We start from the raw sequence: 115,343 nt of genomic DNA on the forward strand, positions 1-115,343 counted from the left end.
CGAGGCGCCGATGGCGAACAGCAGCGGATAGGTGACCGCCGTCGAGAAGAATTTATAGACGACGTAGGAGCTCTGCTGGAGCTGGGGCGAGACGCCGCGCGACAGCTTGAACATGACGGCGACGAACAGCATCACCACCGGCGCCGGGAACTCGAACAGGCGGAAGGCCAGCATGCCCACCATGTAGAGCGAGATCGAGGTGATGCCGGCGGCCGCGATATGGCCGATGTCCATATGCAGGGGAATGACTTCGGCCAGCGGCTTCGCATCGTCCTGCTCGCCCGGCTGCAGGCGGCCTTCGCCGGTCAGGTGCGGGCGCTTCTTGCCGATCGCATTCAGCATGCCGGCCAGCAGGATCGCCGTCAGGCTGCCCAGCATCACCGGCGGCAGCACCTGGGCGAAGATCTCGCCCTGGGCTTCGTGCAGGATGCCGGCATAGCCGATCGACAGCGGGATCGCGCCTTCGCCGACGCCGCCGGCCATGATCGGCGCGACCAGGTAGAAGAAGGTGTGGAAGGCGCCCTTGCCCAGCGCCACGCCGACGGCGGTACCGACGATGCCGGCCGCCACCGAGCCGATGGCCAGCGGGACGAAGATCTTGATGAAGCCCTTGATGAGCACCGACCTGTCCATGCTCAGGATGCTGCCCACGATGATGGACGAGATGAACAGGTAGAGGAAGTTGGTGGACTTGGTGAAGTCGACCACGTTCTTCAGCACCGGCGCCGGGATCAGGTGGCTGAAGGCCAGGTAGGACGGGATGAAGGTGGCGAATATCGCGGCGGCGCCGATGTTGCGGAAGAACGGCAGGCGCTTGCCCAGTTCCGCGCACGAGAAGCCGCCGACGGTCAGGATGGCGATCGAGACGCAGATATCGTTCGGCACCTTGCCGGTCGCGACGAAGCCGCCGATCAGCGCCACCAGCAGGAGATAGACGGGCAGCGGGACGATGCCGAGACGCATGTCCATCAGTTTCCAGAACGGATGGGGCCTGGATGGAGCGGACGCTTGTACCTCGGTCTGGGCTTGGGCCGGTGGGTTTTGCAGCGGAAGTCGGTTAGCGTTTTTCATGAATACCAACGATAGGTCTGGTGAATATGGCGCCACTCTAACCGTGCTTCCCCTTCAATTAGCTTTCAGTGTTCGAGCTCGATCCGCCGCACGTTTTCGTCCTGCAGCGGGATCCGCAGGCGCCGCGTGGCCGGATCGAAGTGCGCGTCCTCTACCTGCTTGCCGTCGATGCGGATGGCGGCCGGCGGCTTGTCGATGCCGATGAACTCGACGGCGCCCACGCGCTGGTAGCCGGTATTCGGCGGGATCTCCAGCCGCAGGCCGCCCTCCTCCTGCTTCATCCCGATGGTGCGCGATGCGCCACTGCGGTAGCCGTAGCCGTCGCCGGCATCCTGGAACACGTGGCTGCTGCCGGTGGCGCCGGCGGCGACGAGCAGGGTCAGTGGCACCGTCTTCATCTCGCCCGTGTGCTGCACCACCGGCGCCGTCGGAATGCCGGCGCCGGCGCGGACGAACAGCGGCAGCCGGTCCAGCGGCGCGGCTACCCGGGCCACCGTGCCGCCCGCATGCCGGCTGCCGTCCCACCAGGCGATCCAGGCATCGCCCTTCGGGAAAACCACTTCGCGGCTGGTCTGCCCTTCCTGCAGCACCGGCGCCACCAGCAGGTCGCCGCCGAGCAGGAACTGGTCGTCGACCAGGCTGGCGCGCGTATCGCCGGGGTACATGAACCACAGCGGACGCATCGGCGGCATGCCGGTGCGTTCGTTATCGGCGAACAGCGTGTACAGATAGGGCAGCAGGCGGTAGCGCAGCTCGATGGTGGCGCGGTTGACGCCTTCGAGTTCGGCGCCGAAGGCCCAGGGCTCGCGCGCGGCGGAGACGTCGTTCGAATGGGTGCGGAAGTAAGGCGTCAGCGCCGCCGCCTGCAGCCAGCGGGTGTGCAGCTCGGCGCTCGGACTGCCCATGAAACCGCCGACGTCGGCACCGACGAAGGGCACGCCCGACACCGACAGGTTGGTCAGCATCGGAATCGTCAGCGCCAGGTGGGACCAGGTCGGCGAATTGTCGCCGGTCCAGACCGCGGCGTAGCGCTGCACGCCGGCGAAACCGGCGCGCGTCAGCACCAGCGGACGGCGCCCCGGCCGCAGCTTGCGCAAGCCCTCGAAGCTGGCGCGCGCCATCTGCATGCCATAGACGTTGTGGTATTGCGCATGGCTGCCGGGCCGGCCGTCGCCGGCATGGCGGGCGTCGAGCGGGAAGGTCCGCTGCGGCCCGAGCGACATCTCCGGCTTGTCGAAACCGTCGGCCGGGAACACGCCCGGCTCGTTCATGTCGTTCCAGAAGCCGTCGACGCCGAGATCCAGCGCCGCTGCATACAGGCTGCCGAACCAGGCACGCGCCGCCGGCAGGGTGAAGTCCGGGAAGGCGCAGATGCCCGGCCAGACCTTCTCGTGCAGCTCGCTGCCGTCGGGCTTGCGGACGTAGACGCCCTGCTCCCTGCCGCTGCGGTAGACAGCATAATTCTCATCGAGCTTGATGCCCGGGTCGACGATGGTCACGGCGTGGAAGCCTTCTCCGTGCAGCCGGTCCAGCATCTGCTTCGGGTCGGGGAAGGTCCCGGCATTCCAGGTGAAGACGCGGAAGCCGTCCATGTGGTCGATGTCGAGGTAGAGCACGTCGGCCGGGATCCGGCGCTTGCGGAACTCCTGCGCGATGTCGAGCACCTTTTCCTGAGTCATATAAGACCAGCGCGATTGCTGGTAGCCCAGCGCCCACAGCGGCGGCAGGGCGCCGCGCCCGGTGAGGGCCGTATAGTCGCGCAGGACGCCGGCCGGGCTGCGCTCTTCGCCGCCGGTGAAGACGTAGTAATCGAGCTCGCCGCCGTTCGCGCCGAAGCTGTAGCGGTGGGGCTCGCGCTTGCCCATGTCGAACCAGCTGCGCCAGGTGTTATTGAAGAACAGGCCGTAGCTCCTGCCCTCATGCAGGGCGATGAAGAAGGGAATCGCCTGGTAGGACGGATCGTGGCCCACCGCATAGGGAGCGACGTCCGAGTTCCACATCACCGTGGCTTGCTGGTGCCGCGACAGCGGCAGCGTCTTTTCGCCGAAGCCGTAGTACAGCTCGTAGTCGTCGCGGCGCATCGCGGTTTCGACCGCGCCCTCCTCCCTGTCGAAGGACATCGGACGCGCCGGGTCGTTGGCGAGCACCAGCCGGCCGGCGCCGTCGTACACCGAGATCGCCAGCTCGGGCGCGTTGCGGATCACCACCCGCGTGCCGCTGGCGGAGCGCAATTCGGTCACGGCGCCCCGCTTCGCCACGGTCGCCCTGGCGGTGGGCGGCGCGCCCTCGATCGCATAGGAGAGGTCCGGCGCAAAGCTGCCGGAAGGCGCCATCCGCACCCGCACCACATCGGGCGTGGCGAAGCCGACATGGACCCGGGCGCCGCTGGACAGGCGCAGGTCCACGCCGTCGGCGGACGGCAGGGCCTGCACGACCTTGCCTGCGGGGCGCAGGGCCGCAGCGGCCGGCATGGCGGCCAGGGCCAGCAGGCCGGCTCCCGCCAGCGCCGGCAGGAGCCGACTTCCGTTCACTGCTGCTTGCCGGTGCCGTACAGGCCGGCGAACCTCAGGCCGAAGTACAGGATGAAGGCATAGCAGGCGGCCGGCACCACGAAGGACCATTGCAGGCCGATCGAGTCGGCCAGCAGGCCCTGCACGAAGGGCACCACGGCGCCGCCGACGATGGCCATGCACAGGATGCCCGAGGCCTGGCCGGTGAATTTGCCGAGGCGGTACAAGGCCATGCTGAAGATGGTCGGGAACATGATCGAATTGCACAGGCCGACGGCGAGGATGGCCCACATCGCGGCCTGGCCGTGGCCGAAGATGGCGACCAGGATCAGCGCGATCGAGACGGCCGCATTGAAGGCCAGGGTCTTGCCCGGGCTGACATAGCGCATCACCGCGAAGCCGACGAAGCGTCCGACCATCGCACCGCCCCAGTAGTAGCTGACGTAGTGGGCCGCGTCCGCCGGGCCGAGGGCGGCGATGTGCGGCTCGCCGATGAAGTTGATCAGGAAGCTGCCGATGCTGACTTCACCGCCGACGTAGAGGAAGATGCCGATCGCCCCCATCAGCAGGTGGGGATGGGCCAGCACCGAGGCCTTGGTGGTGCTGTCGAGCTGCACCACGCCGTCGTCCGCGTGTTCGATCTTCGGCAGGCGGGCAAAAGCGAACAGCACCGCCAGCAGCAGCAGCGCGCCGGCCAGGGTCAGGTAGGGCTTCTGGACGCTGGCCGCCTCGCTGACCTGGGCGCCTTCGGCCAGGATCAGGATGCCGCCGAGGATGGGCGCGATGGTGGTGCCCAGCGAGTTGAAGGCCTGGGTCAGCGACAGGCGGCTCGAGGCCGTGCGCGGGTCGCCCAGCACCGTCACATAGGGGTTGGCCGCCACCTGCAGGATGGTGATGCCGGCTGCCAGCACGAAGAATCCGAGCAGGAACAGCGCATAGCCGCTCATCGACGCCGGATAGAACAGCGCGCAGCCGCAGGCGGCGATCACCAGCCCGGTCACGGCGCCGTTCTGGTAGCCGATCTTCTTGATCAGCATGCCGGCCGGCAGCGAGACGATGGCGTAGGCGCCGAAGAAGCAGAACTGCACCAGCATCGCCTGCACGTAGTTCAGCGTGTAGAGCGCCTTCAGGTGCGGGATCAGCACGTCGTTCAGCGCGGTCAGCAGGCCCCACATGAAGAACAGGATGGTGATGATGACCAGCGGCCCGGTATTGCCCGTGCGGGCATCCGATTGCGGCCGCAGCGCCGGCTGCGAAATATGTTCCATACGGTGTCTCCTATCGATTTTCTATCGTGCTTATAGTGCTGACGGCAGGTCGTCCGCCTGCGTGCCCCAGCCCGCGGTGTCCGGCTGCGGTGCGAGGCGGTAGCCGAGGGTGCCGCCGGCCTGCAGCTGCTCCCAGTCCAGCCACACCCGCGACAGCGGCTTGCCGGCCCAGTTCACCGACTGCACGAAGCGGCGCTCGCCGGCCCTGGCTTCGGGCGCCTCGATGCGCAGGGTATGGCCGTTGCCCATGTCGACTTCGGCGCGGGCGAAGCGCGGCGCGTGCAGGATGAAACGGCCGCTGCCCGGCGTGTCCGGATACATGCCCAGCGCGCTGAACAGGTACCAGGCCGACATGGTGCCGAGGTCGTCGTTGCCGGTCACGCCGCTGGGGCCGTTGCCGAACAGGGTCTCGGCCGCGCGCAGCACGGTGGTGGTCTTCCAGGGCTGGCCCATCAGGGTATAGACCCAGGGGGCGTGCAGGTCGGGCTCGTTGTTCGGGTTGTAGCGGAACTGGCTGTAGTAGCTGTACGGTCCCACGACCCAGGACTTGCGCACGGCGTTCGGGTCGGCCAGCACGGCGTCGTAGTCGAAGAACAGGTCGAGCCGGCGCAGGGCTTCGGCCTTGCCGCCCATCGCCGCGGCCAAGCCCGGGATRTCCTGGCGCACCAGCCACTGGTATTGCCAGGCCGTGCCTTCGTGGAAGCCGTGGTCGCCGCGCGGATCGAAGCCGCTGCCGACGTCGGCGAACCAGCTGCCGTCGTTCAGGCGCGGGCGCGGGAAGCCGCGCTGGCCGGTCGGGGCGTCGACCACCGACGCGTCCCAGATCTTCTTCCAGTTGAGGGCGCGCTGCGACAGCGTCATCGAGTCGTCTTCCTCGCCGATGGCCCAGGCCATCTTCGCCAGCGCGCTGTCGGCCAGCGCATACTCCAGGGTCGCCGAGGCGCCGTGGTGCGGGTCGGTGTCCATGCCCTTGGCCATGAAGGTGCGGTCGTACTGCACGAAGCCCTGGCGCAGGTAGCTGGGGTTGCCCGAGCGGCCCTGCGGGCGGATATTGAACGGCGGGACGCCGAAGGCATTCTGGCGCAGCGCCTCATAGGCTTGGCGTTCGCGGCCCTTCAGCGCGCCGTAGCGCCACAGGTCGACCAGGAAGGGCGTGACCGGGTCGCCGGTCATCACATTGGTCTCGAAGTTGGCATAGCCCCAGCGCGGCAGCCAGCCGCCCTGCTCGCGGATCTTCAGCACGGAATTCGCGATGTCGCGCGCGCGCTGCGGGCGCAGCATGGCCAGCAACTGGTTCTGGGCGCGGTAGGTGTCCCACAGCGAGAAGTACTCGTAGTAGGTCCAGTCCCTGGCCGTGTGGACGTTGTCGTCGTAGCCGCGGTAGCGGCCGTCGGCATCGTTGCCGGTCATCGGCTGCAGCAGAGCGTGGTAGAGCGCGGTGTAGAACACGGTGCGGTCGTCGTTGCTGCCGCCCTCGATGCGCACGCTGGCCAGTTCGCGCTGCCAGGCCGCCTGCGCCTTGTCCTTCATCGCATCGAAGCTCATCGGCTTGCCGGCGGCCATGCCCTCGGCCCGCAGGTTGCTGCGCGCACCCTCGGCGTCGACGTGGGAAATCGCGCTGACCGCGGTGACGGCGCGGCCGTTCTTCAGGTCAAAGCTCAGCCAGACGCCATGCGGCTTGGCTTCGCCCGCCTGGCTCGGACCGTTCGCGTTCGGCCAGCCGCCGCGGTCGTCCCAGATGCCGTGGGCGATCACCGGGCGGTCGAACACGATGCGGAACCAGGTGGTGTACTTGGCGCCGCCGCAGAAGCTGTTGGTGACGATCTTGCCCTCGACGCTGCGGTCGTCCACCACCTTCACTTCGCTGCCGACCACGTTGTGGCGTTCGTTGGCCTGGCCCAGGTTGAGCAGCACGTGGCCGGTGGCGGCGCCGGGCGCGAAGGTGTAGCGCTCGGCGGCGGCGCGGGTCAGCGCGGTTGCCTCGGCGGTGATGCCGCCGTAGCTGGTGAGCTGGACCTTGTAGTAGCCGGCCTGGCCGACCTCGCCCTCGTGGCTGTATTCGGCGCCGTATTTCTTGTAGTCGAAGCTGCCCGGCTTGCTGGTGTCGAAATCGCCGCCGGGGCCGATGGTGCCGGTCACCGGCAGCACCGGCAGCTGCCCGCCCTGCTCCCAGCAGCCGGCGCCGGACACGTAGGAATGGCCGAAGCCGCGGATCCGCTTGTCGCTGTAGCGGTAGCCGGCGTAGTGGTCGGCGGTCGGGCTGACCTGGATCATGCCGAACGGCGCCGAGGCACCGGGGAAGGTATTGCCTTCGTCCTGGGTGCCGATGAAGGTGTTGACCGGCATAGGACCGGCTAACTGAGCCGCGGCGACGGAAGCCGGCGCGGACGCGCTCTGCGCGGCCATCGGCAGCGCGAAGGCCCCCAGCAGCGCGGCGCACAGCGCCGGCTGGAACAGGGCAAAACGGGTACGGCTCATCACGGTGCTTCTCCTTCGAGCTGTTCGAACAGTTGTTGCATGGCCGCCGGCGGCGGCGGGGTGGCGCCGGACTGCAGGCAGGCGGCGGAACCGGCCGCCAGCGCCGCATGCAGGTGAGCCTGCAACGGACGGTCGGGATGGCCCGCCAGGCTGTGCAGCAGGCCGGCCACGCTGGCGTCGCCGGCGCCGACCGTGTCCACTACCGTCACCTTGGGCGCGCGCGCATCGCAGCGCTCCGCGCCGCGGTACAGGCTGGCGCCCTGGCCGCCGCGCGTCAGCAGGCAGATCGCGTCCGGATTGAAGCCGCGCAGATGCTGCAGCGCCTCGTCCAGTTGGTAGTGCGGAAGCAGGCCGCGCAGGTCGTCGTCCGACACCTTGATCACGTCGGCCAGGGTCGCCATGCTCTGCAGGGTCCACGCATACTCCCTGCCCATCACGTTGCGGTAATTCGGGTCGTAGCTGATCCTGACGCCGTGGGACTTCAGTTTTTTCGCCAGCGCGACCAGCTTCGAGGCCAGCGGTTCGCGCGCCAGGCTGATGCCGCCGAAGTGGGCCCAGCGCAGCGAATCCAGCCATTCCGCGGGCAGCGCTTCGGGATCGAAGTGCAGGTCGGCGCTGTCGTCGCCGACGAAGAAGTAGCGCGGCGGCTCGCCTTGCTCCACCACGGCCAGCAGCGGCGAGCGCTCCACCCGCTGCATCAGGCCCAGGTTCAGGCCGACTTCCTCGCTGGCGTTCCACAGGGCCTCGCCGAAGCGGTCGCGGCTGACTGCGCCGGCAAAGGCGGTGGGTTCGCCCAGCACCGCCAGCGCGCGCGCCACGTTCCATACGGAGCCGCCGACGCGGCTCACCCATTGTTCGCCGCCTTTGTGGATCATGTCGGTCAGCGCCTCGCCGGCGCACAGCATCAGCGGCGCCGTATTGATCGGATCAGGCATCGCCGGCCTCCCGCAGCACGGCCACGATGTCGTAGCAGGCGCCCATGGTGTGGTAATCGACCTTGCCGGCCGGGCTCTTCTCGTCGCTCAGCTTGCGATTCTCGCGGTCGAGGATGCGGTACCAGGCGCCGTATTCATGGTCGACCATGTGGGTCCAGCTGTAGGCCCACAGGCGATCGTACCAGTCCCAGTACCTGGCGTTGCCGGTGCGCTTGGCCAGCATGGCGGCCGCCGCGGCGCTCTCGGCCTGCACCCAGAAATACTTGTGCCAGTCGCAGATCGTCAGGCTAGGTGCCAGCGAGTAGCACAGGCCGCCGTGCTCGGGGTCCCAGCCCTTCTCCACCGCCACCGTGAACAGTTTTTCCGCGGTCGGCAGCAGCCAGTCGACGTCCTTGTCCAGCACGCCCTTGCCGCGCGCCTCCAGCTGCACCAGCAGCTTGGCCCACTCCGTGAAGTGGCCGGGCTGGTAGCCCCAGGGGCGGAACAGGTTTTCCGGGTCGTCGATGTTGAACTTCCAGTCCGGCTGCCACTGGGCGTCGTAGTGCTCCCAGATCAGGCCTCCGCAGCGCTGCGCCTGGCGCTGGGTGATGTTGTAGGCGACGGTATAGGCGCGTTCCAGGTAGCGCTGTTCGCCGGTGGCCTGCCAGGCGGCCTGCAGCGCCTCGCAGGCGTGCATATTCGCGTTCTGTCCGCGGTAGCTGGAGAGCGTGCTCCAGTCCTGGCTGGCTTCGTCGGCGTACAGGCCGTCCGCCTCGCTCCAGAAGCGCTTCTCCATCAGCTCGAAGGTCTCGCCGATCCAGGCGCGCGCCTCTTCCACGCCGGCCATCGTCGCATGCGCATAGGCCAGCAGCACGAAGGCTTCGCCGTAGGCGTGCTGGGTGCCGTCCTCGACGTCGCGGCCGTCCAGCATCCAGGCGTAGCCGCTGCCGTCCGGCGCGCGGTGGGCCTCGCGCAGGAAGCGCACGGCGTGGCGCACGCCCTCCAGGTAGGCCGGATCGTGGAAGTGGCGGTAGGCCATCGCATAGGTGAACACGAAGCGCGTGCTGCTGACCAGGTGGCGGTGGCGCGGGTCGTAGATCTCGCCGTCGTCCTTGAAATACTGGAACATGCCGCCGGCGGGATCGATCGCGCGCGGATGGTAGAAGCGCATGGTGTGCTGCGCATGGTCGAGCAGGACGGCGGGGTCGCGGAAATTCGGGAGAGTAGTCATGGTAGGCATGGTTGGATGTGCATCAGTCGTCGCAACTGCTCTCGCGTACGATCATCTCGACGGGCACGGTTATCTGGGATGGGTTGTCGTCTGGTTGGTGAAGCAGTAAATCGATGCCGGCCCGCCCCAGCGCTTCCTTGTCCACCCGGACGGTGCTGAGCGGAGGAATGGCGGCGGCGGCGGCGGCGATGTCGTCGAAGCCGACGATCGCGATATCGTGGGGGACCTTCATCCCCTCGTTCAGGCAGAACTTCATGGCGGCCAGCGCCGTGCTGTCGTTGTAGCAGAAGACCGCGTCGGCCGGCTTCGGCAGCTCGAGCAGGCTGCGCATGGCTTCCGCCACCGCCTCCTCGCCTTCGTCGATGAAGGGCATGCTCACTTCGAGGCTCGGGTCGGCATGGACCCTGGCGTCGAACAGCGCCTGGCGGAAGCCGCGGTTGCGCTGCTGGATGCTGTAGTGGGCCAGCGAACCGGACAGCATGGCGATGCGCTTGCGGCCGCAGCGCAGCAGGTGCTGGGTGGCCAGGTAGCCGCCGCGCAGGTTGTCCGGGTTGACCGAGGTTACGCCGCGACTGTGCATGTCCACCAGCACGATAGGCTTGCCGACCTGCTGCAGCGCGGCCAGCACTTCCGGCTCGAAGAAGCCGGCGCAGACGATGGCATCCGGCTGGTGCACGCGGATCTGGGCCAGCACCGGCTCGGCCGGGTCGACCGCGATGAAGGACAGGGCGACACCCTCGCGCCGGCAGGCTTCTTCGGCGCCCTGCAGCACCGGCGAGAAGAAGGGGCTGGACGCCAGCGTGTTGTGCTGGCTGTGCAGCAGGAAGGCGATGCGGCGGATGCGTCCTTTCTTCAGCTGGCCGAAGTCGTAGTCCAGGCGCATGGCGGCCTCGCGTACCTTGCTGCGGGTCGTCTCGGTCATGCCGGCCTGGTTCTTCAGCGCCCGCGACACGGTGCCGATCGACAGGCCGGTGACCTCCGCGATGTCGCGGAGGGTGGCCTGGCTCATGGCCGCACCTTGGAAATCAAGTGCATGAAGAGTCTCCAATGTCTTTGTTTATTAAACGCTTATGTGTGCGTTTTTCGGGCGTGTTCGATGCTTGCTTACTGCTCGGTTAGTTTTATCGCAGCCGCCGCCCGCGTCAATGACGGCGGCCGCATCGGAGCGGTTTTTAGCGCGTTTTAGTAAACATCTGCATGCCGGCCAGCGAACGTAAACGCAGGGATGTGCGCAGCGATTCGAGGCCGGCTTTCGACGCAACATGGAGCACCACGCTTTCGCCCGGCAGCAGGGTCAGCGCATTGTCGGACAGCTCGGCATCGAGCTCGCCGGTATCGAGCCAGACGGCGCGCGCGAACTTCGCCGCATGCAGTTCGAGGGCATAGCCGTCGCCGTCGCGGCGCCATTGCGCCTGCAAGCCCGGATCGGGCCACTGCATGTCCTTCGCGGCCCTGAAATACACGGCGCCGCGCGACGCCGGTTCGCCGTCGACGCGCAGGTCGAACACCGCGACGGTGGATGCCGGATCGGCGCCGCCGAGCAGCTCGGCATCGGTATAGTCGACGGCTTTCGCCGCCGACAGCGGCGCCAGCTCGACCGGCCTGCGCTCGTCGCGCAGCAGCTTGCCGTCGAGGGTGCTCAGGCGCAGGCGCAGCTCGCCCTTCACGGCATGCGTGCGGTCGTTGAGCAGGCTGACCGTGGTCTTGCCGCCGGGCGAACGCAGTGCGGCCACCGCCACCGGCGCATAGAAGCGGCGCGCATGGAATTGCAGTGCCTTCCAGCGCCCGAACCAGTCCACGCTGGACCAGGACGCACCCGGCCAGACGTCGTTGAGCTGCCAGTACAGGGAACCCATGGTGAAGGGGCGTCTGGCGCGGTGGTGCAGCGCGGCCAGCTCGATGCCCTCGGCCTGCGCCGCCTGGCTCAGGTAGACGAAAGCCGCGAAATCCCTGGTCTCGCCGAATTCGTAGTCCACATACTTCATCAGCCTTTCGTTGCCCTTCCCGGCCAGGAACTTCTGGTGGGCCTCGATCACCGGCGTGGCGATGCCCTGCTCCTCGCGCCTGGCGAAGGCGTCGATGGTGCGCTGCACCGGCCAGGCCTGCAGGCCGTATTCGGACATGAAGCGCGGCGTGATCTCCAGGTACTTCGACGGCGGGTAGGCCGGGTTGCCCCAGACTTCCCAATAATGCATGTCGCCGCTGGCGGGCGTGTTGGCGACGTCAAGCAGGTCGTCGCCGGGCGAGCTGGCCCAGTAGGCGATGCCGCCGCCTTCTTCCGCCACGACCTTGCGCAGGTCGGTGCCGAACAGCTGCACATAGCCCTTCCAGACCTTGTCGGCGAAAGCCGGATCGGCGGCCTTCAGCTCCTTGCCCGCTCCCCAGTATTTCCAGGCGATTTCTTCCTCATTGTTGCCGCACCAGAGTGCGAGACTCGGGTGGTTGCGCAGGCGCCGCACCTGGTCGCGCGCTTCCAGCACCACGTTGGCGCGGAAGGCGTCGTCATAGGCCGGCGGCATGCCGCCGCCGAACATGAAGTCCTGCCACACCAGCAGGCCCAGCTCGTCGGCCAGGTCGAAGAAATCCTCGCTTTCGTAATAGCCGCCGCCCCAGCTGCGCAGGAAGTTCATGTTGGCATCAACCGCCGACTGCAGCACCCGGCGCAGCTGGGCCTTGTTCACGCGCGGCTGGAACATGTCGAAGGGGATGGTGTTCGCCCCCTTGGCGAACACGGGAATGCCGTTGACGGCGAAGTAGAAGCTGCGGCCCTTGTCGTCGGGGTCGCGGCGCAGTTCGATGCTGCGCAGGCCGGTGCGCGCGCCGGCCCTGGCAATCGCGCCCTTACCGCCGTTGCCGATCTCCAGCTCGTAGCGGTACAGCGGCTGCGCGCCATAGCCGTTCGGGAACCAGCGCTGCGGACGGTCGACCTGCACCGGCAGTTCGATGCGGTTGGCGCCCGCATGCAGTTCGGCGCGGCGTTCGGCCGCCAGCGAGCGCCTGCCGTCCGGCGTGGTCTGCCACAGGCGGAGAATGAAGGCACCCTCGCGCACCACGTCGAGGGAGGCGAGTGCGGCGAGGTCGGCGCGCGCTTCGTCGACGCGGTCCTGGCGCAACTGCAGGTCGTCGATACGCACCGTGTCCCAGCTCTGCAGCACGACGGGTTTCGAGATGCCGGCGGTGACGTAGCGCGGACCCCAGTCCCAGCCATAGTGGTAACCGGGCTTGCGCACGAAGTTGGCGGTCATCGCGTCCTTCGGCTCGTCGCCGTAGGGCGAAGGATAGTTGYCGAGCAGCTTGTGCGGCATCGCCTGCACGCCCGGCAGCAGCTTCGCGATCGGCGAGCGGAACACGATGCGCAATTCATTGCCCTTCGCGCGCAACTTGCCCTGCACCGGCACGCGCCAGGTGCGGAAGGCGTTGTCGGCATCGAGTACCTTGCTGCCGTTCAGCCAGACCTCGGCATAGGTATCGAGGCCTTCGAACACCAGGTCGCTGCGCGCAGAATCCAGTGCCGTGCGCGGCGCGTCGAAGCGGGTACGGTATTCCCAGTCGGCCAGGCCGATCCACTGCAGCTTCGCCTCGGGCGCGCCGACATAAGGGTCGGCAATCAGCTTGTTCGAGAACAGGTCGGTATGCACGGTGCCCGGCACCGTCGCCGCGCGCCAGGGCGCGGCTTCGGCATGGGCGGCGCCCTGGGCGTTGCCGGGCAGGAGACGGAAGCTCCAGCCTTTGTCGATGCGGACGCCCTCCGGCGCGACGGCCATCGCGGAGGCGGCCGCCACCGCCAGGCAAAACCCCAGCAGCAGGCGCGCGCCCGAACGCAGGAATGGGCGGCCGCTCATCGCGCGGGCGCCTTCCAGTAGCGCTCGATCCATTCCTCGTGGGTCGGCATCGAGTCCACCGCGCGCGCCAGCGAGCCGCGCATGCCTTCGACGAGTTCGACCAGACGGTCTTCCGGCATCTCGTCCACCATCGGGTGGTAGCCGCGCGGCTCGATGCCCTGCCCCAGCATCACCTGGACCCAGCTCGGCAGGGCGAAGAAATCCTCGCCGTTGCGGAAGTAGCGCCCGTCGGTGCGGAACAGTTCGATCGTTTCGCGCAGGGTTTCCGGCACCTCCATCGTGCGGCAGCGGTCCCAGAACGGGGTGTCGTTGCGTTCGGTGGCGTGGTAGTGCAGGATGATGAAGTCGCGGATCCGCTCGTACTCAAAGGCGGATTCGCGGTTGTAGCGTTCGATCAGCTGCGGATCGAAGTCACGCGTGGGGAAGTAGCTCAGCAGGCGGGTGATGCCCGATTGCGCCGAGTAGATGCTGGTCGATTCCAGGGGCTCCAGGAAGCCGCTGGCCAGGCCCACCGCCACCACGTTCTTGTTCCAGATTTTCTTGCGGATGCCGGCCGTGAAGCGCAAGGGACGCGGCTCGGCCAGCGCCTCGCCGTCCAGGTTGGCCAGCAGGGTCGCGCAAGCTTCGTCGTCGCTGATGTGGCGGCTCGAATAGACATAACCGTTGCCGGTGCGGTGCTGCAGCGGAATGCGCCACTGCCAGCCGGCCGCGCGCGCGGTCGAGCGGGTGTAGGGCGTGATCGGGGCGGTGCTGGCGCTGGGTACCGCCAGCGCGCGGTCGCAGGGCAGCCAATGCGACCAGTCTTGCCAGCCGCTCTCGAGGCTCTGCTCGATCAGCAGGCCGCGGAAACCCGAGCAGTCGATGAACAGTTCGCCGTCGACCACCTGCCCGCTTTCCAGCGTCACCGATTCGACGAAGCCGTCTTCGGCGCGCCGGTTCACCTTGACGATCTTGCCTTCGATGCGCCGGGCGCCGCGCTGCTCCGCCAGTTCGCGCAGGAAGCGCGCGTACAGGGTGGCGTCGAAATGGTAGGCGTAGGCGATGTCGGCCAGCGGCGAATTCGGCGGCGCCTTATGGTCCCCCGGCGCGAACTTGCCGCGCGGCGCCATCACGGTCTGCGGCGAATAGTCGCCGATCGGGCCGGCGCGTCCGGCCTGGCGCAGCTTCAGCCAGAACTGGTGGAAGGGCAGCGGCCCCAGCGAACGGCCGATGGCGCCGAAGCCGTGGATATAGCTGTCGCCGATGCGGGTCCAGTCCTTGAATTGAATGCCCAGCTTGACGGTGGCCTGGGTGCGTTTGACGAACTCGGCTTCGTCGATGCCGAGCCATTGGCCGTTGAACAGCCGGATGTGGGGAACACTGGCCTCGCCGACGCCGACGATGCCGATCTCTTCGGACTCGATCAGGCGGATCGAGGCGCCCTTGCCGAGGTAGGTGGCGAGGGCCGCGGCGGCCATCCATCCCGCGCTGCCGCCACCGACGATGGTGATGCTGGTGATACGGTTCTGCGTGCTCATTGCGTCCTCCAAAAAAAACTCCCCGGCCTGACCAAGCCGGGGAGGAAGGGGTGGACTCAGAACTTGTAGTTCAGGCCCATATACGCAATACGGCCGGCGTAGCCGCTCGAGTAGAAGCGGTCCTTGGTGTCGTTGCCCAGGTGAGCACGGGTCTCCTGCCTGGTCAGGTTCAGCACCGAAGCGGTCAGGCTCAATTGCTTGGTGATGTTGTAGGCCGCGTTCAGGTCGATCTGGCTGTACGGATCCTCATACACGTTCAGGCCGTTCTGCAGACCGTCCACCACTTCGCCGCGGCGGTTGTACGAAGCGCGCAGCAGCAGCTTGTCGGTTTCGTAGAACACCGTCAGGTTGAGCTGGTTCTTCGCGCTGCCGACCAGCGGCGACTGGCCGACTTCGGTACCGTCTTCCAGCGTAATGGCGGCCTGGTTGGTCTTGTTGTACGTGTAGTTGAACTGGAAGCCCAGGCCGGACGCCAGCGTGTGCTGGGCGTACAGCTCGGCGCCCTGCGACACGCCGTTGCGGCCGCCGGCGCTGGTCGAGTAGTTCTGCACCGTCACGTTCTGGCCGCCGACGTTCAGGTTCACGTCCATCACCACCGGTACCGAGAAGTTGCTGACGTTCTTGCGGAACAGGTCGATACCGAGCACCGAGCCGCGCTGGTAATACCACTCCAGGCCCAGGTCGAACTGGGTGGCCTTGTACGGCTGCAGGTTCTTGTTGCTGCCCGAACCGAACCAGCCCGGGTTGCCGCCGCCACCGATCAGGCGGCGGTCGTTGACGTATTCCTGGCTGTAGTTCTGCAGGCCGCCCGGCGAAGCGATGTCGCCATAGCTCGGACGCGCAATCACCTTCGATGCGGCCGCACGCAGCAGCAGGGAGTCGGTGATGTCGTAGGCCAGGTTCAGGCTCGGCAGCACGTCGTTGTAGGTGCGGTCGAGCGAGCTGACGACGAAGGACTGGGTCCGTGCGATGCTGTCCGGCAGGGTCGTGAAGCCGCTGACGCAGCCCGAACCGGCCGGTGCGCCGGCAGCCGGGGCGCCGCCTGCCAGGCAAGGCGCCGGCGTGCCGTTGGCGCCGTTGAAGAAGTAGTCCTTGTAGTTCTCGACCTGGTCGGTCGAGTCGGCATGCTGCTTGGTCCGTACGAAGCGCACGCCCACGTTGCCGCGCAGGCGGTCGGCCTTGATGTTGGCCTGCAGGTAGGCCGAGGAGATCTTCTCGTCGACGTTGTAGACGAAGTTGTCTTCGTTACGCGTCTGCATCTGACCGTAGGTCTTGTTCAGGTAATTGACGTAGCTCGCGTAGTCGATCGCCGGGAAAGCGCTGGCCTTGATGCCGCCGGCGATATTGCCCAGGGACTGGCCGTACAGGAAGGACGGCTGGAACTTGTTGGCGGTCGGGTCGCAACCGGCCTGGTAGCGGTTGTCGTAGTTGGCCGGATCCTTGCCCGGGCACACCCAGTAGTTGTTGCCGGTGTTGCGGTGGATGCCGCCGTCACGGTACTTGGCGCCGAACTGCAGCGAATCCAGGAACTTGACATCCGTATGCCAGGTGAAGTCGGCCTGGGCGTATTTCTGCTGGTTGCTGTTGCGGGTCCACGAGGACGAAGTCGAACCGAGGTCGATCTCGCCGATGCCCTTCGCCAGGTTGGCCATCAGCTCGGGCGAGAAGGTCATGGTCGGCGTGCCGGCCGTGCTCCAGGCGCTGGCGTAGTTACCGAGGGTCCAGCTGCCGTCCGCATTCTGCACGCGCGGCTTGATCGGCATGCTGAACTGCAGCGACGGACCGCCGCCGGCCCAGGTACGGCCGGCCTTGAAGTCGGCGTCCAGCGACTCGCCGCGCCATTCGGCGCCGATGTCGAAGACCTGCGAGCGCGCTTTTTCGCGGTTGTAGCTGCCGGTAATCTGCGGGGTCGGGATGGTGCAGTCGTCCGGACCCCAGCCGCCCGGTTTCTGGCCGGCGGCCTTGGCCTGGTCTTCGCTGCAGTAATAGGTCTTGCCCGGATGGGCGCTGTAGTTCGCGCCGGTGACGATGGTACCGCTCTTGTCGAAGGTCAAGCCATCGAGCATGCGGCCGCCCGGCCAGTTGCCGTCGCCGTCATAACGGGCCAGGTTCCATTCCGGGACCTTCAGCGTATTGGTCTGCGAGTTCTGCGACAGGTCGAAGCGGAAGTAGTTGGCCGTCAGGTTCAGGTTGCGCATCGGCTTGAACTGCAAGGTCAGCTGGCCGCCCTTGCGCTCGCGGTCTTCGGTCTTGATGCTCTCGTTGACCGAGGTCGGCATCATGAAGTTGGTGTAGTACTTGCCGTTCTGGTCGTGGAAGCCCGACTGGCCCCACCAGTAGGAGCTCAGCTTCGAAGGCTTGCCGTTGACGTCGGTGGCCGGATGCGCATCGTAGTCGTCGCCATACCACTGCCAGTTTTCGGTGCTGGCGCTCATGGTGCGGGTGGTGCGCTTCTGCTGGGTGTAGCCGACCAGGATGCCGAAGCGGTTGCTCTCGTCGTGCCAGGCGTACTGGCCGGAGAACTGGCCGTCGCCCTTCTTGGTCGTGTCGGCCCAGGTGCCTTCGGCGTTGACGAAGCCGCTGCCCGACTTCACGTCCAGCGGACGGCGGGTGTGCAGGATCACGGTGCCGCCGATGCCGCCTTCGTCGATGCGCGCTTCCGGCGTCTTGAACAGCTCGGCGCTGGACAGCATGTTCGACGGCATCAGGGTGTAGTTGAACGAACGGGTCGGATCGCCGTTCGATTCGGCGGTGGCGACGTAGTTGCCGTTCAGTTCGGTGAGGGTCAGCTCCGACGACAGGCCGCGAACGCTGACGTTCTTGCCCTCGCCGCCGCTGCGGTCGATGATCACGCCCGGCACGCGCTGCAGCGCGTCGGCCACGTTCTTGTCGGGGAATTTACCGATATCTTCGGCGGTCACCACGTCGACGATCGCATTCGCTTCGCGCTTCTGGTCGAGGCTCTTCTGGATCGAATAGCGGTAGCCTGTCACCACCACCTTTTCCGGCTGCTTGGAATCCGCCTGGGTGTCGGCCGCGGTGTCGGCCTGCGCGGTTTGCGCCTGGGCGGTGGCAATGCTCAACAGCGCCATGGCGACTGCCGTGGCAATGGGGGTCGCGCACAGGCGCATGCCCTGTCGCGATGCAAGAACGTTCCTGAACATCATGTGAAGTCTCCTTATCGTGCCCTATGAATGGGCTTCTTTTCTGCAACCCGGTGACAGGCTCAGGGAACATTTACTAAACGGTCCTGGCAGCCCCCTACGCCTTCGGGCATCGCAATTCGCCCTGTAGCGTTTATACAAAAGTTGCCGGAGGGAGCTCAACAAGATTCAAAAAAAGGCACGCAGTTTAGCCGTGTTTTCGTAAACATCGCCCGCATCGCGCACGCCATCCGCACGGGCGCCCGCCGGGCGGGCCTACCCTTGTTTCATAAACGGCGGGGAATGGTCCATTGCGGACCGGCGCGGGGGAGCCTGGCGCGGACGGCGCCATGGCGTCGAATCGGGGGGGGAGCGGTCAGATTTTCTTGAGTGCCGACGGCTTGTGCGCAGCCTCGGCCCCGGTTTCGTCGCTGACGACCAGGTATTCCGGATTCTCTTCCGAGGCGGCCACGCGGTGGCCCTTGATCTCGGTCGGCGCGGTCAGCTTCTTCCTGACCGTGCCGCGCACCGTGCCCTGCGATGAATGCCACTCCACCTTGTCGCCCGCCTTGAACGTCTGGCTCATGATGCCTCCTTGTCCTGGACAGCCATTTGAACATGGCAAGCTCCCGCGCCGCGTACCTTACCGCCCGGATACGTGACGCCAGCCATTTGCAACCTTGGCTATACTGAATTCAAGCCATGATCGGCGTGCAAGTCGGGCTTTCCCGGATGCAAACGCCGATTCACCTTCACGCTTCATAGACTGACAGGGGGTAATATGCAGACGACCTGGATTGTGTCGGCCAACGCGGGCCGAGCGAGGATTTTTTCGGAAGCCGATCCGTCGGAACCGCTGGAAGAAATCGAAGACATGGTCAATTCCGCCGCGCGCCTGCGCACCTCGGACATCAACACCGACGAGGCCGGGCGCACGGCCGCCGGCAGCAGCAGCCACAACATCGGCGGCAACGAGGCGGCGGGCTTCGCCCACAGTACCAAGAGCGGCGCACCCAACAAGACTTACCAGCCGGCCCAGACGCCGCAGGAGCACGAAGCCGAGCTGTTCGCGAAGGACATCTCGAAATACCTGATGGACGCCCACCAGGAAGGCCGTTTCCAGCAGCTGGTCATTTCCGCCTCGCCGCAATTCCTCGGCGCCCTGCGCAGCTACCTGCACCCGCAGATCAAGCCGCTGATCAAGCTCGAGGTCAACAAGGACTACACCCATTCGAACGCGCAGCAATTGCGCGAGCAGATCCGCGAGCAACTGCAGGCCCAGCGCGCCAACAGACTGCAGTAAACCTTCACTGACTATCCACGACAACGCCAGCCGGCAAGGTTGGCGTTTTTTCATGTGGCGCCAGCGTGCGCCATCAACTCTGACTGGCCTTTGCGATCGCGATTTCCGTCCCATCCACCGGCCTGGCGATCTGGAACCGGTGACGACGCCGGCCTGATGGCGGCCAAGCAGCGCCTGCGCGCCGCCTTAGCCGCTCGGACTCAAATTCAATAGTACCGCCGACTTTTTGCACCATTATGGTGCAGAATTGGGGCTATCGTCTTCCTTCTGGCGTTCAAACAACAGCTGAGCCATTGTCGATACGCATAGTCATCAAATTGATATAGCGCAAGTTCGCGAACATGCTACCATCGGCAAATTCCCTTGGGAAACATTTTTCGAAGCCGATTCTTTGCTGCGTATAACAATACTCAACCGGCAATAAAGCCGAGAGATTCCATGAAAAATATCGGTTCCCGGTTGATAGATCGTTACATGACGGCGATCCACTGGTTTATTCCCGCCGAGGCCCAGTTGAACGCTGCCCAGCTCACGCGGGCGCAGAACGTCGTCAACGCCGTAGTCCTGGCCGCGCTCTCGGGCCCCTTCTATTCGCTGGCCTACTACCTGCTCGGCTTCTCGACCGCTGCCCAGGAAATCCTGGCCTGCTGCGCCTTCATGTTCATCGCGCCCTTCCTGCTGCGCGCGACCCGCAGCATCGCGCTCGCGCGCGAGGTCTTCCTGTGCGCGGTGTTCTTCAACTTCACCTGGCTGACCTTCAACCTCGGCGGCGTCAACGCGCCCACTGCCGGCTGGCTGATCACGGCGCCGGTGGTGGCGATGTTCCTGGGCGGGGTCGCCACAGCAGTGTTCTGGCTTGGCATGAGCTGCGCCGCAGTGGCCGCCATTTATATCCTGCCGCAGATGGGACTTGCGCTGCCGCCCCATCCGGTCAAGGACATGGACCTGCTCTACCTGCTGTGCGACCTCGGCCTCTACCTCGTCATCGTCGTGTTCGTGCTGCTGTTCGAACTGACCAAGACCCAGGGCTTCATCAAGCTGGAGCACGCGCTGAACGTCATCAACGAGCTGGCAATCCGCGACGAACTGACCGGCAGCCATAACCGCCGCCACCTGATCGGGCTGATCGAGCAGGAGCGCGAGCGCGTGGTGAAAGGCGCCCGGGCCTTCTGCGTCTGCCTGCTCGACATCGACTTCTTCAAGCGCATCAACGATACCTACGGTCATGCCGCCGGCGACGCGGTGCTGCGCAGCTTTGCCGTCACGGTGCAGAAGCAGATCCGCGAAAGCGACGCCTTCGGCCGCTACGGCGGCGAGGAATTCCTCTTGATGCTGCCCGAGACCACGCTGGAAGACGCCATGCAGTTTGCCGAGCGCGTCCGCATGGGCATCGAGCGCCTGGTGTTCCGCGACATCTCCAGCGACCTGAAGGTCTCGGTGTCGATCGGCGTGGCCCAGTTCCGCCTGGGCGAGACGATCGGCCAGACCGTCACCCGCGCGGACGAGGCCCTGTACACCGCCAAGTCGAGCGGCCGCAACCGGGTCATCAATTACGGCCAGACCGTCGAACTGTCGCGCGAACAGGCCGAAGCCCTGGCCGATGCCGCGCCGGCGATGCTGCCGCTGGAACTGACCGACACCAGCCAGTGCGATCCGCTCACCGGCCTGCTCGGCCGGCGCGTGCTGCGCGACCGCCTGAACCATGCGATGTCGCGCTCGATCCGCAACGAGCGCCTGGTCGGCCTGATGCTGCTGAACGTGAACAAGTTCAAGGACATCAATGAAGCCCTCGGCTACGAAGCGGGCGACGCCATCCTGGCCCAGATCGCGGCCAATGTGCGCGACTGCCTGCGCGATTCCGACACCGTGGTGCGTTGGGGCGGCGACGAATTCATCGTGATCCTGGAAGACCTGGCCCAGCTCGGCGATGCCCAGCAGGTGGCGGAAAAAATCCTCGACCGCTTCGCCCTGCCGCTGCGCGCCGGCGAGCGCGAATCCTTCGTCAGCCTGAGCGTCGGCATCGCCACCTTCCCGGCGCCGGGCTGCGACATCGACACCCTGCTCAAGCGCGCCGACACCGCGATGACCCGCGCCAAGATGTGGGGCGAGAACAGCGTGCAGGTCTACTCCTCGGACGCGCCGCTGCCGCCGAGCGAGCGCCTGATCCTCAAGAACCACCTGCGCGAGGCACTGGCCCAGGACCAGCTGCTGCTGGAATACCAGCCCCAGGTCGACATCGCCAGCCGCCGCATCGTCGGCGTCGAGGCGCTGATCCGATGGAACCATCCGCAGTACGGTCGCATCGAGCCGGGCCGTTTCATCACCCTGGCCGAAGAGACCGGCCTGATCGTCCCGATCGGCGAATGGGTGCTGCGCAGCGCCTGCGCCCAGAACCGCGCCTGGCGCGACGCCGGCCTGCCGGCGTTGAAGACGGCGGTCAACCTGTCGGCGCGCCAGCTCAAGCATCCGGAACTGGTTGGCCGCGTGCTCGAGATCATCGCCGAGACCGGCATCGCGCCGGCCTGCCTGGATCTCGAAATCACCGAGGGCATCCTGATCGATAATATGGAGATGAACCGCCAAGGCCTGCAGACCCTGCGCCAGGCCGGGGTCCAGGTATCGATCGACGATTTCGGCACCGGCTATTCGAGCCTGGGCTACCTGACCGAACTCCCGGCTGATATCCTGAAGATGGACCGCAGTTTCGTCACCCGCCTCGGCCAGGGAGAAGCCGGTGCGCGCGGCTATGCGCTGGCCGAGTCCATCATCCACATGGCGCACCGCCTGCAGCTGGCGGTGATCGCGGAAGCAGTCGAAACCGAAGAGCAGCTGGCCGACCTGGCGGCCATGGGCTGCGACTTCGCCCAGGGCTATTACTACCACCGTCCGCTGGCGGCCGACAAAGTGGCCGAACTGCTGCGCCAGCAAGCCGCGACCGAACAGGGCTCCGTCCTGCAGGTCGCCTAACAGGAAATATGCATGTCTACTCCATCGATGCAGCACCACGAAGCGATTGACACGGGCGACGATCCGCAACTGGCGGCCGAGCGCGAACTCGCGCGCCAGGTCGACGCCATGCTGGAAAACGGTTCGCTCGGCGGTACCGCGGCCCAGTTCGCGCAGCCGCGCGGCGCCGACCTGCTGCGCCGCACCGAGCCGGTCGAGGCCTGGCACAATGCCCGCAGCGCCGACGGCCTGTGGCAGTACGCCCGTTCGCTCGACGGTGCCCCGCACCCGATCGCCAGCATCCGCGACGAGAGCGGCAATGGCGCACGCGGCATCAATTTCGCGTCCCAGGACTATCTGTCGCTGGCCTCGCACCCGCAGGTAGCCGACGCCGCCGCGCGCGCGCTGCGCGATGCCGGCCCGCACAGCGCCGGCTCGGCTGTCTTGCTCGGCAATACCCGCACCTCGCTGGCGCTCGAAGAAGCCATCGCCGGCCTGGTCGCGACCGAGCACGTGGCCCTGTTCCCGACCGGCTGGGGCGCGGCCTTCGGCGCCATCACCGCACTGGTGCAAGCCCAGGACCACATCGTCATCGACCAGTTCGCCCACGCCTCGCTGCGCCAGGGCGCCAGCGCGGCCACACCGAACGTCAGCATCAACCGCCACCTCGACGTCGGTCATGTACGCGAACTGCTGGGCGCGATCCGCGCGCGCGACTCCGCGCACGGCATCCTAGTCGTCACCGAAGGCCTGTTCAGCATGGACTCGGACACGCCCGACCTGGCCGCGCTGCAAGCGCTGTGCCACGAATTCGGCGCCACCCTGCTGGTGGACGTGGCCCACGACCTCGGCGCCATGGGTCCGGGCGGCGGCGGCTGCATCGCCCAGCAGGGTATGCTGGGGCGGATCGACCTGGTGATGGGCGCATTCTCGAAATCCTTCGCCTCGAACGGCGGCTTCGTCGCCACCGCGTCCCGTTCCGTCAAGCGCCACCTGCAGCTGTACGCCGGGCCGCACATGTTCTCGAACGCACTGTCGCCGATGCAGTCGGCCGTCATCCTGGAGTGCATCCAGATCATCCGTTCGGACGAAGGCGACTCGCTGCGCGCGGACCTGATGCGCAACGTGGACGGCCTGCGCGCCCAGCTGGTGGGCGAAGGCCTGCACTGCATGGGCATTCCCTCTGCCATCGTGCCGGTGCTGATCGGCAGCGAAAAAGTCTCGCGCCTGACCGGCAAACTCTTGTTTGAACAGTCGGTGTTCGTGAACCAGGTCGAGTTCCCCGGGGTGCCGGTCGGCGCTTCGCGCTTGCGCCTGCAGCTGATGTCCAACCATAATATGCAGCAAATCAAACGCGCTGCACCGATCATCGGCCAAACAGTGGCCCGGGCGCGCGACGCCATCGCGGCCGGAGAAGCACGCCGCCGGCAGTAATCAGGAGCCAGCTTGGGACAAATGCGGGAAGATATCGACACGATCAACAATGAATGCGTCCTGCTGCACGAGCGGCTGCGCCAGCACGCCCGGCAGACGCCCGACCGCCTGGCCTACACCTTCCTGCGTGACGACGGCAAGATCGACGAGCTGACCTATGGCCAGCTCGAACGCCGCGCCACCGCGCTGGCCGCCGCGCTGGCGAAGCATGCGGCGCCGGGCGCCCGCGCGCTGCTGCTCTACCCCGCCGGCCTCGAATTCATCACCGTCTACTTTGCCTGCCTGCTGGCCGGGATCATCGCGGTGCCGGCCACCATCCCGCACAAGAGCCGCGCCTCGCGCCGCCTGAAGGCCCTGCTGGACGACGCCGACCCGGCCCTGATCCTGACCCGCAGCGACGTCGAACCGGCGATCAAGGCCAGCCTGTCGCTGGTCGATGCCTCGAACCGCGAATGCATGTGCACCGACCTGCTGCAGGAGAGCGAGGTCCGCGTTGGCGGAGGCCCTTCCGCGCTGCCGGCCGTTTCGGCGGACATGGTCGCCTTCCTGCAGTACACCTCGGGTTCGACCTCGCTGCCCAAGGGCGTGCGCATCACCCACGGTAACATCGCCGCGAACGTCGAGTCGATCCGCGAAGGCTTCGGCTTCCACCCCGACACCGTGATGGTGAGCTGGCTGCCGCTGTTCCACGACATGGGCCTGATCGGCAGCGTGGTCTCGCCGATGTACGTGGGCTTCCATTGCGTGCTGATGGCGCCGGCCGCCTTCCTGAAGAACCCGATGATCTGGCTGGACGCGATCACGCGCTACCGCGGCACCTGCGCCGGCGCGCCCAATTTCGGCTGGGACTATTGCGCCAGCAAGGTCAAGGACCAGCAGAAGGCGCAGCTGGACCTGTCCAGCCTCGAAGTCGCCTACAACGGCTCGGAGCCGGTGCGCGCGAGCACGCTGCGCGCCTTTACCGAGGCCTTCGCCAGCGCCGGCATGCGTGAAAGCGCGCTGTTCCCCTGCTACGGCATGGCCGAGACCACGCTGTTCGTGACCGGCGGCCCGCGCGGCCGCGGCCCGCTGGTACGCACCGTCAGCAAGTCCCTGCTGGAAGGGAACCAGATCCGCGATGCGGCGCCCGGCGATCCGGACGCGCGCGAGATCGTCAGCTCCGGCCGCGTCGGCACCGGCAGCAAGGTGCTGGTGGTCGATCCCGAGACCTGCCTGCCGGTGTCGAGCCATCGCGTAGGCGAGGTCTGGGTCAGCGGCCCCAGCGTGGCGCACGGCTACTGGAACCGCCCGGCGGAAAGCGAAGCCACCTTCGGCGCGCGCCTGTCGAAGACCGGCGAGGGTCCTTTCCTGCGCACAGGCGACCTGGCCTTCATGCGCGACGGCGAGCTGTTCATCACCGGCCGCCTGAAAGATCTCATCATCATCAACGGCCGCAACGTCTACCCGCAGGATATCGAGGAAGTGATCGAACACACGATCGACTTTATCGAGCCGAACATGTGCGCGGCCTTCTCGGTGGAGATCGGCGGCCAGGAAAGGCTGGCGATCGTCGCCGAAGCCAACCGCGGCCTGGTGCGCGCGGCGCAGCAGTTGGAGAAAGAACTGGCCCAGAGCGGCGAGCAGCAGAAGGCCAAGGACGACTACCTGGCGCGCATCGAAGCGATGGCGCAGAACATCGTCAAGGTCATCGCCCAGCAGTTCGACGTGTCGGTGTCCTCGATCGTGTTCGTCAAGCCGGGCACCTTCCCTCGCACCACCAGCGGCAAGGTGCAGCGTTCGCGCTGCAAGGAACTGGCTCTGCACGGCCAGCTCGAGCTGGTCTACGTCATGCCGGGCAGTATCTTCGACCGGCGTACGCCTCGCGGTGCCATGCCTGCGCCRGCGCCGGCCGCGCCGCAGGCCGCCGTGGCAGCCATGACGGCGACGGTGCAAGCGCCGGCGCCGGCCGGCGCCGACGCCGCGCGCTCCCTGTCGCGCAGCACCGCCGACCAGATGATAGGCTGGCTGCGCCGCTATGCGCAGCGACGCCTGAATTCGCGCGTGATCGACGAACGCCGCACAATTCCGCCCTATGTCGTACTGGACCTCGGCAATGCCGGCTTCTTCGGCCTGCAGGCGCCGCGCAGCGCCGGCGGCAAGGACCTGGCCACCGTCGACCTGATGCGCGTGCTGGAGCAGTTGGCGGCGGTCGACATGACGGTCGCCACCATGGTCGGCGTGCACAACGGCCTCGGCCTGCGCCCGCTGCTGCGCTTCGGCAGCGAAGCTCAGCGCGAACGCCTGCTGCCGCAGCTCGCCACCGGGCGCCAGCTGGCGGCCTTTGCGCTGACGGAGCCGGCGGCCGGCTCGAACCCGATGGCCCTGCGCGCCAGCGCCGTCAAGGTGCCGGGCGGCTGGCGCGTCAACGCGGAAAAACAATGGATCGGCCTGGCCTCTTGGGCCGGCCTGACCACCGTGTTCGCCAAGGCCAGCAGCGCCGACGGCACGCCGCTGGGCATGATCTCGCTGCTGGTGGATGCCGACAACGACGGCCTGGTGCAAGGCCCCGAATCGCTGACCATGGGCATGCGCGGCATGGTCCAGAACACCCTCTTCCTCGACAATGCCTTCGTGCCCGACGACGCGGTGCTGCTGGCGCCGGGCGAAGGCATGGACGCGGCCCACGACGCGATGCTGTTCTCGCGGCTGGGCATCGGCGCGATCTGCGTCGGCGCCATGAAGCGCTGCGCCCAGCTGATCGCGCGCTATGCCTCGCGCCGCACGGTCGCCACCGGCCCGTTGGCCGAGAATGCCGTCAGCGTGGTGCGCCTGCAGGAACTGACCGCCGCGATCCAGGCCAGCGAAGCGCTGGTGTATGCGATCGCGGGGGAGGTCGACGCCGGCCGCGCGCCCGGCGCCGAAGCCTATATCGCCTGTAAAGCCGCCGCCACCGAAGCGCTGGGCGAAGCGGCCGACCTGCTGGTCCAGATGTTGGGCGGGCGCGGCTACATCGAATCCAACGGCGCCCCGCAGATCCTCCGCGACGCGCGCGTGCTGCGCATCCTCGAAGGCCCAACCGAAACCCTGTACGCCCACCTCGGCGTGGCGCTAGCCAAGCCGGGCGGCGCTTGGCGCGCCTTCCTGGCCGACGCCCTCGGCAGATCCGCCTTGTGCACCGAACTGGATGCCGCCATGGCCCGCGTAGCCACGCTGGCCGAGGGCGCGCAGCGCCTGTTCGGTTCGAAGATCGCGGCGCGCCAGTGGACCGACTACAAGCTCGGCGAACTGTCGGCCAGTGCCTTCCTGCTGGGCGCGGCCGAGCGCCGCCAGCAGTCGCAGAGCGGCGACGCGCAGGCGGCCAGCAATGCCGTGGTGTGGGCGCGGCGCCGCTTCAATCATCAGTTACAGGCGCTGCTGGCGGAACTGGCCGGCCAGCGCCCCTACAGTTCTTCCGGCGACCTGCTGGCCCTGGTGGCCGGCTACGCCCAGGATATCGGCGACGTCGACCAGCAGCTGGCCGGCGAAGACCAGCAGCCAGACGCCCTGCTGCTGCGCGCCGGCGCGAGACCAGCGTCGATCCCGCAGGCCGCGCCGGTACAGGCGCCCGCCGAAGCGCAGGCGCCCGCCGCTGAAGCAGGCGGCAGCGGCATCCACGCCGTGGTCCACGATTGCGTGCTGGCCTGGTTGCGCACCGAGAGCCGCCAGACTCTCGACCGCATCGACCTCGACACCCCGTTCGCGGCACTGGGCATGGATTCTCTGGCCACCGCCTCGATCGCGGTCGAACTCGAGCAGCGCCTCGGCATGCCCATCGTGCCCGAGCTGCTGTTCGACTACCAGAGCGTCAACGAACTCGCAGGCTTCCTGGAACGCCAACGGAGAACAGAATGATCACCCACCCTCCCCATAACATGATCAAGCTGTTGGACAACATCCTCCCGGCGTCCCTGCGCGCCGACACCAGTCAGTGGCAGGCCGCGCGCAACCTGACGGTGCTGGCGGCCGTCACCGCGGTCAGCGTTCCGCTGCTGACGACCATGTACCACCTGCTCGGCTTCGACGCCGTCGGCATGGTGGTGCTGACCGCCGGCGTGGTCATGATGGTGACGCCCTTCACGCTGGCCGCCGGCCTGCCGATCGCCGCCGCGCGCGACCTGTTCGTAGGCGCCCTGTTCCTGCTGAAGGTCTGGATGGCGGTCTACCTGGGCGGCCTGGCCGCCCCGACCACGCCCTGGTTCGTGCTGTGCCCGGCGGTGGCGATGCTGCTCGGCGGTCTGCGTCCGGCGCTGCTGTGGAGCGCGTTGGTAAGCGTGGTCCTGGTCGGCCTGTTCATGCTCGACCGCTCCGGCGCGATTGGCGCGCCGCCCACCGGCCCGGCCGCCACCGTGCTGCACCTGGCCAGCGTGATCGGCCTGATGGCCCTAGTGGTGCTGATCCTGGCGCTGGCCACCGGTGCCGCCGCGGTCGAACGTCGCCACAAGTAAGCCCCCGGGCCGCGGCTGGCGACGGCATCGGCCCGCAACTGCTAAGCTGGCGGCGTTACCGACCACGGACGCATGCCATGCCCTTACCCGTTTCCCGCCTCGCCCTGATCGCCCTCGGCCTGCTCGGCGCCACCATGACCGTGCTGGCAGCCGCGCGCGAGCGCCACGAAGGGGCCAACCTCGAACCCATCCCTTCGCTGGATGTGCCGCGCTACCTCGGCGCCTGGTACGAGATCGCCAAATACCCGAACCGCTTCCAGAAGCAGTGCGAGGGCTTCACCACCGCCCACTACAGCCTCGAGCGCGACGGCGGCATCCAGGTGATCAACCGCTGCCGCCGCGCCGATGGCCGCTTCGAGGAGGCGGTCGGCAGCGCGCGCCAGGTCGGTCCCGCCGATTCGCCGAAGCTGCAGGTGCGCTTCGCGCCGGGCTGGCTGTCCTTCCTGCCGATGGTCTGGGGCGATTACTGGGTGATCGACCTCGATCCCGATTACCAGCTGGCGGCGGTCAGCGAACCGAAGCGCGAATACCTGTGGATCCTGTCGCGCACGCCCACGGTGCCGCGCCAGGCCATGGCCGCCCTGCTGGACCGGCTCGAGCGCCAGGGCTTCGATGTGAACAAGCTGGAGGAGACCAGGCAGACACGTTGACAACACTTGGGGCATGCATACCACGCAAATGCTTGCCAAACAGGGGTTATTTACGGAATAGTCTTATTTCATATTTGTAATTATTTCGCAAACAACCTTCGCATGAAGCCGCCCTCGCGCGTGTCGCGCCTGTATGAAGTGATGGACCTGATGCTGGATTCGGTCGGGGACCCGCTCGCGCTGAAAAGCCTGGCGGCCTCGGCAAGCTATTCGTCCTTCCACTTCGACCGCATCTTCCGCGAGCTGACCGGCTTCTCGGCCTGCGAATACCAGAGGAAGCGCCGCCTGCGCCGCGCCGCCCACCTGCTGCGCCACGAGCCGGACGTGGCGATCGTGCGCATCGCCCAGGATTGCGGCTTTCCGTCCAACGCGGCCTTCGCCAAGGCCTTCRGGCAGCAGTTCTCGATGTCGGCCAAGGCCTGGCGCGAAGGCGGCTGGCGCGCGTACATGGACCAGCAGGTCGGGCGCGAGAGCGACGTCAGTTTCTTCGTGGCCGAACCGGACAAGCTGGAAGTACTGCTGGCGCCCTACTGCCCGCCGACGCCGGGCACCATCGCCGCGCGCATCGCGGTGCGCATGCTGCCGGCGGTGACCTTGCGCTACCAGCGCTTCTTCGGCCAGTCCGGCGCCGCCCTGTCGATTGCCTGCAATGCCGTGATCGCGTCCTGCCAGGGCGCGGGACGGCCCTGGTACGGGGTGTTCGACGAGGATCCCGGCTTCACCGGAGAAAGCGAATACTGCTACGACTTCGGCTGCGCCGACGACGCCGGCCTCGACCCGGCCATGGGCATGCGCATCCTGCCGGCCGGCAGCTACGCCTGCCTCGACTTCCACGACGAGTGGCCGCGCTTCCGCTTCATGTACGAGGACTGGCTCGATAAACAGTCGCTGTGGCGGCTGGACAGCACCCGGCCCCACATCCAGATGGTGGAACGCGACGCCGAGGAACGCTGGCGCGGCTGGCTGGCGCTGCCGGTCAAGAAGCGCTAGCCGTCCGCCCCCGCCTTACCAGGTGAAGTCGTCCGGGATCTTGAAGTCCGCATACGGATCGTCTTCCTCGACCGCCTGCGGCGCGGCCTTGGCAACCCGCACCACGATCTCGGGCGCGCGCTCGGCGATCTTGTCGGCGATCACGCGCGGCACCAGCTCGAAGCCGCCGCCATGGCCGACGATGGCCAGGCGGCCCGCCACCAGGTGGTCGCGCACCTTTTCCGAGACGTGGATGCGCTCGATCTTCGTCCCGATCGTGAAGTTATAGGCGATGTCGCCATTGCCCTTGGGCTGGCGGTTGGTCTTCACCATCTGCGCGATCTGGGCTTCGACCGCCTTCTGCGCGGCGGCTGCGTCACGCTGGGCGTTCAGCTCGCGCGCTCGCTCGGCCTGCTTGCGCTGGGCTTCGAGCGCGGCCTCGCGCGACTCGTTCTGCTGCTTGTCGCCGGTGCGCAGTTCGATCTTGTGCTGCTTGCTCTTTTCCTGGTTGGCCAGCTTGACCTTCTTCTTGTCGACCAGGCCGGCCTTGAGCAGCTGCTCTTGCAGGGAAACCATGATGTGCTGCCTTCAAAGTATGTGTGAAGACGCAAGCATAGCAAATCACTGCGCAAGAAAAAACCGCAGCATTTCGGCAGAGGCATTCGGACCGGAGTCGACGGCGTAAGAACCGGCCGTGCTGCCGCCGGACCAGGCGTGGGCGGCGCCGTGCAAGGTCCAGTGCTCCGCCACCGGCCGGCCGGCGGTATCGCGCGCCACGGCCCTGGTGTAGTCCTGGCCGCGCTCCTCGGTTTCCGCGACGCCGGCGCCGTGCGTGAACTGCCGGTAGACCGCTTCGCCATTCGACGGATGGACGACGGCATCGCGGTCACCGTGGAAGACGATCGCCGGCACCGTCCTGGCGCCGGCCGCGGCCTTGCGCTTCTTCTTGCCCGCGCCCTTCATCGCGTTCAGCGCCGACATCAGGTCATGCGCGCTGCCGACCGGCAGGCCGGAATGCACGCCGACCGCGGCGTACAGCTCGGGATAGCCGGCCGCCATCACCGCCGCCATCGCGCCGCCGGCCGACAGGCCCGCCACGTAGACCCGGCCGGCATCGGCATCGTGCTCGCGCATCACCTGCCGCGTCATGCCGGCGATGAGCGAAGGCTCTCCGCCATCGCGGCCCTGGTGGGCGCCTTCGAACCAGTTCCAGCACTGCGAGTGATTCGCGCCGGCCGCCTGTTCCGGATACAGCACCAGGCAGCCGTATTCTTCGGCCAGCAGGTTCATGGTGGTGCCGGCGGCAAAGTCTTGCGGATTCTGCTTGCAGCCGTGCAGCATCACGACCAGCGGACGCGGACCGGATACCGGCCGTGCCGGCACGTACAGCCGGTAATTGCGCGTGCCGGCCTCGTTGCCGAAGCTGCCTTCCAGGAACTGGCCGGGGCCGAGCGTCTCCGGACCGAGAACCTTGCCGCGGCCGGCAACGCCCTGTCCGGGCAGGTTCGAGGTGAAGCGCGCGACCCAGTCCGGCATCGCCCCGGCGCCGGGGTCAACCCGGGCATCCGGCGCCGCCTTGCCCTGGCGCGCATGTGGCGCCCACGCCGGCGGCGGGTTCAGGTCGACGAAGGGCGCGCCCTGCTGCGGCGCCTGTGCGGCCGACGGCACCGCGCCCATCAGGCCGGCCGCCTTGAGCGCCTCCTGGATGATCGCGGTGGCGGCGGCAGGGTCCTTGCCCTGGCTGGAACGCATCGCGCCCAGGATATTGTCGACAAATTTTTCATAGGGTTTCATGGTGATTCCTCAGGATTCGATGCGGTCCGCCAGCGCCGCCTTGACGGCGCTGGAAGCGAGAAAGGCGCCCAGCACATGGATGGAAGCGATGGCTTCGCGTGCGAGCTCGGGGGTGACGTCGTCGTCGATGGAAGCGAGGCCGAGCACGTGGATCTCGAGCCGTTCGCCGCTGGCCAAGGTCTTTTCCAGCTCGGCCTTCGAATAGCGCTGCATGCCCATCACATAGCGCTTTCGCGTGACGGTCTGGCGGATCGCCTCGCCATGCAGCTCGAGCTGCTTGCGGATCGCCATGCGCACGAAATCGGTGCGGTTGGTATAGAAGCCCTCTTCGACCAGCAGGTCCATCTGTGCCAGGTCGACCAGGCCGAGGTTGATCGTCACCTTGTCGGTGTCGGGAAATTTGATTTTTGATTCAACAAGTTTCATGGATATACTCTCCTTATACTCCATGTGGAGTATAAGGAGAGTATTTCAAGTCCTGGTTATGGATTTTCCGGTTCCAGCCGCACAAACCGGGTCAGCACCAGCACCGGAATTGCCGAAATCACAACCCATAGGAAGAAGTGCCGGTAGCCCAGGGCCTGCTGGATGTCGCCGCTGACCACCTTGGACAGCACGAAGCCCAGCTGCATGAAGCCCGAGCCCAGCGCGTAGTGGGCAGTCTGGTAAGGCCCGGACGCGATCACCTGCATGATGAACAGGATCATGCCGACGAAGCCGAAGCCGTAGCCGAACATCTCGGCCGCCAGCGAGGCGGTGACGACGCCCAGCGATTCGGGTTGGGTCATGCTCAGGTAATAGAACACCAGGTTGGGCACGTTCATCGCCAGGATCAGCCAGGGCATCGCGCGCTTCAGACCGATCCAGGAGGTGAAATAGCCGCCCAGGATGCTGCCGACCAGGAAGGCGGCGGTGCCGGCGGTGCCGTAGATCGCGCCCACTTCCTGGGTCGACAGGCCCATGCCGCCGATGTCGCGGGCGTCGCGCAGGAACAGCGGGCCGATGGTCTGGACCTGGCCTTCGGCGGTGCGGAACAGCAGGATGAACAGGATGCCCAGCCAGATGCCGGGCTTGGCGAAGAAGGCGCGGATCACGTCGACCAGCACGGCGACGGTGCCGCGCACGCTGGCCACCTGTGTCGACGCGGGGCCTGTACTCGCGGATGGCCCCGGCAGCGCCCAGGCATGATACAGGCCGAGCCCCGCCATCAACGCGCCCAGCAGGCCGAACACGATGGCCCAGGCGGCCTGCGGGCCGACCGACTGCTCGAGGTGGCCGGCCAGGATCACGAGTCCGCCCAGCGACAGGAACTTGGCGCCGTTGAAGAAGGCGCCCTGCCAGCCGGCGTAGGCCGCCTGCTGTTTTGCCGACAGGCTGGCGATATACAGGCCGTCGGCGGCGATGTCGTGGGTGCTGGAGGCCAGCGACACCACGCCCAGCAAGGCGATCGCCAGCGCGAACCAGGCCGGCAATTGCAGGGCCAGCGCCAGCGCCGCCAGCGCGACCCCGCCCGTGAGCTGCAGGGTCACCACGATGCGCTTCTTGCTGCGGAAGAGTTCCAGGAAGGGGCTCCACAAGGCCTTGAATACCCAGGCCAGGCCCAGGACGCCGGTCCAGCGCGCGATCTGCTCGTTGGGCACGCCCATGCTCTTGAACATCAGGCCCGCCACCAGCGCCACGCTGTAGAAAGGCAGGCCCTGGGCCAGGTAAAGGCTGGGTACCCAGGCCAGCGGGTTGCGCAGCTTGCCGGGCGCCAGGTGATGCGGCTCTGCCTTGTCCATGCTTGCCCTTATTATTTAACCCGGTTCCAGTTCGATGGTGACGGTGCGGCTGCCGCGTCCGCGGGTGTCGAAGGTCCTCACCTTGAACACCCGGTCCTGTTGGCCGGGCTGCACCGGGCCCGTGTAGCGCGGGCTGGCCGCGTCCGGCTCGCTGCCGTCCAGAGTGTAATGCAGGGCCAGGCCCGGCAGGGCGACATTCGCGCGGATGGTCCGGCCGTCGTACAGCACGCCCGGCGGCGGCAGGCGGTAGCCGTAGGCCAGAGGAGCACGGTCCAGGCGCGGCAGCTCGCGCTGGCCAAGGCGGTTGGCGAACTCGTTCCAGTCCGACTCGATGGCGGCGGCGCGCGCCTGCGGATTGCCGATCCCGCCCCAGCCGGGATCGGGCGCCCAGGCCCGCTCCGCCAGCGCCACCATGCGCGGCGCCGCCAAATACTCGATGCGGGCGCGCGAACGCGCGTTCTCGCCCCACAGCTGGCCCTGCAGCCCGATGATGCGGGAGCGCCCTTCGCTTGATAAGCGCGCCATCGCGGCCAGCCGCTCGGGCGGCAGCACGCGCCCCATCGGATCGCTGGCGGCGCTGGCGATCATCTCCAGCGGGCAGAATACGAAGGCATGACGGGTCTCGACGAAGCCGGCCCAGTAATAGCCCGGTTCCTGCGGGTCCTTCGCATAGGCCAGGTCGAAGTAGAGGTTGGCGGCATTCGCCAGCACCACGTCGTAGCCGGCGTTGGCCAGGCGGTAGGCCACGTCTTCCTTGCCCGAGCCCCAGGCATTGTTCCAGGCATAGACCTGGAAGCCCGGCCCGTCGAAGCCGGGCTTGGGCAGCGGCAGGGGGGCGCCCTCCACCGCCTGGGTATTCTCGTGCTGGGCCGGCGCGCAGCCCCCGGCCGTGGCCGCGCCGTGCTTCAGCGCCGTCTCTTCCCAGCCGGCGAAGGCCAGGCCGTGCCGGGCCAGGATCGCGCGGCAGCGTTCGACGAAATCCGCATGCAGCTGGCCGACATCGTTCCAGCCGCGCTCGCGCATCAGGGCCTGGCAGACGGGCGAGCCGAGCCAGGCGCCCAGCGGCACCTCGTCGCCGCCCGTGTGCACGGCGCGCAGCGGCACCCCGGCCCGGCGGTACAGCGCAGCCACATGGGCGACCACGGTATCGATGAAGCGGTCGACAGAGGGCAATGCGATGCAGATCACGTTGTCGCGCCACATCTGCACCGATTCGTAGCGCGAGGCGTCATCCGGATCGCTCAGCAGATAGCGCTCGGCGCCCTCGATATCGCCGGACGCGCGCAGGCGGTCGTGGCGCGCACGCATCGCCAGCACGGCGGCGCGCGCATGGCCCGGCATATTGAACTCCGGGATCACCTCGATGTGGCGCGTCTGCGCATAACGCAGGATGGCGATGAAGTCGGCGGCATCGTAATAGCCGGTGCCGGCCGAGCTTTCGACGTCGGCGCCGGAACCGAAGGATGGCGGCAAACTCTGTCCATCCGCGGCGACGCCGCGCTTCGCGCCGAGCGCGGTCAGCTCGGGCAGCGCATCGATCTGCAGGCGCCAGCCTTCGTCGTCGGTCAGGTGCAGGTGCAGCTTGTTCAGCTTGTAGCAGGCCATGCAGTCGAGCAGGCGCAGCACCGTTTCCCTGGACGAGAAGTGGCGCGCCACGTCCAGCATCATGCCGCGGTAGCCGAAGCGCGGCGCGTCCAGCACCCGTCCGCAGGGCAGCGCGCCGTCGGCTTCGAGCAGCTGGGCCAGGGTCTGGATGCCGTTGAACACGCCGTGGGCGCTGGCCCCGCGCACCAGCACGGAGCCGGCGCCGATTTCGAGCAGATAGGCTTCCGGCCCCGGCGCATCGACCTCGGCGACGGCCAGCTCGATGCGCGCGCCCGCGCCCGGCGGCAGGCCGGCCAGCAGCCCGCGCAGGAAGGCTTCCTCGCCGGCCAGGCCTTCGGCCGCGGCGAGCGCGGAGCCGGCGGCGAGCGTGCAGCATCCGCCATTGAAGCGCGCGCGCAGCGGCTTCGGCGTGATGCGGCCGACCGCCTCGCGCGGCAGCAGGTACAGCTCGGCGTTGTCGCGGTAGCGCCAGGCCGCGTCGGCGGGCGGCAGCAGGTCGCGCGCGTTGCGGTGCAGCTGCCCGGATCGCGCAAAGGGCAGGATCTCGGGATCGCCCAGGTCGCTGACACGGCCGTCGGCCTCGATCAGGTAAAAGCCGAGCGGCGCGTCGGTCACGCTGATGGCCCAGAACTGGGCCACGTAGCCGATTTCCAGCGCCTGGCCGGGCAGCCAGTCCGACTCGCTCGTCGAGCGCAGGCGGAACAGGTCGCCGTTCAGGTGGTCGATGCGGTAGCCCGCATCGACCGTGTTCGCCAGCACGCGGCGGCAGGTGTTGAAGTACACCGACCATCCCGCCGCGATCGGCGCATGCGATGTGTTGCGCAGTACCAGCCTGGCGGAGAAGGCTTCATCTCCCACCAGGTTGGACAGGCATTCCCAGCTGATCCCCACGACTGCCATGTGATTACAGCTTGCCGCGCAGGCCGAGATAGAAGGTGCGGCCATTCGAGTAGAAGGCGCGCGGGCGGTCCTTGTTCTCCGCATACATCTTGATGGTCTCGTTGGTGAGGTTCAGCGCGTCGAAGGTCAAGGTCAGGTGCTCGGTCAGCTTGACGTTCACGGATGCCGCCAGCGAGGGCATGCTGTCGACGTGCTGGCTGGCGCCGCGGTCCACGCCCGCCTTGTACGCCGAGCGGTAGCTGTAGGCCAGGCGCGCGCTGAAACGCTCGTTCTCGTAGAAACCGGTCAGGTTCCAGGTGTTCTTCGAGGAGTTCAGCATCTCGCCGCCGTCATCCAGTTCGCCGTCCGCGTACGTGTAGTTGGCCAGGAAGCCGAAGTTGTTCATCAGCGGCTGCTGCCAGCTCAGCTCCACGCCCTTGTTCTTGGCACCGGTGTTGTACGGCGAGGTGATCTGGTAATCGGTGAACACGCCGCGCTTGTTGTTGTAGTAGCTGCCGGTGCTGGTGCCCTGGGCCACGATGGAGCCGAAGTCCATGTAGAACAGGCCGGCCGACAGCATCGCCTTCGGTGCGAAATACCATTCGGCCGAGAGGTCGAAGTTGGTCGAGCGCACCGGGTCGAGGTTGACGTTGCCGCCGCTGCCGGACAGGGCGTCGTCGTTCAGCGACACCGAGCCGCCCAGCGCGCTGTAGTCCGGCCGGGCCACGGTCTTGGCGATCGCGCCGCGCACCACCAGGTCGGGGCGCACGTCGAACTTCAGGTTCACGCTCGGCAGGTAGTCGCGGTAGGTGCGCTTGAAGGTGGTCGGGGTATAGGGACCGAAGGCCGAGCCGGTGATCGGCGCCGTACCGCCCGGCAGGTTCACGACCGTGGTCTGGCGGGTCTCGACCGCGCGCAGGCCGGCATTGCCGCTCCAGCCGTCGCCGCCGAATTCGGCCATGCCGTACAGGGCCGCGGTCTTCTCGGCGACGCGGAATTCGTCCAGCCAGTTGTGGCGCAGGGTGTAGTCCAGCAGGCGGTTGCCCGGCACCGCACCCCAGGCGCCGAGGGCCGGACCGTCGTACTTGAAGTAGCCGTTGAAGACCGTGCCGCCCAGGTCCTTGCCGAAGTCGGACGGGTACATGCTGCCGTTCCAGACCGGACCCGGATTGCTGAAGCCGTTCGGCCCCGGACGGGTCTCGAGCGGGTGCTCGGCGGTGCGGTTGTGGTCCGTGAAGCGGGCGCCGAAGCGCACCGCGTTCACCCACGCATTGTCGCGCACGCGCAGTTCGCCGTCGATCTGCGCATACTTTTCCTGGTCCACCGACTGGGCCTCGCCGCCGCCGGCCCAGGCGGTCGAGCCGGGCTTCGCGGTATTCCCGCCCGGGTAGCTGACGGTGGCCGGGGTCAGGCCGTTGAGGGCATAGACCATGCCGCCGTCGACGTTGTTCTGGTAGTAGACGTCGTCGCGGTCGTAGCCGATGCCGTGGGTCTTGCCGATGCGGCCCGTGAAACTCAGCTTGTCGCTCGGGCGCCAGCGGCCGTTCAGGTCGAGGTACCAGGATTCGCCGCCGGCGTTCGGGCGGTAGATGTTGTCGACCTCGCCCGAATTGCTCACAAAAGCGGCGCCGACCAGGGTGTTATTGCGGATCACCGGGTTCTGCGGAATCAGGCCGCTGCTGTTGATCGAGTTCGCCGGCGCGGCCAGCCAGTTGGTGTTCTGGTGCGGCGCCTGCAGCTTCGAATAGAAGCCGTTCAGGTCGATGCCGAAGTCGCGCGAGGGCTTGGCCTCGATGTCGAAGGCGCCGCCTTCGCGCTTCTTCTTCTGTTCGAACAGGGCGGCGCCGATGAAGGTCGGCACCGCTATGCCGGCCAGCGCCGGATTGGCGACGGCGGCGGCGCTGGTCGCGCTGATCGGCGTGTAGCCCAGCACTTCCTGGCCGTCGCGGCGCACGCTCTGCTTCTCCGAAAAGCCCTGCAGCAGCACGCCGAAGTTATTCGCCGGATTCTTCCAGCTCACCAGGCCCGAAACCTGCGGTTCGGTCTTCTTCGACAGGTCGTTGTAGTTGGCCTGGATCGAGGCTTCGACGGTCAGCGGCTGGCGGAAGTCGAGCGGACGGCGGGTGATCACGTTGATGGCGCCGGAGACGCCGCCTTCGACCAGGTCGGCGGTCGCGCTCTTCTGCACGACGATGGAGCCGACCAGTTCCGAGGGCAGCAGCGAGAAGCTGCTGGAGCGGCCGACGTTGCCGCCGATCTGGTTCAGCACGAACCAGTCGCCGGTGCTGATCGCATGGCCGTTGAACAGGGTCTGCTGCAGGCTGGGGCTGGTGCCGCGCAGGCTGACGCGGTCGTTCTCGCCGAAGCCGCCCTCGCCGCCGGCCGAGGACTGGGTATTCACGCCGGGCAGGCGCTGGATCGCATCGGCCACGTTCTTGTCGGGCATCTTGCCGATGTCCTCGGCCGTCACCACCTCGACCACCGAATCGGCGTTGCGCTTCTGGCGCAGCGACTGCTCGAGCGCGGCGCGCACGCCGGTCACGATCACCGTCTGCGCCTCGCCGACACTAGCGTCCTGCTCCTGGGCCTGCGCCTGCGCCACCATCCCCATCACCAGCACCGATACCGCGCTCGCGATCGCGGTGCGTGCGATCGCCTTCCCTGCCTTCGACTCGTTCATGTCTTCGTCTCCAAAACTATGTCTCAACGTGAAGCTGCCAGTGTCGAATTCGGCGGACGCTGCAGCGTCTCTCGTCTTCGTATGGGGCGCATTGTGTCGTTGATTTCTTGGCCATGTTTGTCAAATCTTGCTATCGCGAATACGCGTGTTGATTTTTCGACACGCGCACGCGCCGGCAAGGAAGGCGGCCAGGGAGGGAAAAGAAGCGCCGCTCAGCGGCGGAAGAACCACAACAGCAGCGAGACGACGACCGAGACGATGAGGCAGGTGACGATGGGGAAGCTGAAGCTGAAGCCTTCGCGGACGACGTGGATGTCGCCGGGGAGGCGGCCGAACGGCAGGCGGCGCAGCCAGGGCCAGGCGAGGCCGGCGGCCAGGAGGATGAGGCCTAGGAGGATGAGGAGTTTTTGCATGTTCGTCCGTCGTCCCCGCGAAAGCAGGGACCCATATTGAGTGTCCAAGGTCGGTACATGAATCATACCGGCTTGCTTCCGATGTACGGATCAGGCAGCCGAAGCGCGACCCTACCCCTCCTCTAATTCTAAATTCGGGGTCAGAGCACATTTCCGCCCCAATTCGGGGTCAGAGCACTTATTGTAGAAATGGCTGCAGTGAAAGACTGGCGATGGTTGCGCCTGGGCCTGCTTCGCCGGGCCCCTTTGTGTTGGCGCGGCCATACCGAACAGCAATTGCCCAAAAATGTGCTCTGACCCCGAATTTTGGGGGAAATGTGCTCTGACCCCGAATTTGGGGTTGCGGCACGGAACGGGTTTGACGGTGCTGGCGAATCCTTGGAACATGGTCTGCCCATCAACGATACCGGCGTGTCATGGTTTCTGAGCTTGGTTTGGTCTGCATTACCGTGTCGAAGGACATCCGCTACCGCACCGTCACGCGCAAGCGCCTGCTGGAGCAGTCCGACGCCGGCCAGCGCAAGCTGCTCGACGGGATCTACCGCGACAACATCCGGACCCTCGATGGCGCCCTGCAGTACTGCAAGCGCGAAGGCATCCGGCTGTACCGCCTGCCGTCCTCGATCTTCCCCTTCTTCGACGAGGACGTCGGCCGCGAAGTGATGCGCGAGCTGGCGCCCAGCCTGTCCCGTACCGGCCGCCGCGCCACCGAGATGGGGCTGCGCCTGGTGATGCATCCGGACCAGTTCGTGGTGCTGAGCTCCGATTCGCCCGAGGTGGTGGCCAACAGCGTCAAGATCCTGCAGATGCACGCCGACATCATGGACCTGCTGGAGCAGCCGCGCTCGCCCTGGGCCGTGCTCGAGATCCACGGCGGCAAGGGCAATCGCAGCGACGCCCTGGTCGAACGCATCGCCGGCCTGCCCGATGCGATCCGCTCGCGCCTGTGCCTGGAGAACGACGAATACGCCTACAGCGCTGAGCAGATCCACGAGGTCTGCGTGCGCAGCGGCGTGCCGATGGTGTTCGATGCCCACCACCACATCGTCAGCGAAAAGCTGTCCAGCTACGACGATCCGAGCGTGGCCGCGATGCTGGAAAAGGCGCGCGCCACCTGGCCGGATCCTGAGCACCAGATGGTCCACATCTCGAACGGACGCGAAAGCTTCAACGACCGCCAGCATGCGGACCTGATCTCGACGATGCCGGCGGCCTATGCGCGCGCGCCGTGGATCGAGATCGAAGCCAAGAGCAAGGAGGAGGCGATTGCCGGACTGCGCAGGTGGCAGGCGAGCCAGTCCGCACGCATTGGCTGAGCCCGCTACGCTGCGCCGCACCATTCATCAACTGCATGGCAGGCATCAAGAATCGTAATTAGTCATTTCCGCGCGGCAGTATCAGAATGGTGCAAGGCCATTTCAACCGGACGCAGGCGTTTTCGCGTCCGTTGCACAATGAAGGCAACTCAAGCAGTTTCACATCCGACGATGCAGCAGACCGATCCCACCTTCACCCCGCAGCCGCAGCGCGGAACGGGGCAGGCATGATCGTCCGCGACCGCCCTTCCGCCCTGCGCCTGTTCCTGGTGATGCGCGGTTCGGTGATGCCGAACATCTGGAAAAGCCTGCTCGTCACCGCCCTGCTGGCAATCGCCGTCACCTGGACCCATGGCACGCTGTGGGGCCACAAGATCGCCATCGGTGCGATCCCCTTCACGCTGATGGGCCTGCCCCTCGCGATCTTCCTCGGTTTCCGCAACAACGCCGCCTATGACCGCTACTGGGAAGGCCGCAAGCAATGGGGCGAACTGGTCCTGCGCAGCCGCAGCCTGGCGCGCCAGTGCCTGTCGCTGATCGCGCCGGGCGACACGCCTGACGCCGCCTCGCGGGAACGCATGATCCGGCGTGCGATCGCCTTCGCGCATGCGCTGCGCCACCGCCTGCGGCGCAGCGACCCCGCAGCCGATATCGAGCCGTGGATCGCGCCCCAGGAATGGGAACGCGTGCGCGACCTGCCCAACCTGCCGCACGCGCTGATGCTGGAGATGGGCGCCGACCTCGGACAATGTTTGCGCGAGCGCCGCCTCGATCCCTGCCTGGCGCCGGGCATCGACGCCACCCTGTCGGCGATGACCGGCGTGGCCGCCGCCTGCGAACGCATCCACGGTACGCCGATTCCGTTTTCCTACAGCCTGCTGCTGCACCGCACCGCCTACCTCTACTGCGTCCTGCTGCCCTTCGGCCTGGTCGACGCGATCGGCGACCTGACCCCGCTGGTGACGCTGCTGGTCGCCTACACCTTCTTCGGGCTGGATGCCCTCGGCGACGAGATCGAGGAACCCTTCGGCACCTCCGACCACGACCTGCCGCTCGACGCCATCTGCCGCACCATCGAGATCGACCTGCGCAGCGCGCTGGGCGACACCACGCTTCCCCCACCCCTACTGCCGGTCGACTACCGGCTCAGCTAGAAACATGAAGACTGAATACCTGGATCGTATCCGCTGCGCCAAGCTGCGCAATCGCGTCACCGGCGCTGCCGAAGCAGCAAGCTGGATCAAGGACGGCATGACCGTCGGCATGAGCGGCTTCACCCGCGCCGGCGACGTCAAGCTGGTCCCTGCCGCGCTGGCCGAACGCGCCCGCCACGAGCCGCTGAAGATCACCCTGCTGACCGGCGCCTCGCTCGGCAACGATACGGATAAACTGCTCACCGAAGCCGGCGCCCTCTCGCGCCGCATGCCCTTCCAGGTCGATCCGGTGCTGCGCGCCGCCATCAACCGCGGCGAGGTGATGTACATCGACCAGCACCTGTCCGAAACCGTCGAACAGCTGCGCAGCCGCCACATCAAGCCGGTCGACATCGCGGTGGTCGAGGCGGTGGCGATCACGGAGACGGGCGCGATCGTCCCCACCACCTCGGTCGGCAACAGCGCCAGCTTCGCGATCCTGGCCGACAAGGTCATCGTCGAGATCAACCTGGCCCAGACCACCGGCCTCGAAGGCCTGCACGACATCTGGATTCCCAAAAAGCGGCCGATGCGCGAGCCGATCCCGATCATGTCGGTCGAGCAGCGCGCCGGCACGCCCTTCATCGAGATCCCGCCGGAGAAGATCGTCGCCATCGTGATCACCGACCAGCCGGACAGCACCTCCTCGGTGCTGCCGCCCGACGAAGAGACCGCCGCCATCGCCGCCCACCTGGTGCGCTTCTTCGAGGACGAAATCGTCGCCGGACGCCTGAGCGCCAGCCTGCTGCCGCTGCAGGCCGGCATCGGCACCATCGCCAACGCAGTGCTGGCCGGCTTCGTCAACAGCCCCTTCCACGACCTCACCATGTATTCGGAGGTGCTGCAGGATTCGACCTTCGACCTGTTCGATTCCGGCAAGCTCGAATTCGCCTCCGGCTCCTCGATCACCCTGTCGCCGGAAAAGAGCGCCCAGGTGTTCCGCGACTTCGACCGCTACCGCGACCGCCTGGTGCTGCGCCCGCAGGAAGTGTCGAACCATCCGGAAGTGATCCGGCGCCTCGGCATCATCGCGATCAATACCGCGCTGGAAGCCGACATCTACGGCAACATCAACTCGACCCACGTGAGCGGCACCCACATGATGAACGGCATCGGCGGCTCCGGCGACTTCGCGCGCAACGCCTACCTGTCGATCTTCGCCACCAAGTCGATCGCCAAGGGCGGCCGCGTGTCCTCGATCGTGCCGATGGTGACCCACGTCGACCACAGCGAGCACGACGTCGACATCATCGTCACCGAACTGGGACTGGCCGACCTGCGCGGCCTGGCGCCGCGCGAGCGCGCCGAGGCGATCATCGAACACTGCACGGCCGAACCCTACAAGACCATGCTGCGCGAGTACGTGCTCGAGGCCCGGCAGCGCGGCGGCCAGACCCCGCACGTGCTGGAGAAAGCCTATTCCTGGCACACCCGCTACCGCGAAACCGGCTCGATGCTGTCCAAGGATTGACGAAAGACCGCGGTCTGGTGTGCAATAAGCGGTATTGCCCATCCGCATGATGCCACCATGACCGCTGCTCCCGCCCCGACACCGAAACGCCGCCTGCGCAAGATCCTGCTTGCCGTGGGCGCCGTTGCCGCCGCCGTACTCGTCGCCATTCCCCTCGCACGCAATATGGAGCACGGCCCGCTCGGCGCCGACGCGCGGCGCCAGGCGCCCGGGCAGTTCGTCAGCTTGTCGCACGGGATCGTCCACGTGCGCATCGCCGGCCCCGAACAGGGACGTCCGGTGGTGCTGGTGCACGGCTTTTCGGTGCCCAGCTATGTGTTCGACAGGACCAGCGCGGACCTGGCGGCCGCCGGCTTCAGGGTGATCCGCTTCGACCTGTACGGGCGCGGCTGGAGCGACCGGCCGAAGGTCGACTACGACCGCCGGCTGTTCGCCGACCAATTGCTGGAACTGATGGACACCCTGCAGGTGCCGAAGGCCGACCTGCTCGGGCTGTCGATGGGCGGCGCGATCGTCGGACGCTTCGCCGCCGAGCATCCGGAACGGGTGCGCAGCGTGGTGCTGGTGGCGCCCCTCACGCGGGCGCACGACATCAGCGTGATGGCCTGGCCGGGTGTCGGCGAATGGCTGACGCGCGCATGGTTCCTGCCCTCGCTGGCCACCAGCCAGCTCGAGGACTTCGCGCATCCGGAACACGTGGCCGGCTGGGCCGAGCGCTTCCAGCCGCAGATGCGCTACGACGGCTTCGGACGCGCGATCCTGTCGACCATCCGCCATCTGTCGAACGAATCCTCGCTGCCGGATTTCGAGAAGGTGGGCAAGAAGGGCCTGCCGGTGCTGCTGGTATGGGGCGACGCCGACAAGACGGTGCCCTATGCCGAACACGCCGACGTGCAGCGCGCGATCCCGCAGGCGCAGTTCGTCTCGCTGCCGGGACTGGGACACCTGCCGGTGGCCGAGGATCCGGCGGCGGTCCATCCGCAGGTAGCCGCCTTCCTTAAACAACACTAAACACCAAGAAAAACACCAGCCCGCAAGCTGGTGTTGTTCAGGGCGCCGGCGAACCGGCTGGACGATCAGTAACCGCGGCCACCGGTGCCGCTGGTGCCGCCGCTGGTGGTGCTGGTGCCCGTGCCGGTGGTGCCGGTGCCGGTCGTGCCGGTGGCGCTGGTGCCGCTGCCGGAACCCGAGCCGGTGCCGCTCATGCCGGACGAGCTGGTGCCGGTGCCGGTGGTGCCGGTGCCGGTTCCGGTACCCATGCTGCCGCTGGTGCCCGACGAACCCGAGSTGCCGGTGCCCATGCTGCCGCTGGTGCCCGACGAGCCCGAAGTGCCGGTGCCCATGCTGCCGCTGSTGCCSGACGAGCCCGAGGTRCCGGTRCCCATGCTGCCGCTGCTGCCGGACGAGCCCGAGCTGCCGGTACCCATGCTGCCGCTGCTTGAGGAGCCGCTGCTGCTGTCCATGCCCTTACTCGAACTGGAGCCGCCCGAACCGGTCATACCGCTGCTGCTCGAGCCCGCGCTGCTGCCATGTTTGCGCGAATGTTTCTTTTTGCTGGACTTCTTGTGGGTCGATGAAGTGCCGGTTGCCTGGTCGGACTGCGCAGTGGCGCTGGTGCCGCCGGTGGTCGAAGAGCTGCCGCTCGTTTGCGCCTGAGCGCTCACGGCACCGAACATCGCCATCGCAACGGAAGCTCCCAGCAGGCCTTTCAGTAACTTATTCATTTTCATGTCGCTCTCCTAATGGATTTGGGGCAAAAAGCTCAACAATATCAACAAGATAAATTGAGGGTTCGCAGTTTAGAACGGTCGCGGCAAAGCGTGCGCGCGTTAGCCGCACGGCAAAAAATCAGCGGCAAAAAAGCGACACGTTGATGCGTTTTTGTCCCGGATAGCATCCATATCAGGGGCTTGCGGCCTGCGCCGCGAGCGTGCCCAGCCTGGTATAAAGTTCCAGCACATTGCTCTTGTCGTCGGGGTAGACCCGGTTCGACAGCAGCACATAGAAGGTGCGCGAACCCGGGTCGATCCACAGCACGCAACCCGTAAAGCCCGTATGGCCATAGCTGCCCACCGGGAACACGGTGCCGCGCGGACGCACCGCGTAGGGCGAATTGATGTCCATGCCGAGGCCGCGCAGCGCCTCGATGCCGCCTGGCGACTGCGCCGTGGTCATCAGGCGCACGCTTTCCGGGCTGAGGATGCGCACACCGTCCAGCTCGCCGCCGCGCAGCAGCATGCGGGCATAGCGCGCAACGTCGCGGGCGGTGGTGAACACGCCGGCCGAGCCGGCCACGCCATCCATGCGACGCGCGGTCGGGTCGTGCACCACCCCCTGCAGCAGCTGGCCGGGCGCGAGGTCGCCATGGGCCGAACCGGCGCCGTCCGCGCCCTTCTGGGTCGGCGCGATCAGCGCGGCGCCGCCAGCGCCCATGCGGCGCAGCGGCAGGTAACCGGTGTCGACCATCTTCAGCGGCGCAAAGATGCGGGTGCGCGCGAATTCATCGAGCGGCATGCCGGACACCTTCTGCACCAGCTGGCCCAGCAGGATGTAGTTGATGTCCGAGTAGCGGAAGAACGTGCCGGGCGGATGCGTCACCACCTGGCCGCAGGCCAGGGCGTGGGCGGCCGCATCGCCGTGCCAGGCCGGCTTGGCCGGCAACCCGGCCGGCAGGCCCGAGCTGTGGGTCAGCAGGTGGCGGATCGTGATGGCTTCCTTGCCGCCGTTCGCGCATTCCGGAAAGTAGCTGCTCAATTTCGCGTCGAGGTCGATCTTGCCCTCTTCCGCCAGCTTCAGCACCGAAGGCGCGGTGGACAGCACCTTGCTCAGCGAGGCGGCGTCGTACACCGTGGAGGTCTCGACGGGACGCGCATCGGCTTCGTAGCTCAGGCGTCCATAGGCCCGTTCATAGACCGCACCGTCATGCTCGATGTGGACCACCGCGCCCGGCAGCTTGTGGGCGCCGATGGCTTCCTGCATGGCGGCGTCGACTTGCGGGATGGCGGGGTTGTCGAGACGGCCATGCGCGCAGCCCGTGAGCAGCAGGGCGACACAGGCGGCGGCGAACAGGGAGCGGCGGGACCGGAGGAAGGCTGGGCGGGGCATGTTTACTGTCGTTGGCGAAATTGAACCAATGCATCATAGGCAGGCCTCCAGGCGGGGTCAAGCGCGGTGCCTCCGCACGAAAAAAATCCGATCGGCGTATCATGCCCCCATGATTCCTCTCTCGATACTCGACCTTGCCCCCATCGTTGAGGGCGGCACCGCTTCCGATTCCTTCCGCAACTCGCTCGACCTTGCCCAGCATGGCGAGCGCTGGGGCTACCACCGCTTCTGGCTTGCCGAACACCACGGCATGCCGGGCATCGCCAGTGCGGCGACCTCCGTCCTGATGTGCCATGTTGCCAACGGCACCTCGACGATCCGCATCGGCGCCGGCGGCATCATGCTGCCGAACCATGCTCCGCTCGTGATCGCCGAACAGTTCGGCACCCTCGCCTCGCTGTTCCCCGGCCGTATCGACCTCGGCCTGGGCCGCGCACCCGGCTCCGACCACACCACGGCGCGCGCGCTGCGCCGCAACCTGGCGTCGGATGCCGACGAGTTCCCGCAGGACGTGGTGGAGCTGATGGATTACTTTGCCGACTCGCCGCGCCGCCAGGTCCGCGCGGTGCCCGGCGCCGGCCTCGACGTGCCGGTCTGGATCCTCGGTTCCAGCCTGTTCGGCGCCCAGCTGGCGGCGGCCCTCGGCCTGCCGTATGCCTTCGCCTCCCACTTCGCGCCGCAGATGATGATGCAGGCGATCGAGCTCTACCGCGCCACTTTCCGTCCCTCGGCCCAGCTCGACAAGCCCTACGTCATGCTCGGCTTTAACGTGTTCGCCGCCGACACCGACGCCGAAGCCCATTTCCGCGCGACCTCGATGCAGCAGGCCTTCATCAACCTGCGCAGCGGCCGCCCGACCAAACTGAAGCCGCCGGTCGAAGGCTATCTGGATCTGCTGAGCCCGCCGGAGCGGTCGATGCTCGATTCGGTGCTGTCGTGCTCGGCCATCGGCGCGCCCGGCACCGTCGCCGCCCAACTGAAGGCCTTCGTGGAGCGCACCGGCGCGGACGAGCTGATGATCACCTCGCAGATCTTCGACCACGCGGCGCGCCTGCGTTCCTACGAGATCACGGCTGAGATCGCCCGCTCTGCCTGATGCGGCCGGCGCCTGCCGCGGTCAACCGCGGCGGCGCCGATAACGTTGTTTCCGTTGAATGGCGAACAGTCGGATCGGTTCGCCAAGCCTAGGCTAGCTTCATCCACCTGCTACCGGAGATAATCATGAAAGCCAAACTCGTCGCCGTATCCCTCCTGCTGTCGCTGGCCTCGACCGGTGCCGCCTACGCCAAGCCCAGCTGCCTGAAAGGCGCGGCCGCGGGCGCCGTCGGCGGCCACTTCCTCGGCAAGCACCACCTGGCCGGCGCGGCCGTGGGCTGCGCCGTGGGCCATCACATGGCCAAGAAACAGGAGCGCGAACAGGCCCGCGCCCAGGCCCAGGCGAATGCCCAGGCCAACGCCCAGGCGCAGAACGGCCAGGCGACCGCTACTCGCAAATAAGCTACAAGCAGGCGCCGGTGATGCTTACGCGTCGCCGGTGCCGGCCTGCAGCGCGTCGATGAGTTCACGGGTCGAGCGCACCCTGCCCATGTTACGGAACACGTTCTCGCAGCAATTCTTGTGCGCTTCCGCGTTCCCGCTGCTCATCGCATCTTCCACGAAAACCAGTTCGTAGCCGCGATCGAAAGCCGCACGCGCGGTCGACTCGACACCGTAGTTGGTGGCGATGCCCGTCATGATGATGGTCTTGATGCCGCGCCGGCGCAACAACTGGTCGAGTTCGGTGCCGTAGAAGGCGCCCCACTGGCGCTTGGTCACCACGTGGTCCTGTGCCTGCACCTGGGCCGACTCCGCCATATACGATGCCTCCGGCGGCGGTGCCGGCGTACCGGGCTTGAACATCGGATTGTCGGCAGGCGGCAGGCGCAGCTCGTCCAGCTGCACGCGCACGAAGATCACCATGCCGCCGCGGTCGCGCATCTCGCTCGACAGCAGCACGCAATTGCCCACCACACGCTCGGCCGGGTGCGGCGCCAGTTCCCGGTTCACATTAAAGTTCTGCAAGTCGATCTGCACCAGGGCGGTGCGGGCGATGTCGAGATTCAGTTTGCCGTTCATAAGATAAGGTCCTCCTCGATCGAAGTATTCACCAGACGCGGCTAGAGCGGCGCGCAATGGGCGGCCTCCCGTTAATACAGACCTCGCCTGGGCTCTGTGATAAATTTCCCGGGATCATAACTAGAGACGGCAAACGCCGCAGAACATGAAAAAAATCGCCATCGTCGGCGCAAGCGCGCTGCTGGCGGGCTGCGTGACCCCGCAGCCTTTCCTGACCGAATACAGCACCGGTTCCGGCGCTYCCCGCRGCGAAGCCCAGCAAGCCCTCGAGTTCGACAAGGCCGACCTCAAGCTGCGCATCGAGCCGGACACCCGCAGCATCCGCGGCGACGTCACGCTCACCTTCGGCACCCGCGCGCCGCTCCATAGCATCGAGCTCGACCTGGACCGCAACCTGCCGATCGACGCCATCGACGTCGACGGCCAGCCGCTGCCTGCTGCCAGCTGGCGCAACCCGGAAGGCAAGCTGACCATCGACCTGCCGCGGACCCTGCAGCCCGGCAAGCAGGCAGTCGTGAGTGTGCGCTATCACGGCCAGCCTCACGTGGCCAAGCGCGCGCCCTGGGACGGCGGCTTCGTCTGGTCGAAGACGCCGGACGGCAAGCCCTGGGTGGCGAGCGCCGTGCAGGGCGAAGGCTGCGACCTGTTCTGGCCCTGCATCGACCACCCGACCGGCAAGCCCAAGCTGGTCGACGAACACATCACGGTGCCGAGCCCGCTGGTCGCGGCCGGCAACGGCATCGCCATGGGCATGGACGAGGCGGACGGCTGGCGCACCTGGCACTGGCGCACGAAGAATCCGAGCACCTACGGCATCTCGATCAACGTCGCGCCCTACCAGGTGCTGTCGGGCGAATACCGGAGCCGCTACGGCAACGTGATTCCGCTACGCATGTGGTATCTGCCGCAGAACGAGAAAGGCGCGAAGGAACTGTTCGCCGAATTCGCGCCGATGCTGGACTTCTTCGAGAGCACCATCGGCCCCTACCCCTTCGGCGACGAAAAGATGGGCGTGGTGGAGACCCCGCACAAGGGCATGGAACACCAGACCATCAATGCCTACGGCAACAAGTACGCGAAGACGGCCTATGGCTACGACGAACTGCTGCAGCACGAATTCGCCCACGAATGGTTCGGCAACCAGCTGACCAACGCCAACTGGGACGATATGTGGCTGCACGAGGGACTGGGCAGCTATATGCAGCCGCTCTACATGCAGTACCAGCGCGGCGACCTCGAATACTTCGCCTCCCTGATGCACCAGCGCGGCATGATCGAGAACAAGGCGCCCATCGTATCCGGCAAGCCACGGCTGGAAGAAGACGTCTACGACACCAAGCGCGGCGGCCCCGGCCAGGACATCTACAACAAGGGATCGCTGGTCATGCACACCTTGCGCGGCCTGATCGGCGACCGGGCCTTCTTCCAGGCCGTGCGCGAAGAGGTCTACGGCACCCCCGACCCGCGCCCCGGAAACTTCGCCCCGCGCTACGGCACGACGCCGGAATTCATGGCCATCGTCAAGCGCGTGAGCGGGCGCGACATGGACTGGTTCTTCCAGGCCTACCTGTACCAGAAGGAATTGCCGGAGCTGCAGGCCACGCGCAGCGGCAACAGCCTGCAGCTGGCATGGAAGACGGAAAAGAACACGCCCTTCCCGATGCCGGTCGAGGTCAGGGTGGGCGACCGTGTGCTCAGCGTGCCGATGGCGGATGGCAAGGGGAGTGTCGAGCTGCCGGAAGGGGTGAGCTATACGCTGGATCCGCATTCGAAGGTGCTGCGCAGGGAGCAGCATATCGAGCGGTATCACCAGTGGCAGGAGGAGCAGCGGAAGAAGCGGGAGAAAGAAAAGGCGGGGGCCTGACTCAAGCGCAATCCTGTCGACGTCATTCCCGCGACGTATGAACGTCACTCCCGCTTTCGCGGGAATGACGGATTCAAGCTGGCGACGGCTTTTTAAGCTAACTGATTACTTCGAAGCGTCCTGCATCTTCTCGCCAGTATGCTCCAGCGCGCGACCGGTTGCGGCGGTCGCATTCTTGGCGCCTTCCTTCACGTTGGCAGCGGCTTCCTTCGAGCCCTGGCGCACCTCGGCGCCGGCTTCGCGCATGTTGGCGGCGGTACGGTCGGCCGCGGCGTCGATCTTCGCGTTGGCGCGGTCGGCGGCGGCGTTGGCGTTGGCGGCGGCGTCACGGGTCGCTGCGGCGGCGTTCGCACCGGCATCGTCGACGGCTTTACCCGCGGCCTGGGCCGGGCCCATGTCGTTCGTGGTCGTGGTGGTTTCGGCCTTGTGGCAGCCGGTGGCCAGCACGGCGACGGAGAACAGCAGAGCGGAAATGGTGGTGGTCTTCATGATGGGCTCCTTTTATTATTAAAAAATAAAGTGTATGGGCGTATCCTACACGCCGTACCGCCGCGCACGATTGGCAATTGTGCCAAACCGTAACAAGAAAATCATCCCCTCCCCCGGCAACCCGGGCGCGTCGTTACATCTTTTTGCAAACCCCTGTGTTCATCATCTCTACAAATATTATGAAAATTACATCCATGATCGCTGTAGCCATCGCCTCCATGTGCGTGAGCGCAAGTGCGATGGCTGGCACCATCGCCTATTCGACCGGTGGCTATAACCCGTGGTACAACACCACGAACGATACCGCCATGAACACTACCTTCGGTGCCGGCAAGTGGGTCAAGTCGAATGGTTTCTCCACGAATGTTTTCGCCAACGCCGATTTCGTATTCCTCGACGGTAGCGACGGTAATGCGAACGAATTCAACAGCTTCCTGTCGGCCAACCGTACCGCCATCGCCACTTACGTCGACAACGGCGGCCGTCTGTTCCTGAACGCAGCACCGAACCAGGGTGGATCGATCGACCTCGGTTTTGGCGTGACCCTGCAATATCCCGGCTTTAGCGGCCAAGTCAATGTCACCGCCGCGGGCGTTGCCGCCGGGCTCACCACGGGTGGCATCGCAAGCTCGTACCAAGGCGGATCCTTTGGACACGCCACGGTCAGCGGCGGCGGCATCAGCGACCTGATCGAAAGTCAGCAGGGAGGCATTGTGTTTGGCGCAATGCAGTATGGCAAAGGCTTTGTCGCCTTTGGTGGCCAGACGACCACCAATTTCCATTCGCCGAATAACGATGCCCAGCGCCTGCTGGTCAACGAGTTGCAATATGTGGCAAGCGCTGAGACCCAAGGCAGCGCCGACGTGCCGGAACCTGCTTCCCTCGCGCTGCTTGGCCTCGGGGCGCTGGCGATCGTCGCTGCCCGCCGCAAGTCCGCAGCAAAATAAGGTTTCATGCGAGGAAGCCTGCAAAGCCGGGCTTCCTTGCCGCCTAAGCGCTCATTTTCCTCAAGGCAAGATCTTTCCATCCGCATCAATCTTGCGCACCTCCATCCCCAGGGCGCGCACTTCGGCCTCGACCTTGCTCATGTCGCCCACCACGATCCATAGCTGCTGATTCGGCAGGATCGTCCTTGCCGCCAGCGCATTCAGCTCGGCCGGATTCACGGCCCAGACCTTGTCCGTGTAGGTGTTGTAGTAGTCCTCGGGCAAGTGGTACTGCAGGATGGTGGCGTAGCCATTGCCGAGCTGGGAGATGGTCTCGAAGGCGCCGGGCAGGCCCAGGGTCTCGTTGTCCTGCGCCGCCTTCAGTTCCGGCCCGGTGATGGGACGGGCGCCGGCGATGTCGGCGTATTCCCTGGCGAGCTCGCGCAGGGCTGGCGCCGTCTTGTCGGTCTGCACCGGTGAAGCGCTGTACAGGATGCGCTGCCCGGCTGCCGCCACCAGCCCGGAGCCGACACCGTAGGACCAGTGCTTGTCCTCGCGCAGGTCCATGTTCAGGCGCGAACTGAAGGTGCCGCCGAAGACGTCGTTCAGCAGGTTCAGCGCCACCGCCTCCGGCGTATTGCGCGGCGGCGCCAGCTGGGCGCCGACGATCTCGCTCTGCAGGGCGCCGGGGCGGTCGATCAGGTAGATCACGGTCCTGTCCGGCTGCGCCACCCGGCTCACGTTCTTGCGCGGCACTTCCCCCGCCTGCCAGCCGCCGAAGGCCTTTTCGAGCAGCGGCTTCAAGCGCTCCATCGTGGTATCGCCCACCACCAGCAGGGTCGCGTTGTTCGGCTTGAACCAGGCCTGGTGGTAGCGCACCAGGTCGGCCCGCGTCATGCGCGCCACCGCCTGCTCGGTGCCGGTGCCGGTCAGCGGCAGGCCGTAGGCGTGGTCCTTGCCATACAGGAGTCCCGGCAGCACGCGCAGCGCCATCGCGCGCGGCACCGTCTTTTCGCGGGCGATCGCGGCGATGCGCTCGCGCTGCAGGCGTTCGAAATCCGCCTGCGGAAAGGATGGATGCAGCACCAGGTCGGCGTACAGGCCCAGCGCACGGGACAGGGTTGGCGCCAGCACGTTCATGTTGACGAAGGCGCCGTCGAGGTTGGTGGCGGCGCCGAAGGAAGCGCCCAGCGCTTCCAGCTCGGCGCTGACCTGCAGTGAAGACCGCTTGTTTGCGCCATTCTCCGTTCCCTCCTCCAGCATGCGCAGGCTCAGGCTTGCCAGGCCAGGCAGCTCGTGCGAGTCCGAGGCGTAGCCGGCATCGATCATCATCGACAGGTTCACCACCGGCGCGCCGTGGCGTTCGGCCAGCACCACCTTCAGGCCGTTCGACAGGGTCGCCGTCTGCATCGGCGGCAGGTGCAGCTTTTCGGGTTGGCCCAGCGGCGCTCCCTTGCCGCGGTCGAGGGTGGTGACCGAGGCGCCGAGACCGCCCGGGAAAGGATCGACCTCGAGGATATAGTCGCCATCGCCGAGCCACTCGGCCATGGCCTGGCGCACCATCGCCGGGGTTGCCGCCAGTATGCGCGTAAGGTAGGTCTTGTAGCAGTCGGGGTCGCCCGTAAACGTCATGCAGCGCGCGAGCATGTCGCTCTTGCCGCCGAAACCGCCGACGCGCTCGACGCTGCGCGCGTACTGCGCCAGGATCGCCGTCCTGGCCAGGCGCAGTTCGTCCTCGCGCGGACCGCTCTTCATGAGTGCGCGCAATTCCTCGTCGGCGATGCTTTCCATGCGGGCCACGTCGGCGCCGGGACGCGCCGTCAGGTTGATGCCGAACTGGCCGGCGATCTCGCTCGAATCGTCGCTGGAAAACGCCGAGGTCGCCAGCTGCTCCCTGACCACCAGGCGCTGGTAGAGGCGCGAGGTCTTGCTGCCGCCCAGCACGTGGGCCGCCAGGTCCAGCAGCGCTTCTTCCGGCGTATCCGCTCCGGGAACATTCCAGACGCGATAGATGCGCGCCTGCGGCACGCGGTCCTGCACGGTCTCGCGGTGGGTGCCGCTGCGCTTGGCGATCCATGCGCGCTGTTTTGCCACCGGCGGGCCGGGTGGAATATCTCCGTAGTAATGCTCGACCTTCTCGCGCGCCTGGGCGGGCGTGAGGTCGCCGGCCAGCACCAACACGACGTTGTTCGGGCCGTAGTTGGTCTTGAACCAGTTGGTGACGTCGCTCATGGAAGCGGCGTCGAGGTCGTCCATCGAGCCGATCGTGGTCCAGGAATAAGGGTGGCCCGCCGGCCAGCTATTCTCGGTAACGATCTGCTCGACCACGCCATAGGGCTGGTTCTCGCGCTGGCGCTTCTCGTTCTGCACCACGCCACGCTGCAGGTCCAGCTTCCTCTGGTCGAGCACGCCCAGCAGATGGCCCATGCGGTCGCTCTCGGCAAACAGGGTGTAGTCGAGCATCGAGGTCGGCACGGTCTCGAAGTAATTGGTGCGATCCTTGTTCGTGGTGCCGTTCAAGTCGCTCGCACCGATGCCTTCCAGGGCGGAAAGAAAGGTCTTGTTGAAGTTGGCGCTGCCCGAAAACATCAGGTGCTCGAACAGGTGGGCGAAGCCGGTCTTGCCTGGCTTCTCGTTCTTGGAACCGACGTGGTACCAGGTGTTCACCGCCACCACGGGCGATTTGTGGTCCTCGTGCACGAGCACGGTCAGGCCGTTCTTCAGCACGAATCTCGTGTAGGGGATATCGGGGATGGGGATGTCGACGGCGGCCGGCGGCTCGGCTGCGGCGAACGAGGCCAGTACCGCGAGCAACAACGCCACCATGGTTCGAGAAACAATCGACAGACGCATGCGGTGCCTCCTGGAATCCGGCTGCCCATTCTATGCCAGCGGGGGAGGCGCGCAGCAGCATGTTATGCTTAACGCCTTCCTCCTCCCTGATGACGCTGCTCCACGTACCCCGTCGAGCATTGCAAAACAGGCAGCTCAATGATCTCCCATACTTCCTCTCCCGCTTGCTTCGCCCCTTTCCAGATCGGCGCCTTCGCAGCCGCCGCTTTCGTTGCGCTCGCCACGCTGCTGCTGATGCCGATCGCCAGCCACAAGTGGCCGAACGTGCAGGCCTTCGTGCCGGCCTATCAGGCGATGCTGATCGGAACCTATCTGCTGGCATCCTACCTTGTCTACGGCTATTTCCTGCAAACGCGCATCCGTTCGCTGCTGTGGCTATGGTCCGGTTGCGTGTACACTGCGGCGGTGCTGGCCGTGCAGTTCCTGTCCCTGCCCGGCGCCTTCGTTGCCAAGGAGCGCCTGTTGGGCGGCGCGCAGACGACCATCTGGCTGTGGTTCTTCTGGCACCTCGGCGCGGGCGGTATGTTGCTCGGTTATGCGGTGTCGGAATGGCGCGGCGAGGGCCGGACCGTCGCGGATGCCCGCCGCAGCTTCGTCCGCGCCGCCACGATCATGGCGGTGGCGCTGGCCGCGACCCTGGCGGCGGTGACGGTCCTGCACGATTTCCTGCCGGTCCAGAACGTCGGCGACGACTACAGCCTGGTGACCAGGACCGGTTACGGCCCGCTTATCCAGGCGATCCTGTTCGCGGCCCTGTTCTTCCTGTGGCGCGCCAGCCGCTTCCGCACGCCCATCAGCGCCTGGCTGGGCGTGGCGATCCTGGCGCTGGCCTTCGATAACATCATCACGATGGCCGGCGGAGCGCGGCTGTCGGTCGGCTGGTATGTCGGCCGCCTGAACGCGCTGCTGTCCGCACTCGTCATGCTGGTGCTGTACATGCAGACCATCCACCGCGTCTACCTGAAGGCAGCTTCCAACGCCGACGAACTCGCGCTCGCCAAGGACAAGCTCGAACGCCACCAGGAGCGGCTGGAACTGCTCGTCAGGGAACGCACGCGCTCGCTCGAAGACGCCCAGAACGCGCTGCTGCATGCCCAGAAGCTGGAAGCCATGGGCAAGCTGACCGGCGGCGTCGCCCACGATTTCAACAACGTGCTGCATATCATCAGCGGCAATCTCGACCTGATCCGCATGCTGTCGGCCGCCAACGACAAGGTGCTGCAGCGCTGTACCTCGGCACGCGATGCTGTGCGGCGCGGCGCTCGCCTGTCCTCGCAGCTGCTGTCCTTCGCCCGCAAGCAGCCCCTGCAGCCCGCGCCGACCAGCATGGCCCAGGTACTGGCCGACATGGACGAGCTGCTCAAGCGCGCCGTCGGCGAACGCGTACGAATCGACCTCGCGATCGCGCCCGACAGCTGGAACGTGCGGGTCGACCAGCAGCAGCTGGAGAACGTCATCCTGAACCTCACGCTGAATGCGAGCGATGCGATGCACGGCGGCGGCGTGCTCGCCATCCAGGTATCGAATACGGTGCTGGCCGACGGCGAAGCCGAGCAGTTGCAACTGGGCGGCAAGGAATATGTGTGCGTGGCCTTCATCGACACCGGCAGCGGCATGGACACGGAAGTCCGCGAGCGCGCCTTCGAGCCCTTTTTCACGACCAAGGGCGTCGGCAAGGGAACCGGACTCGGCTTGAGCATGGCTTACGGCTTCGTCAAGCAAAGCGGTGGCCACATCGAGATCGACAGCGAGCCTGGCCGCGGAACGAACGTGACCATCCTGCTGCCGCGCACCATCGAAGCGGCGGTCGAGAAGGTTGCGGCGCCGGCCGCCGCCGTCGCGGGCGGCAGCGAGACCATCCTCGTCGTCGACGACGAGATCGCGATCCAGGACAATGTCGCCGAAATCCTGTCGGCGCTCGGCTACCGGATCCTGCGGGCCAGCAGCGCCGACGAAGCGGCCATCGTACTGCGCCAGCACCGCCGGATCGACCTGCTGTTCACCGACGTCATCATGCCGGGCACGATGAACAGTCCGAAACTGGCCGCCGTCGCCCGCGAGCTGCACCCGGAAATCCGCGTGCTGTACACCTCGGGCTATTCGGAAGACGCGGTCATCCAGGACGGCAAGCTGAAGCAGGGTGTAAGCCTGCTGAACAAGCCATATAGCGACGAGGAACTGGCGCGGGCGATCCGTACCGCCCTGAATGGCAACAGGCAAGTTTATATGAATTGAAATCTTTCCTTACCATGTAGTTCTGGACTGACAGCCCGCGGGGAAATACGCCTCCTGCATGCATTGCACATGAGGCGTATCATGTCTCCTTGCGAACTCGTAAGGAAAGCCTCATGAACCAACGACGCTCATTCCTCAAAAGCTCCGCCATGCTGGCCTCTGTCCTCGGGGCGCCGGCGGTGATCCGGTCCGCGAAGGCGGCCAATATTCCACCCACGAACGCCGCCGCCGTGGCGCCGAACGAACGGGTCTTGCGCCTGTACAACACCCACACCGGCGAAAGCCTGCGCAGCATCTTCTGGGCCGAAGGCGAGTTCATCCCGGACGCCTTGCAGGACATTAATAAACTGCTGCGCGACCACCGCAACAACAAGATCTCGGCCATCGATCCGAAGCTGCTGGTATTGCTCGACCGCATCAGCGCCCAGTACAGCAGCCACCCGACCATCCACGTGATTTCGGGCTACCGCTCGCCGGAAACGAACGAGAAATTGCACGAAAACACGACCGGCGTGGCAAAGCACAGTCTGCACATGGAAGGCAAGGCCATCGACGTGCGCATTCCCGGCCAGGACCTGGCCAAGTTGCACAAGATCATCATGGCGGAGAAGGCGGGCGGGGTCGGCTATTATCCTGACTCGCAATTCGTCCACATGGACGTCGGCCGCGTTCGCTACTGGTAAGGCGCCCGCGATGCGCCCGCACGGTTTCCCGATCGCGCTTGCCCTCACTGCCATGCCGGCCCTGGCGCCGGCGCAGCAGGCAAATCCGGAGGTGGCGGAGGGCAAGCCGCAAACCGTCACCGTGACCTCGACCCGCGATCCGGTCGACAAGTCCTACCGCAAAATGATCAGCGGCATGGAGCGCTTCGAGCGCGAGCACGCGCTGGCGCCCCAGGCCACCTTGCGCTTCCGCCTGCTGCCGCGTTCGCCGAAGGTGAACATGCGGGGCATCACCCTGCGCGCCCTCGGCGACCACATCGCCGTGCCGATCCCGGTGGCGGAAGACAATACCTTCGTGCTGCCGCGCAACGAGCAGGCCTTGCGCGAAGACGCCGCCGTGGTCGCCAACCGCAAGACCACCAGCATGACCTGGCGCGCCCAGGTGATCACGCCAGGCTTGCCGCCCGGTACGCGGCGCCTGGGCGACCTGCGCCTGGAATGCCTGGTCGGCATGGAGGCGGGACTGGTATCGAACAGCTCGCCGCTGTTCGGCTGGATCTCGAACGCCCTCACCACGCCGGAACAGGTCTGCAACAGCCCGGACGGCAATTTCCTGTTTTTTACGGAGCGCCCCGTGTTCTCGGTCACCCTGCACGCCGGCGAGCGCAGCGAGATCCTGCCCTTCCGCATGCTCTACGCCGGCGGCGACCAGAGCCCCGGCATGCTGGAATACTGCGACTGCCAGGTCTTGCTCGACCGCACCTATTACGCGCCGATCTGGGACCGCAGCTGGCCGGACGACACCCTGGTCAGCTTCGAGTACATGATTGACCCGCCGGCGGAGGTCCCGCCATGAAACCCTTCGTCACCTTATTCGCCGCGGCGCTGCTGCTGGGCGGCTGCGTCACCAGCCCGAACGAGCCCGGCAAGATCGTCGCCGAAGACCGTTTTTCGCAAGCCGTCGTCCCCGGCCGCACCACGCGCGCCGAGCTACTGGCCGCCTTTGGTCCGACCAGGAACGTCGTGTTCGACAGCGGCTATGAAGCCTGGCTCTACGAAGCGAATGCCGGCGCCGGCCGCCACACCGAACTGGTGCTGCTGCTGGACCCCGCCGGCGTCGTCCGGAAAATGCGCCGGCGCCCGCCTTATCCCACCGATCCGCAACGCTGAACCCTGTCCATACAGCCAGCCGGCACCGAATCGGTGTACAGTTGAGCATCATTACTTTGGAAAGATGCGATGCGCAGGACGGTGAAGGCAATGCTGGGGCTGGCGGCAGGCGTGGCGATGCAGGTGGCGGCGGCCCAGCAGCCCGCTCAGCAAACTCCCCAGCAAACTCCGCAGCAACTGAGCCCGGTGGAACAGCGGATCGTGGCCGAGATCCGCGCCCATGCGCCGCAAGCCCTGGAACTGCTCCGGCAAAGCGTCCTCATCAACAGCGGTACGATGAACCAGGCGGGCGTGCGCGCGGTCGGCAAGCTGTTCCGCGACCAGTTCGACGAACTCGGCTTCAAGACGCGCTGGATCGAGCTGCCGCCCGACATGCAGCGCGCCGGCCACCTGCTGGCCGAGCGCCAGGGCAAACAAGGCAAGCGCCTGTTGCTGCTGGGCCACCTCGACACCGTCTTCGAACCCGGCAGCACCACCCCGGCCTGGGAACCGCAGCCCGGCCCCGACGGCACAGTTACGACCATCAAGGGCCAGGGCGTGTCCGACATGAAGGGCGGCGACGTCGTCATCGTCGAAGCCCTGCGCGCCCTGCAGCGCGTGGGCGCGCTCGACGACACCCGCATCGCCGTCATGCTGACCGGCGACGAGGAGGAAGCCGGCAATCCGAAGAGCATCTCGCGCGGCGACATGGTCGACATCGCCAAGCGCAGCGACGTCGCCCTCAGCTTCGAAGGCAGCATCACCGGCAAGGACGGCATGGCGGCCGCCACCGTGGGCCGGCGCTCGACCGCCTTCTTCGAGCTCGAGGTCAAGGGGAGACAGGCGCACTCGATGGGCGTGTTCGGTCCGGGCGGCTATGGCGCCGTGTACGAGGCGGCGCGCATCCTCGACGCCTTCCGCCAGCAGGTGGTGGAACCCGGCCTCACCTTCAACCCGGGCGTGATCCTGGGCGGCACCGAAGTATCCTTCGACGACGAGCATTCGCGCGGCACCGCCTTCGGCAAGACCAATGTGATCGCGAATACCGTCACCGTGAAAGGCGACCTGCGCTACCTCGACTACGGCCAGCGCGACCGCGCCCAGGCGCGCATGCGCGAGATCGTGGCCCGAAGCCTGCCGGGCGCCAGCGCGGCGATCAACTTCCGCGACTCCTACCCGCCGATGGCGGTCACGCCCGGCAACCTGAAGGTGCTGGAACAGTATTCGCGGGCCAGCCAGGACGCCGGCCTGGGCCCGATCGGCATGGTGCCGCCGGAATCGCGCGGCGCCGGCGACATCCAGTTCGCCGCGCCCTACGTCGACAGCCTCGACGGCCTCGGCGCCAGCGGCGGCGGCGCCCATTCGCCCAACGAAAGCCTGGAAGTGGCTTCGATCGAACGCAGCGCGATCCGCGCCGCGATCTTGATCTACCGCCTGACCCGCCAGGACTGAGACCAGCTACGCTATCCGCTCCCGAGTGGATTCACGAACCATGGCACGCTTACAACTCGACTTCCCCGAAGACCAGTACTACTACACGACCTTGCTGACGGTGCGCGTCACCGACATCAATGCCGCCAACCACCTCGGCAACGACTCGATGATCTCGATGATCTCCGAGGCGCGCGCCCGCTTCCTGTTCGAATTCGGCGTCCCCGAAACCGAGCGCGACGGCACCGGCATCATCGTCACCGACCTCGCCACCACCTACCGCGCCGAAGCGCATGCGCGCGACCAGCTGCTGTTCGAAGTCGGGGTCATGGATTTCAACAAGTACGGCGGCGACATCACCTTCCGCATCACCCGCCCGCGCGACAAGAAGCTGGTGGCGATGGCCAAGCAGGGCTTCGTCTTCTTCAACTACAAGACCAGCCAGGTCGTCGCGATGGCGGACGATTTCCGTTCCAAATTCGACCGGGTGAACTGGATCGATTAAAAAAATCCAAAAATACCTGGAACTTTTTTAGTTCCTTGGCGGAATATGGGTAAAGAGCCGCTACCCATGAACACGACCTCCGCCACTTCCGACACCGAGCTGCTGCGCGCCATGCGCGGCGGCGCCGCAGATGCCTTCGCGGCCCTGTACCGGCGCCACCAGGGTCCGCTGTACCGCTTCGCCCTGCTGCGCTGCGGCTCGCCCGGCGCCGCGGCCGACGTGGTGCAGGAAGCCTTCATGGGCCTGCTGACCGAGCGCTTCCGCTTCGATCCGCTGCGCGGCCAGCTGCAGGCCTTCCTGTTCGGCGTGGCGCGCAAGCTGATCCTGAAGGGCGAGGAAGGCGGCCGGCGCCACGTCGCCCTGCCCGGCGCGGACGCCCAGGACGATGGCCCCGAAGTGGATCCCGAGTCCGACCTGGCGCTGGACGAAGGCGGACCGCTGGCGCGGCTGCTGGACAACGAAGCCGCCGAGCAGGTGCGGCGCGCCCTGGCCCACCTGGCGCCCCACTACCGCGACGTCGTCATCCTCTACGAAATGCACGAACTCTCCTATGCCGAGATCGCCGACATCTGCCAGGTCGACATCGGCACCGTGCGCTCGCGCCTGTCGCGCGGCCGCGCAGCCCTGGCAAAGCGCCTCGCCGGCTGGCGCAATGCCCCCGACCTGGCCCAAGCATGAGAAGGACAACCCACATGGACACCCGAGAACCGATAGCCCCCCTGATCGACGCCCTGCGCGCCGAGATGGCAAAACAGGACGCCCCGCGCGGCGTGGAAAAAGAGCTGATGCAGGCCTTCGCCCGCCAGTTTCCGCAAACGCCCTGGTACCGCGGGCTGGCGCTGCGCCGCTGGGCCCTGGCCGGCGGCCTGTCGACCGCGGTGACGGCCGTGACCGTCTTCAGCCTGCTGCTGCACAACCCGCGCCTGGCCGTGGATCCGGACGCCCGCAGCCGCCCGCTGATATCGCGCGACGGCGGCGGCCTGTTCATCGCGCTGGAGTCGCCCGAGCGCATCGAGCAGGAGCCGGCGCCGCGCATGGTCGAAACCGAAGTATCCCGCAGCAGCCTGGCGCCGCTGGGGGTCCCGCTTACCCCGGAAAACGCCGGGGATACCGTCCGCGCCGAGATGCTGCTCGGCGCCGACGGCCAGCCGCTGGCGGTGCGCCTGACTTCCCTTAATTAGATATTCAAACCGAGGATGCCATGAAGACCAAACAACTCGTTCTTGCAGTCCTGCTGGCCAGCCTGGCCATTCCCGCCCTGGCCGAAGAGGGTCCCACCGGCGACCCGCGCGCCGGCGCAGTCAAGGTCCAGGCCGATCGCTTCTTCGTGGGGCGTGACGGCACGTTCAGCGCCTCCGGTCCGGCCACGTTCACGATCACCCGCGACACCGCGATCCGTCCGATCAAGAACGCCCCCTACAGCGCGCAGATGGTCACGGAGCGCCAGCAGAACCTGTCCGACGGCAACCAGATCGCCGACCGCCACACCACCATGGCCTACCGCGACAGCGCCGGCCGCACCCGCCAGGAAGTGGTCGACGCCAAGGGCGAGCTGAAGCTGATCACCATCCACGATCCCGTCGCCGGCGCCACCTGGATCCTGAAGCCCCAGGACCGCACCGCGACGAAGATCGCCCGTGCCGGCGATGCCTCGCGCAAGGCTGCCGAGGCCGGACGACAAGCGGGCGAGGAAGCCCGCGCCCGGGTCGAGCAGATGCGCAGGGACGGCACCCTGCCGAGCGTCGAACGCCGCAAGCTGGACGACGGTAGCGAAGAGATCATCGTCAAGCGTGTCGCCCGCGCGAACCCTGAGCTCCGCCAGAACATCCAGCAGGACGTGCACATCCAGGTGTCGAAGGCGCTGGAGGAAAACAGCGAGGCCCTGCGCGCCGCCCAGGTGCGCCTGGCGCCGCTGACGGCCGGCATGTTCGGCGACATGAAGTGGGCCTCGAAAGCCGCCACCAAAGACCTCGGTACCCGCGAGTTCAACGGCATCAAGGCCGAGGGCAAGCTGCGCAGCTACGAGATCCCGGCCGGCGAGATCGGCAACCGCAACCCGATCGTGGTCTCGGACGAGACCTGGTACGCGCCGGACCTGCAGGTGACCGTCTACACCAGGCACAGCGATCCGCGCAGCGGCGACACCGTATTCCGCCTGGATAATCTGAAACGCGAGGAACCGGCGCCCGCCCTGTTCACCGTGCCGTCCGACTACACGGTCAAGGATCCGCTGGCCAAGCTGGCCGCCAGGGCCGACAAGGCGCAATAAGCATGAAAAACGCCGACCTCGGCCGGCGTCCACGTTTGTCGCAGGGATGCGGAAACGCCTTTACACCATCGGCGGATCGGTTTCGCGCGCGAAGGCGCGATGGCCGGCCAGCGCGGCCTGAAAGTCGGCCAGCACACCATCCACCAGCAGGGCCGGATCGCTCGAGCCGTCCGGCAGCGTCGTCGGCACCATCGCCTTGGCCAGCAGGTCGGCGCCGCTGCCCATCGCCAGGATCGGTTTGCAGTGACGGTACTGCTCGCGCACGAAGTCGATCGCGTGGGCATTGCGCGCCAGGGTATCGGCGGCACCGTCCGGCACGATCATGCCGTCGTACATCACCGATGGCCCGGCCTCCAGCGAGATCTCGACATCCAGGGCGGTACCGCCTGCCGCCTTCACCTTGCCCAGCATAGCGCCCACCAGGCGCGGCACCGCGCCGGCTTTCAAAAGACCGGTGTACAGGTTGTTGACCTGGGCCTCATCGACGCCCGGCGCCACCAGGATCGCGACGCGGCGCGTACGGACGCCTGTCTCGCCGGGACGACTCATCAGCGACAGCGCCGGCGACGGCGGATAGTCCGGCACCTCGCCATCGAAAGCGCGCGGCTGCGGCGCCGGCACCTCCATCCCCAGGCCTTCGGCGACCTTGGCGACGAGGTCGTTGTCGACATTGCCCAGCAGGGCAAGGATGCGCTGGCGCACTGCCGGGGTCTGCACCCGGGTCAACTCGAAACGGAAAGCGTTCGCGATATGCGCTTGTTCCGCCGGGGTCTGGCTCCGGTAGAACAGGCGCGCCTGGCCATAATGCTCGGCGAACAGCGCTGGGTTGCCACGCACCTTGTCCTCGGTGGTAAAGCGCTCCGGGAAACTGGTGAAACCCATCTTGCCGGCCTGGAAAGGGCAACCGCCGCCCAGCGAATTCGGCTCGTAGTTCACGCGGCCCCGATGGATCGCCTGGCGATGCATGCCGTCGCGCTGGTTGTTCTGGACCTGCACGATCGGCGAGTTGATCGGGATCTCGTGGAAATTCGGCCCGCCAAGGCGCGAAATCTGGGTATCCAGATAAGAGTGGTTGCGGCCCTGCAGCAGAGGATCGTTGCTGAAGTCGATGCCGGGTACGATATGAGCGGTGCAGAACGCCACCTGCTCGGTCTCGGCGAAGAAGTTGTCCGGGTTCCGGTTCAGGACCATGCGGCCGACCGGCGTCAGCGGTACCAGCTCCTCCGGCACCAGCTTGGTCGGATCGAGGATATCGAAGGGGAAGGAAGCGGCCTGCTCTTCCGTGAAGACCTGCAGCGCGAGTTCCCATTCCGGGAAGTTGCCGGACTCGATGGCTTCCCACAGGTCGCGGCGATGGAAATCCGGATCGGCACCGGAAATCTTGACAGCCTCGTCCCAGACCAGCGAGTGTGTGCCCTGCAGTGGATTCCAGTGGAACTTCACGAAGCGCGACTCGCCCTCCGCATTCACCAGGCGGAAGGTGTGCACGCCAAAGCCCTGCATGGTACGGTAACTGCGAGGAATCGCGCGATCGGACATGGCCCACATGAGCATGTGCGCGATCTCCGGGGATAGCCCGGCAAAGTCCCAGAAGGTGTCATGCGCGGTCGCCGCCTGCGGCATGCCGTGGTGCGGCTCCGGCTTGGCGGCATGCACCAGGTCGGGGAACTTCATTGCATCCTGGATGAAGAACACGGGGATGTTGTTACCGACCAGGTCCCAGTTGCCCTCGTCGGTATAGAACTTGACCGCAAACCCGCGCACGTCTCGCGCGACATCGGTCGAACCGCGCTCGCCGGCAACGGTCGAAAACCGCACGAACACCGGTGTACGCTTGCCCTTCGCGGCGAACGGTGCTGCTCGGGTAAGCGTGCTGAAGTCGTCATAGGCTTCGAAAAAGCCGTGCGCGGCCGAGCCGCGCGCGTGTACGACACGCTCGGGAATGCGCTCGTGGTCGAAATGCGTAATCTTTTCTCGCAGGATGAAATCTTCCATCGCGGTCGGACCGCGAAGGCCAATCTTCAGCGAGTGCTGGTTGTCCGCCACCGGCACGCCCTGGTTGGTGGTCAGGTGGCGGTCGCCCGGGTCGACGCGTACGCGGTCCAATGGTGCCACGGTGGGATTGGCGCCGATCGCCGGCTTGCCGTCACCGACCTTGTCGGAACTGGCGATCTCGCTGCTGGTACTGCCGGTGGCTGCCGGCGTAGCGGGCTTGTGGTGACCGCCCTCGGCCGGCGTGCGGGCCGCGTCGCCGTACTCGCCAGGTTTGTTCGGATTGAACGGCATGTCGGCGGCCAGCTGCTTCTCCGCGGCGGCCTTGTCGAACAGCCGTTTTTCGACCGGATTGCCGGCCTTGGCAGGGCTGGGCGGCCCCGCCTCGGAGGGGCCGGACACGGTACTTAATACGGAACCGGCGCCATCGGCGCCGGAGGTCTTCTTGGATGCGGTCATCGTGTCCTCTTCTTGAACCCTCGTTGAAAGAACACTTAACTTAGTCCACAAGGCCACGACCGTACGGTTAGCTGACTAACATATGGCCGACAACCCTTTGAATAGCGGATGGTCCAGGCAGTCCGCTTCAACGCCGGCTGCGCGGCAGCGGTCCGATGGTCTTCTGGAACCAGTCGTCAATCATTTGCTTCTCGTAGCGCAGCGGTTCGGTGTCGAAGTAACGGACGCTGTGATCGAGGTAGTTCATGTCGCTCAGCCGCGCCTCGCCGCTCTTGATGACCTGGCCGTTCTGCTCCAGCGAATAGCGCAGTTCGATGCGCGGCCAGTCCGCGCGGCCGGTCATGACGCGCAGGTCGCGGCCCGCGCGCACGCTCGGGATCAGGCGGCCCGCCAGGTCGACGTCCGTCACCTCGATGCGCAGGTCCTGGCCCTGCGGCAGGCTGTTGCCCAGCTTGACGAAGTGCTCGCTCAGTTGCTTGAGCGTGTCTTCGCGGTCCCAGGGCACGAAGGGCACGTCGGTGAATTTATCCGGCTGTATGTAGGTGACCGTGGTGGCGGCGCCGGCGCTGCCGGCCACCAGCGCGAACAGGCCCGCGAGGGCCAGTTTCTGCATGCGCGAGCTCATTTTGTTTTCCTTTCGTCGAAGTCGTCTTGCCATATCAATATACGCTGCATTTGATGCCCATGTCCGTCTCCTTCTATCCTTCGTTTGTAATGAAATGTTAGTCCCCGCACACCGGCTGCGGACTCTTCCGCCCGACAATGAGGGCGAAGGGAGGACGCCGTGCCGGAAGGACCATCGCTCTACATTCTGAAGGAGCAGACCGCCCGCTTCGTGGGCCAGACCATCGTGCGCGCCGAAGGCAATACCTGGGCCATCGATACCGCGCGCCTGCTGAACCAGCCGGTCCTGGCGCTGCGCACCTGGGGCAAGCAGTTCTTCATCCAGATGCCCACCATGGCCGTGCGCATCCACTTCCTGCTGTTCGGCACCTACCGCATCGACGAGCGGCGTGAGAAGGAGCCGCGGCTGTCGCTGGGTTTCGCCGACGGCAGCGAGATCAATTTCTACGCCTGCTCGGTAAAGGAAGTCGATTGCGAGCTCGATGCCCTCTACGACTGGGAAGCGGACGTGATGTCCGATGCCTGGAACCCTGCGAAGGCGCGCAAGAAGCTGCGGGCCGAATCGAAAAAAAACGCGGACATGCTGGTCTGCGACGCCCTGCTCGACCAGGAGATCTTTTCCGGCGTCGGCAACATCATCAAGAACGAGGTGCTGTTTCGCATCCGCCTGCACCCCCTGTCCACGGTCGGCGCCCTGCCGCCCGCCAAGCTGCGCGCCCTGGTCGAGCAGGCGCGCCAGTACAGCTTCGACTTCCTGGCCTGGAAAAAGGAATTCACCCTCAAGAAGCACTGGCTGGCGCACAACCAGAAAACCTGCCCGCGCTGCCACATCCCCTTCCACAAGGCGAATCTCGGCCGCTCGAACCGGCGCAGCTTCTGGTGCGAACGCTGCCAGAAGCGCTATCAATGAGCCGCGAAAATGTTTTTAAATTGCAAACACCATTAAAAAACGTTGCGGCATTGTGACTTTTTGGTTTAGTTACGAACTGTTTCTTGTTGTTAATGGGTACTGCTCATACTACAATCGATTCGCGTAATACTGCCGTAACGCAAGATTTCTTTGTTCTTTTTTTCAGACGCAATCACGATACTGGACATCGTCATGTCATTCCTGTCTGCCGCTGCGCCCAAGCTTGCCCCGTGGAAAGTATTGCTCGTCGATGATGAGCCGGACATCCATGACATCACCAAGCTCACCCTGTCGCGTTTCCGCCTGGACGGCCGCGGCCTGAGCTTCATGCATGCCTACAGCGGCGAGGAAGCCAAGCAAGTGCTGGCGCGCGAAAAAGACATCGCGCTGGTGTTCCTGGACGTGGTGATGGAACGTGAAGACAGCGGCCTGGAAGTGGCGCGCTGGTTGCGCCAGGACCTGGACAACCAGTTCACCCGCATCGTGCTGCGCACCGGCCAGCCCGGCCAGGCGCCGGAAGAACGCGTGATCGTCGATTACGACATCAACGATTACAAGGAAAAGACCGAACTCGATCGCACCAAGCTGTTCACCACCACCTTCGCCGCCCTGCGCGCCTACCGCGACATCATGAAGGTCGAGGATGCGCGCCGCGTGCAGCTGACCTACCGCGAAGGCCTGGAACGCGTGATCGCCGCATCAAGCCATATCTTCCAGCAGCGTAACCTGAAGGACTTCGCCAGCGGCCTGCTGCAGCAGGTCGTGGCCCTGCTGCGCCTCGAGCAGAGCATGCTGCTGCGCGTGGCCGGCGCCAGCGTCATCACCGGCGAGAGCCGCTACGAGATCCTGGCCCGCATCGGCGAGATGGGCGAGAGCGACATCGGCCCCGAACTGGTGGCCCAGCTCGACGAGGCGCGCCACAACCGCATCTCCAAGCTGCACGGCGACACCTACGTCGGCTACTTCCCGAACAACAGCGGCAAGGCTTCGCTGCTGGTGCTGAAAGGCGTCGACGAGATCTCCGAGATCGACGTCCAGCTGCTCGACGTGTTCTGCTCGGGCGTGGCGATCGCCTTCGACAACATCCTGCTGAACCAGGAGATCACCGATACCCAGGCTGAACTGATCCTGCGCCTCGGCGACGTGGTCGAGTCGCGGTCGAACGAGGCCGGCAACCACGTGCGCCGCATGGCCCAGGTCTGCCACCTGCTGGCCGAGGAATCCGGCATGTCCGAGGACGAGACCGCGGTGCTGATGCACGCGGCGCCGATGCACGACATCGGCAAGATCGCCACCCCGGACGCGGTGCTGCTGAAACCCGGCCGCCTCACGCCCGAGGAATGGGAAATCATGAAGCAGCACCCGACCGTCGGCCTGCAGATCCTCGACGGCTCCCAGCGTCCGATCCTGAAGGCGGCCGCCGTGATCGCCCACCAGCACCACGAAAAATGGGACGGCAGCGGCTACCCGCAGGGGCTGAAGGGCGACCAGATCCATCCGTATGCGCGCATCGTGGCGGTGGCCGACGTGTTCGACGCCCTCACCCACGAGCGCTGCTACAAGGAAGCCTGGCCGATCGAGCAGGTGCGCGACTACCTGCGCGAAGTGGCGGGCCACCATCTCGATCCGCACTACGTCGATATCCTCGTCAAGAACCTCGACAAGGCGGACGACATCAACCGCCGCTGGCCAGACTGAAGTAGACTACGCGCGCCGGAGCGTTCTTGCCCGGAATACAATTTGCTCCGATGCGCATCCGAACCCGACTGCTGATCCTGATCCTGGCGATCCTGGTGCCGACCTTCAGCGCCGCGACGCTGGCGGTCGGTTATGTCTATCTTGAGGAGCGGCGCGCCCAGGAAAACAGCGTCAAGGAAGCGGTGCGCGCCTTCGCCCTGCTGGTCGACAACGAGCTGGAAATCAAGGAAGGCATCCTGCGCGCCCTGGCCAGCTCGCCCTCGCTGGCGCGCGGCGACCTCGAGGAGTTCTACCGGCACGCCAAAGTCCTGGCGCCGACGCCGGACACCTCCATCATCCTGACCGAGCCCGACGGACGCCAGCTGCTGAATACCCGGGTGCCGCTGGGCAGCCCGCTGCCGGCCCGGCGTGCGTCGAACATCGCCGAGCTGATGGAAACGCGCGGCGCCGACCGCACCCTGGTGTCCGACCTGTTCAAATCGCCGCTGGGCGGCCAGCATGACTTCGTGGTGCAGGTGCCGGTGCGCGTCGACGGCCGCATCCGCCACTTCCTCAACATGGGCGTGACCGCCGCCAGCCTGCAGCAGCTGATGGCGGAGCAGCGCTTCCCGGCCGAATGGGTAGCTGCGATCATCGATCGCCAGGGGAAGATCGTGGCGCGCTCGCGCGACGCCGAGCAGTACCGCGGGCGCTCGGTAAGCAGCGCCGCCTTGCGCCAGTTCGCCGCCGGCAGCGAGGGCGCGTTCAAGGGCCGCAACATGGCCGGCACCCCGGCCCAGGGCTTCTTCAGCACGGTGCCGGACGCCGGCTGGCGGGTACTGGTCAGCATCCCGCAAAGCGAGCTGCAGCGCGTGCCCGTGCATGCGGCAACTTACCTTGCGGGCATCATGGCCGCGCTGCTCGTGCTCTCGGTGATGCTGACGCGCCGTTTCGGCCGGCGCGCCATCGGCCCCATCGAATACCTGGGGCGCAGCGCCGAAGACCTGGGCGAGGGCCGCGAGGTAGCCTACGCGCCGCAGGAGATCGTCGAGATCGACGTGGTGGCGCGCCGCATGGCCGAGGCCAGCGACCGGATCCGCCGCGCCCAGGCCGAGCTGGAGCAGCGCGTGGCCGAAGCCGTCACCGCCAGCGAACAGGCGCAGGCGGCCATGATGCGCAGCCAGAAGATGGAAACCCTGGGCCGCCTGACGGGCGGCATCACGCACGAATTCAACAACCTGCTGCAGACCCTGACCACGGCGCTGCAGCTGGCGGCGCTGACCTCGAACCAGCCCAAGGTGCAGAGCCTGATCGACACCTGCAAGCGCACCGTCAGCCGCGCCACCGCCCTCACCGGCCAGCTCGGCTCCTTCGGCCGCCTGCAGGACGCCAAACTGTCGACCGTCGCCCCCGCCGAACAGCTGCGCAATTCCCTGCAGCTGATCCGCAACGTGCTGCGCCAGGGGATCGAGCTCGAACTGAGCTGCGAAGACGATCTCTGGCCGGTGACGGTCGACCCGCTGCAGTTCGATCTCGCCCTGCTCAATCTGGGCATCAATGCGCGCGACGCCATGCCCGAGGGCGGACGCCTCGCCATCAGCGCGCGCAATTGCGCGCTCGAGCCGACCGTCGAGCGCGGCGGCGGCGATTACGTACTGGTCAGCGTCACCGATACCGGCACCGGCATGGCGCCGGAGGTGCTGGCGCGCGCCCTCGACCCCTTCTTCACCACCAAGGAGCCGGGCAAGGGCAGCGGACTCGGACTGGCCCAGGCCTATGCCTTCGCGACCCAGTCGCAGGGTTCGCTGGTGCTGTCCAGCACGCCCGGCCAAGGCACCCGGGTCGAACTCTACCTGCCGCGCTCGATCCTGCCGCTGTCGCCCCTGCCCGGCCGCAGCGCCCAGTTGGAAGAGATGCACGCCAGCGGCAGGATCCTGTTCGTCGAAGACGATGCGCTGGTGCGCGAAGCGGTGACGCGCGGCCTGGAAGAAGCAGGGTTCGAAGTGCTGGTGGCGCCCGACGGCGAGCGCGCGCTGGCGATGATCGAGGCCGGACTGGACATCGATGTCGCCTTCTCGGACATCGTCATGCCCGGCAAGATCAGCGGCATCGACCTGGCCGGCATCCTGCGCGAACGCCGGCCCGGCCTGCCGGTGGTGCTGGCGACCGGCTACACCGACCAGCGCGCCACCATGCCTGGCGTGCAGGTGCTGGCCAAGCCCTACGAGATCGGCCAGCTGGTGGAACTGCTCGACAGCCTGTCGAAACAGGCCTGAGCAGGGGTCCTCGGAGCACCAGGCGCACGCTTCGCCAGAATGTGACATCCTATGGACATGACTCCCCTTCCCTTGCGCATTCCCGCCCAGGCCGACCTGCGTGAAACGCTGGCCGGACTGTGCGCCGGCCACGGCGTGGACGCCGCCTTCGTGGTGCAGGGCATCGGCAGCCTGAGCGTGGCACGCATCCGCTTCGCCGGTGCGCCCGATTGCACGGAACTGCGCGGCGACCTCGAAATCCTGAGCCTGGGCGGCTCGCTGTCGCCGGATGGGCCGCACCTGCACATCGCCGTGTCGGATGCGGCCGGCAAGGTGACCGGTGGGCATATCGGACCGGGCTGCGTGGTGCGCACCACGGCCGAGGTATTGGTGATGCTGCTGCCCGGCCACCGCTTCAGCCGGGAGATCGATCCGGCAACCGGCTACAAGGAATTGTTCGTCGGGCCCGCCGAGTCCTCGATCGCGACATCGCGGTAGAGTTCCTGCAGGCCGGTATCTTCCAGGTCCTCGAGCAGGCGGATCAAGGTCGTCGACACCGCTTTCATCGAGCTCAGCAAGCCGGCCAGTTCGTTCAGCGTCGCGCCGCTGCGCACTTTCTCGATGATGTCGTCGCCGATGCGGTGCAGCTCGCGGTGCGGGGCGTCGATCGCGTGGTAGATGGGTGTGGCGGCGATATGGCGGCCTTCGCCGAAATACCAGCGCCCCAGCGCGCAGTGGGTTGCGCTCATCTCCGGAAAGCCGTCCGCCTTGCGGGTCGGACAATTACGCGGCAAGGTGGCGCGCTGGACCGCATAGCTGACGAGCTGGCGCCGCCACTGCACGTGGTCGAGGATGGCCAGGTGCACTTGCCCGACCGGAAAGCTGCGCGAACCGTCCGCCGTCGCGCGCAACTGGCGAAATGCGTCCACCGGCAGCGGCCGGCTGATCAGGTAACCCTGCATCAGCTTGCAGCCGGATTCGACCAGGAAATCGCGCTGGGCCTGGGTCTCCACGCCCTCGGCCACGACCTCCATGCCGAGTTCGTGGCCGAGCCGGATCGAGGAGCGCACGATCGTCGCATCCTTGCGCGAGGCCAGCATGCGTCCGATCAGGCCCTGGTCCAGCTTGAGGGTGGTGAACGGCAGCCTGCTCAGGGTGTCGATGCTCGAATAGCCTATGCCGAAATCGTCCATCGCCAGGCTGATGCCGGCATCGACGATGCGCTGGATGCGCCCGAACAGGCGGTCGCAGGCCTGCAGCGCCTGGGTTTCGGTCATCTCGAGTTCCAGGCTGGCCGGCAGCAGCAGGTGGTCGCGGATGGCGCCGAGCAGGATGTCGCTCAGCGCATCGTCTTCGAAGTCCTCCACGCTGACGTTGAAGGAAATGCGGATGTCCGCGCCCAGGGTGCCGCTCATGTCGTGCATGAGCTGGGTCAGGAGCTGCGCGGTCAGGGTCTTCAGCAGCGCCGTGCCCTGCATGACGGGGATGAAGCTGGCCGGCCCGGCCACGCTGCCGTCCGCCCGGTGCCAGCGTACCAGCGCTTCGGCGCCCACGATACGGTTCGTGATCAGCGACGCCTTTGGCTGGTAATACAGGACGAATTCCCTGTCGCGCAGTCCCTGGACGATCTCGGCCTCGGTATGGGTTGGCATGGCGGCGCTCCGCAGGTGGCGATACGACTTTATGCGCCTGCCCGCGCCGCGCGTCAAGCCGGGAGCGCCAGCTCCACCTTCCTGGCCGTGCGCGGGAAGCGCAGGTAATACTGCAGGCCCTTGCCGGGGCTGCTTTCCACCCGCAGCGTCCCGCCCAGCGAACCGGTCACCAGGTTGTAGAGGATGTGGGCGCCCAGGCCGCTGCCGCCGCTGCCGCGCTTGGTCGTGAAGAAGGGATCGAACATCTTGGCCAGCGTATCGGCGTCCATGCCGGCGCCGTCGTCGCCGTAGTCGAAGGCGATCATGTCGTCCTCCTCCATGCGCGCGCGGATCGTGATGTTGCCGGGCTGGTCGCGCTCGAAGCCGTGCACCAGCGAGTTCACCACCATATTGGTGACGATCTGCGACACTGCGCCCGGGAAGCTGTCGACTTCCAGCTCGGGCGGGCAATCGACCTCCACCTTGACCGGCCGCCCTTTCAGCTTGGGCTGCAGCGAGAGCAGGATCTCGCCCACGTACTTGCACAGGTTGAACTTGCGGATATTGTCCGAGGACTGGTCCACCGCCACCTGCTTGAAGCTGCGCACCAGGTTTGCTGCGCGCTGGGTATTCGTGGTCATGATCCGCAGCGACTGGTCGACCACGTCGAAGAAGGCGTTCAGGCTGTCTTCCGTCATCTCGCCGGCCGCCAGCTCTTCCTTGGTGAGCTTGAGTTCCTGCACCAGGTGGCTGGTAGCGGTCACGCAAATGCCCAGCGGGGTGTTGATCTCGTGGGCCACGCCGGCCACCATCTGGCCCAGCGAGGCGAGCTTTTCCTGGCGCACCAGTTCCGTCTGCGCTTCCTGCAGCTGGGTCAGCGCCTGGTTCAGGGCCGCGTTCTGGCTTTCCAGGCTTTCCTTGGCCTTGCGGATCGCGCGGTCGGCCTGCATGCGGGCGATCGCCACCGCCACGTGGCTGGCGATGAAGGCCAGCAGGTCGAGCTCGGTCTTGGTATACAGGATGGTCGGGTCGTAGCTCTGCACCACCATCACGCCATAGGCGCGGTCGTGCACCAGCATCGGCGCGCCGATCCAGCTGGCGATATCGGTGCTGCCGAGCGGATTCTGGACCTTGCCGGAGGCGATCAGGCGCGCGAAGCTGCCGGCGTCGTGCAGCTGGGCCTGCTTGGTCTTGAGCACGTACGAACACATGCCGATGCCGAAGGGGAAGCGCTTGCTGGGGGCGTCGCGGTCCTTCTCGTCGACGAAATACGGGATGCTGATCTCGCCGGTGTCCGGATGGGTCAGCGCGATCAGGAAATTCTTCGCCACCATCAGCTCGCCGATGATGCGGTGCAGGCTGGCGGCCAGTTCGTCGGTGTCCAGCGCCGAGGCCGACAGGTCGGCAATCTGGTAGAGCGCATGCTGCACCTGCTCGGCGCGGCGGCGCTCGCCCACCTCACGCGCCAGCGCTGCGGTGCGTTCCTGCACGGCGCGCTCGAGCCGGTCCATGCTCTGCAGGCCCTGCAGGGCATTCGAGACGTGGTTGGCGATCAGGGCAAACAGCGCCTGGTCTTCCTCGCTGTAGGTGTGTTCCGGGAGGTAGCTCTGGATCACGATGGCGCCCAGTACTTCGTGCTGCTGGTCGAGCAGCGGGCAGCCCATCCAGTGCTCGGCGACGCTGCCCGTGCCCCAGGTACTGCCGTTTTCGCGGGCGCGTTCCTCGTCGGCGGTCATCGACAGCGCCTGCTTGTTGAGCATCACCCAGGCGGTCGGCGACTGCTCGGGCGAGGCCAGGCGCACGCGCTCGTCCGGGCTCGGGCCTTCATCGACGGTGTCGACGAAATACACGAAGCGCACGGTACCGTCTTCGCGCTCGGCCAGGGTCACATAGAAGTTTTCCGCATACATGATGCGACCCAGTGCGCGGTGAACGGCGCCGATGAATTCGGTGATGTCGGTGCAGCTGGCGGACAAGTGCCCGATTTCGAGCAGCATGGCCTGCACCGCTTCCAGGCGCGCGAGACGGTTTTCCATCGATCCCCCTAAAACACGAAATAGTGCGTCTGGGAAATATTATCAGCTCGCGCGCCTGCCAGGAGAAAACTGTGGCTTATTTGCGGCGATTTCAGCGCGGGGCGCGGAAATCGTTCTCGACCCAGGCCAGCGCGGAGGCCGGCGACAACTTGAAGCCGGCATCGACCCGCACCTGGGCCACCTGCTCGCCCATCTCGTCGATGGCGGTCAGCAAGGCATAGGGATTGTCCTCGTCCGGCACGATGTCGAGCGTGACCTTCAGCTCGCCGTCCGGGCCGGACACGACGGTGCTCTTGTGCAGCCGGGCGTGCAGCTGCTGCTCGTGGCGGCGCAGCACTTCATACGCGGTCTTGACCAGGGTGTTGAAGGCGTTCACGTCGAGCGGCTTCGGGTTCTTCTTGTCGCGGCCCATGGTCCAGGGCCCGACCAGGGCCGGTTCCGCTTCGCCGTCCTTGTACATCGCGACGGCCCAGCCTTCGTCATCCTCGTTCTTGATGACTCGTGCGGTCCAGCCATTGTCCTGCCACACACGTGCTTCCTGTACCGGTGCGTCGTCGTCGTGGTGATCCGGTGCTTCGTCGTTCATGTCGTTCCTATCCTGCTGCGGGCAAGCGCCCAGAGGCCAGATCATAGGAAATTCCGGCAGCGAGGGCAAGAGACGGCACAGAAACAGGCGAGACGCGCGGGCTGGATGCGCAGGCTACATGCGCAGGTCGGGCCTGCGCGGCGGGACGATGGGCGGCCCCGGTGGCGTACTGCGCGGATCGATCGCCGGATTCGGGATCTGCTTGTTGAATGGCGTGATGATGATGGGCGGAATGGCCGGTGGCGCCGACGGCGGATTCTTGTGGCCACCCCTGTCGAGCCGGGCAAATGGCGCCCAGGTCGGATGGTCCTGGATGTAATGCATAGGATTCCCTCCTGCGACAGAGCAGGCTGTCAGTATAGACCTCATGCTTGACATTGCAAGGCTTGATTCCCGCCAATTTTTCCCACCGTTCGTCGGCCGCCGGAGCACGCCTGGCCCCTGAAAATTGCAGCCTGTCGCATGCCGATGGAGGCGTCCGAACGATACAGATACATTGGAACCATGCCGACACGGACATAGCGCTTCAAAGCCCGAATCTACAACCGAACACCGCGAGGACCATCATGAAAAAGACCGCCGCTTTCGTCATCCTGTTTCTGTTTGCCCTGCTCCTGTGGAATGTGTTCGTCTCCAGCGGCGACATGGTCTTCAACGTCGACGGCGACGAGATCGACGGTCCGCTGGGCGCCCTGCTGGCGATGCTGTTCGCGGGCGGCGGCACGCTGCTGGCCGGCCTGATCATGCTGGTGGTGGGCGCGGTGCTGGCGGTGGTGTTCGCCGGCGTCGGCATCCTGCTGATCGGCGGCCTCGGCATCGGTGCCCTGGTGCTGGCGCTGGCGATCTCGCCGCTGCTGCTGCCCCTGCTGCTGCCGCTGGCCCTGGTCTGGTACCTGGTCAAGCGCTCCAACAAGAACCGCACGATCCGCGAACAGACGGTATAAGCAGTTAGTGCTTAGGGTGGGCTCGTTGACGATCGCGCCTCAGGCGCCGCGGCGGGCCTGGGCATACTGCGCGTAGCCACGCGCGCGCAGCTCGCAAGCCGGGCACTTGCCGCAGCCGTGGCCCCAGTCGTGCGCGGCGCCGCGCTCTCCCAGGTAGCAGGTGTGGGTGTCGAAGCGGATCAGGTCGACCAGCGCCTCGCCGCCGCACTGCTCGGCCAGTTCCCAGGTCTGCTTCTTGTCGATCCACATCAGCGGGGTCTCGACCTTCAGGCGCGTGGCCATGCCCAGGTTGAGGGCCACCTGCAGCGCCTTCATGGTGTCGTCGCGGCAGTCCGGGTAGCCGGAGAAATCGGTCTCGCACATGCCGCCCACCAGCACGGTGAGGCCGCGGCGATAGGCGACCGTCGCCGCCACTGTCATGAACAGCAGGTTGCGGCCCGGCACGAAGGTGTTCGGCAAGCCGTTTTCCTGCATCTGGATCGCGACGTTGCTGGTCAGCGCCGTATCCGAAATCTTCGAGATCAGCGACAGGTCGATCATGTGGTCCTCGCCCAGGCGGCGGTCCCATTCCGGCGACAGCGCGCGCATCTTGGCCAGCACAGTCGGCCGCACCGCCAGCTCGATCGCGTGGCGCTGGCCGTAATCGAAACCGATGGTCTCGACCCGTTCATAGCGTTTCAGGGCCCAGGCCAGGCAGGTGGTGGAATCTTGTCCGCCGCTGAACAGGACGAGCGCGGTGTCAGCTTGATGCATATTGATGTTCCTGAAGTAAAGCGTCCGCCGCCGGTTTTGACAATCCGTTAAGATGTGGCCGGCAGACTGGAGAATGGAGAGACATGGTAACCGCACGACCCGACACGATGGAGACACTTGCGCCGGCGCGATCTCGGATTTTGGCACAAATCGTGCTGGTCGTGAACGCGCTGTGTGCCTCCGTGGGCGCTGCAGGCCAGGTTGCAACCCAGGCCCAGGACCCCGTCCCGGCCCCGACCACCGGCAAGGAACAGACCCAGAAGGAACTGCAGGAACAGGAGCGCCAGCCGGCCACGCCGCTGCCGGTCGAGGCGCCCGAACAGCGCTCGGTCCGCTACGAAGTGAAGATCGACGCCCCGCGCAACCTGCGCGAGCTCCTGGAAAGCAACCTCGACCTGATGCGCTGGCGCGGCAACCCGCGGGTCGACCTCGAACAGCTGCAGCGCCTGGTGCGCAACGCCCCCGAGGAAGCGAAAACCCTGGTCGCCACCGAGGGCTATTACACGCCCACGATCTCGAGCGGGCTGGATACCTCGGGCGGCACGCCGGTCGCGCGCGTGATCGTCGATCCGGGCCAGGCGGTGGCGGTGAGCGACGTCGACATCGAGCTGCGCGGCTTCGTGCCTTTCGATAAAACCGAAGCGCCGGTCGACGCTGCCTCCCTGCGCAACCGCTGGACCCTGCCGGTCGGCTCGCGCTTTCGCACCGCCGACTGGGAAGCGGCCAAGCGCGGCATGGTGCGCCAGATCACGCAGTCGCGCTTCCCGCGCGCCCAGCTGATCGACTCCAGCGCCACCGTCGATCCGGACAGCCACAAGGCCCGCCTCAAGGTCGTCATCGACAGCGGACCGGACGTGCATTTCGGCGCCCTCAGGATCGAGGGCCTGAGCCGCTATTCGCCCTCCATCATCAACAACCTGAACCAGATCCATCCGGGCGACGAATACAACGAAGCCGCGCTGCAGGCCCTGCAGGGCCGCCTGCAGGACACGGGCTACTTCAGCAGCGTCGAGGTGAGCCTCGACATGTCCTCTGCCCTGCAGGAACAGGTCAGCGAACTGAATCAGGGACAGGGCGCGAAACCCGAAGCCCCGTCCGCCGCGGTCACGATGCCGGTGCTGGTGCGGGTGTCCGAGAACAAGCGCAAGAACGTGTCGCTCGGCCTCGGCTTCTCGACCAATACCGGGGCCCGGGCCCAGGCCAACTACGACGACCTGAACGTGTTCGGCAAGCGCATGAAGAGCAATGTGCTGTACGAGCAGCTGCACCAGCAGGTGCGCACCGATTTCTTCTGGCCGACCACCTCGAACGGCTACAGCAACAGCGTCGGCGCCGGCTACGACCGCGAGGACGTGCGCGACCAGATCACCCGCACCACCAGCATCCACGCCACCCGCGCCTGGGGCTCGCCGACCCTGGAACGCAGCCTGCGGCTGGAAGCGCTGACCGAGCAGGTCACCATCGACCACCTGCCCACCACGCGCGCGAAAGCCCTGCCGCTGACCTTCTCGATCACCAAGCGCCACCTCGACAGCCTGGTGCTGCCGAACAGCGGCTACATCGTCAACCTGCAGCTGGGCGCGGCGCCGCTGCCGATCCTGACCGACCAGCCCTTCGTGCGCAGCTATGTGCGGGCGATCGGCTACAAGCCGGTCGGCACCTCGGGCACCCTGATCGTGCGCGGCGAGTTCGGCGCGGTCCTCTCCAGGGACAAGGACGGCGTGCCGTCGACCTTCCTGTTCCGCGCCGGCGGCGACCAGTCGGTGCGCGGCTACGGCTACCAGCAGCTGGGCATCCCGGTTGGCAGCGCCATCACGGGCGGCCGCTACCTGTTCACCGCCAGCACCGAATACGACTGGTGGTTCAAGCCGCCCTGGGGCGCGGCCGTGTTCTACGACGTCGGCAATGCCGCCGACAACTTCGCCGACCTGAAGCCGAAGGTCGGCTACGGCGTGGGCGCGCGCTGGCGCAGCCCGGTCGGCCCGATCGCCGTCGACGTCGCCTACGGCAAGGCGGTGCACAAGGTCCGCCTGCACTTCTCACTGGGATTCACCTTCTGATGAGCGACGAAGCACAACAACCCGGCACGCCGGAAGAACACAAGCCGCGCCGCTGGCCGCGCCGGGTCGCGATCGGCGTGGCCGTCACCGCCGTCGTCATCGGCGGCGCGGTCTGGTACGGCGGCCGCGAGACCACGCTGCAGATGATCGCCCAGCGCGTCGCCGGCGCCAGCGGCGGCAAGCTGCTGCTTTCCGGCGTCAGCGGTTCCCTGTACGGCCACATGCACGTCGGCCAGCTGGTGTTCCGCACCGAGACCTCGCTGATGACGATGAACGACATCGACATCGACTGGAAGCCCTGGCAATACCTGTCGCACGGCGTCGAGATCGACAAGCTGTACGCGAAGTCGCTGCGCATGGAAACGCTCAAGCAAAGCACCGAGCCGAGCACGATGCCGACCCGCCTGGCACCGCCCTTCAAGATCGCGGTGGAAGATGCGCGCCTGGCCACGGCGGTGTTCGTGAACAAGGGCGCGGAGACCCGGATCGACGACATCCGCGCCAGCCTGCACGGCGACAAGCAGCAGTGGAAGCTCGACTACGCGAAGGCGAACACGCCCTGGGGCCTGGCCGCCGCCAGCGGCACCATCGCCAACACCCTGCCCTACAAGCTGAATGCGGACGCCAGCCTGAGCCAGGCTCCCGCTTCCCAGTCCACCTCGCAAGCCCAGCCCGGCGCCATCCTGCCGCAGCTGAAGCTGCATGCCGGCGGCGACCTGCAAAAGACCGTCCTCGACGCCAGCGGCCAGGCCGCGCGCGCCCAGGGCACGGCCAAACTGGTCCTGTCGCCCTTCGCCGAGATCCCGCTGCAGGCCTTCACGCTGAATGCGAAGAACATCGATCCGGGCTTCTTCAACCCCTCGCTGCCGACCGCCGACCTGAACCTGGCGGTGGACGCGCGCCTGGACCCGGACCGCAACATCAGCGGTTCCGTGAACCTGACCAACGACGGACCGCAAGGCACCATCGACCAGCAGCGCCTGCCGCTGCGGGCGATGCGCGGCCAGCTGGGCGGCAACCTCTCGTCGATGAAGATCGGCGACGTGCTGCTCGACCTGGGCGGCGCCGGCAGCTTCACCGGCAGCGGCAGCGTCGAACGCGGTCCGGACGAGAAGGGCATCGGCACCGCGCAGTTCGCGCTGCACACCGACCGCATCGACCTCAGGCAGATCCACGGCAGCATGAAGAAGACCGCCATCGCCGGCGACCTGAAGGTGGCGAACAGCCAGGACACGCAGACCCTGGACGTCAACCTGGTCGACGCCGGCTTGCGCCTGGTGGCCGAAGCCGCCCTTGCCAACAATGTGCTGACCGTGCGCGACGCCCGYCTGGCCGCCGGCACCGGCAGCGTGCGCGTGACCGGCAGCGCCAGCCTGACGGACAAGAAGCCGTTCAAGGCGAACGTCGTCGCCAGCCGGCTCGACCCGGCGGCCTTCGGCGACTTCCCGAAGGCCGACATCAATGCCGAGATCAACGCCTCGGGCGCGCTGGCCCCGCAATGGCAGGTCGCGGCCGACTTCGCGCTGCGCCCGAGCCGCCTGTTCGACCAGCCGCTGTCCGGCAAGGGCAAGCTGGATGCCGACGGCGGCGCGCCGGGAGGCGTCCACGTGCACGACGTGAATGCCAACCTGGCGCTGGGCCAGAACACGGTCGACCTGCGCGGCGCCTTCGGCAAGCCGGGCGAGAAGCTGGCCTGGCGCGTGGACGGCCGCCAGCTGGCGGCCATCCGCAAGGACCTGTACGGCGCGCTGGTGGCGAACGGCGTCGTCAGCGGCACCCTGGATGCGCCGCGCACCAGCTTCGAGGTCGATGCCCGCAACCTGGGCTGGGTGGCGCAGCAGCGCAAGCTCGACAACGGCGCCCTGCACGCCAGCGGCGAAGCCTGGCTGTCCGGCGCCAAGGATGCGAAGGTGGTCGAAGTGAAGGCCAGCGGCTCGATGCAGAAGCTGAACCCGGCCGCCTTCGGCTCGCCCTTCGCCGGCAGCATCAACGGCAATTTCGACGCCAGCGGCCGCACCGGCGCGAACATGGGCGGCTCGGTCAACCTCGTCCTGCAGCAATCGACCTTGTCGAATTCGCCGCTGTGGGGCTATGCGAAGCTCACGGCCGACAAACGCCGCGTCTCGAACGCCGACGTCGACCTGCACCTGGGCGCCAACGTGGTGGCCGCGCGCGGAGCTTTCGGCAGCGGCCGCGACACCCTGCAATGGCGCATCGATGCGCCCCAGCTGGCCGCCCTCGGCCCCGACTTCGGCGGCGTGCTGCGCGGCTCGGGCAGCCTGTCCGGCACCATGGACACGCCTTCGCTGACCGCCTCGCTGGACGGCCAGAACCTGCGCATGAAGGCCCAGAACCTGACGTCGCTGCATGYCACCGCGAACCTCGGTTCCGGTCGCGGCGCGGCCGACCCGCTGGCGCTCGACGTGCAGATCGCCGGTTACGCCGGCGGCGCGCCGGGCAGCGAAACGCGCATCGCCACGGCCCGCCTGCAATCGACCGGCACCCGCGGCGCCCACACGATTTCGGCGGCGGCGCGCGGCGATGCCTTCGACGCCAACCTCGCCATCAGCGGCGGCTATACCACGAATGGGCAACTGAGCGCCTGGACCGGCACCCTGAACACGCTGCAGAACCGCGGCCGCTACGCCCTCGCGCTGGCGGCGCCGGCCTCGCTGCGCATCGCCGGCGCGCCGGGTTCGGGCGTCAAGGGACTCGCCAGCCCCGAGCAGATCAGCTTCAACAATGCCACGATTCGCCTGCCGGCCGGTTCGGTCACGATCCAGTCGCTGGTCAAGAACGGCCCGCGCTGGACCAGCCGCGGCAGCGCCACCGGGGTCCCGGTCGGCTACCTGGCCCAGGCGTCCGACGCGATCCGCGAGAACCTGCGCGGCGACATGACGCTCGGCGCCGACTGGGCGCTCGACATGCGCGCGCCCGCCGGCAGCGGCGCCCCGCCGGCGCTGGACGGCAGCCTGCACGTGTTCCGCGAGAAGGGCGACCTGATCGCCGGCGACGTCGCCCCGGTGGTGCTTGGCCTGCGCCAGCTCGACCTGCGCGCCGACGTCAACGGCGGCGCCCTGCGCGCCCAGCTGGCGGTCGACGGCAGCCGGATCGGCACCGCCAAGGTCGACGCCACCGCGCAGATGATCCACGGCCGTCTCGACAACGACAGCCCGCTGCGCCTGACCGCCAGCGCCAACCTGGGCTCGCTGGCCTGGGTCTCGCCGCTGATCGGCCAGCCGGGCCTGGAAGTGGACGGCGCCCTGAACCTGGCCGTCACCGGCACCGGCACGGTCGGCGCGCCGACCCTGAACGGCACCGTGAACGGCGACCGCCTCGCGGTGCGCTGGCCGGACCAGGGCGTCCGCCTGCGCAATGGCCAGCTGCGCGCGGTGCTGGCCGGCGACAGCCTGCAGCTGCAGCGCTTCGCCTTCGAAGGCAACAGCGGCCGCGCCACCATCGACGGCAACGTGCGCTTTGCCGGCAGCGAAACCGCCATGAACCTCAAGCTGGTGGCCGACAAGCTCGAAGCGCTGTCGCGCCCGGACCGCACCGTGATCGTCAGCGGCCAGGCCAGCGTGGTGCGCGACGCGCGACGCTTCGCGGTCGAGGGCAGCTTCAAGGCCGACCGCGCGCTGGTGGAGTTCGCGCCGCAGGACCGCCCGACCCTGTCCGACGACGTGATCGTGCTCGGCCGCGCCAATGCCAAGGAAGGACCGGCGAAGAAGGCGGCGGCGGTGCCGCTGACGATCGACCTGACGGCCGACCTGGGCGACGACTTCCACCTGCGCGGCATGGGCGCCGACGCCTACCTGGCCGGCAGCGTCCACGTGCGCAAGGTCGGCGACGGCGCACCGCGCATCAACGGCACCGTGCGCACCGTGAGCGGCACCTATGCCGCCTACGGCCAGCGCCTGTCGATCGAGCGCGGCGTCGCCACCTTCAGCGGTCCCTACGACAACCCGTCGATCGACGTGCTGGCCGTGCGCAAGCGTCCGGATGGCGAGCAGCTCAGCGAGACCAATGTCGAAGCCGGCGTGCAGGTGCGCGGCACGGCGCTGTCACCGACGGCCAAGCTGGTGTCGACGCCGAACGTGTCCGACAGCGACAAGCTGTCCTGGCTGGTGCTGGGCCACGGCATGGAGGGCACGACCGGCAACGAAGCCGATGTGCTGAGCGCGGCGGCCGGCGCCCTGCTGGGCGGCAAAGGCGGCACCGGCGGCATCCAGAGCAAGCTGGCGAACGCGCTGGGCGTCGACGAATTCGGCGTGCGCCAGGGCGCGGGCCAGGATACCGGCCTGGCGAACACCGTGGTCACGGTCGGCAAGCGCATCTCTTCCCGCCTCTACCTGAGCTTCGAACAGGGCGCCGCCACCGCCACCAGCGTGGTGCGCCTGCGCTACAAGCTCACCCCGCGCATCACGCTGGCGCTGCAGACCGGCACCAACACGGCGCTGGACGTGCTCTACTCCTGGGCGTTCGACTAACGACAAGCCGGGGTCAGGGCCGCAGCAGCAACGCGCCCGTGGTCCTGCCCTCTTCCAGCATCCGGTGCGCGTCGGCCGCCTGCGCCAGCGGCAGTTCGGCGCCGATGCGTACTTGCAGGCCGTCGGCCAGGCGCGCCAGGGTCGCGTCGGCGCCTTCGCGGTACAGCGCCGGATCGCGCATCAGGCGCATCACGCCGGGTCGCGAGAACGCGATGGCGCGCGGGTTGCCGATCTGCATCAAATCGACCGGTCCGGGCATGCCGCCGGCCTGGCCGATGCTGGCCGCCATGCCGTAGGGCCGCACCGCATCGAAGCTGCGCAACAGGGTCGGGCCGCCGATGCCGTCGATCGCGAAGTCGACGCCGCGCCCGCCGGTGAACTCGCGCGCGGCGGCGACGAAATCCTCTTCCCGGTACAGCACCGCGCAGTCGAGACCATGGGCCAGCGCCAGCTCGGCCTTGGCGCGGCTGCCCACGGTACCGATCACGCGCGCACCGAGCGCCTTCGCCCATTGCACCAGCACCAGGCCGAGGCCGCCGGCGGCCGCATGCACCAGCACCGTGTCGCCGGCCTGCAGCGGACGCACGTGATGGAACAGCATATGCGCCGTGATCCCCCGCAGCAGTGCGCCGGCCACCGCCTCGGTCGGCACCGCGTCCGGCAGTACCACCGCGTAGTCGGCGGGCAGGTTGCGCACTGCCGCGTAGGCACCCGGCTGGCCGGCGTAGGCGATGCGCTGGCCGGGATGCAGCCCGCTTACGCCCGTGCCCACTGCCTCGACGATGCCCACGCCCTCGACCCCGATGGTGGCCGGCAGCGCCGGCAGCGGATAGACACCGTTGCGGTGGTAGACGTCCAGGAAATTCACCCCGACCGCCAGATGGCGGATCCGGATCTCTCCCGCGGCGGGCGGCGCCAGCGCCAGCTGTTCCACCCGCAGCTCCTCGGGTCCGCCCTGGCGGCGGATGACGACATGTTCGATCAAGGTTTCCATTCCATGCTCCTGTTGAAAAGACGAGCACATGGTAGATTGATTGAAATTCGACCGAAATCCCAAAAAATCGTCACTTATTGTGCAAAAATTCACCGATGACCTCGAGATGACAAAGCCCAGCCCGCTCGACTGGGACGACATCCGCTACTTCGTCGAACTGGCGCGCCAGGGCGGCCTGAGCGCGGCGGCGCGGGCGCTGGCGGTCGAGCATTCGACGGTGTCGCGCCGCATCGGCATGCTCGAAGCCCGGATCGGCCTGCGCCTGTTCGACCGCCTGCCGAAGCGCTGGATCCTGACCGCGGAGGGCGAGCACCTGCTGGCGTATGCGCGCCGCGTCGAGGACGAGGCGCTGTCCTTCGCACGCGCCGGAACCGGCGCCGGCACCCTGCGCGGCGTCGTCAAGGTGTCGGCGCCGCCGGCGCTCGCCAGTACCCTGCTGGTGCCGCGGCTGGCGGCCCTGCGGTCGCGCTGGCCGGCGATCGCGATCGAGATCGTCGCCGAGGTGCGCCAGGCCAACCTGTACCGGCGCGAAGCCGACCTCGCATTGCGCCTGTCGCGTCCCGAGGAACCGGGCCTGGCCGGACGCCCGCTGGCGCAGATGGGATACGGCCTCTATGCCACCCCCGACTGGTTCGCGCGCCCGCAAGCGGAATGGGAATTCGTCGGCTACGGCGAGGCGATGAAGACCTCGCCGCAGCAGAAATGGCTGGACAGATTCGGCGCCGGCCGCCCGTACGCCTTCTGGTCGAACAATGCCCAATCCATGCTGGCGGCCTGCCGCGCCGGCCTGGGCGTGGGCCTGCTGCCGCACTTCCTCGGCCGCAGCGACAGCCTGCTGGCGGTGCATCCGGACCACGCCCAGGTGCTGAGCCGGCCGATCTGGCTGGTGGTGCATCCCGACGTGCGCCGCTCGCCGCGCGTGACCCTGGTGGCGGAACTGCTGGCCGAACTGCTGGCGCAGGCCGGGCCGGTCCTGGCGTGATCCCGATGTGCGTTACTCGCACCGTTACTCGCACGCGACCGGCCCCGAGTGCATTTGCTAGAATGGATCGACATGCTCAGCGCATAAAACACGGGGTTTACAAGGCCAGTGCTCATGCAAGGAACAACCCGCTACGTCAACTACGCAACGGCGGCCAGCATCATGATCCTGGCCGCCGCGATCGCGACGCTCATCGGCAGCATCGGCCGCACGGTGGAGTCGCGGCGCTGGGTGGTGCACACCCAGGACGTGCTGGTGCGCCTGCAGGAGACCATCAGCCTGGTCAACGAAGTGGATGCCCTGCAGAAATCGCTCCTGCTCGACCACGACCCGCAGGACCGCGCCGAGCTGGAGGCCGGGCTTGCCGCCATCCCGCGCGAGTGGCAGACCCTGCAGCGGCTGACCCGCGACAATCCGGTCCAGCAACAGGCGCTGCTGCGCTACCGCACCCTGCTCGACGGCTTTACGCAGGCGCTGGCCGAGGGGCTGCGGCATCCCGAGCGGCATACCCAATCCGGCATGCGCACCCTGCGCAGGGCCATCGCGGCCCAGGAAGCGGCCCTGCGCGGCGAGGAGGAAAGGCTGCTGGGCCTGCGCGCCGCCGTGGTCGACCGCGATCTGACCCGCACCATCGTGGCGACCGGCGCGGTGGCCTTCCTCTCGATCGCACTGCTGTTCTTCGTGCGCGCCATGGCCCGCCGCGAAGCCCTGATGATGCAGACCGGGCAGGCGCGCCTGGCGGCCACGCTGCGCAGCATCGGCGACGCCGTGATCGCCACCGACCTGCGCGGCCGGGTCCAGTTCATGAATCCGGTGGCGGAAGACCTGGCCGGCATGAACGCCGCCCAGGCCGCCGGCCGGCCGCTCGAGGAGGTGTTGCGCATCCTGCCGGCCGCCCCCGGGACGCTCGACCTGCCCGCGCTGCTGCGCGACATCGTCGCCGGCGCCACGGCGCCCGCGCGCATCGCGCTGTCGGGCAGCACGCCCCTGCATCCGCAAGCCACGCGCGACTGGATCCTCAGTTGCCATCCGATGCTGGTGCACGGCAAGCCGGCCGGGACCGTGATCGGCATCCACGAGGTGACCGAGCTGAAACAGGCCCAGCGCGACCTGGCCGACGCCAACCTGCTGCTCGAACGCCGCATCCAGGAACGCACCGAAAGGCTGGCTGAAGCGAACATGGAACTGCGCGCCTTTGCCCATACGGTCGCACACGACCTGCGCGCGCCGCTGCGCAACGTCGAAGGCTATGCCGACGCCCTGCGCGAGGACGAATCGCCGCGCCTGAGCGAACAGGGGCGCCACTTCCTGGCCCGGCTCCGCGAGGCCGCGCGCCGCATGGACCGCCTGATCACCGAACTGCTGGCCTACAGCCAGCTGTCGCGGGCCGAGCTCAAGCTGCGGACGGTCGACCTCGAACGGGTAGCCTGGCTGGCCCTGTCCGACATCGAAACCCAGGTCTCGCGCAGCGGTGCCCAGGTCGAGATCGCCTCTCCCCTGCCCGCCGCGCTCGGCAACGAAGCCATCCTGGTGCAGGTATTCGAGAACCTGATCGGCAATGCGATCAAGTTCGTCGCGCCCGGCGTCGCGCCTTCGATCCGGATCCACGGATGCGAAGACGGCGATCACGCGCTGGTCTGGATTGCCGACAACGGCATCGGCATCCCGCCCGAGCAGCGCGAGCGCATCTTCGGCGTGTTCGAGCGCCTGCATGGCGAGGAAGCCTATCCGGGCACCGGCATCGGCCTGGCGATCGTCCGCAAGGCCATGGAGCGCCTGGGCGGCAGCGTACGAGTCGAAGCGGCAGCCGCCGGCACGGTGTTGCGGCTATGCCTGCCCATGCGATGTGGCGCCGAACCTCCTCTATAATTTAACGATTCCGCTTACGATCGGTTCACAATGTCCCTGCGCCTCCTGATCCTCGACGACAATCCCGACGACCGCCTGCTGGCCAGGCGGGAAATCGAACGTCACTTCCCCGGCTGCGAAGTCACCGAGGTGGGCGAGCGCACGGGCCTGGAGCGCGCCCAGGAAGCCGGCTTCCCCTTCGACGTGGTGATCACCGACTTCCAGATGCGCTGGACCACCGGCCTGGACGTGCTCAAGCGGGTCAAGGCCCACGATCCCCAGCTGCCGGTGGTCATGTTCACGGCCACCGGCACCCAGGAGATCGCGGTCGACGCCATGAAGCACGGGCTGGACGATTACGTGATCAAGAGCCCGCGCCACTACGCACGCCTGCCGGTGGCGGTGCGCACCTGCCTCGACCGCTCCGAAATCCGCTCGCGCGCGATCCGCAGCGAGACCCGGCTGGCCTCGCTGCTCGAAAACATCGAGCTGGGCGTGTTCCGCATGTCGCTCGAGGGCGAGCTCGAGGAAGGCAACAAGGCCTTCTGGACCATGCTCGGACTGGCGCCGGGCGAATACTCGAAGGCGCCGGGCCATCCCCTGGTCGCGGAAGTGAAGCAGCGGCTGCCGGAACTCGGGGCCACGCTCGACACCGCGGAGCTGCAGGTCCTGAGCGGCGAGCTCGGCGCCGGCGGCCGCGCCCACACCGTCAAGCTCGTGCGCGTGCGGGTGAACGGGCACGACGCCATCGACGGCATCGTCAACGACGTCACCTCGCTGCGCCGCGCCGACCTCGAGATCCACCGCCTGAACGCCGACCTCGAACAACGCATCGCCGAACGCACCCGCCAGCTGCAGGAAGCCAACGAAGCCCTCGAGACCTTCGGCTTCTCGGTCTCGCACGACATGCGCGAGCCGCTGCGCACCATCCAGGGCTATGCCAACGCGCTCAAGCAGGACTTCGACGAAGGCCGCATGGAGCAGTCGGCGGTCTACGTCAACCGCATCGAAGCGATTGCGCGCCGGGTCGACACGATGGTGTCGGACCTGCTGGAGTTCGCCCGCCTGTCGCGCACCGAGATCCCGATCGAGACGGTCGGCGTGGCCGCGGCCATCCGGGATATGCGCACCATGCTGCAGGCCGAGACCAGCCAGGCCGGCGCCGAACTGTGCGTCGACGTGCCCGCCGACCTGCATGTCAGGGCGCACCGCCAGACGTTCGTGCAGACCCTCGTCAACCTGGTATCGAACGCCGTCAAGTTCGTCGCGCCGGGCGTGGCGCCGATGGTCCGCATCGGCGCCCGGCAGGCCGGCGGCATGGTGCGCATCACCGTCGAGGACAACGGCATCGGCATCCCCGAACAGGCCCAGGCCAGGATCTTCAACGTATTCGAGCGCCTGCACAGCGAGGAAGAATTCCCCGGCACCGGCATCGGCCTGGCGATCGTCAAGAAAGGCGTCGAGCGCATGGGCGGCAGCGTCGGCGTCGGCTCGGCGCCCGGCGAAGGCGCGAGCTTCCGCGTCGAGCTGCCGGCCGCGCAGGACAGCGTATGACGTTCACCGCCCTGCTGATCGACGACAGTCCCGACGACCGCGCGCTGGTCGCCCGCGAACTGCGCCGCCATTTCGGCGACATCGGCATCCTGCAGGCCGGCACGCCCGAGACCCTGGCGGCGGCGCTCGACCAGGGCGGCTTCGAGGTCACGATCACCGATTACCAGCTGCGCTTCAGCGACGGCATCACCGTGCTGCGCGAACTGAAGCGCCGCTTCCCGGAGCGGCCGGTGATCATGTTCACCGCCAGCGGCACCGAGGAAGTCGCGGTCGCCGCCATGAAGGAAGGCCTGGACGACTACATCACCAAGACCGCCAAGCACTATCCGCGCATCGGCTATGCGGTGCGCTCCTGCCTCGAACGCGTGCGCCAGCGCGACCAGGTCGAGCAGGCGCTGGCGCGCGAGTCGATCGCCAAGGCCAGGCTGGAGATCGCCCTGCAGTCGGCAGGCATGGGCACCTGGCAGCTCGACCTCGGCACGCGCGAGCTGTCGTATTCGGAGGCCATCGGCCCGATGTACGGACGGGCGCCGGGCTTCGTCCATACCGACGCCGAGCCATGGCTGGACGACATCCACCCGGACGACCGCACGGCGGTGCTGGCGCAATGGAACGCCGCGCTGGCGGGCAGGCACGACTACCAGGCCCAGTTCCGCGCCTGCGGCGCCGACGGGATCGTGCGCTGGATCGAATCGAGCGGCAAGGTGATGCGCAATGCGGCCGGCATACCGACCATGATCATCGGCACCGCCCGCGACGTTACCACCGACGTGAACGTCAGGCAGAACCTGGAGCGCCAGCGCAAGCAGCTCGAAAAGGCGGACCGCCAGAAGAACAACTTCCTGTCCATCCTCGCCCACGAGCTGAGGAACCCGCTGGCCGCCGCCGGCTACTCGGTCGCCCTGCTGCGCCAGGCCGCCGCCAACCCGGCCTCCGTGGGCCGCGCGACCGAGGTCATCGACCGCCAGGTCAGCCACATGGCCAGGCTGCTGGACGAGCTGCTGGACCTGAGCCGGATCACGCACGACCGCCTGCAGCTCGAGATCCAGCGGATCGACCTGCGCCGGGTGGCCGAGATGGGCTGCGACAGCGTGCGCGCGGCGCTCAAGGACAAGGGGCACAGGCTCGGCATGTCCCTGCCGCCGGAGGCGGTGATGGTCGAGGGCGACGAAGTGCGCCTGACCCAGGTGCTGAGCAACCTGCTGAACAATGCCGCCAAGTTCACGGCGGCCGGCGGCGAGATCGACGTCCGCGTGACGCGCGAAGACGGCCGGGCGCTCGTCGAGGTGGCCGACAACGGCATCGGCATCGAGGCGCAGCGGCTGGAAGAGGTGTTCGAGATGTTTTCCCAGGCCCAGACCAAGGCCCATGGCGGCACGCCGGGACTCGGCATCGGCCTGGCGGTGGTCAAGTCCCTGGTCGAGCTGCATGGCGGCAGCGTGGCCGCCTTCAGCCCCGGCCTGGGCCTCGGCACGCGGGTGCGCGTGACGTTGCCGCTGGCCGCGGAGCAGGCCGGCGAACGGGCGGCCGCCGCCACGGACGCCGGCCCCGCAAGCGCCGAAACGCGGGTCCCGCTCGAGGTGGTCCTGGCCGACGACAACCGCGATGCCGCCGACCTGCTGGCCGAATTCCTCGCGCTGCAGGGCTACACGGTGCACACGGCTTACGACGGCAAGGCCGCCATCGAACTGGCCTCGCGCATCCGGCCGCGGCTGCTGGTGCTCGACATCGGCATGCCCGGCGCGACCGGCTACGAGATCGCCGAGTGGACCAGGCAGCAGCCCTGGGGCACGGAGGCCACCCTGGTCGCCGTGACCGGCTGGGGCCAGGAAGTCGACGGCGACCGCGCGCTGCGCAGCGGCTTCGATGTCCGGCTCGTGAAGCCGGTCGACATGGCGCGGCTGCTGCAGGCCATCGCCGGCAAGCCTGCTCCAGGCGCTGCCTAGCCTAGGGTGCCGCTTTACGCAGGAAGCCCGTGAGCGTGCCGGCCAGCTGCGGATGCAGCGGCAGCGCCGGGTCGCCATACGATGCCATCTGCCGCTGCGGATCGGCCGGCACCTCTTTCAGCACGTGGTTCATCCCGGGGATGATGGCCAGCACGGCGTCCGGCCTGGCGGCCTTCAGCGCCTGCGCCTGCTCGACGCCGACCTGGATGTCGGTCGTGCCCTGCACGATCAGCACCGGCATGCGCAGCGCGGCGATGCGTTGGGACGGCACATACTTCATCCACGAGATCAGATAGGGCTGCACGCTTGGCCGGTACAGCATCGCCAGCGCGGGCGGCACCTCGGCCGCGGTCCTGCCCTGCTCCAGGCTGGCGAGGATGCGCTCGTTGTCGGCCGCGAGCGCCGGCGGCAGCTTGCCGGCGAGCTGCTTGCGCAGCACGGCGCCCGGTCCTTCGGCCACCCCGGCCAGCGACACATAGGCGGCCGCGCCGGCGCGTTCGGCGGCCAGCATGCCGATCAGCGCGCCTTCGCTGTGGCCGATCACCGCCACCTGGCCGAAACGCGGATCGGCCTTCAGCTTCGCGATCCAGGCCGCGGCATCGTCGACGTAGGTGTCGAAGCGCAGCGCCGATTCGTCCGGCGCGCCGGCCCTGCTGGCGCCGATGCCGCGCTTGTCATAGCGGACCGAGGCGAAGCCGGCCTGGCCCAGCGCCTCGGCCAGCAGCTTGAGGCTGTTGTTGGGGCCGGGGAAGGCGGGGTTGTTGCCGTCGCGGTCGGTGGGACCGGAACCGGCGACGATCAGCACCACCGGTGCCTTGCCCTCGACCGCCGGCAGGTGCAGGGTGCCCGCGACCGTGCCGCCGGCGGTGTCGAGCGAGATCGGCTGGTCGCCGGCCGGGGCGGCAAGGGCTTGCGCCGCCACCGCCAACAGCAACATCGACAGCATCGGCCACAGTTTCAGGGATCGGATACCGGTATGCAGTTTCATCGCGCCTCCAAATTTGAAGTTCATCTAATTAGACATTCATCTAAATATTAAGCGCGCAGCCGGCCGTGCGTCAATGCACGGCGGGTAGCGGGATGGAAATAATCAGTGCAGCGTGCGCGCGACGCTCGGGTTCGGATCGGTGTCCGGTTCGTCGTTCATGGGCGTGCGGATCGGCGGCTGGTGCGGGTCGGGCGAGTCGAAAGGCTCCTTGGGCGGCTCTTCGATGGGCGCCGGATCGGGGGCGCGGTGCGCTTCGATGGGTGCAACGAACATGGTCGGTTCTCCTGCTGGCGGAGCCAAAACATTAACATGGGCAGCGGTTTGCCGACGCCCGGCTGGATTACAATGGCGGATTCGACACCAAGGAAATCGCCATGCTGCCCACTCCCGTCGTTGCCGCCGTCCTCGCTCCGCTGGTCCTGTGGCGCGTCTACAGCCGCATCAAGCGCCTGACGACCCGCCAGCGCTCGAAAGTGTGGCGTCACCGCACGACCCTGGTCTTCTTTCCGCTGCTGGTCCTGATGCTGGCGGCGCTGAGCCTGCAGACCGCGCCGATCGCCATTGCCGGCCTCGGCGCCGGACTGGTGCTCGGCATCGTGCTGGGCCGGATCGCCAGCGCCGGCACCAGATTCGAGCAGGCCGGCGACGAGTATTACTTCACGCCGCACGCGCCGATCGGCATGCTGGTCGCGCTGCTGTTCATCGGCCGCATGGGCTACCGCGCCTATGAGTACTATGCGCTGGGCTCCTTCGCCCACCACGAGTTCGTCACCAGCCCCCTGACCCTGTGCATCTTCGGCGTCCTCGCCGGTTACTACATGACTTTCGCGGCCGGTCTGCTTGCCTGGCGCAAGCGCACCGCCGCCGCCGCAATCGCCCAATGAGCATCACCACACTTGCCCTCATCCTCCTTCTTCCTATCCTGGTCTGGCGCATCTACCAGCGCCTGAAAGCCCAGATGACGCGCCAGCGTTCGATCATGTCGCGCCACTACACCGGCCTGCTGGTGTTCGGCGCCATGCTGCTGGTGCCCGCCGCCGGCATGGGCGGCCGGCCGCTGTCGCTGGCCGCGCTGGCGCTCGGCGCCGTCGCCGGCATCGCCCTCGGCATCTACGGCCTGCGCCGCACCCGCTTCGAAGACACCGCCGAGGGCTATTACTTCACCCCGCCGATGCGCATGGGCGTGCTGGTGGGGATGCTGCTGGTGGCGCGCGTGATCTACCTGGGCATCGAGGTCTACATGAACCAGGGCAGCAACCAGCCGAATCCGCGCTTTTCGGACAGCCCGCTGACGATGTACTGCCTGGGCATGACCGCCAGCTATTTCGCCACCTTCTCGGCCAGCCTGATGCGCTGGCGCCTGCGCCTTAGAAAAGAGAACACATGAGACTGAACCGCCGCCGTTTCCTCGAAGCCGTACCGATCGCTTCACTGGGCCTGGCGGCGGGCAGCAGCGCCCATGCGCAATACGGCGGCGCGCCGCCAGGCGGCGCGATGCCTTCCGCGGACATGGACACCCTGGTCGTGCTGGCCGGCGACACCCTGCCGCGCAACCCGGCCGCCGAACCGGCCCGCCTGCAGGCGCTGCTGGACAGGCATGCGAAGCCGGCCGACGGCTACCTGGCGGGCGGTGCGGTGGCGGAACTGGAAGCGAAGTTCTCTGCCCTGCTGGGCAAGGAAGACACGGTCTTCATGCCGACCGGGACCCTCGCCAACCACATCGCCCTGCGCCTGCTGTGCGGCGAGAACCGGCACGCGCTGGTGCAGCAGGAAAGCCACGTCTACCGCGACGAATCGAATACCGTCACCACCCTCAGCGGCATCAACCTGGTGCCGCTGGCGCCGGGCGGGGCCGCGCCCACGCTGGAAGAACTGAACGCGGCGATCGAGCGCGCCGAGGCCGGGCCCTACCCGATCAAGGTCGGCGCGATCGCGCTGGAAAGCCCGGTGCGCCGGGCCCAGGGCGCGAGCTTGACGCCGGCGCTGGTGGCCGGGATCGCCAACATCGCGCGCGCGAAGAAGATCCCGCTGCACCTGGACGGCGCCCGCCTGCTGCTCATGAGCGGCATGGAGGGCTTTCGCGTAACGGACTATTGCGCGCACTTCGACACCGTTTACGTCTCGCTCTACAAATACCTGGGCGCGCCCTTCGGCGGCGTGCTGTCCGGCCCCAGGCCGCTGATGGCGAAGGCGCGCGAGCTGCGCCACCTCTTCGGCGGCGCGATCTACCACGGCTGGCAGGCCGCCCTGCCCGCCCTCGACGCGCTGGACGGCGTCGAAGAGCGCTATGCGCGCGTGCGCGCGGCCGGCGAACGCCTGCTGGCGGCGCTGGAGCGCACGCCGGGCTTCAAGGTGAAACGCATCGAGAACGGCAGCAACCTGGCGGTTCTGGAGTTCGCGCCGCAGCGCCTGGCCGGACTGGAAGAGCGCCTGCAGAAGGCGAACGTACGGCTCAGCAAACTGAACGAGGGGAAGGCGCAGCTCGGCTTCAACGAGTCGATCCTGCGGCGGGATACCGATTACCTGCTCAAGGCGCTGGCAGGCTAAGAACCTATCTCGGTAGGCAGGGGGAAGCTCATGGCGATGCATGGCAAGCGTAGGCAAGGCGCGAGGAGGCCGCATGGCGAGCCATGCAACGACGAGCAACGCCGCCTACGCTTGTCAGGCGCGCCAGGAGCGACTCTTGCCTACTGGGATAGGTTCTAAGTACTTAGACCAGCGACTCCCAGCTCGGCAAATCATGCTTCCTGCGCTGGTGGGCATAGTAGCCGGCCATCGACAAGCCGAAGAACAGCCCGGCACCGCAGGCGCTGAGCAGGGCCGAGGGCATCTCCGTGTTGTGGCGGGACCAGAATCCGACCCACATGACCAGGCCCCAGCCGACGGCGAACCAGCTGCCCGACAACAGGGCGGCGGCGGCGAAACCCATGAAATGCGGCGGCCGCACCTGCACCCCGCAGCGCCACAGCAGACGCATCAAGGGCGGCGCGTAGCTGCTGCATTCGATGCCGCTCTGTTCCAGCAACTCGATGGCCCTGTCTCGTCTTGCCTGGAATTCCATTCTTTCCCTCATCGAAAACGTTTCCCGATGATATCAGCCGACGATGGCCGGGAAATGCGTCAATTCTCACGCACGTATGTCGGCAAGGATCTTGTGCAGCTCTAATACGCAGTACCGGGCCCGGCAGAGAATCGCCGTAAAACCACGCTTCCCGGAGCTCGCATGGTCCTTACCCTCCTGGCCAGGCACTGGCTGGCGCGGCGCCACTATCCTCTACCGTCCTGGCTGGCCTGCGTCGCGCGCAGCCTGCGGGTGCTGCTGTTTCGGCACGCGCACCGGCAACTGCTGGCGCTGGACATCCATCGCCGCTACGTGGCCCTGGCGCACGACGACGTCTTCCACCACCTGAGCCACCGCCACTACCTGGCGAAAGGGCTGTCGCTGCGCCAGCGGGTGCATTGCGTACTCGCCCATTACCGTTTCGAAGAAGGCGCCTTCGACGCCGCCTACAAGCGCGCCGTCTACCGCAACGGCGGCCTGCTCCTGTGGCGGCATGCGGATGCGGCCGGCGGCGGGCGTTTCGAGATCCGGCTGGAGATGGCGCCGCGCCTGAGCGCGGAAGGCGACCTGACGATCGCCATGCGCGCCGGCGGTGTTTGCCTGCACCGCCTGTCCTTCAGCTGGGTCGAGGGCGCCTTCGCCGGGGTCGCCGCGCCCGTCGTCCCATTCATTGCACGCAACCAGGGCCACCGTCTCGATGCCGGCGCCGCCTTTGCCGCCTTCGAGCAGGCTTTTCCGCACAACTCGCCCGGCTTCTTCTGTTTCGCCGCCCTGCAGGGCATCGCGCTGGCCCTCGGCATGCGGCAGGCCGTGGCCGTCAAGGCCGCATGCCAGAGCGCCTGGAAGCCGGCCGACGCCAGGCATTTCGCGAACGCCTACGACGGCTTCTGGGAAAGCCTCGGCGGCGTGCCGATGGCGGGCCGGTGCTGGCGCATCGCCCTGCCCTTTTACCTCAAGCCGCTGTCCGGCGTGCCCGCCAGGCACCGCAAGCGGGCCGCGCTGCGGCGCGGGTGCTGGCAGGCGATCGAGCGGTCGGCGCGGCTGGCGCTGCAGCGGCACCTGGCCGGCAGCGCCGCGCACTGATCCTCAGGCAGCGAAGCCGCCGTCGATCAGCAGGTCGGCGCCGGTCACGAAGCCCGCTTCCGGGCCGGCCAGGTAGGCCACCATCGCCGCCACTTCGTCGGCATGGCCATGGCGCGGCAAGGCCATCAGGCCGTGCAGGCTCTCGGCGAACTCGCCTTCGGCCGGGTTCATGTCGGTGTCGATCGGACCCGGCTGCACATTGTTGACGGTGATCCCGCGCGGCCCGAGGTCGCGCGCCATCCCCTTGACCAATCCGGTGAGCGCCGACTTGCTCATCGCATAGGCGGCGCCGCCCGCGAACGGCATGCGCACGGCATTCGTGCTGCTGATGTTGATGATGCGCCCGCCATCCCGCATGTGGGCGGCGGCGGCCTTCGAGGCCACGAACACGGCGCGCACATTCACCGCCAGGGTCTGGTCGAGGTCGGCCAGCGAGAACTCTTCCACGGAACCCAGCCGCAGCACGCCGGCGCTGTTGACGAGGATGTCGAGGCGGCCGAAGTGGTCGGCGGCGCGGTCGATGGCGCGGGTCAGGGCGTCGGCATCGGCGGCGTCGGCGCGGATCGCGATCGCTTCGCCGCCGCCGGCTTCGATCTCCGCCACCAGGGCTTCGGCGGCGATGGCGGACGACTGGTAGCCGATCGCGACCCTGGCGCCTTCGCGGGCCAGGCGGCGCGCGGTGGCGGCGCCGATGCCGCGCGAACCGCCGTTGATGAAGGCGACCCGATTGTTCAGTCTGGAGTCCATGATGCTTTCCTTTCGTGTGGGTGGTTGGTGAGGAAAGTATGGTCCAGACCACTTGTTCCCGGTAGTCGGCAATCCGGTATTACACTTTCAACCATTGGTATAAGATGAAAGCATGCAAACCGATCTTCCCCCCCACCTCGACTGCTTCGTCGCCGCCGCCGACGAGGCCAGCTTTTCCGCCGCCGCCAGGCGCCTGGGCCTGACCCCGGCGGCCGTCAGCAAGAGCGTGGCGCGGCTCGAAGCCGGCGTCGGCGTGCGCCTGTTCCAGCGCAGCACGCGCAGCCTCAGCCTGACGGCGGAAGGCGAGCGGCTCTACCGCCAGGTGCGCCTGCCCTGGACCGAGATCGCCGATGCCCTGGCCGACCTGCGCCAGGACGCCGGCAAGCCGGCCGGCACCCTGAAGATCGCGATGGCGCCGGCGGTCGGCCGCATGTATTTCGTGCCGCTGCTGGAGGGCTTCCTGGAACGCTATCCGGACGTGGTGCCCGACCTGCATTTCGATAACCGCCAGGTCGACCTGATCGGTGAAGGCTTCGACGTCGCCATCGGCGGCGGCGTGGAATTGACGGACGCCCTGGTGGCGCGCGAACTGGCGCAGGCCAGGTCGGTGCTGGTGGCGGCGCCCGGCTATCTGCGGCGCTTCCCGGCGCCGGAAGAGCCGGAGCAGCTGTCGCGCCATCGCGGCCTGCTGCGGCGCGCGCTCGGGTCGGGCCGCCTGATGCCGTGGACCCTGAAGAGCGGTGCGGGACGCGAAGTCGTGGCGAACGTGCGGCCGGTTGCGGTGCTGGACGATCCGGAAGCGATCGCGCGCGCGGCCGCCATCGGCCTGGGCATCGCGATGCTGCCGATGCCGCATGCCCTGCCCTTGCTGGAGACCGGAGAACTGCTGCGGGTGCTGCCCGACTGGCACGGGCTGAACCGCCCGCTGGCCATCTACTACTCGAGCCGCAAGCTGCTGCCGGCCAAGGTGCGGGTCTTCGTGGAGTATGTGGTGGAAGCGTTCCGCACCGGCGGTGGCGCGAAACGCTTTTCAAGCCGCTGACCCGGTGTCAGGCCGCCTTTGCAGCCGCCTCGCCGGCTGCGCGCCGCTGCAGCACGAAGATCGGCTGCGCCCACTGCACGTCCTTCTTCTTCTTGCTGGTGATGAGGGTCAGGTCCGAAGGATCGTAGACGTCCGTGTTGTGGGTCAGCGGGGTCGTCATCAGGTACTGGGCGTCGGTGTTCTTCAGGAACTCGCCGACCAGCTGGATGTTGCGGATGTCCAGGTGGGCGAAGGGTTCGTCGATGAACACGAAGCCGCCCGAGCCCTCTTCCGACTTGAGCAAACCGATCAGCAGCACCAGCGACTTCATGACCTGCTGGCCGCCGGACGCTTCGCCGTCGTTCATGCCGATCTGGCCCTTGCCGTCGAACTTGAAGCGCACGTGCAGGCCGGCCTGGGCCAGCTGCAGGTCGTCGTTCTCCAGGCGCACCGGATCGACCGTGACCTCGATATTCGCCAGCTCGCCCAGCTCCCTGATGTTCTTCGAGTAGGTCTTGATCGTGTAGCGCAGGCGCTCGATGTAGGCGCCGCGCGCATTGTCGGTGGCTTCGATCGCGCGGTTGTTCTGGTAGCGCCGCTCCTCGGTCTCGTTCTGGCGGTTCGACAGCTGGTCGTTCAGGCGCTCGTACTGGTCGATCACGGTCGGATCGTGTTCCCAGTCGCTGCGCGCCAGCGAGGTGTCGAGCGAACCCACGCGCAGCTTCACCTGGTGGGTGTTCTGGTGCGCGGCCACCAGGGCGGCGCGGCGTTCCGGCTGACGCCAGGCCTTCGGCACGTGGCGCCAGTTGCGGCGCAGCTCCAGCAGGGCGCGCGCATGATCGCTGCGCTGCTCGATCTGGCGGCGGTGGTTCAGGCGCATGCCGGCTTCCGCTTCCGACAGCGCCATGCGGGCGTTCTGCCACACGGTGTCGGCGCGGGTGCGGGTGACGGTCGCGTTCTTGGTCAGCACCTGCAGCTCGCCCAGGCGCGCGCCGACTTCCAGGCGCTCGGTCTTGAGCGGCTCGATGGCGCGCGTGGCTTCCTCGAACTCGGCCTGGCGCGCGCTCAGTTCCTTGACGGCGTCGACGCCGGCGATGCGCACGCGCAGCGCCGACACCTCGGTCGCCAGCTTGCTGATCTCCAGCGTCAGCTTGTCTTCCTGGGCCTCCAGGGCCGGCAGCGCTTTCTGGATCGCTTCCAGGCGCTGGGTCTTGCCGGCCGCGCCGAAGCGGTAACGCGAGGGCTCAACAAATAACGAGCGCCCGCCGCGGCGTTCGCGGTGATACGCGTCCGGCGTGATCCACTCGTCGGCATCGCTCTTGAAGCCGGCGTCGACGGATTCGACGCGCTCGATGCGCTCGAGCTGGTCGATCAGCCAGGACGGCGCCTTCGAGCTGAAACGCACCACCGACAGCAGGGTGTCGTCCTTGACCACCGGCGCGCTGACGCAATCCGGCACGATGAAGTGGCGGTAGCGCTCCTTTTCGGCCAGCTTGTACGCCGCCGGCGCATCCTTGGCATTCTCCAGCAGCACCACCGAGGCGTAACCGCCCAGCACGCCCTCGACGGCGCCCTGCCATTTCGGGTCCGTCACTTCGACGATATCGGACAGCATCGCATGCCGGATGTTCGCGTCGTTCAGCGCGCGGCGCATCAGGCGCTGGGCTTCCGGTTCCGGCATCGAGCTCTTGCCCTGCAGGGCCGAGATGGTCGACAGCTCGCCGGCGATGCGCGCCGCCAGGTTGTCGCGCTCGGTCTTCTTCTTCGCCAGCTGCGCTTCTTTGGCTTCCAGCTGGGTGGTCACCTCGGCGATGTCGGCGCCGGAATCCGCGGCCAGCTTCTGCAGGCGCTCCTTCTGTTCCAGCAGGCTTTCCAGGGGTTTCAGCTTGCGGTTGACTTCCGTGAGGCGGCCGGCCAGGGTGTTCGCTTCCTGCTCCAGCTGCACTTCCTGCTGCTGGGCTTCGGTCAGCGCGCGCTGCTGGGCCGCCAGCGCGTGGCGCTTCTCGGCCAGCTGGCTGTCGGCCTGCATCAGCGGCTTCTTCGCTTCGCGCAGGGCGCGGCTGGTCTGGGCCGCCTTTTCGCGCGCCTCGTGGTATTCCAGGCTGGGCAGCGCTTCCTCGACCAGGGCGCGGCGTTCCTTGTTCAGGTCTTCCCACTGGTGATAATTCGCGACGCGCAGGCGCAGGCCTTCGAGGTTGATGCGCGAGGTTTCCAGCTCGGCCTCGAAGCGCTTCAGCTCCGTTTCGGTATCGCGCTGGTGGCGCTTGGCTTCGTCGTAGGCGTCCAGCACTTCCTTGTCGCCGAAGACCTGGAACACCAGGTCCAGCAGCTGGCGCGGCGAGTATTCGCACAGCTTGTCGGTCTCGCCCTGCTCCAGCGCCAGCACCTTCGACATCGCCGGCGACAGGCCGGCCGAGGCCAGGCGCTTGCGGTAATTCTCGACGCCCAGCCAGTCGCTGGCCTCGGTCACTTCCTCGATGTCGATATTCCCCGGCCGCATCAGGTACTGGCGCTTCCAGTCGCCGCCGTTCTTCTGCACCTGGCAGAACAGCGTGACTTCGTCGTCGCTGAAGAAACCGCTGTGGCGGAACGGACGGTTCGACAGCTGGCGGCCGGACGGCTTGTTGTCGACCACGGCGCGGATCCAGGCGCTCTGCTGGCCCGAGTGGCGCGCATAGTGTTTATAGGTGCGGCCCATCGAGCAGTCGAGGCCGAACAGGGTGCGCAGCGCGTCGAGCAGCGTGGTCTTGCCGGAGCCGTTCTGGCCGGCGATGGTGATGATCTTGGCGTCCAGCGGGATGTTCTTGATCCGCTGCCAGTAGTCCCAGTGGACCAGCTCGAGAGATTTAATGTGGAACATGCGCTTTACTCCTGGGATTCGGGGGCGGCTTCGGCGGGAACCTCGGCGGGAGCCTCGGCGGCGACAGGCTCCGCCGATGCGGCTTCCGTGGCACCCGCATCGTTGGCCGCTTCGCTGACCGGGCGGCGTACCGCCCTCAGCGGCGCGCGCTTGAACACCTCGGCCAGGGCGCCGTTGATGATGCGCTCCTTCAGCAGGTCGGTGTCCATCAGCAGGTCGAGCAGCGGGCCTTCGAGGATCACGTCGCCGCGGCGCTCGATGAAGCCGAGCTTCGACAGCAGGCCCAGGTTCATGTCCATGCGGGTCTTCTTGCCCAGCTTGTCGCCGAAGTCGGCCAGCAGCGCGGTGTAGGAGATGCCGATCGAGGTGTCCTCGGCGCGCGGGATCGGATTGTCCTTGTCGAACATGTCCGACTGGTCGACGTCGATGGCCTGGTGGGTTTCCTGGCGCTGGCGCTTGGGCAGGATGATCTGCGCCCACAGCACCACCAGCAGGGCCACGCCGTCGCGGGTCAGGCCGAAGTTATTGTTCTGCCAGATGTCCTTGGCGCCGAAGATCTTCGGCTCGACGTTGCGGTGCAGGGCCAGGGTGACGTGGTCGGCATACACGTTGTCGATCAGCTTCAGGCCGGATTCCAGCAGGCGCTTGTCGATCTCGGCGCGGAAGGTATCGTCGGACAGCGCGCGCTTGACCATCTTGTCGTCGCGGCGCAGGGTCTGGTGCGTGAGCAGCCGCGCAATCAGGATCTGTGCATCGTCATTCATCGTCTTTTCTGTCCAAATCTAGCTCAGTTTCCATAATCAAGGAGAGGGTCGCGAGCGACATCGCCGCCACGTGGGGGTCGTCCAGCTGGACCATTTCATCCTCGGAATTGAAGCGTACCGGCAGGCGCGCCAGTTCGGCGGTCGGGCCCTGCAGGCTGGCCTCGGCGGGGTCGCCCAGCAGCGGCAGCAGCGAGGCGCGGTAGGACGCCACCGCGAAGCTGGCCGGCAGCAGCGAATCCTGGATCGGTACGCTCTTCGGCGCGCCTTCGGCCATGACGGGGAAGTTGTCGAGGTTGGCGAAGTCGGCCAGGCGCTTGATCCAGTCGTCGAGCTCGCCCTGCATGGCCGGGTTGTCGTTGATGGTCAGCGGCGCGTCCTCGCCGCTCGGCAGGCCGCCCGGCGCCACGTTGACCGCGCGCTCCATCATCAGCTCGGTCTCGGCGACGTCGATCATCTCGGCCGGCGTGACGAACAGCGGCAGGACCGGACGCTCGATCGCGCCCTCGGCCAGGCTGGCCAGGTCGTCGTGGGCCAGCAGCCAGCGCTTGATGTCGGTGGTCGACAGGCCGGACTGGCCCAGGTGCACGCGCTGGCGCTCGATCTGGTTCAGGGCGCGCGAGAACATGCCCTGCATGTTCAGCAGCGAAGACTGGGCGCGGCCGATCGCCTGCGCCGCCTTGTGCGTGGCCGCATCCGCCTGCTCGCTCGAGGTGATCGCGCGCAGGATCGCCGAGCCCTTCTCGACCCAGTCGCAGGCCATGTGCCACTTCGCCTGCGAGGCGCGCAGGCGGAATTCGGAACCGGAGGCGATCGCGTCGCGGAACTCCTCGTGCAGCTCGACCAGGCGGCCCAGCAAATGCTTCAATTGCTCGACCGTGACGCCGCCGACGGCCTGGGCGCCGGCCACCTGCGACAGCAGGAAACCCATCTCGGCCTCGTCCTCTTCCGGGCGGCCGAGCGCCAGCAGGGTGTCGAGGGCGGCCAGGACATTGCGCGCCAGCGGCGTGATGCGGTAGACCGCGGCCGGATTGTCCCAGGCCAGCAGGCCGTGCGAACGCAGGCGGCCCAGCACCGTCTCCAGGCTTTCCGGGATCAGGTAGGCGAACTTCTGGTTGATGTCGGCGCGCGAAAAGGCGGACTCGCCCGTTTCGGCGGCCAGCTCGCGCAGCACCAGCAGGCGCACGATCACGCCGTCCTGGCCGCCGTGGAACAGGGCCGTGAACGCCTGCAGCATGGGCTGGGCGCGCTTGAGGTGATAGACCTGCTCGATCTCGTCCGGCGCCACTCCCTCGTGGAAGTGGGCCTGCAAGGGATCCGGAGCGCCGGTCGCCAGTTCGTCTTGCGCTATGGAATGGAGGTCGGCGGCGGCGGCGCCTGCCAGGTTGTCGATCATCGTAAGGCTTACCAGTTGCCGGTTTCGTAACGCGTGCGGCGGCCAAGGCGGCGTGCGCGGGGGCGTCAGTATAACAGTTCAAACGAGCAGTTAAGACCAAGCAACTTTTAAGAACTGGCTAATACGCAACGGAATGAAGGCAAAAATACCTTGCACTGAATGCAATATTTTGCTTTCGCACTATGGAGAACCGAGCCGCGCGCTCTTCATCTTTCAGCCGCCAGATAATGGCTATCATGACAACGATTGAAGGAGAAATGCCATGCAACGAACACTTGCCACCGCAGCCTTCACCCTGGCCATCTGCCTGATGCAGCCCGCCGTGCTGGCCGCCCAGCCGAAGGAGCAGAACGGCGTCAGCTACATCAACGGCGGCGTCGGCCAGGACGAGCAGAACGCGATGCGCGCCCTGCGCGCCGACTACAACCTGCAACTGACTTTCGCCACCCGGCAGACCGGCGCCTACCGCTCCGACGTCCAGCTCGACATCACGGACGCCAGGGGAGGCAATGTGCTGAGCGTGGCGAATACCGGGCCAATGTTCTTTGCCAAACTGCCGCCCGGCGTGTATCACATCAGCGCCTCGGCCGAAGGCAAGACCTTCAAGCGTAGCGTGCGGATGGGGAATGCGCCGAAGGAGATCGTGTTGCACTGGGAGAATGATTCGCTGGAAGATCCGGGGGTGCAGGACTAGTTGTCGTCGCCCTGCGCCGTCAAATGGATTGGTTTACTTGCGAGTGATCTTCTCCAGCGTCTGCTCCACATAATCGCGGTCGTTGTCGACGAACTTCAACTTGACCGGATACCACTCCAGCGACGGCGCCAGCCAGATGTCGAGGGTCTGGTCCTTCGAGCCCGGCGGCGGTTCGCGCAGCACGTGGATGGTGTCGACCGTGCCGATGGCGGCGCCGGCCTGCACTTTTTCGCGGCCGATCACGCGGAAGGTCCAGGGATCGGCATCGTGGGGGCCGACCACGAAGAAGTCCCAGTCCGAGCCCGGCTTGAACTTGTCCTTGGCCGCACGCGCCACCCCGATCAGCTGCCACGAGATCGACACCCGGTCCTGCTCGCCGCCCTTGATCGCGTAGCTCTTCTTGCCGTCGCTGAAGCCGATGGTCCTGGCCTCGCGGTCGAAATTCGCCGTGACCGGGTCCTTGCGGAAGCGCTTGTCGTAGTACTCGTTCGGCGCCAGGCCGTAGCTGTCGATCGTGCCGGTGCTGCGGTTCTCGGTCAGCTTGCCCAGCAGGGCCACGCGCGAATCGGTGTTGATCGTATACTTCCCGTCGCCCTGGCGCCAGCTCAGCGTGGCTTCGCCGTTCAGCGTGAAGCCGCGCTGGCGGGCGCTGATCGAGTACGACAGGTCGGCCGAGGGCGGCAGGTTAAAGGGACGCATCTGCGCCGGATGCTCGTCCGCCGCGGGCGCGCCCCGGGCCGTCATCGCCGCCGCCAGCAGTCCACCCGCAGCGGCCAGTTTCCACATCTTGTTCATATCAGCTTCCTGAATTCTTCATCACGATTTTGTTCGCGGTCTGGGTCGTCACCGCCCCGCTCGCTTCGAGGTTACGGATCTGCACCGGAACCCAGCCGTAGTCGGGCGCCAGCCACAGGTCCAGGCGCGAGTTGTACGAGCCGGGCTTGGGCGGACGCGTCAGGTGCCAGGTGGCGATCCTGCCCATGCCCGTGTCGATCTGTTCCTGGCCGAGCACCACAAAGCTGAAAACGCTCGCATCGCGGTCTTCGCCGACAAGGATGTCGATATTTCCCGACAATTGCTGCGGATCGCCGCGCGCGATCGCGGCCAACTGCAGCGGCACGCTGGCCTTGTCCTGGGCGCCCCAGACCAGCGGATATGTTGCTTCCGACGCTGAAAAACTGAGCCTGCCGTCCTTGCGGTTGAAATGGGTGGCCGTCATCGACCGCCCGCGCCGCTTTTCCGTCATCAAGGTCGGCATGAAGCCTTCCTCGCCAACCGTACCTTCGCTGGTCACGGTCAGCAGGTTCACGTGGGCGAACACCACCGTGATGCCGGCTTCGACACGGATCTTGTACGAGGTCGGCGTGATCGTCCACGACAGCTGGGAATCACCGCTCCATTGCGTGCCGTTGGCGTCGGTGCGCGCGACGTCCAGTTGGATCTCGGCGGCGGGCGGCAGGTCGACCTTGTAGTGACGCGCTTCAGGGGCGGGCTTGGGCGGCGCCGGTTCCGCTGCCGGCTGCGCCTGCGCGGCGGCCTGGGAGGATTGTACGTCGGCCGCGGCGGTCGGGGCGCTCCCCTGCCCGGCTGCAAGTACTCCGGCGGCGGCATCGGGCGCCGCTGCCTGCGCGCCATCGCCGGATCCGGGACCGGCCGCGGCGCCCTGGCCGGCCTCGTCCACCTCCACCGGCTCGGGCGGCAAGCGCGGCAGCGGCGGCGGTTCGAGCGCGGGCCGGAGAGGCAGCGGCAGCGGCTGGGGCGGCGGCGTGGCCGGCGTCTCCACCAGTTCCGCCACCACCAGCGGCGCCTCGCGCCGCACGCTGTCCCCGCGCGGCCGTCCGACCTGGGCGCTGAACCAGTCCAGCACGGCCAGGTGCAGCAGGACCGTGACCGCACCCAGCACGATTTTCCGGCGGCGGTTCGGGGCGAAAGCGAGGCTCATCCGGCTAGTGTAACGTCTATGAGGGCCATAAGTAATCTGATACGCTAGGAGCGCTCCACGTCCCGACCTCTAACAGGAGAAGACCACCATGCTGAAACCACCTGCAGCCAATATGCCCGGGATGACGGATACGCTGGACTTCGTCAAGAACCTCTGGGGTTCGATGAACCTTCCGGGCACGAACATGTCGGGCATGAGCGCGCCGCCGCTCTCGACCGAAGACCTCGACAAGCGGATCGCCGACCTGAAGGCCGTCGAATCCTGGCTCAACATGAACCTCACCATGCTGCGCGGGACCATCCAGACCATGGAAGTGCAGCGCGCCACCCTGTCGACCCTCAAGACCATGGGCGCCTCGATGGCCGAGGCGATGCGCCAGTCGGGCGTGAGCGCCGAGAAGATGGCGGGCATGCCCTTCTCTTCTTTCTTCGGCCAGCCGGGGGCATCCGCGGCCGGGGATGCCGGCGGTGGCGGCTCGGCCCAGCCTGGTGCGGCTGCGCCGGCGCAGGACCCGGCCGCGGCCACGGGCATGCCGGCTGCGTTGGCGTGGTGGAATATGCTTCAGGAACAGTTCACTCAGGCAGTAGCGACGGCGATGGCGCCTGGCGATGGCGCCGCCAAGGCCGAGCCGCAGGGCGAGGCGCCGGCTGCGCCGTCATCGCAGACGGAACCCGCACCCGACGCAGCGCCGAACGGCAGTGGCCGTGCACGCGGCGGCAAGCCGAAGGCCGACAAGGCGTAGGGTGGGCACCCTGTGCCCACGGGAGCTAACGTAACGCTGGCTTCACGCGTGGACTCTGAGAGCCCACCCTAGGCAGCTTCCTCGGTCGGCTGGGCTTGCGGCTGCAACTGCGCCAGCTGCTCCATCAGCTGCGCGAAGCGCTGCTGCCCCGGCAGCAGGTGGTCGACGTGGTGCAGCACCTCGTAGGCTTCGGCGGACAGCTTGTCGTCGTAGCCGTGCTGCTGCATGTGCGACAGCATGATCTGGGCCGCGTTGAACAGGATCCGCTGGTTGTTCGGCACCGCCTTGCGCGCGTTGCGCATCCACTCCACCGCTTCGGCCAGCTTGCCGGTCTTCCATAGCAGCACGCCCTGGTTCATCAGGTCCGCCGCTTCCTTCTTCGAGCTGCGGATCAGGTCCAGGCCCTCTTCGCCCATGCGCGCCTTCTCGAAGATCGCCTGCACTTCGTCCAGCAGCAACGGGTTGTCGTGGTTATTGCGGATCACGTAGCACAGCAGCTCGGCCGGCGCATCCTTCACGCCCACCGCGAACAGCAGGGTCGCCAGTTCCAGGCAGGTGGCGGTGTCGGGGCGTTCGGCGCTCTGCTTCAGCATCTCTTCGAGCTCGTCGCCGGCCTTGCGCGCGCGCCGGTAGTCGCCGCTCTCGTGATAGACCAGGCCTTCGGTGATCTTCGTGCGCAGCAGCATGTCCGGATGCTCGTGGCCGAATTCGCGCTGGGCCGCCTGCAGTAGCTGCAGGGCTTCCTTCGGATCGTTCTTCTGGCCGCACACGCGCGCCAGGCCCAGGTAGGCGTCCGGCGTCTTCATGATCGAGTACTCGCCGATCGCGATGCACTTGCGGAAGGCCTTCTCGGCCATCTGCACATTGCCCAGCTTGAGCGCGATATTCCCCAGGTTGCGCTGGCGCGGCACCGAGTTCGGCGACAGCCTGGCGGCGCGTTCCAGGATCGCGCAGGCTTCCTCCGCCTTGCCCATGTTCTGGTAGGACGCGGCCAGCTGGTCGTAGGCGTCGATGTAGTAGCGGTTTTCCGCGATCACGCTCTGGAACATCTGGCGCGCCTGCTCGAACTCGCCGTTCGCCATGCGGATCTTGGCCAGGCCGGCGCGCGCCCACTGGTATTCGCGCTGTTCCAGCACCTGCTCGTAGACTTCGCGCGCCTTGGCCGGCTGGCCGCTCTTTTCCATCAACCTGGCCTTCATGCGCAGCAGGTCGAGGGCGTGGATCTTGTCGTTCCCGATCTGGGCGTCGCACAGCCTGGCCGCGCGCAAATAATCCTTTTCCGCATACGCCTGGTCGATCATGCGGAACACCTGCTTCTTGTGCCACACGCGGTTCAGGCGGGTCAGCAGCACACCCTCGGTGATCGGCTTGATCAGGTAGGCGTCCGGCTGGTGCTCGGCCGCGCCCATCACCGATTCCACGCTCTTCTCGGCCGACACCATCAGCCACACGGTGCTCGGGTTGAGCAGGTTGCGCACCCGCGCTTCTTCCAATACCTGCTGGCCGTTCTTGCCTTCGCCGAGGTTGTAATCGCACAGCACCACGTCGTAGCGGATGCGCGACAGCAGGCCCATCGCCTCGCCGCCGCTCGAGGCCTGGTCGATGTTCTTCGCGCCCAGGCTGCGCAGGCTCTCGCGCAGCAGCTGGCGCACGCCGACGAAGTCGTCGACCACCAGGTAGTTCTTGTCGGCCCAGTCGATCTGGTCGGCCGCGGCGGCGGCAACGCCCGGATTCGCGAGGTTCATGGCAGTCTCAGGATGAAGCAGCCGCCGCCATAGGCCCCGCCGTTCTCCAGGCGCAGGCTGCCGCTGCGGCCGCGGTGGCGATGCATCTTCGCGACTTCGCTGGAAAAATACAGGCCCAGGCCGGCGCTGTTGGTCAGGAAGTTGACCCCGCTGCCCTGCTCGCGGGTCGCGATCGCGCCGGCTTTCAGCAGGGCCGGCGGGTAGCCGGGGCCATTGTCCTCGACGCGCAGTTCGAGCCAGCCGTCCAGCTCGCGGATCGCTAGGCGCACGGTGTCGCAGGTGTAGTGGATGGCGTTGTTGATCGCATGCGAGAGCACGCCGACCACCAGGTCTTCGTCGAAGTGCCAGATCAGGGCCGGGTCATAGTCGAGTTCCAGCCGGATGCCGCGCGACTTCAGCAGCACGCGCTCGATCGCCACCACCTGCTCGACCAGCTGGCCGAGCGCGAGCGGCTGCACGTCGAAGGGGTATTCCGGCTTGCCGACCTGCTTGTACAGCGCCAGCAACTGCATCAGGTTGTCGTTCAGGCGCTTGGTCTGGTACAGCATGTGCGCCATCTGCGGATAGGCCGATTCCGTCTTGGGGGACGCGTCGACGAGCAGGCGCTCCAGCGTGCCGGACAGGACGCTGATCGAGTTCTTCATGTCGTGCGCGGTCGATGCAAGGAACAGGAACAGGTCGTGCGAGTCGGGCGCGGGGGTCGGGTGGTCTGCCGTCAGGTCGTCCATCTCAACCTTTCAGATGTGAAATGTTGCTGGACGTTAATTATACCTTTAGTCGGTGTAATTACTTACAGGAAATCAACTCTCCTCGGCCTGTGGCCCCCGGCTGGTGCGGCGCGCGCGCAACACGAAACGGGCCGGATCGAGGGCGTCGACCAGCGCCGATTCCAGCGGCAGGGGCTCGCCTTCGAGCTGGGCGGCGAGCAGCTCGGCGGCCCAGCCGGCCCAGATCAGGCCGCGCGAGGCATAGCCCAGCAGCGCGTACAGGCCGGGGTGGCGCGGCACGTCGCGCAGGCGTTCGGTACTGCCGGCCGCGTCAAAGTCCGGCACGCGGCCGACCAGCGGCAGGCGGTCCGGGGCGATGCAGCGGAAGCCGACCCGGCCCTGCAGCGGCGCGCCCTGCGCCGCCTGCGGATCGGACAGCAGGCCGCGCAGGCGTTCCAGGTTTTCCTCGTGGCTGGCGGGCGAGAGTTCGGGATTGTCGTCGAGGTCGTAGGTGGCACCGGCGCTGACGACGCCGTTCGACGGCGGGGTCAGGTAGGCTTCGCGGCACAGCACCACCGGCAGGGCCGGCAGCATGTCCGCCGGCAGGTGGCTGACCTGGCCGCGCATGGTCGTCAGCGGCAGCGGCGCTGCATGCGGAAGCTGGATCGCGCCGGCGCCGTTGGCCAGGATCAGGTTGGGCGCGCGCGCCACCAAGGCGCCCTGCTCGTCATGCACCAGCCAGTGCCCGTCCTCGCGGGCAATGCGCACGTTGCCGACGCCAAAGCGCTGCTGCAGCCGTCCGCCGCAGGCCGCCAGCATGGCTTCGCAGACGCTGCCGGGCCGGGCCCAGCCGCCCTGGCGGAACAGCCAGCCGCCATCCGGTGCGGGCAAGCCCAGCAGGGCCTCGGCCTGCGGCTGCTCGAGCCATTCGGCAAAGCCGGCCGGCAACGCGCCGCTGGCGGCGATGGCGCGCTGCACCTCGGCGTGGCCGGGATCGCGCGCCAGCTGCAGCACGCCGCAGGCATCGCCTTCGATGCTGCGGYCGGGACCGATGCCGCCCAGGCGCTCCCAGTGGCGCAGCGCGTACAGGTAGGCGGCGCGGGTCAGGCGGGTCGGTATGTTGTCGTCGCGCGAGACCAGCGGCATGAAGATGCCGGCGCGGTTGCCGGAGGCTTCCATGGCGGGCTTCTCGTGGCGCTCGACCAGGGTCACTTCCCAGCCGCGCGCGCACAGGCGCTCGCAGGCGGCGGAGCCGGCGATGCCGGCGCCGAGCACGATGGCGCGCCGCTCCGGCGCCGGCGGCTGCGGCGGCCGCGGCTTGCGGCTGGCGAAGCGCGCCTTCTGCTTGCCGGCCAGCCGGTCCGCTTCGCTGCAGGGCTCGAACACGAAGCCCTGGACTTCCAGCGCGGCCACCTGCTCAGCCGTCAGGCCCTGGCCCAGCAGGCGGGCCTGGGGCGCGGCCACCCGCGCCAGCGCGCGCGCAAACTCCGCGCCGGCGTTCTCGATGCCGTGCAGGCGGAACAGGTCGACCCGCGCCGCCAGCTGGCCGAGGGCCGTATCGATGGGGGCATTCAGCAGGTCCAGCGTCAGGCCGGGCTCGGGCTGGGGAATGCGGTGGAAGCCCGGCAGCAGGCAGTCGGGCTCCGATTGCGTGCACAGGGCGATCACGTGCAGGTGCGGCGAGCGGTGCGGATCGGTGCGCCAGACGTCGGCGAGCACCCGGAACGAGGCGCCGTCGCCATAGTCGCTGTCGAAGACCGTATAGTGCGCCTGGGTGCACCATGCATCCCGGTAGTCCATGTTCAGCTCCTGCCGTGGGCCCCGCTGCGTTGGCGGCACATGCAGCCGCGGTCGTGGTCGTCCACCATGCCGATCCCCTGCATGTAGGCGTAGACGATGGTCGAGCCGACGAACTTGAAGCCGCGCTTGCCGAGGTCCTTCGAAATGCGGTCGGACAGTTCGGTGCGCGCCGGCCGTGCGCCGTCCGGCCAGTCGTTGACGATCGCTTGATGGTCGACGAAGGTCCACAGGTAGCGGTCGAGCGTCAGCCCCTGCTCGCGCATGGCCAGGTAGGCCTTCGCATTGTTGATGGCGGCCGCGACCTTCAGGCGGTTGCGCACAATGCCGGGATTGGCCAGCAGCTCGGCCACCTTGGCGTCGTCGTAGCGGGCGATCTTGGCGGCGTCCCAGCCGTCGAAGGCGCTGCGGTAGCTGTCGCGCTTGTTCAGGATCGTCTCCCAGGACAGGCCGGCCTGCGCCCCTTCGAGATTCAGCATCTCGAACAGCGTGGTCTCGTCATGGCAGGGCACGCCCCACTCGTGATCGTGATAGGCGATGTAGCGCGGATTGGCCATATTGGCCCAGGTGCAGCGGGTGGTATCCATATCGGAAGTATAAACCCGGCGGACGCTCGATGAATGGGAAGCTGCCAGCGCCTTCTTGTATCAAAATGTCTACATTGAAACAGGAATTTCTTAAAGAATATGGAATTGTTAATTGCAAACAGTTACCCTGTAGGATCTCTCCTACTTTAACCTCCGGACATGCACAGCCGTCGAGCCTACCTGCGGCAAACCATGAAGCAGCCGCGCGGCAGCGCTCACGCCGGCCGTGCAGGCGGCGCCGGCGCCGTTGCGCGTTGCCGCCCAGGCCGCGCCGGCACCGGCGCGGCATGTGTATCCGTATTCGATCGTCCCCGGCGGCGTGACCAGCCGCACCGAGCTGGCTCGCGCCGTCCTCGCCGACAAGACCGTGGCCGCGCATTACGCGGGATTCGACACCGACAAGGCAGAGCTGCGCACGGTGCCGAAGGCGCGCGCCGTGTACGTGTCCTACCGCAAGGGCGACCAGGTGTACTGGACCGCGAAGAAGGTGATACTGGCCGAGGGCGAGGCCGTGCTGTCCGACGGCCGGAGCGATATCCGCGCGCGCTGCGGCAACCGCATTTCGGACATGCCCCAGCTGCCGGTCGAGGTCAAGGGCCCGTCCGAGCAGGAACTCGACACCCCGGTCGAGCAAGCCCAGGCGGCCGGGGACGGTGCGCTGCGCGAGATCGCCTTCGATCCGGACGAGGACGGGGGTGAAGGCCAGTCCTTCGTGGCGCAATCCTTCGCGAACGGGGCCGGCCTGCTGACAGCCGCCCAGGCGCAGGCCCGCTTCGCCCAGGCCGGCGTCGCCGGCGGCGGCGCGGGCTATCTCGATTCCCTGGCCGACACCGGGCGCAGGAATACCATGCTCGCCATGCTGGCGAATTCGGCTTCCGGCCTCGGCGGCAGGACACCGAACGGCGGCAACGGCGGCGCGGCGAACGGCGGCGCGGGGAACACGTCCGGCGGATCGACCAGCGGCGGCGGCATCGCGACCGGGGGTCTCGGCAGTCACAACACCGGCGATACGGCGCCGGCCGGTTCCGATGGCGAAAGCGCGGGCGGCAGCGGCGGCAGCGGAGGCGGCACGGGCGGCTCCGGCGGCAAGCCGGCCGAGCCGCCCCCGGGTCCCGATCCGGTTACCGATCCACGTCCCGATCCGGGTTCCAATCCACTGCCGGGCCGCGACAATCCGCCCAAGGACCATCCCTTGCCCGAGCCGGGCAGCCTGTGGCTGAGCGGCATGGCCGGCGCTGCCCTTTTCCTGCAGCGCCGCCTGCGCCGCCGTTCACGCTAGGCGCAGCCGCTTACCAGTAACTAGGGCAAGCCCGCCCACGCAATCGCCACCAGCGCCAGTATGGCCAGCAGCGCACACAGCGCCAGTGCCGCCATCGTCACCCCACCAATGATCAGGCGGACAGCGCCTGCTCCAGCCGCCTCACCCCGGCGCGGATCTGGGCCGGCGTGAAGGCCGAAAAGCCCAGCAGCATCCCCGGCGGCACCGCGCAGTCCGGGCCGGCGGCCGGGTTCACGTAGTAGGACAGGGACCGCACATCGACCCCGGCGGCGGATGCGCGGGCGACGGCTTCCTCCTCGCCGAGACCATTCATGAGCCCCACGCACAAATCCAGGCCGGCATCCGACGGACCGCAGGCCAGTAGCCCCCGCATGCGGCTGTCCAGCGCCTCCAGCATGGCGATGCGCCGCTCGCCGTAGGCATCGCGGGTGCGCCGGATATGGCGCGCGAAGTGTCCTTCCTGGATGAAGTCGGCCAGCACCGCCTGCGGCACGATGGGGCTGTGGCGGTCGACCACCGCCTTGGCGCGCGCCAGCGGCGCCGCCAGCGCCGGCGGCGCCACCACGTAGCCCAGGCGCAGTCCCGGAAACAGCACTTTCGACAGGGTGCCGACGTAGATCACGCAGTTCGCGCGGTCGAGGCCCTGCAGCGAGGCCAGCGGCGGGCCGGTATAGCGGTACTCGCTGTCGTAGTCGTCCTCGACGATCCAGGCGCGCTTGGCCTCGGCCCAGCGCAGCAGCTCCAGGCGCCGCGCCAGGCTCATGGTGGCGCCCAGCGGCAGCTGGTGCGAGGGCGTGGCGAAGGCCATGCGCGCATCCGGATAGCGGGCCGCGGCGTAGGCGACGTCCATGCCTTCGGCATCGACCGGCACCGGGCAAATCTTCGCGCCGGCCACCGCGAACGGCGCCAGCGCGCCCTGGTAGCCGGGCGACTCCAGCCAGACGCCCTCGCCCGGCGCCAGCAGCAGCTGGGCCAGCAGATACAGGGCCTGCTGCGAACCGTTGGTGATGACGATCTGCTCCGGCATGCAGCGCACCCCGCGCGAGGCTTTCAGGTAGGCGCACAGCAGTTCGCGCAGCGGCGGATGGCCGGCCGCGCCGCCATAGCCCAGCGGGACTTCGCGGCGGCGCCAGTGGCGCGCCTCGAGCTTGCGCCAGACCTCGAAGGGGAACAGGTCCAGGCCCGGCATGCTCATGCGGAAGGTGCGCAAGGGCCCGTCGTGGTGGCGTACGCGCGCCATCGCCGAGGCCATCGCTTCGCCCCGCGCGGACAGCGGTCGCACCAGCGGCGGCGCGGCGTCCGGCGGCGCGCTCCGGCGTGCCGCCGCCGGCAGCGAGGCGCTCACGAACGTTCCCTTCCCCACCGCCCCTTCCAGGTAGCCCTCGGCCATCAGCTGCTCGTAGGCGGCCAGCACCGTCTGGCGCGAGACCTTCAATAGCCGGCCCAGTTCGCGGGTGGCGGGCAGCCGCACCGTGGGCTGTACCGCGCCAGACAGGATCGCTTCCTTCATCCGCAGATACAGCTGGCGGAACAGCGGCGTGGCCGCATCGCGCTCGAGCGGAATGGCGGCGAGGATGGCGTGGACGTGCATGGGCATCTCAAAAAATTGGTACGCCCATCTTCGTCCTTATTGGTTATTTCGGCAAGCCACTTGCCATCCTAAGATGGAGGCATGAAAACATTCGATGCCAGCCTGTCCTGGGAACGCGGTGCCCAGGCCTTCACCGACCAGCGCTACAGCCGCGCGCATACCTGGACCTTCGACGGCGGCCTGTCGGTGCCTGCCTCGTCCTCGCCTTTGTCTGTGCCGCTGCCGATGTCCGATGCGGCCGCGGTCGATCCGGAAGAGGCGCTGGTGGCCGCCGCCAGCAGCTGCCACATGCTGTTCTTCCTGTCGCTGGCGGCAGCGCGCGGCCTGGTGGTCGACAGCTACCGCGACGATGCCACCGGCTTCCTCGGCAGCGACGAGCTGGGCCGGCTGGCAATGACCCGCATCGTGCTGCGCCCGCGCATCGCCTTCGCCGGCGGGCCGCCGGATGCCGCCGTGCTGGCCGCCCTGCACCACGAGGCGCACGCCCGCTGCTACATCGCCAGCTCGCTGCGCGGCGAGGTCGTGGTCGAGGGAGAAGGCTGATGTACCTGCCTTCCCACTTCCGCGAAGAGCGCATCGAGGTCCTGCACGGCCTGATCGACGCCCATCCGCTGGGCGCCCTGGTGCGCCTCGGCGAGGATGGCCTGGCCGCCGACCACATCCCCTTCGAGCTGGTGCCGGCATCCGGCGAAGCACCCCGCGGCATCCTGCGCGCCCACGTGGCGCGCGCGAACCCGCTGTGGCGCCAGGACGGCGCGCCGGTGCTGGCGATCTTCCAGGGAGCATCCGGCTACGTCTCGCCCGAACTCTACGATGCGAAGGCCATCGACGGACGCGTGGTCCCGACCTGGAACTACGCGGTCGTGCATGCGCACGGGCGGCTGCGCACCATCGACGACACCGAATGGCTGCTGGCCCACATGCGCCGCATGACGCAGCGCCAGGAGCACCGGCAAGGCCGCGGCTGGGCCGTCGACGATGCGCCGCGCGACTATATCGACAAGCTGGTGCGGGCGACGGTCGGCATCGAGATCGTCATCGACGGCCTGCAGGGCAAGTGGAAAGCCAGCCAGAACCGCGGCGAAGAGGAGCGCATGCGCATCGCCCATGCGACCGGCATGGCGCCCTGAACATCCCAATCTTTACTGGACATTGCGGCGGATTGCAGCGCACAATGGGGATGCACCTGGGAGCGAAGAGTCCATGTCCATACAAAGCCGCAATCATGTCCATGTCTCCGGCAAAGGCGCCTCCACCATGGTGTTCATCCACGGCTACGGCTGCGACCAGACCATGTGGCGCTTCCTGGCGCCGGCCTACGAGGATCGCTTCCGCGTGGTCACCTACGATCTGACCGGCTGCGGCCAGTCCGAGCTTTCCGCCTACGACCGCAGCAAGTACGGCAGCCTGCACGGCCACGCCGCCGACCTGCTGGAGATTGTCGACAGCGTCGCCGGCGGACCGGTGGTGATCGTCGGGCATTCGGTCGGCGCCACCATCGGCATGCTGGCCGCGATCGCCGCGCCGCAGCGCTTTGCCGCCCAGGTCATGGTCGGGCCCTCGCCCTGCTTCATCAACGACGGCGACTACGTGGGCGGCTTCAGCCGCTCCGACATCGACGAGCTGCTCGAAACCATGGACGCCAACTACCTCGGCTGGTCGCGCAGCGTGGCGCCGATGATCATGGGCGCGCCCAACCAGCCGCAGCTGCGCGACGAACTCACCGAGCGCTTCTGCCGCAACGATCCCGCGATCGCCCGCCACTTCGGCCGCGTCACCTTCCTCTCGGACCACCGCGCCGACGTCCCGCGCTCGACGGTGCCGGCCCTGATCCTGCAATGCAGCGACGACCTGATCGCACCGAGCGTGGTCGGCGACTGGCTGCATCGCCACCTGCCGGCCAGCACCCTGCGCGTGATCCGCAACGTCGGCCATTGCCCGCACATGAGCGCGCCCACCGAGAGTTCGCGCGCGATCGACGCCTTCCTCGCGCAGACCCTGCGCTGACGATGTGAATGCGAGCCTGCCCGGCGCCTAAAAACATCGTCCCCGCGAAGGCGGGGACGATGTTCACAAGCTATGGGGCGACGTTTGTGAAGATTACTTCCCAGCAGTCGTACCCGTCTTAGC

At 67.1% G+C, this 115,343-nt stretch carries 92 protein-coding genes (2 of these 92 cut by a window edge); 47 read left to right on the top strand and 45 right to left on the bottom strand.

Going from position 1 to position 115,343, the window contains the following annotated elements; all coding sequences use genetic code 11:
• The 11 genes from AC1DIX_RS11550 to AC1DIX_RS11600 form a co-directional block, all read right to left on the bottom strand.
• Positions 1–1,071: the 5' portion of a 2-hydroxycarboxylate transporter family protein gene (locus AC1DIX_RS11550; protein ID WP_441935069.1), read on the bottom strand. It extends 297 nt beyond the left edge of the window; the window shows 1,071 of its 1,368 coding nt (coding positions 1–1,071); its start codon is at positions 1,069–1,071; its stop codon lies off the left edge, out of view.
• A gap of 65 nt (positions 1,072–1,136) precedes the next feature.
• On the bottom strand, positions 1,137–3,602 hold the full coding sequence (locus tag AC1DIX_RS11555) for a glycoside hydrolase family 31 protein (RefSeq protein WP_477324385.1): 2,466 nt from the start codon (positions 3,600–3,602) through the stop codon (positions 1,137–1,139).
• On the bottom strand, positions 3,599–4,849 hold the full coding sequence (locus AC1DIX_RS11560; RefSeq protein ID WP_477324387.1) for a sugar MFS transporter: 1,251 nt from the start codon (positions 4,847–4,849) through the stop codon (positions 3,599–3,601). The genes AC1DIX_RS11555 and AC1DIX_RS11560 overlap by 4 nt, the downstream gene beginning before the upstream one ends.
• A gap of 30 nt (positions 4,850–4,879) precedes the next feature.
• Positions 4,880–7,327: a GH92 family glycosyl hydrolase gene (locus tag AC1DIX_RS11565; protein WP_477324389.1), complete on the bottom strand. Its 2,448-nt coding sequence runs from the start codon at positions 7,325–7,327 to the stop codon at positions 4,880–4,882.
• On the bottom strand, positions 7,327–8,262 hold the full coding sequence (locus tag AC1DIX_RS11570; RefSeq protein WP_477324391.1) for a carbohydrate kinase family protein: 936 nt from the start codon (positions 8,260–8,262) through the stop codon (positions 7,327–7,329). The genes AC1DIX_RS11565 and AC1DIX_RS11570 overlap by 1 nt, the downstream gene beginning before the upstream one ends.
• A complete protein-coding gene (locus AC1DIX_RS11575) occupies positions 8,255–9,472 on the bottom strand; it encodes an AGE family epimerase/isomerase (protein WP_477324393.1) in 1,218 nt (405 codons plus the stop codon). Before AC1DIX_RS11575 ends, AC1DIX_RS11570 begins: the two co-directional genes overlap by 8 nt.
• Positions 9,473–9,494: 22 nt before the next feature.
• On the bottom strand, positions 9,495–10,481 hold the full coding sequence (locus AC1DIX_RS11580; protein WP_477324394.1) for a LacI family DNA-binding transcriptional regulator: 987 nt from the start codon (positions 10,479–10,481) through the stop codon (positions 9,495–9,497).
• 163 nt (positions 10,482–10,644) lie between these two features.
• Complete coding sequence (locus AC1DIX_RS11585; RefSeq protein ID WP_477324396.1) at positions 10,645–13,347, bottom strand: beta-mannosidase; 2,703 nt, start codon at positions 13,345–13,347, stop codon at positions 10,645–10,647.
• Positions 13,311–14,831 carry a tryptophan halogenase family protein gene (locus tag AC1DIX_RS11590; RefSeq protein WP_477324398.1) on the bottom strand — a complete coding sequence of 507 codons (1,521 nt, stop codon included), beginning with the start codon at positions 14,829–14,831 and terminating at the stop codon, positions 13,311–13,313. Before AC1DIX_RS11590 ends, AC1DIX_RS11585 begins: the two co-directional genes overlap by 37 nt.
• Before the next feature lie 56 nt (positions 14,832–14,887).
• Complete coding sequence (locus tag AC1DIX_RS11595) at positions 14,888–17,998, bottom strand: TonB-dependent receptor (RefSeq protein ID WP_477324400.1); 3,111 nt, start codon at positions 17,996–17,998, stop codon at positions 14,888–14,890.
• A 352-nt stretch (positions 17,999–18,350) separates the two neighbouring features.
• Entirely contained in the window at positions 18,351–18,560 is a 210-nt protein-coding gene (locus AC1DIX_RS11600) for a hypervirulence associated TUDOR domain-containing protein (protein ID WP_477324402.1), read from the bottom strand.
• Positions 18,561–18,755: 195 nt separating this feature from the next.
• On the opposite strand from AC1DIX_RS11600, the gene AC1DIX_RS11605 reads away from it, so the two are divergent.
• The 7 genes from AC1DIX_RS11605 to AC1DIX_RS11635 all read left to right on the top strand — a co-directional run bounded on the left by AC1DIX_RS11605 (position 18,756) and on the right by AC1DIX_RS11635 (position 29,760).
• Positions 18,756–19,277 (top strand): host attachment protein, encoded by a 522-nt coding sequence (locus AC1DIX_RS11605; protein WP_477324404.1) that lies wholly within the window; start codon positions 18,756–18,758, stop codon positions 19,275–19,277.
• Positions 19,278–19,715: 438 nt separating this feature from the next.
• The gene (locus tag AC1DIX_RS11610; protein ID WP_477324406.1) at positions 19,716–22,244 is read left to right on the top strand and encodes a diguanylate cyclase; all 2,529 of its coding nucleotides are present in this window, start codon (positions 19,716–19,718) and stop codon (positions 22,242–22,244) included.
• Positions 22,245–22,256: 12 nt separating this feature from the next.
• Complete coding sequence (locus tag AC1DIX_RS11615) at positions 22,257–23,657, top strand: aminotransferase class I/II-fold pyridoxal phosphate-dependent enzyme (protein ID WP_477324408.1); 1,401 nt, start codon at positions 22,257–22,259, stop codon at positions 23,655–23,657.
• 21 nt (positions 23,658–23,678) lie between these two features.
• Positions 23,679–27,527, top strand: coding sequence for an AMP-binding protein (locus AC1DIX_RS11620; RefSeq protein WP_477324410.1), 3,849 nt, complete (start codon positions 23,679–23,681; stop codon positions 27,525–27,527).
• A complete protein-coding gene (locus AC1DIX_RS11625; RefSeq protein WP_441935055.1) occupies positions 27,524–28,120 on the top strand; it encodes a hypothetical protein in 597 nt (198 codons plus the stop codon). The genes AC1DIX_RS11620 and AC1DIX_RS11625 overlap by 4 nt, the downstream gene beginning before the upstream one ends.
• A gap of 77 nt (positions 28,121–28,197) precedes the next feature.
• A complete protein-coding gene (locus AC1DIX_RS11630; RefSeq protein ID WP_441935054.1) occupies positions 28,198–28,770 on the top strand; it encodes a lipocalin family protein in 573 nt (190 codons plus the stop codon).
• A 102-nt stretch (positions 28,771–28,872) separates the two neighbouring features.
• Positions 28,873–29,760, top strand: a complete 888-nt coding sequence (locus tag AC1DIX_RS11635; RefSeq protein WP_477324412.1) for a helix-turn-helix domain-containing protein — start codon at positions 28,873–28,875, stop codon at positions 29,758–29,760.
• Between the two features lie 15 nt (positions 29,761–29,775).
• On the opposite strand, the gene AC1DIX_RS11640 is transcribed toward AC1DIX_RS11635, so the two are convergent.
• From AC1DIX_RS11640 to AC1DIX_RS11670, 7 genes are all read right to left on the bottom strand, one after another.
• Entirely contained in the window at positions 29,776–30,315 is a 540-nt protein-coding gene (locus AC1DIX_RS11640) for a DUF2058 domain-containing protein (RefSeq protein ID WP_441935052.1), read from the bottom strand.
• Positions 30,316–30,360: 45 nt separating this feature from the next.
• The gene (locus tag AC1DIX_RS11645) at positions 30,361–31,533 is read right to left on the bottom strand and encodes an extracellular catalytic domain type 1 short-chain-length polyhydroxyalkanoate depolymerase (protein ID WP_477324414.1); all 1,173 of its coding nucleotides are present in this window, start codon (positions 31,531–31,533) and stop codon (positions 30,361–30,363) included.
• 9 nt (positions 31,534–31,542) lie between these two features.
• Positions 31,543–31,959, bottom strand: a complete 417-nt coding sequence (locus AC1DIX_RS11650) for a CopG family transcriptional regulator (RefSeq protein WP_477324416.1) — start codon at positions 31,957–31,959, stop codon at positions 31,543–31,545.
• A 56-nt stretch (positions 31,960–32,015) separates the two neighbouring features.
• A complete protein-coding gene (locus AC1DIX_RS11655; protein ID WP_477324418.1) occupies positions 32,016–33,314 on the bottom strand; it encodes an MFS transporter in 1,299 nt (432 codons plus the stop codon).
• Positions 33,315–33,329: 15 nt separating this feature from the next.
• Complete coding sequence (locus AC1DIX_RS11660) at positions 33,330–35,819, bottom strand: family 20 glycosylhydrolase (RefSeq protein WP_477324420.1); 2,490 nt, start codon at positions 35,817–35,819, stop codon at positions 33,330–33,332.
• Positions 35,820–35,823: 4 nt separating this feature from the next.
• Positions 35,824–38,478 carry a TonB-dependent receptor gene (locus tag AC1DIX_RS11665; RefSeq protein ID WP_477324422.1) on the bottom strand — a complete coding sequence of 885 codons (2,655 nt, stop codon included), beginning with the start codon at positions 38,476–38,478 and terminating at the stop codon, positions 35,824–35,826.
• A 212-nt stretch (positions 38,479–38,690) separates the two neighbouring features.
• Positions 38,691–38,891, bottom strand: coding sequence for a DUF2905 domain-containing protein (locus AC1DIX_RS11670; protein WP_477324424.1), 201 nt, complete (start codon positions 38,889–38,891; stop codon positions 38,691–38,693).
• 416 nt (positions 38,892–39,307) lie between these two features.
• Here AC1DIX_RS11670 and uvsE point away from each other — a divergent pair, with 416 nt between their 5' ends.
• From uvsE to AC1DIX_RS11695, 5 genes are all read left to right on the top strand, one after another.
• On the top strand, positions 39,308–40,207 hold the full coding sequence (gene uvsE, locus AC1DIX_RS11675) for a UV DNA damage repair endonuclease UvsE (RefSeq protein WP_477324426.1): 900 nt from the start codon (positions 39,308–39,310) through the stop codon (positions 40,205–40,207).
• Positions 40,208–40,434: 227 nt separating this feature from the next.
• On the top strand, positions 40,435–41,361 hold the full coding sequence (locus AC1DIX_RS11680) for a bestrophin family protein (protein WP_441935044.1): 927 nt from the start codon (positions 40,435–40,437) through the stop codon (positions 41,359–41,361).
• A gap of 4 nt (positions 41,362–41,365) precedes the next feature.
• Entirely contained in the window at positions 41,366–42,871 is a 1,506-nt protein-coding gene (locus AC1DIX_RS11685; RefSeq protein WP_477324428.1) for an acetyl-CoA hydrolase/transferase family protein, read from the top strand.
• Between the two features lie 57 nt (positions 42,872–42,928).
• Positions 42,929–43,882, top strand: a complete 954-nt coding sequence (locus AC1DIX_RS11690; protein ID WP_477324430.1) for an alpha/beta fold hydrolase — start codon at positions 42,929–42,931, stop codon at positions 43,880–43,882.
• A gap of 84 nt (positions 43,883–43,966) precedes the next feature.
• The gene (locus AC1DIX_RS11695; RefSeq protein ID WP_477324432.1) at positions 43,967–44,527 is read left to right on the top strand and encodes a hypothetical protein; all 561 of its coding nucleotides are present in this window, start codon (positions 43,967–43,969) and stop codon (positions 44,525–44,527) included.
• A 246-nt stretch (positions 44,528–44,773) separates the two neighbouring features.
• On the opposite strand, the gene AC1DIX_RS11700 is transcribed toward AC1DIX_RS11695, so the two are convergent.
• Positions 44,774–45,976, bottom strand: coding sequence for a serine hydrolase domain-containing protein (locus tag AC1DIX_RS11700; RefSeq protein ID WP_477324434.1), 1,203 nt, complete (start codon positions 45,974–45,976; stop codon positions 44,774–44,776).
• Positions 45,977–46,085: 109 nt separating this feature from the next.
• On the opposite strand from AC1DIX_RS11700, the gene AC1DIX_RS11705 reads away from it, so the two are divergent.
• On the top strand, positions 46,086–47,072 hold the full coding sequence (locus tag AC1DIX_RS11705; protein ID WP_477324436.1) for an LLM class flavin-dependent oxidoreductase: 987 nt from the start codon (positions 46,086–46,088) through the stop codon (positions 47,070–47,072).
• 125 nt (positions 47,073–47,197) lie between these two features.
• Entirely contained in the window at positions 47,198–47,473 is a 276-nt protein-coding gene (locus AC1DIX_RS11710; protein ID WP_477324438.1) for a hypothetical protein, read from the top strand.
• Between the two features lie 24 nt (positions 47,474–47,497).
• Here the strand turns inward: AC1DIX_RS11710 and AC1DIX_RS11715 are convergent, their stop codons facing one another.
• A complete protein-coding gene (locus AC1DIX_RS11715; protein ID WP_477252806.1) occupies positions 47,498–48,091 on the bottom strand; it encodes an isochorismatase family protein in 594 nt (197 codons plus the stop codon).
• Positions 48,092–48,236: 145 nt separating this feature from the next.
• On the opposite strand from AC1DIX_RS11715, the gene AC1DIX_RS11720 reads away from it, so the two are divergent.
• Positions 48,237–49,955 (top strand): M1 family metallopeptidase, encoded by a 1,719-nt coding sequence (locus tag AC1DIX_RS11720; protein ID WP_477324440.1) that lies wholly within the window; start codon positions 48,237–48,239, stop codon positions 49,953–49,955.
• A gap of 105 nt (positions 49,956–50,060) precedes the next feature.
• On the opposite strand, the gene AC1DIX_RS11725 is transcribed toward AC1DIX_RS11720, so the two are convergent.
• The gene (locus AC1DIX_RS11725; protein ID WP_441935035.1) at positions 50,061–50,444 is read right to left on the bottom strand and encodes a hypothetical protein; all 384 of its coding nucleotides are present in this window, start codon (positions 50,442–50,444) and stop codon (positions 50,061–50,063) included.
• 155 nt (positions 50,445–50,599) lie between these two features.
• On the opposite strand from AC1DIX_RS11725, the gene AC1DIX_RS11730 reads away from it, so the two are divergent.
• The gene (locus tag AC1DIX_RS11730) at positions 50,600–51,391 is read left to right on the top strand and encodes a PEP-CTERM sorting domain-containing protein (RefSeq protein ID WP_477324442.1); all 792 of its coding nucleotides are present in this window, start codon (positions 50,600–50,602) and stop codon (positions 51,389–51,391) included.
• Between the two features lie 60 nt (positions 51,392–51,451).
• Here the strand turns inward: AC1DIX_RS11730 and AC1DIX_RS11735 are convergent, their stop codons facing one another.
• On the bottom strand, positions 51,452–54,223 hold the full coding sequence (locus AC1DIX_RS11735) for a M16 family metallopeptidase (protein WP_477324444.1): 2,772 nt from the start codon (positions 54,221–54,223) through the stop codon (positions 51,452–51,454).
• Positions 54,224–54,361: 138 nt separating this feature from the next.
• Between AC1DIX_RS11735 and AC1DIX_RS11740 the strand changes: the two genes are divergently transcribed.
• The 9 genes from AC1DIX_RS11740 to AC1DIX_RS11780 all read left to right on the top strand — a co-directional run bounded on the left by AC1DIX_RS11740 (position 54,362) and on the right by AC1DIX_RS11780 (position 62,474).
• Complete coding sequence (locus AC1DIX_RS11740; protein ID WP_477324446.1) at positions 54,362–56,458, top strand: MASE4 domain-containing protein; 2,097 nt, start codon at positions 54,362–54,364, stop codon at positions 56,456–56,458.
• Positions 56,459–56,571: 113 nt separating this feature from the next.
• The gene (gene mepK, locus AC1DIX_RS11745) at positions 56,572–57,141 is read left to right on the top strand and encodes a peptidoglycan L,D-endopeptidase MepK (protein ID WP_477324448.1); all 570 of its coding nucleotides are present in this window, start codon (positions 56,572–56,574) and stop codon (positions 57,139–57,141) included.
• A 10-nt stretch (positions 57,142–57,151) separates the two neighbouring features.
• Positions 57,152–57,976, top strand: a complete 825-nt coding sequence (locus tag AC1DIX_RS11750; RefSeq protein ID WP_477324450.1) for a hypothetical protein — start codon at positions 57,152–57,154, stop codon at positions 57,974–57,976.
• Complete coding sequence (locus AC1DIX_RS11755; RefSeq protein WP_477324452.1) at positions 57,973–58,290, top strand: hypothetical protein; 318 nt, start codon at positions 57,973–57,975, stop codon at positions 58,288–58,290. Before AC1DIX_RS11750 ends, AC1DIX_RS11755 begins: the two co-directional genes overlap by 4 nt.
• A 69-nt stretch (positions 58,291–58,359) precedes the next feature.
• The gene (locus AC1DIX_RS11760) at positions 58,360–59,721 is read left to right on the top strand and encodes a M20/M25/M40 family metallo-hydrolase (protein WP_477324454.1); all 1,362 of its coding nucleotides are present in this window, start codon (positions 58,360–58,362) and stop codon (positions 59,719–59,721) included.
• 40 nt (positions 59,722–59,761) lie between these two features.
• Positions 59,762–60,205, top strand: coding sequence for a thioesterase family protein (locus tag AC1DIX_RS11765; protein ID WP_441935027.1), 444 nt, complete (start codon positions 59,762–59,764; stop codon positions 60,203–60,205).
• A gap of 66 nt (positions 60,206–60,271) precedes the next feature.
• On the top strand, positions 60,272–60,883 hold the full coding sequence (locus AC1DIX_RS11770) for an RNA polymerase sigma factor (RefSeq protein ID WP_477324456.1): 612 nt from the start codon (positions 60,272–60,274) through the stop codon (positions 60,881–60,883).
• A 14-nt stretch (positions 60,884–60,897) separates the two neighbouring features.
• Positions 60,898–61,386 carry a hypothetical protein gene (locus AC1DIX_RS11775; protein WP_441935025.1) on the top strand — a complete coding sequence of 163 codons (489 nt, stop codon included), beginning with the start codon at positions 60,898–60,900 and terminating at the stop codon, positions 61,384–61,386.
• Between the two features lie 20 nt (positions 61,387–61,406).
• Positions 61,407–62,474 carry a hypothetical protein gene (locus tag AC1DIX_RS11780; RefSeq protein ID WP_477324458.1) on the top strand — a complete coding sequence of 356 codons (1,068 nt, stop codon included), beginning with the start codon at positions 61,407–61,409 and terminating at the stop codon, positions 62,472–62,474.
• A 60-nt stretch (positions 62,475–62,534) separates the two neighbouring features.
• On the opposite strand, the gene AC1DIX_RS11785 is transcribed toward AC1DIX_RS11780, so the two are convergent.
• Complete coding sequence (locus tag AC1DIX_RS11785; RefSeq protein ID WP_477324460.1) at positions 62,535–64,925, bottom strand: catalase; 2,391 nt, start codon at positions 64,923–64,925, stop codon at positions 62,535–62,537.
• A 127-nt stretch (positions 64,926–65,052) separates the two neighbouring features.
• A complete protein-coding gene (locus AC1DIX_RS11790) occupies positions 65,053–65,550 on the bottom strand; it encodes a DUF3016 domain-containing protein (protein WP_477324462.1) in 498 nt (165 codons plus the stop codon).
• Positions 65,551–65,709: 159 nt separating this feature from the next.
• Between AC1DIX_RS11790 and AC1DIX_RS11795 the strand changes: the two genes are divergently transcribed.
• From AC1DIX_RS11795 to AC1DIX_RS11810, 4 genes are all read left to right on the top strand, one after another.
• Positions 65,710–66,459: a DNA-formamidopyrimidine glycosylase family protein gene (locus AC1DIX_RS11795; RefSeq protein ID WP_441935021.1), complete on the top strand. Its 750-nt coding sequence runs from the start codon at positions 65,710–65,712 to the stop codon at positions 66,457–66,459.
• A 192-nt stretch (positions 66,460–66,651) separates the two neighbouring features.
• Positions 66,652–68,157, top strand: coding sequence for an HD domain-containing phosphohydrolase (locus tag AC1DIX_RS11800; protein ID WP_477324464.1), 1,506 nt, complete (start codon positions 66,652–66,654; stop codon positions 68,155–68,157).
• A 50-nt stretch (positions 68,158–68,207) separates the two neighbouring features.
• The gene (locus AC1DIX_RS11805) at positions 68,208–70,412 is read left to right on the top strand and encodes a hybrid sensor histidine kinase/response regulator (RefSeq protein ID WP_477324466.1); all 2,205 of its coding nucleotides are present in this window, start codon (positions 68,208–68,210) and stop codon (positions 70,410–70,412) included.
• 57 nt (positions 70,413–70,469) lie between these two features.
• Positions 70,470–70,889: a PPC domain-containing DNA-binding protein gene (locus tag AC1DIX_RS11810; protein WP_477324630.1), complete on the top strand. Its 420-nt coding sequence runs from the start codon at positions 70,470–70,472 to the stop codon at positions 70,887–70,889.
• Here AC1DIX_RS11810 and AC1DIX_RS11815 read toward each other — a convergent pair.
• The 4 genes from AC1DIX_RS11815 to AC1DIX_RS11830 form a co-directional block, all read right to left on the bottom strand.
• Positions 70,835–72,043: an EAL domain-containing protein gene (locus tag AC1DIX_RS11815; RefSeq protein WP_477324468.1), complete on the bottom strand. Its 1,209-nt coding sequence runs from the start codon at positions 72,041–72,043 to the stop codon at positions 70,835–70,837. The genes AC1DIX_RS11810 and AC1DIX_RS11815 overlap by 55 nt on opposite strands.
• Before the next feature lie 53 nt (positions 72,044–72,096).
• Positions 72,097–74,058 (bottom strand): GAF domain-containing sensor histidine kinase, encoded by a 1,962-nt coding sequence (locus AC1DIX_RS11820; protein WP_441935017.1) that lies wholly within the window; start codon positions 74,056–74,058, stop codon positions 72,097–72,099.
• Positions 74,059–74,149: 91 nt separating this feature from the next.
• Positions 74,150–74,644, bottom strand: a complete 495-nt coding sequence (locus AC1DIX_RS11825; RefSeq protein WP_441935016.1) for a hypothetical protein — start codon at positions 74,642–74,644, stop codon at positions 74,150–74,152.
• A gap of 114 nt (positions 74,645–74,758) precedes the next feature.
• Positions 74,759–74,968: a hypothetical protein gene (locus AC1DIX_RS11830; RefSeq protein ID WP_441935015.1), complete on the bottom strand. Its 210-nt coding sequence runs from the start codon at positions 74,966–74,968 to the stop codon at positions 74,759–74,761.
• A gap of 242 nt (positions 74,969–75,210) precedes the next feature.
• Between AC1DIX_RS11830 and AC1DIX_RS11835 the strand changes: the two genes are divergently transcribed.
• Positions 75,211–75,588, top strand: coding sequence for a hypothetical protein (locus tag AC1DIX_RS11835; RefSeq protein WP_441935014.1), 378 nt, complete (start codon positions 75,211–75,213; stop codon positions 75,586–75,588).
• 39 nt (positions 75,589–75,627) lie between these two features.
• On the opposite strand, the gene queC is transcribed toward AC1DIX_RS11835, so the two are convergent.
• The gene (gene queC, locus AC1DIX_RS11840) at positions 75,628–76,341 is read right to left on the bottom strand and encodes a 7-cyano-7-deazaguanine synthase QueC (RefSeq protein ID WP_477324470.1); all 714 of its coding nucleotides are present in this window, start codon (positions 76,339–76,341) and stop codon (positions 75,628–75,630) included.
• A 152-nt stretch (positions 76,342–76,493) separates the two neighbouring features.
• Between queC and AC1DIX_RS11845 the strand changes: the two genes are divergently transcribed.
• Together AC1DIX_RS11845 and AC1DIX_RS11850 are read left to right on the top strand one after the other, a co-directional pair.
• Positions 76,494–78,401 (top strand): autotransporter assembly complex protein TamA, encoded by a 1,908-nt coding sequence (locus AC1DIX_RS11845; RefSeq protein ID WP_441935012.1) that lies wholly within the window; start codon positions 76,494–76,496, stop codon positions 78,399–78,401.
• Complete coding sequence (locus tag AC1DIX_RS11850) at positions 78,401–82,888, top strand: translocation/assembly module TamB domain-containing protein (RefSeq protein WP_477324472.1); 4,488 nt, start codon at positions 78,401–78,403, stop codon at positions 82,886–82,888. Before AC1DIX_RS11845 ends, AC1DIX_RS11850 begins: the two co-directional genes overlap by 1 nt.
• Positions 82,889–82,901: 13 nt before the next feature.
• On the opposite strand, the gene AC1DIX_RS11855 is transcribed toward AC1DIX_RS11850, so the two are convergent.
• Entirely contained in the window at positions 82,902–83,882 is a 981-nt protein-coding gene (locus AC1DIX_RS11855) for a quinone oxidoreductase family protein (protein ID WP_477324474.1), read from the bottom strand.
• Between the two features lie 106 nt (positions 83,883–83,988).
• Here AC1DIX_RS11855 and AC1DIX_RS11860 point away from each other — a divergent pair, with 106 nt between their 5' ends.
• The 4 genes from AC1DIX_RS11860 (at position 83,989) to AC1DIX_RS11875 (ending at position 90,212) form a co-directional block, all read left to right on the top strand.
• Entirely contained in the window at positions 83,989–84,864 is an 876-nt protein-coding gene (locus AC1DIX_RS11860; RefSeq protein WP_441935009.1) for a LysR family transcriptional regulator, read from the top strand.
• 114 nt (positions 84,865–84,978) lie between these two features.
• Positions 84,979–86,733: a sensor histidine kinase gene (locus AC1DIX_RS11865; RefSeq protein WP_477324476.1), complete on the top strand. Its 1,755-nt coding sequence runs from the start codon at positions 84,979–84,981 to the stop codon at positions 86,731–86,733.
• 30 nt (positions 86,734–86,763) lie between these two features.
• On the top strand, positions 86,764–88,266 hold the full coding sequence (locus AC1DIX_RS11870) for a sensor histidine kinase (protein WP_477324478.1): 1,503 nt from the start codon (positions 86,764–86,766) through the stop codon (positions 88,264–88,266).
• Positions 88,263–90,212: a hybrid sensor histidine kinase/response regulator gene (locus tag AC1DIX_RS11875; protein ID WP_477324480.1), complete on the top strand. Its 1,950-nt coding sequence runs from the start codon at positions 88,263–88,265 to the stop codon at positions 90,210–90,212. The genes AC1DIX_RS11870 and AC1DIX_RS11875 overlap by 4 nt, the downstream gene beginning before the upstream one ends.
• Position 90,213: 1 nt before the next feature.
• Here the strand turns inward: AC1DIX_RS11875 and AC1DIX_RS11880 are convergent, their stop codons facing one another.
• Together AC1DIX_RS11880 and AC1DIX_RS11885 are read right to left on the bottom strand one after the other, a co-directional pair.
• The gene (locus AC1DIX_RS11880; RefSeq protein WP_477324482.1) at positions 90,214–91,200 is read right to left on the bottom strand and encodes an alpha/beta hydrolase; all 987 of its coding nucleotides are present in this window, start codon (positions 91,198–91,200) and stop codon (positions 90,214–90,216) included.
• Between the two features lie 102 nt (positions 91,201–91,302).
• The gene (locus tag AC1DIX_RS11885) at positions 91,303–91,473 is read right to left on the bottom strand and encodes a hypothetical protein (protein ID WP_441935004.1); all 171 of its coding nucleotides are present in this window, start codon (positions 91,471–91,473) and stop codon (positions 91,303–91,305) included.
• Positions 91,474–91,574: 101 nt separating this feature from the next.
• On the opposite strand from AC1DIX_RS11885, the gene AC1DIX_RS11890 reads away from it, so the two are divergent.
• From AC1DIX_RS11890 to AC1DIX_RS11900, 3 genes are read left to right on the top strand one after another with little or no spacing between them, the layout of a single operon-like run.
• Positions 91,575–92,084, top strand: a complete 510-nt coding sequence (locus tag AC1DIX_RS11890; protein ID WP_441935003.1) for a CcdC protein domain-containing protein — start codon at positions 91,575–91,577, stop codon at positions 92,082–92,084.
• A complete protein-coding gene (locus tag AC1DIX_RS11895) occupies positions 92,081–92,587 on the top strand; it encodes a CcdC protein domain-containing protein (protein WP_477324484.1) in 507 nt (168 codons plus the stop codon). Before AC1DIX_RS11890 ends, AC1DIX_RS11895 begins: the two co-directional genes overlap by 4 nt.
• Positions 92,584–93,747 (top strand): threonine aldolase family protein, encoded by a 1,164-nt coding sequence (locus AC1DIX_RS11900; RefSeq protein ID WP_441935001.1) that lies wholly within the window; start codon positions 92,584–92,586, stop codon positions 93,745–93,747. Before AC1DIX_RS11895 ends, AC1DIX_RS11900 begins: the two co-directional genes overlap by 4 nt.
• A gap of 163 nt (positions 93,748–93,910) precedes the next feature.
• On the opposite strand, the gene AC1DIX_RS11905 is transcribed toward AC1DIX_RS11900, so the two are convergent.
• Entirely contained in the window at positions 93,911–94,261 is a 351-nt protein-coding gene (locus tag AC1DIX_RS11905; RefSeq protein ID WP_441935000.1) for a DUF6404 family protein, read from the bottom strand.
• A gap of 162 nt (positions 94,262–94,423) precedes the next feature.
• Between AC1DIX_RS11905 and AC1DIX_RS11910 the strand changes: the two genes are divergently transcribed.
• Positions 94,424–95,344 carry a DUF535 family protein gene (locus AC1DIX_RS11910; RefSeq protein WP_477251943.1) on the top strand — a complete coding sequence of 307 codons (921 nt, stop codon included), beginning with the start codon at positions 94,424–94,426 and terminating at the stop codon, positions 95,342–95,344.
• A gap of 3 nt (positions 95,345–95,347) precedes the next feature.
• Here AC1DIX_RS11910 and AC1DIX_RS11915 read toward each other — a convergent pair whose 3' ends face one another.
• Positions 95,348–96,091: an SDR family oxidoreductase gene (locus AC1DIX_RS11915; RefSeq protein WP_441934998.1), complete on the bottom strand. Its 744-nt coding sequence runs from the start codon at positions 96,089–96,091 to the stop codon at positions 95,348–95,350.
• 112 nt (positions 96,092–96,203) lie between these two features.
• On the opposite strand from AC1DIX_RS11915, the gene AC1DIX_RS11920 reads away from it, so the two are divergent.
• Entirely contained in the window at positions 96,204–97,133 is a 930-nt protein-coding gene (locus tag AC1DIX_RS11920) for a LysR family transcriptional regulator (protein WP_477324487.1), read from the top strand.
• A 7-nt stretch (positions 97,134–97,140) separates the two neighbouring features.
• Here the strand turns inward: AC1DIX_RS11920 and AC1DIX_RS11925 are convergent, their stop codons facing one another.
• The 3 genes from AC1DIX_RS11925 to AC1DIX_RS11935 are packed head-to-tail and all read right to left on the bottom strand — an operon-like array spanning position 97,141 to position 102,129.
• A complete protein-coding gene (locus AC1DIX_RS11925; RefSeq protein WP_441934996.1) occupies positions 97,141–99,972 on the bottom strand; it encodes an ATP-binding protein in 2,832 nt (943 codons plus the stop codon).
• Between the two features lie 5 nt (positions 99,973–99,977).
• Positions 99,978–100,736 carry a hypothetical protein gene (locus tag AC1DIX_RS11930; RefSeq protein WP_477324489.1) on the bottom strand — a complete coding sequence of 253 codons (759 nt, stop codon included), beginning with the start codon at positions 100,734–100,736 and terminating at the stop codon, positions 99,978–99,980.
• Positions 100,729–102,129, bottom strand: a complete 1,401-nt coding sequence (locus AC1DIX_RS11935) for a hypothetical protein (RefSeq protein ID WP_477324491.1) — start codon at positions 102,127–102,129, stop codon at positions 100,729–100,731. The genes AC1DIX_RS11930 and AC1DIX_RS11935 overlap by 8 nt, the downstream gene beginning before the upstream one ends.
• A gap of 262 nt (positions 102,130–102,391) precedes the next feature.
• Between AC1DIX_RS11935 and AC1DIX_RS11940 the strand changes: the two genes are divergently transcribed.
• Positions 102,392–102,823, top strand: a complete 432-nt coding sequence (locus AC1DIX_RS11940) for a hypothetical protein (protein WP_477324493.1) — start codon at positions 102,392–102,394, stop codon at positions 102,821–102,823.
• Positions 102,824–102,856: 33 nt separating this feature from the next.
• Here AC1DIX_RS11940 and AC1DIX_RS11945 read toward each other — a convergent pair whose 3' ends face one another.
• Entirely contained in the window at positions 102,857–103,618 is a 762-nt protein-coding gene (locus tag AC1DIX_RS11945; RefSeq protein ID WP_477324495.1) for a DUF3108 domain-containing protein, read from the bottom strand.
• A 1-nt stretch (position 103,619) separates the two neighbouring features.
• Positions 103,620–104,765 carry a DUF3108 domain-containing protein gene (locus tag AC1DIX_RS11950; protein ID WP_477324497.1) on the bottom strand — a complete coding sequence of 382 codons (1,146 nt, stop codon included), beginning with the start codon at positions 104,763–104,765 and terminating at the stop codon, positions 103,620–103,622.
• An 88-nt stretch (positions 104,766–104,853) separates the two neighbouring features.
• Between AC1DIX_RS11950 and AC1DIX_RS11955 the strand changes: the two genes are divergently transcribed.
• Entirely contained in the window at positions 104,854–105,507 is a 654-nt protein-coding gene (locus AC1DIX_RS11955; RefSeq protein ID WP_477324499.1) for a PhaM family polyhydroxyalkanoate granule multifunctional regulatory protein, read from the top strand.
• Between the two features lie 68 nt (positions 105,508–105,575).
• Here the strand turns inward: AC1DIX_RS11955 and AC1DIX_RS11960 are convergent, their stop codons facing one another.
• The 4 genes from AC1DIX_RS11960 to AC1DIX_RS11975 form a co-directional block, all read right to left on the bottom strand.
• Positions 105,576–107,252 (bottom strand): tetratricopeptide repeat protein, encoded by a 1,677-nt coding sequence (locus tag AC1DIX_RS11960; protein ID WP_477324501.1) that lies wholly within the window; start codon positions 107,250–107,252, stop codon positions 105,576–105,578.
• The gene (locus AC1DIX_RS11965) at positions 107,249–107,980 is read right to left on the bottom strand and encodes a sensor histidine kinase (protein WP_441934988.1); all 732 of its coding nucleotides are present in this window, start codon (positions 107,978–107,980) and stop codon (positions 107,249–107,251) included. Before AC1DIX_RS11965 ends, AC1DIX_RS11960 begins: the two co-directional genes overlap by 4 nt.
• Before the next feature lie 72 nt (positions 107,981–108,052).
• Complete coding sequence (mnmC1, locus tag AC1DIX_RS11970; RefSeq protein WP_477324503.1) at positions 108,053–109,759, bottom strand: FAD-dependent 5-carboxymethylaminomethyl-2-thiouridine(34) oxidoreductase MnmC1; 1,707 nt, start codon at positions 109,757–109,759, stop codon at positions 108,053–108,055.
• A gap of 2 nt (positions 109,760–109,761) precedes the next feature.
• Positions 109,762–110,343 (bottom strand): DNA-3-methyladenine glycosylase I, encoded by a 582-nt coding sequence (locus AC1DIX_RS11975; protein WP_441934986.1) that lies wholly within the window; start codon positions 110,341–110,343, stop codon positions 109,762–109,764.
• 247 nt (positions 110,344–110,590) lie between these two features.
• Between AC1DIX_RS11975 and AC1DIX_RS11980 the strand changes: the two genes are divergently transcribed.
• Complete coding sequence (locus AC1DIX_RS11980; protein WP_477324505.1) at positions 110,591–111,622, top strand: hypothetical protein; 1,032 nt, start codon at positions 110,591–110,593, stop codon at positions 111,620–111,622.
• Positions 111,623–111,734: 112 nt separating this feature from the next.
• Here the strand turns inward: AC1DIX_RS11980 and pdxR are convergent, their stop codons facing one another.
• A complete protein-coding gene (pdxR, locus tag AC1DIX_RS11985; protein WP_441934984.1) occupies positions 111,735–113,213 on the bottom strand; it encodes a MocR-like pyridoxine biosynthesis transcription factor PdxR in 1,479 nt (492 codons plus the stop codon).
• An 81-nt stretch (positions 113,214–113,294) separates the two neighbouring features.
• On the opposite strand from pdxR, the gene AC1DIX_RS11990 reads away from it, so the two are divergent.
• From AC1DIX_RS11990 to AC1DIX_RS12000, 3 genes are all read left to right on the top strand, one after another.
• On the top strand, positions 113,295–113,756 hold the full coding sequence (locus tag AC1DIX_RS11990) for an OsmC family protein (protein WP_477251972.1): 462 nt from the start codon (positions 113,295–113,297) through the stop codon (positions 113,754–113,756).
• Positions 113,756–114,343 carry an FMN-binding negative transcriptional regulator gene (locus AC1DIX_RS11995; protein ID WP_441934982.1) on the top strand — a complete coding sequence of 196 codons (588 nt, stop codon included), beginning with the start codon at positions 113,756–113,758 and terminating at the stop codon, positions 114,341–114,343. Before AC1DIX_RS11990 ends, AC1DIX_RS11995 begins: the two co-directional genes overlap by 1 nt.
• A gap of 73 nt (positions 114,344–114,416) precedes the next feature.
• The gene (locus AC1DIX_RS12000) at positions 114,417–115,220 is read left to right on the top strand and encodes an alpha/beta fold hydrolase (protein ID WP_441934981.1); all 804 of its coding nucleotides are present in this window, start codon (positions 114,417–114,419) and stop codon (positions 115,218–115,220) included.
• 93 nt (positions 115,221–115,313) lie between these two features.
• On the opposite strand, the gene AC1DIX_RS12005 is transcribed toward AC1DIX_RS12000, so the two are convergent.
• A protein-coding gene (locus tag AC1DIX_RS12005; RefSeq protein WP_441934980.1) for a DUF4142 domain-containing protein crosses the window boundary here: on the bottom strand, positions 115,314–115,343 show its final stretch. Its footprint extends 774 nt past the window's final position; the window shows 30 of its 804 coding nt (coding positions 775–804); its start codon lies beyond the right edge, outside the window — the gene reads right to left on this strand; it ends in the stop codon at positions 115,314–115,316.

Source organism: Massilia sp. 05N420, from assembly GCF_056397205.1.

What these genes read in the sequence shown, in the direction of transcription:
- AC1DIX_RS11560 (WP_477324387.1), bottom strand. Translation starts at nt 4,849, where the DNA reads ATGGAACATATTTCGCAGCCGGCGCTGCGGCCGCAATCGGATGCCCGC.
- AC1DIX_RS11570 (WP_477324391.1), bottom strand. Translation starts at nt 8,262, where the DNA reads ATGCCTGATCCGATCAATACGGCGCCGCTGATGCTGTGCGCCGGCGAG.
- AC1DIX_RS11575 (WP_477324393.1), bottom strand. Translation starts at nt 9,472, where the DNA reads ATGACTACTCTCCCGAATTTCCGCGACCCCGCCGTCCTGCTCGACCAT.
- AC1DIX_RS11580 (WP_477324394.1), bottom strand. Translation starts at nt 10,481, where the DNA reads ATGAGCCAGGCCACCCTCCGCGACATCGCGGAGGTCACCGGCCTGTCG.
- AC1DIX_RS11590 (WP_477324398.1), bottom strand. Translation starts at nt 14,831, where the DNA reads ATGAGCACGCAGAACCGTATCACCAGCATCACCATCGTCGGTGGCGGC.
- AC1DIX_RS11595 (WP_477324400.1), bottom strand. Translation starts at nt 17,998, where the DNA reads ATGATGTTCAGGAACGTTCTTGCATCGCGACAGGGCATGCGCCTGTGC.
- AC1DIX_RS11600 (WP_477324402.1), bottom strand. Translation starts at nt 18,560, where the DNA reads ATGAGCCAGACGTTCAAGGCGGGCGACAAGGTGGAGTGGCATTCATCG.
- AC1DIX_RS11605 (WP_477324404.1), top strand. Translation starts at nt 18,756, where the DNA reads ATGCAGACGACCTGGATTGTGTCGGCCAACGCGGGCCGAGCGAGGATT.
- AC1DIX_RS11610 (WP_477324406.1), top strand. Translation starts at nt 19,716, where the DNA reads ATGAAAAATATCGGTTCCCGGTTGATAGATCGTTACATGACGGCGATC.
- AC1DIX_RS11615 (WP_477324408.1), top strand. Translation starts at nt 22,257, where the DNA reads ATGTCTACTCCATCGATGCAGCACCACGAAGCGATTGACACGGGCGAC.
- AC1DIX_RS11625 (WP_441935055.1), top strand. Translation starts at nt 27,524, where the DNA reads ATGATCACCCACCCTCCCCATAACATGATCAAGCTGTTGGACAACATC.
- AC1DIX_RS11630 (WP_441935054.1), top strand. Translation starts at nt 28,198, where the DNA reads ATGCCCTTACCCGTTTCCCGCCTCGCCCTGATCGCCCTCGGCCTGCTC.
- AC1DIX_RS11640 (WP_441935052.1), bottom strand. Translation starts at nt 30,315, where the DNA reads ATGGTTTCCCTGCAAGAGCAGCTGCTCAAGGCCGGCCTGGTCGACAAG.
- AC1DIX_RS11645 (WP_477324414.1), bottom strand. Translation starts at nt 31,533, where the DNA reads ATGAAACCCTATGAAAAATTTGTCGACAATATCCTGGGCGCGATGCGT.
- AC1DIX_RS11650 (WP_477324416.1), bottom strand. Translation starts at nt 31,959, where the DNA reads ATGAAACTTGTTGAATCAAAAATCAAATTTCCCGACACCGACAAGGTG.
- AC1DIX_RS11655 (WP_477324418.1), bottom strand. Translation starts at nt 33,314, where the DNA reads ATGGACAAGGCAGAGCCGCATCACCTGGCGCCCGGCAAGCTGCGCAAC.
- AC1DIX_RS11660 (WP_477324420.1), bottom strand. Translation starts at nt 35,819, where the DNA reads ATGGCAGTCGTGGGGATCAGCTGGGAATGCCTGTCCAACCTGGTGGGA.
- AC1DIX_RS11665 (WP_477324422.1), bottom strand. Translation starts at nt 38,478, where the DNA reads ATGAACGAGTCGAAGGCAGGGAAGGCGATCGCACGCACCGCGATCGCG.
- AC1DIX_RS11670 (WP_477324424.1), bottom strand. Translation starts at nt 38,891, where the DNA reads ATGCAAAAACTCCTCATCCTCCTAGGCCTCATCCTCCTGGCCGCCGGC.
- uvsE (WP_477324426.1), top strand. Translation starts at nt 39,308, where the DNA reads ATGGTTTCTGAGCTTGGTTTGGTCTGCATTACCGTGTCGAAGGACATC.
- AC1DIX_RS11680 (WP_441935044.1), top strand. Translation starts at nt 40,435, where the DNA reads ATGATCGTCCGCGACCGCCCTTCCGCCCTGCGCCTGTTCCTGGTGATG.
- AC1DIX_RS11685 (WP_477324428.1), top strand. Translation starts at nt 41,366, where the DNA reads ATGAAGACTGAATACCTGGATCGTATCCGCTGCGCCAAGCTGCGCAAT.
- AC1DIX_RS11690 (WP_477324430.1), top strand. Translation starts at nt 42,929, where the DNA reads ATGACCGCTGCTCCCGCCCCGACACCGAAACGCCGCCTGCGCAAGATC.
- AC1DIX_RS11700 (WP_477324434.1), bottom strand. Translation starts at nt 45,976, where the DNA reads ATGCCCCGCCCAGCCTTCCTCCGGTCCCGCCGCTCCCTGTTCGCCGCC.
- AC1DIX_RS11705 (WP_477324436.1), top strand. Translation starts at nt 46,086, where the DNA reads ATGATTCCTCTCTCGATACTCGACCTTGCCCCCATCGTTGAGGGCGGC.
- AC1DIX_RS11710 (WP_477324438.1), top strand. Translation starts at nt 47,198, where the DNA reads ATGAAAGCCAAACTCGTCGCCGTATCCCTCCTGCTGTCGCTGGCCTCG.
- AC1DIX_RS11715 (WP_477252806.1), bottom strand. Translation starts at nt 48,091, where the DNA reads ATGAACGGCAAACTGAATCTCGACATCGCCCGCACCGCCCTGGTGCAG.
- AC1DIX_RS11725 (WP_441935035.1), bottom strand. Translation starts at nt 50,444, where the DNA reads ATGAAGACCACCACCATTTCCGCTCTGCTGTTCTCCGTCGCCGTGCTG.
- AC1DIX_RS11735 (WP_477324444.1), bottom strand. Translation starts at nt 54,223, where the DNA reads ATGCGTCTGTCGATTGTTTCTCGAACCATGGTGGCGTTGTTGCTCGCG.
- AC1DIX_RS11740 (WP_477324446.1), top strand. Translation starts at nt 54,362, where the DNA reads ATGATCTCCCATACTTCCTCTCCCGCTTGCTTCGCCCCTTTCCAGATC.
- mepK (WP_477324448.1), top strand. Translation starts at nt 56,572, where the DNA reads ATGAACCAACGACGCTCATTCCTCAAAAGCTCCGCCATGCTGGCCTCT.
- AC1DIX_RS11750 (WP_477324450.1), top strand. Translation starts at nt 57,152, where the DNA reads ATGCGCCCGCACGGTTTCCCGATCGCGCTTGCCCTCACTGCCATGCCG.
- AC1DIX_RS11755 (WP_477324452.1), top strand. Translation starts at nt 57,973, where the DNA reads ATGAAACCCTTCGTCACCTTATTCGCCGCGGCGCTGCTGCTGGGCGGC.
- AC1DIX_RS11760 (WP_477324454.1), top strand. Translation starts at nt 58,360, where the DNA reads ATGCGCAGGACGGTGAAGGCAATGCTGGGGCTGGCGGCAGGCGTGGCG.
- AC1DIX_RS11765 (WP_441935027.1), top strand. Translation starts at nt 59,762, where the DNA reads ATGGCACGCTTACAACTCGACTTCCCCGAAGACCAGTACTACTACACG.
- AC1DIX_RS11770 (WP_477324456.1), top strand. Translation starts at nt 60,272, where the DNA reads ATGAACACGACCTCCGCCACTTCCGACACCGAGCTGCTGCGCGCCATG.
- AC1DIX_RS11775 (WP_441935025.1), top strand. Translation starts at nt 60,898, where the DNA reads ATGGACACCCGAGAACCGATAGCCCCCCTGATCGACGCCCTGCGCGCC.
- AC1DIX_RS11780 (WP_477324458.1), top strand. Translation starts at nt 61,407, where the DNA reads ATGAAGACCAAACAACTCGTTCTTGCAGTCCTGCTGGCCAGCCTGGCC.
- AC1DIX_RS11785 (WP_477324460.1), bottom strand. Translation starts at nt 64,925, where the DNA reads ATGACCGCATCCAAGAAGACCTCCGGCGCCGATGGCGCCGGTTCCGTA.
- AC1DIX_RS11790 (WP_477324462.1), bottom strand. Translation starts at nt 65,550, where the DNA reads ATGAGCTCGCGCATGCAGAAACTGGCCCTCGCGGGCCTGTTCGCGCTG.
- AC1DIX_RS11800 (WP_477324464.1), top strand. Translation starts at nt 66,652, where the DNA reads ATGTCATTCCTGTCTGCCGCTGCGCCCAAGCTTGCCCCGTGGAAAGTA.
- AC1DIX_RS11805 (WP_477324466.1), top strand. Translation starts at nt 68,208, where the DNA reads ATGCGCATCCGAACCCGACTGCTGATCCTGATCCTGGCGATCCTGGTG.
- AC1DIX_RS11810 (WP_477324630.1), top strand. Translation starts at nt 70,470, where the DNA reads ATGACTCCCCTTCCCTTGCGCATTCCCGCCCAGGCCGACCTGCGTGAA.
- AC1DIX_RS11815 (WP_477324468.1), bottom strand. Translation starts at nt 72,043, where the DNA reads ATGCCAACCCATACCGAGGCCGAGATCGTCCAGGGACTGCGCGACAGG.
- AC1DIX_RS11820 (WP_441935017.1), bottom strand. Translation starts at nt 74,058, where the DNA reads ATGGAAAACCGTCTCGCGCGCCTGGAAGCGGTGCAGGCCATGCTGCTC.
- AC1DIX_RS11825 (WP_441935016.1), bottom strand. Translation starts at nt 74,644, where the DNA reads ATGAACGACGAAGCACCGGATCACCACGACGACGACGCACCGGTACAG.
- AC1DIX_RS11830 (WP_441935015.1), bottom strand. Translation starts at nt 74,968, where the DNA reads ATGCATTACATCCAGGACCATCCGACCTGGGCGCCATTTGCCCGGCTC.
- AC1DIX_RS11835 (WP_441935014.1), top strand. Translation starts at nt 75,211, where the DNA reads ATGAAAAAGACCGCCGCTTTCGTCATCCTGTTTCTGTTTGCCCTGCTC.
- queC (WP_477324470.1), bottom strand. Translation starts at nt 76,341, where the DNA reads ATGCATCAAGCTGACACCGCGCTCGTCCTGTTCAGCGGCGGACAAGAT.
- AC1DIX_RS11855 (WP_477324474.1), bottom strand. Translation starts at nt 83,882, where the DNA reads ATGGAAACCTTGATCGAACATGTCGTCATCCGCCGCCAGGGCGGACCC.
- AC1DIX_RS11860 (WP_441935009.1), top strand. Translation starts at nt 83,989, where the DNA reads ATGACAAAGCCCAGCCCGCTCGACTGGGACGACATCCGCTACTTCGTC.
- AC1DIX_RS11865 (WP_477324476.1), top strand. Translation starts at nt 84,979, where the DNA reads ATGCAAGGAACAACCCGCTACGTCAACTACGCAACGGCGGCCAGCATC.
- AC1DIX_RS11870 (WP_477324478.1), top strand. Translation starts at nt 86,764, where the DNA reads ATGTCCCTGCGCCTCCTGATCCTCGACGACAATCCCGACGACCGCCTG.
- AC1DIX_RS11875 (WP_477324480.1), top strand. Translation starts at nt 88,263, where the DNA reads ATGACGTTCACCGCCCTGCTGATCGACGACAGTCCCGACGACCGCGCG.
- AC1DIX_RS11880 (WP_477324482.1), bottom strand. Translation starts at nt 91,200, where the DNA reads ATGAAACTGCATACCGGTATCCGATCCCTGAAACTGTGGCCGATGCTG.
- AC1DIX_RS11885 (WP_441935004.1), bottom strand. Translation starts at nt 91,473, where the DNA reads ATGTTCGTTGCACCCATCGAAGCGCACCGCGCCCCCGATCCGGCGCCC.
- AC1DIX_RS11890 (WP_441935003.1), top strand. Translation starts at nt 91,575, where the DNA reads ATGCTGCCCACTCCCGTCGTTGCCGCCGTCCTCGCTCCGCTGGTCCTG.
- AC1DIX_RS11895 (WP_477324484.1), top strand. Translation starts at nt 92,081, where the DNA reads ATGAGCATCACCACACTTGCCCTCATCCTCCTTCTTCCTATCCTGGTC.
- AC1DIX_RS11900 (WP_441935001.1), top strand. Translation starts at nt 92,584, where the DNA reads ATGAGACTGAACCGCCGCCGTTTCCTCGAAGCCGTACCGATCGCTTCA.
- AC1DIX_RS11905 (WP_441935000.1), bottom strand. Translation starts at nt 94,261, where the DNA reads ATGGAATTCCAGGCAAGACGAGACAGGGCCATCGAGTTGCTGGAACAG.
- AC1DIX_RS11910 (WP_477251943.1), top strand. Translation starts at nt 94,424, where the DNA reads ATGGTCCTTACCCTCCTGGCCAGGCACTGGCTGGCGCGGCGCCACTAT.
- AC1DIX_RS11915 (WP_441934998.1), bottom strand. Translation starts at nt 96,091, where the DNA reads ATGGACTCCAGACTGAACAATCGGGTCGCCTTCATCAACGGCGGTTCG.
- AC1DIX_RS11920 (WP_477324487.1), top strand. Translation starts at nt 96,204, where the DNA reads ATGCAAACCGATCTTCCCCCCCACCTCGACTGCTTCGTCGCCGCCGCC.
- AC1DIX_RS11925 (WP_441934996.1), bottom strand. Translation starts at nt 99,972, where the DNA reads ATGTTCCACATTAAATCTCTCGAGCTGGTCCACTGGGACTACTGGCAG.
- AC1DIX_RS11930 (WP_477324489.1), bottom strand. Translation starts at nt 100,736, where the DNA reads ATGAATGACGATGCACAGATCCTGATTGCGCGGCTGCTCACGCACCAG.
- AC1DIX_RS11935 (WP_477324491.1), bottom strand. Translation starts at nt 102,129, where the DNA reads ATGATCGACAACCTGGCAGGCGCCGCCGCCGCCGACCTCCATTCCATA.
- AC1DIX_RS11940 (WP_477324493.1), top strand. Translation starts at nt 102,392, where the DNA reads ATGCAACGAACACTTGCCACCGCAGCCTTCACCCTGGCCATCTGCCTG.
- AC1DIX_RS11945 (WP_477324495.1), bottom strand. Translation starts at nt 103,618, where the DNA reads ATGAACAAGATGTGGAAACTGGCCGCTGCGGGTGGACTGCTGGCGGCG.
- AC1DIX_RS11950 (WP_477324497.1), bottom strand. Translation starts at nt 104,765, where the DNA reads ATGAGCCTCGCTTTCGCCCCGAACCGCCGCCGGAAAATCGTGCTGGGT.
- AC1DIX_RS11955 (WP_477324499.1), top strand. Translation starts at nt 104,854, where the DNA reads ATGCTGAAACCACCTGCAGCCAATATGCCCGGGATGACGGATACGCTG.
- AC1DIX_RS11960 (WP_477324501.1), bottom strand. Translation starts at nt 107,252, where the DNA reads ATGAACCTCGCGAATCCGGGCGTTGCCGCCGCCGCGGCCGACCAGATC.
- AC1DIX_RS11965 (WP_441934988.1), bottom strand. Translation starts at nt 107,980, where the DNA reads ATGGACGACCTGACGGCAGACCACCCGACCCCCGCGCCCGACTCGCAC.
- AC1DIX_RS11975 (WP_441934986.1), bottom strand. Translation starts at nt 110,343, where the DNA reads ATGGATACCACCCGCTGCACCTGGGCCAATATGGCCAATCCGCGCTAC.
- pdxR (WP_441934984.1), bottom strand. Translation starts at nt 113,213, where the DNA reads ATGCACGTCCACGCCATCCTCGCCGCCATTCCGCTCGAGCGCGATGCG.
- AC1DIX_RS11990 (WP_477251972.1), top strand. Translation starts at nt 113,295, where the DNA reads ATGAAAACATTCGATGCCAGCCTGTCCTGGGAACGCGGTGCCCAGGCC.
- AC1DIX_RS11995 (WP_441934982.1), top strand. Translation starts at nt 113,756, where the DNA reads ATGTACCTGCCTTCCCACTTCCGCGAAGAGCGCATCGAGGTCCTGCAC.
- AC1DIX_RS12000 (WP_441934981.1), top strand. Translation starts at nt 114,417, where the DNA reads ATGTCCATACAAAGCCGCAATCATGTCCATGTCTCCGGCAAAGGCGCC.